The sequence below is a fragment of the Occallatibacter savannae genome, assembly GCF_003131205.1.
Taxonomy (GTDB): Bacteria; Acidobacteriota; Terriglobia; order Terriglobales; family Acidobacteriaceae; genus Telmatobacter; species Telmatobacter savannae.
Genome location: NZ_QFFY01000002.1, coordinates 115,343 through 230,685, shown reverse-complemented (window position 1 = coordinate 230,685; position 115,343 = coordinate 115,343). Strand labels below are relative to the sequence as shown.

General features: G+C 59.9%; 91 protein-coding genes and 1 pseudogene (1 of these 92 cut by a window edge). 38 read left to right on the top strand and 54 right to left on the bottom strand.

The window, feature by feature from the left end; all coding sequences use genetic code 11:
- The first annotated feature begins 199 nt into the window (after positions 1-199).
- Positions 200-871 (top strand): PilZ domain-containing protein, encoded by a 672-nt coding sequence (locus tag DHV10_RS08420; RefSeq protein ID WP_109485916.1) that lies wholly within the window; start codon positions 200-202, stop codon positions 869-871.
- 623 nt (positions 872-1,494) lie between these two features.
- On the opposite strand, the gene DHV10_RS08415 is transcribed toward DHV10_RS08420, so the two are convergent.
- Together DHV10_RS08415 and DHV10_RS08410 are read right to left on the bottom strand one after the other, a co-directional pair.
- Positions 1,495-1,881 (bottom strand): response regulator, encoded by a 387-nt coding sequence (locus DHV10_RS08415; protein ID WP_162601332.1) that lies wholly within the window; start codon positions 1,879-1,881, stop codon positions 1,495-1,497.
- Positions 1,882-2,083: 202 nt separating this feature from the next.
- The gene (locus tag DHV10_RS08410) at positions 2,084-2,512 is read right to left on the bottom strand and encodes a hypothetical protein (protein WP_162601331.1); all 429 of its coding nucleotides are present in this window, start codon (positions 2,510-2,512) and stop codon (positions 2,084-2,086) included.
- A gap of 199 nt (positions 2,513-2,711) precedes the next feature.
- On the opposite strand from DHV10_RS08410, the gene DHV10_RS08405 reads away from it, so the two are divergent.
- Together DHV10_RS08405 and DHV10_RS08400 are read left to right on the top strand one after the other, a co-directional pair.
- Positions 2,712-2,948: a hypothetical protein gene (locus DHV10_RS08405; RefSeq protein ID WP_109485913.1), complete on the top strand. Its 237-nt coding sequence runs from the start codon at positions 2,712-2,714 to the stop codon at positions 2,946-2,948.
- 364 nt (positions 2,949-3,312) lie between these two features.
- On the top strand, positions 3,313-3,564 hold the full coding sequence (locus DHV10_RS08400) for a hypothetical protein (RefSeq protein ID WP_162601330.1): 252 nt from the start codon (positions 3,313-3,315) through the stop codon (positions 3,562-3,564).
- A 360-nt stretch (positions 3,565-3,924) separates the two neighbouring features.
- Here the strand turns inward: DHV10_RS08400 and DHV10_RS08390 are convergent, their stop codons facing one another.
- The 3 genes from DHV10_RS08390 to DHV10_RS27000 all read right to left on the bottom strand — a co-directional run bounded on the left by DHV10_RS08390 (position 3,925) and on the right by DHV10_RS27000 (position 5,147).
- Positions 3,925-4,098, bottom strand: a complete 174-nt coding sequence (locus DHV10_RS08390) for a hypothetical protein (protein WP_162601329.1) — start codon at positions 4,096-4,098, stop codon at positions 3,925-3,927.
- 306 nt (positions 4,099-4,404) lie between these two features.
- Positions 4,405-4,653: a hypothetical protein gene (locus DHV10_RS08385; protein WP_162601328.1), complete on the bottom strand. Its 249-nt coding sequence runs from the start codon at positions 4,651-4,653 to the stop codon at positions 4,405-4,407.
- A gap of 242 nt (positions 4,654-4,895) precedes the next feature.
- On the bottom strand, positions 4,896-5,147 hold the full coding sequence (locus DHV10_RS27000; RefSeq protein WP_162601327.1) for a hypothetical protein: 252 nt from the start codon (positions 5,145-5,147) through the stop codon (positions 4,896-4,898).
- 600 nt (positions 5,148-5,747) lie between these two features.
- Here DHV10_RS27000 and DHV10_RS08370 point away from each other — a divergent pair.
- The 3 genes from DHV10_RS08370 (at position 5,748) to sucB (ending at position 8,723) form a co-directional block, all read left to right on the top strand.
- Positions 5,748-6,134 carry a hypothetical protein gene (locus DHV10_RS08370; RefSeq protein ID WP_109485906.1) on the top strand — a complete coding sequence of 129 codons (387 nt, stop codon included), beginning with the start codon at positions 5,748-5,750 and terminating at the stop codon, positions 6,132-6,134.
- Positions 6,135-6,164: 30 nt separating this feature from the next.
- Entirely contained in the window at positions 6,165-6,992 is an 828-nt protein-coding gene (gene lipB / locus DHV10_RS08365) for a lipoyl(octanoyl) transferase LipB (RefSeq protein WP_109485905.1), read from the top strand.
- Positions 6,993-7,094: 102 nt separating this feature from the next.
- Positions 7,095-8,723 (top strand): 2-oxoglutarate dehydrogenase, E2 component, dihydrolipoamide succinyltransferase, encoded by a 1,629-nt coding sequence (gene sucB, locus DHV10_RS08360; RefSeq protein ID WP_109485904.1) that lies wholly within the window; start codon positions 7,095-7,097, stop codon positions 8,721-8,723.
- 75 nt (positions 8,724-8,798) lie between these two features.
- Here the strand turns inward: sucB and DHV10_RS08355 are convergent, their stop codons facing one another.
- The 3 genes from DHV10_RS08355 to DHV10_RS08345 form a co-directional block, all read right to left on the bottom strand.
- Positions 8,799-9,782, bottom strand: coding sequence for a YVTN family beta-propeller repeat protein (locus tag DHV10_RS08355; RefSeq protein WP_239461399.1), 984 nt, complete (start codon positions 9,780-9,782; stop codon positions 8,799-8,801).
- 55 nt (positions 9,783-9,837) lie between these two features.
- A complete protein-coding gene (locus tag DHV10_RS08350; RefSeq protein ID WP_109485903.1) occupies positions 9,838-10,269 on the bottom strand; it encodes a VOC family protein in 432 nt (143 codons plus the stop codon).
- Between the two features lie 107 nt (positions 10,270-10,376).
- Positions 10,377-11,198: a helix-turn-helix domain-containing protein gene (locus tag DHV10_RS08345; protein WP_109485902.1), complete on the bottom strand. Its 822-nt coding sequence runs from the start codon at positions 11,196-11,198 to the stop codon at positions 10,377-10,379.
- Between the two features lie 85 nt (positions 11,199-11,283).
- On the opposite strand from DHV10_RS08345, the gene DHV10_RS08340 reads away from it, so the two are divergent.
- Both DHV10_RS08340 and DHV10_RS08335 read left to right on the top strand, forming a co-directional pair.
- Positions 11,284-11,877, top strand: a complete 594-nt coding sequence (locus DHV10_RS08340) for a YkgJ family cysteine cluster protein (protein WP_109485901.1) — start codon at positions 11,284-11,286, stop codon at positions 11,875-11,877.
- Positions 11,878-11,958: 81 nt separating this feature from the next.
- Positions 11,959-12,306, top strand: a complete 348-nt coding sequence (locus DHV10_RS08335; RefSeq protein ID WP_338042587.1) for a DUF503 domain-containing protein — start codon at positions 11,959-11,961, stop codon at positions 12,304-12,306.
- 108 nt (positions 12,307-12,414) lie between these two features.
- Here DHV10_RS08335 and DHV10_RS08330 read toward each other — a convergent pair whose 3' ends face one another.
- From DHV10_RS08330 to DHV10_RS08305, 6 genes are read right to left on the bottom strand one after another with little or no spacing between them, the layout of a single operon-like run.
- Positions 12,415-15,084, bottom strand: a complete 2,670-nt coding sequence (locus tag DHV10_RS08330; RefSeq protein ID WP_109485900.1) for an ABC transporter permease — start codon at positions 15,082-15,084, stop codon at positions 12,415-12,417.
- Positions 15,085-15,121: 37 nt separating this feature from the next.
- Entirely contained in the window at positions 15,122-17,782 is a 2,661-nt protein-coding gene (locus DHV10_RS08325) for an ABC transporter permease (RefSeq protein ID WP_239461397.1), read from the bottom strand.
- 8 nt (positions 17,783-17,790) lie between these two features.
- Positions 17,791-20,424, bottom strand: coding sequence for an ABC transporter permease (locus DHV10_RS08320; protein ID WP_162601326.1), 2,634 nt, complete (start codon positions 20,422-20,424; stop codon positions 17,791-17,793).
- A 34-nt stretch (positions 20,425-20,458) separates the two neighbouring features.
- Entirely contained in the window at positions 20,459-23,146 is a 2,688-nt protein-coding gene (locus DHV10_RS08315; RefSeq protein WP_109485898.1) for an ABC transporter permease, read from the bottom strand.
- 8 nt (positions 23,147-23,154) lie between these two features.
- Positions 23,155-25,863 (bottom strand): ABC transporter permease, encoded by a 2,709-nt coding sequence (locus DHV10_RS08310; RefSeq protein ID WP_109485897.1) that lies wholly within the window; start codon positions 25,861-25,863, stop codon positions 23,155-23,157.
- Entirely contained in the window at positions 25,863-26,204 is a 342-nt protein-coding gene (locus DHV10_RS08305) for a PadR family transcriptional regulator (protein ID WP_109485896.1), read from the bottom strand. The genes DHV10_RS08310 and DHV10_RS08305 overlap by 1 nt, the downstream gene beginning before the upstream one ends.
- 164 nt (positions 26,205-26,368) lie before the next feature.
- Between DHV10_RS08305 and DHV10_RS08300 the strand changes: the two genes are divergently transcribed.
- Positions 26,369-27,706: an amidohydrolase gene (locus DHV10_RS08300; protein WP_109485895.1), complete on the top strand. Its 1,338-nt coding sequence runs from the start codon at positions 26,369-26,371 to the stop codon at positions 27,704-27,706.
- Between the two features lie 539 nt (positions 27,707-28,245).
- Positions 28,246-28,533, top strand: coding sequence for a hypothetical protein (locus DHV10_RS08295; protein WP_109485894.1), 288 nt, complete (start codon positions 28,246-28,248; stop codon positions 28,531-28,533).
- A 13-nt stretch (positions 28,534-28,546) separates the two neighbouring features.
- On the opposite strand, the gene DHV10_RS08290 is transcribed toward DHV10_RS08295, so the two are convergent.
- From DHV10_RS08290 to DHV10_RS08275, 3 genes are all read right to left on the bottom strand, one after another.
- Positions 28,547-29,917: a serine hydrolase domain-containing protein gene (locus tag DHV10_RS08290; protein WP_162601325.1), complete on the bottom strand. Its 1,371-nt coding sequence runs from the start codon at positions 29,915-29,917 to the stop codon at positions 28,547-28,549.
- Positions 29,918-30,054: 137 nt separating this feature from the next.
- Complete coding sequence (locus tag DHV10_RS08280) at positions 30,055-33,435, bottom strand: TonB-dependent receptor (RefSeq protein WP_109485891.1); 3,381 nt, start codon at positions 33,433-33,435, stop codon at positions 30,055-30,057.
- Positions 33,436-33,955: 520 nt separating this feature from the next.
- Positions 33,956-34,312 carry a hypothetical protein gene (locus tag DHV10_RS08275; protein ID WP_109485890.1) on the bottom strand — a complete coding sequence of 119 codons (357 nt, stop codon included), beginning with the start codon at positions 34,310-34,312 and terminating at the stop codon, positions 33,956-33,958.
- Positions 34,313-34,566: 254 nt separating this feature from the next.
- Between DHV10_RS08275 and DHV10_RS08270 the strand changes: the two genes are divergently transcribed.
- Positions 34,567-35,451, top strand: coding sequence for a hypothetical protein (locus tag DHV10_RS08270; RefSeq protein WP_109485889.1), 885 nt, complete (start codon positions 34,567-34,569; stop codon positions 35,449-35,451).
- Positions 35,452-35,463: 12 nt separating this feature from the next.
- Here DHV10_RS08270 and DHV10_RS08265 read toward each other — a convergent pair whose 3' ends face one another.
- The gene (locus DHV10_RS08265; protein ID WP_109485888.1) at positions 35,464-35,667 is read right to left on the bottom strand and encodes a hypothetical protein; all 204 of its coding nucleotides are present in this window, start codon (positions 35,665-35,667) and stop codon (positions 35,464-35,466) included.
- 193 nt (positions 35,668-35,860) lie between these two features.
- On the opposite strand from DHV10_RS08265, the gene DHV10_RS08260 reads away from it, so the two are divergent.
- The 5 genes from DHV10_RS08260 (at position 35,861) to DHV10_RS08240 (ending at position 39,865) form a co-directional block, all read left to right on the top strand.
- On the top strand, positions 35,861-36,049 hold the full coding sequence (locus tag DHV10_RS08260) for a hypothetical protein (RefSeq protein WP_109485887.1): 189 nt from the start codon (positions 35,861-35,863) through the stop codon (positions 36,047-36,049).
- Between the two features lie 82 nt (positions 36,050-36,131).
- Positions 36,132-36,308, top strand: coding sequence for a hypothetical protein (locus DHV10_RS08255; RefSeq protein WP_239461395.1), 177 nt, complete (start codon positions 36,132-36,134; stop codon positions 36,306-36,308).
- 68 nt (positions 36,309-36,376) lie between these two features.
- Positions 36,377-38,077 (top strand): tRNA uridine-5-carboxymethylaminomethyl(34) synthesis GTPase MnmE, encoded by a 1,701-nt coding sequence (gene mnmE / locus DHV10_RS08250; protein WP_239461393.1) that lies wholly within the window; start codon positions 36,377-36,379, stop codon positions 38,075-38,077.
- Positions 38,078-38,143: 66 nt separating this feature from the next.
- Complete coding sequence (locus DHV10_RS08245) at positions 38,144-39,298, top strand: cellulase family glycosylhydrolase (RefSeq protein ID WP_109485886.1); 1,155 nt, start codon at positions 38,144-38,146, stop codon at positions 39,296-39,298.
- Positions 39,299-39,337: 39 nt separating this feature from the next.
- The gene (locus DHV10_RS08240; RefSeq protein ID WP_109485885.1) at positions 39,338-39,865 is read left to right on the top strand and encodes a nucleoside deaminase; all 528 of its coding nucleotides are present in this window, start codon (positions 39,338-39,340) and stop codon (positions 39,863-39,865) included.
- Between the two features lie 44 nt (positions 39,866-39,909).
- On the opposite strand, the gene DHV10_RS08235 is transcribed toward DHV10_RS08240, so the two are convergent.
- The 3 genes from DHV10_RS08235 to DHV10_RS26995 all read right to left on the bottom strand — a co-directional run bounded on the left by DHV10_RS08235 (position 39,910) and on the right by DHV10_RS26995 (position 43,880).
- Entirely contained in the window at positions 39,910-41,166 is a 1,257-nt protein-coding gene (locus DHV10_RS08235) for a TIGR03790 family protein (RefSeq protein ID WP_109485884.1), read from the bottom strand.
- 16 nt (positions 41,167-41,182) lie between these two features.
- A complete protein-coding gene (locus tag DHV10_RS08230) occupies positions 41,183-42,388 on the bottom strand; it encodes a glycoside hydrolase 5 family protein (protein WP_162601324.1) in 1,206 nt (401 codons plus the stop codon).
- A 73-nt stretch (positions 42,389-42,461) separates the two neighbouring features.
- Positions 42,462-43,880, bottom strand: a complete 1,419-nt coding sequence (locus DHV10_RS26995) for an NAD(P)/FAD-dependent oxidoreductase (RefSeq protein WP_162601323.1) — start codon at positions 43,878-43,880, stop codon at positions 42,462-42,464.
- A gap of 152 nt (positions 43,881-44,032) precedes the next feature.
- On the opposite strand from DHV10_RS26995, the gene DHV10_RS08220 reads away from it, so the two are divergent.
- The 3 genes from DHV10_RS08220 (at position 44,033) to DHV10_RS08210 (ending at position 48,415) form a co-directional block, all read left to right on the top strand.
- Positions 44,033-45,340, top strand: coding sequence for a M23 family metallopeptidase (locus tag DHV10_RS08220; protein WP_109485881.1), 1,308 nt, complete (start codon positions 44,033-44,035; stop codon positions 45,338-45,340).
- A 471-nt stretch (positions 45,341-45,811) separates the two neighbouring features.
- Positions 45,812-47,035 (top strand): alpha-amylase family glycosyl hydrolase, encoded by a 1,224-nt coding sequence (locus DHV10_RS08215; RefSeq protein ID WP_239461391.1) that lies wholly within the window; start codon positions 45,812-45,814, stop codon positions 47,033-47,035.
- Positions 47,036-47,044: 9 nt separating this feature from the next.
- The gene (locus DHV10_RS08210; protein WP_109485879.1) at positions 47,045-48,415 is read left to right on the top strand and encodes an MFS transporter; all 1,371 of its coding nucleotides are present in this window, start codon (positions 47,045-47,047) and stop codon (positions 48,413-48,415) included.
- A 12-nt stretch (positions 48,416-48,427) separates the two neighbouring features.
- Here DHV10_RS08210 and DHV10_RS08205 read toward each other — a convergent pair whose 3' ends face one another.
- The 11 genes from DHV10_RS08205 to glyA all read right to left on the bottom strand — a co-directional run bounded on the left by DHV10_RS08205 (position 48,428) and on the right by glyA (position 59,989).
- Entirely contained in the window at positions 48,428-49,249 is an 822-nt protein-coding gene (locus DHV10_RS08205; RefSeq protein ID WP_204101368.1) for a cobalamin-binding protein, read from the bottom strand.
- 15 nt (positions 49,250-49,264) lie between these two features.
- On the bottom strand, positions 49,265-50,770 hold the full coding sequence (locus DHV10_RS08200) for a Gfo/Idh/MocA family protein (RefSeq protein WP_109485877.1): 1,506 nt from the start codon (positions 50,768-50,770) through the stop codon (positions 49,265-49,267).
- 87 nt (positions 50,771-50,857) lie between these two features.
- The gene (locus DHV10_RS08195; RefSeq protein WP_239461389.1) at positions 50,858-51,721 is read right to left on the bottom strand and encodes a sugar phosphate isomerase/epimerase family protein; all 864 of its coding nucleotides are present in this window, start codon (positions 51,719-51,721) and stop codon (positions 50,858-50,860) included.
- Between the two features lie 132 nt (positions 51,722-51,853).
- Entirely contained in the window at positions 51,854-52,153 is a 300-nt protein-coding gene (locus DHV10_RS08190) for an AtuA-related protein (RefSeq protein WP_109485876.1), read from the bottom strand.
- 2 nt (positions 52,154-52,155) lie between these two features.
- Positions 52,156-53,487: an acyclic terpene utilization AtuA family protein gene (locus DHV10_RS08185; RefSeq protein WP_109485875.1), complete on the bottom strand. Its 1,332-nt coding sequence runs from the start codon at positions 53,485-53,487 to the stop codon at positions 52,156-52,158.
- A 14-nt stretch (positions 53,488-53,501) separates the two neighbouring features.
- A complete protein-coding gene (locus DHV10_RS08180) occupies positions 53,502-54,794 on the bottom strand; it encodes a CitMHS family transporter (protein WP_109485874.1) in 1,293 nt (430 codons plus the stop codon).
- A 158-nt stretch (positions 54,795-54,952) separates the two neighbouring features.
- Positions 54,953-55,177, bottom strand: a complete 225-nt coding sequence (locus DHV10_RS08175) for a hypothetical protein (RefSeq protein WP_239461387.1) — start codon at positions 55,175-55,177, stop codon at positions 54,953-54,955.
- A gap of 82 nt (positions 55,178-55,259) precedes the next feature.
- Positions 55,260-57,107: a glycoside hydrolase family 2 protein gene (locus DHV10_RS08170; RefSeq protein WP_109485872.1), complete on the bottom strand. Its 1,848-nt coding sequence runs from the start codon at positions 57,105-57,107 to the stop codon at positions 55,260-55,262.
- 217 nt (positions 57,108-57,324) lie between these two features.
- On the bottom strand, positions 57,325-57,870 hold the full coding sequence (locus DHV10_RS08165; RefSeq protein WP_162601322.1) for a hypothetical protein: 546 nt from the start codon (positions 57,868-57,870) through the stop codon (positions 57,325-57,327).
- A gap of 112 nt (positions 57,871-57,982) precedes the next feature.
- Positions 57,983-58,246: a hypothetical protein gene (locus DHV10_RS08160; protein WP_162601321.1), complete on the bottom strand. Its 264-nt coding sequence runs from the start codon at positions 58,244-58,246 to the stop codon at positions 57,983-57,985.
- A 432-nt stretch (positions 58,247-58,678) separates the two neighbouring features.
- Complete coding sequence (gene glyA, locus DHV10_RS08155) at positions 58,679-59,989, bottom strand: serine hydroxymethyltransferase (protein ID WP_109485869.1); 1,311 nt, start codon at positions 59,987-59,989, stop codon at positions 58,679-58,681.
- A 121-nt stretch (positions 59,990-60,110) separates the two neighbouring features.
- Between glyA and DHV10_RS08150 the strand changes: the two genes are divergently transcribed.
- Positions 60,111-60,449, top strand: coding sequence for a PadR family transcriptional regulator (locus tag DHV10_RS08150; RefSeq protein WP_109485868.1), 339 nt, complete (start codon positions 60,111-60,113; stop codon positions 60,447-60,449).
- A gap of 39 nt (positions 60,450-60,488) precedes the next feature.
- Positions 60,489-63,188: an ABC transporter permease gene (locus DHV10_RS08145; protein WP_109485867.1), complete on the top strand. Its 2,700-nt coding sequence runs from the start codon at positions 60,489-60,491 to the stop codon at positions 63,186-63,188.
- A 106-nt stretch (positions 63,189-63,294) separates the two neighbouring features.
- On the opposite strand, the gene DHV10_RS08140 is transcribed toward DHV10_RS08145, so the two are convergent.
- Positions 63,295-64,068, bottom strand: a complete 774-nt coding sequence (locus DHV10_RS08140; protein WP_109485866.1) for a DUF1223 domain-containing protein — start codon at positions 64,066-64,068, stop codon at positions 63,295-63,297.
- A 219-nt stretch (positions 64,069-64,287) separates the two neighbouring features.
- Here DHV10_RS08140 and DHV10_RS27525 point away from each other — a divergent pair, with 219 nt between their 5' ends.
- Positions 64,288-64,896 (top strand): hypothetical protein, encoded by a 609-nt coding sequence (locus DHV10_RS27525; RefSeq protein WP_204101367.1) that lies wholly within the window; start codon positions 64,288-64,290, stop codon positions 64,894-64,896.
- Positions 64,897-64,941: 45 nt separating this feature from the next.
- A complete protein-coding gene (locus tag DHV10_RS08130) occupies positions 64,942-65,823 on the top strand; it encodes a M23 family metallopeptidase (RefSeq protein WP_109485865.1) in 882 nt (293 codons plus the stop codon).
- 7 nt (positions 65,824-65,830) lie between these two features.
- Here DHV10_RS08130 and DHV10_RS08125 read toward each other — a convergent pair whose 3' ends face one another.
- Together DHV10_RS08125 and DHV10_RS08120 are read right to left on the bottom strand one after the other, a co-directional pair.
- Entirely contained in the window at positions 65,831-67,156 is a 1,326-nt protein-coding gene (locus DHV10_RS08125; protein ID WP_109485864.1) for an alpha/beta hydrolase family protein, read from the bottom strand.
- A 15-nt stretch (positions 67,157-67,171) separates the two neighbouring features.
- Positions 67,172-67,591 carry a vitamin K epoxide reductase family protein gene (locus tag DHV10_RS08120; RefSeq protein WP_109485863.1) on the bottom strand — a complete coding sequence of 140 codons (420 nt, stop codon included), beginning with the start codon at positions 67,589-67,591 and terminating at the stop codon, positions 67,172-67,174.
- Between the two features lie 94 nt (positions 67,592-67,685).
- Here DHV10_RS08120 and nadD point away from each other — a divergent pair, with 94 nt between their 5' ends.
- Positions 67,686-68,405, top strand: a complete 720-nt coding sequence (nadD, locus tag DHV10_RS08115) for a nicotinate (nicotinamide) nucleotide adenylyltransferase (protein WP_109485862.1) — start codon at positions 67,686-67,688, stop codon at positions 68,403-68,405.
- A gap of 126 nt (positions 68,406-68,531) precedes the next feature.
- Positions 68,532-69,086: a ribosome silencing factor gene (rsfS, locus tag DHV10_RS08110; protein ID WP_109485861.1), complete on the top strand. Its 555-nt coding sequence runs from the start codon at positions 68,532-68,534 to the stop codon at positions 69,084-69,086.
- Between the two features lie 335 nt (positions 69,087-69,421).
- Here rsfS and DHV10_RS08105 read toward each other — a convergent pair whose 3' ends face one another.
- From DHV10_RS08105 to DHV10_RS08090, 4 genes are all read right to left on the bottom strand, one after another.
- Positions 69,422-72,781, bottom strand: a complete 3,360-nt coding sequence (locus DHV10_RS08105; RefSeq protein WP_162601320.1) for a carboxypeptidase-like regulatory domain-containing protein — start codon at positions 72,779-72,781, stop codon at positions 69,422-69,424.
- Positions 72,782-73,326: 545 nt separating this feature from the next.
- Positions 73,327-76,830 (bottom strand): carboxypeptidase-like regulatory domain-containing protein, encoded by a 3,504-nt coding sequence (locus DHV10_RS08100; RefSeq protein ID WP_162601319.1) that lies wholly within the window; start codon positions 76,828-76,830, stop codon positions 73,327-73,329.
- A gap of 245 nt (positions 76,831-77,075) precedes the next feature.
- On the bottom strand, positions 77,076-77,255 hold the full coding sequence (locus DHV10_RS08095) for a hypothetical protein (protein ID WP_109485858.1): 180 nt from the start codon (positions 77,253-77,255) through the stop codon (positions 77,076-77,078).
- A 10-nt stretch (positions 77,256-77,265) separates the two neighbouring features.
- The gene (locus tag DHV10_RS08090; RefSeq protein ID WP_239461385.1) at positions 77,266-80,523 is read right to left on the bottom strand and encodes a TonB-dependent receptor; all 3,258 of its coding nucleotides are present in this window, start codon (positions 80,521-80,523) and stop codon (positions 77,266-77,268) included.
- Between the two features lie 359 nt (positions 80,524-80,882).
- On the opposite strand from DHV10_RS08090, the gene DHV10_RS08085 reads away from it, so the two are divergent.
- The 3 genes from DHV10_RS08085 (at position 80,883) to accD (ending at position 83,234) form a co-directional block, all read left to right on the top strand.
- The gene (locus DHV10_RS08085) at positions 80,883-81,356 is read left to right on the top strand and encodes a 23S rRNA (pseudouridine(1915)-N(3))-methyltransferase RlmH (RefSeq protein WP_239461383.1); all 474 of its coding nucleotides are present in this window, start codon (positions 80,883-80,885) and stop codon (positions 81,354-81,356) included.
- 341 nt (positions 81,357-81,697) lie between these two features.
- Positions 81,698-82,258, top strand: a complete 561-nt coding sequence (gene cobO / locus DHV10_RS08080; protein ID WP_275425911.1) for a cob(I)yrinic acid a,c-diamide adenosyltransferase — start codon at positions 81,698-81,700, stop codon at positions 82,256-82,258.
- Between the two features lie 109 nt (positions 82,259-82,367).
- The gene (gene accD / locus DHV10_RS08075) at positions 82,368-83,234 is read left to right on the top strand and encodes an acetyl-CoA carboxylase, carboxyltransferase subunit beta (RefSeq protein WP_109485855.1); all 867 of its coding nucleotides are present in this window, start codon (positions 82,368-82,370) and stop codon (positions 83,232-83,234) included.
- A gap of 441 nt (positions 83,235-83,675) precedes the next feature.
- On the opposite strand, the gene DHV10_RS08070 is transcribed toward accD, so the two are convergent.
- A complete protein-coding gene (locus DHV10_RS08070; RefSeq protein WP_109485854.1) occupies positions 83,676-87,242 on the bottom strand; it encodes a TonB-dependent receptor in 3,567 nt (1,188 codons plus the stop codon).
- Between the two features lie 565 nt (positions 87,243-87,807).
- Between DHV10_RS08070 and DHV10_RS08065 the strand changes: the two genes are divergently transcribed.
- Positions 87,808-90,693, top strand: coding sequence for an amylo-alpha-1,6-glucosidase (locus tag DHV10_RS08065; protein ID WP_109485853.1), 2,886 nt, complete (start codon positions 87,808-87,810; stop codon positions 90,691-90,693).
- Between the two features lie 117 nt (positions 90,694-90,810).
- Here the strand turns inward: DHV10_RS08065 and DHV10_RS08060 are convergent, their stop codons facing one another.
- Complete coding sequence (locus DHV10_RS08060) at positions 90,811-91,059, bottom strand: hypothetical protein (protein WP_109485852.1); 249 nt, start codon at positions 91,057-91,059, stop codon at positions 90,811-90,813.
- A 296-nt stretch (positions 91,060-91,355) separates the two neighbouring features.
- On the opposite strand from DHV10_RS08060, the gene DHV10_RS08055 reads away from it, so the two are divergent.
- Positions 91,356-91,649, top strand: a complete 294-nt coding sequence (locus DHV10_RS08055) for a hypothetical protein (RefSeq protein WP_109486498.1) — start codon at positions 91,356-91,358, stop codon at positions 91,647-91,649.
- On the top strand, positions 91,649-92,335 hold the full coding sequence (locus DHV10_RS08050) for a nucleotidyl transferase AbiEii/AbiGii toxin family protein (protein ID WP_109485851.1): 687 nt from the start codon (positions 91,649-91,651) through the stop codon (positions 92,333-92,335). The genes DHV10_RS08055 and DHV10_RS08050 overlap by 1 nt, the downstream gene beginning before the upstream one ends.
- Positions 92,336-92,399: 64 nt before the next feature.
- Here DHV10_RS08050 and DHV10_RS08045 read toward each other — a convergent pair whose 3' ends face one another.
- From DHV10_RS08045 to pgi, 9 genes and pseudogenes are all read right to left on the bottom strand, one after another.
- Positions 92,400-92,999, bottom strand: coding sequence for a class I SAM-dependent methyltransferase (locus tag DHV10_RS08045; protein WP_109485850.1), 600 nt, complete (start codon positions 92,997-92,999; stop codon positions 92,400-92,402).
- 332 nt (positions 93,000-93,331) lie between these two features.
- Positions 93,332-93,712, bottom strand: a pseudogene (locus DHV10_RS08040) (deiodinase-like protein); the annotation flags it as partial.
- Positions 93,713-93,724: 12 nt separating this feature from the next.
- Positions 93,725-94,057, bottom strand: a complete 333-nt coding sequence (locus tag DHV10_RS08035) for a thioredoxin domain-containing protein (protein WP_239461381.1) — start codon at positions 94,055-94,057, stop codon at positions 93,725-93,727.
- An 8-nt stretch (positions 94,058-94,065) separates the two neighbouring features.
- Entirely contained in the window at positions 94,066-94,332 is a 267-nt protein-coding gene (locus tag DHV10_RS08030; protein ID WP_109485848.1) for a carboxymuconolactone decarboxylase family protein, read from the bottom strand.
- A gap of 51 nt (positions 94,333-94,383) precedes the next feature.
- A complete protein-coding gene (locus tag DHV10_RS08025; RefSeq protein WP_162601318.1) occupies positions 94,384-94,656 on the bottom strand; it encodes a carboxymuconolactone decarboxylase family protein in 273 nt (90 codons plus the stop codon).
- A gap of 60 nt (positions 94,657-94,716) precedes the next feature.
- On the bottom strand, positions 94,717-96,609 hold the full coding sequence (selB, locus tag DHV10_RS08020; protein ID WP_109485846.1) for a selenocysteine-specific translation elongation factor: 1,893 nt from the start codon (positions 96,607-96,609) through the stop codon (positions 94,717-94,719).
- Between the two features lie 10 nt (positions 96,610-96,619).
- Positions 96,620-98,053 carry an L-seryl-tRNA(Sec) selenium transferase gene (gene selA / locus DHV10_RS08015; protein WP_162601317.1) on the bottom strand — a complete coding sequence of 478 codons (1,434 nt, stop codon included), beginning with the start codon at positions 98,051-98,053 and terminating at the stop codon, positions 96,620-96,622.
- Positions 98,054-98,076: 23 nt separating this feature from the next.
- Positions 98,077-99,138, bottom strand: coding sequence for a selenide, water dikinase SelD (gene selD / locus DHV10_RS08010; protein WP_109485844.1), 1,062 nt, complete (start codon positions 99,136-99,138; stop codon positions 98,077-98,079).
- 66 nt (positions 99,139-99,204) lie between these two features.
- A complete protein-coding gene (gene pgi, locus DHV10_RS08005) occupies positions 99,205-100,866 on the bottom strand; it encodes a glucose-6-phosphate isomerase (protein ID WP_109485843.1) in 1,662 nt (553 codons plus the stop codon).
- A 287-nt stretch (positions 100,867-101,153) separates the two neighbouring features.
- Here pgi and DHV10_RS08000 point away from each other — a divergent pair, with 287 nt between their 5' ends.
- The gene (locus tag DHV10_RS08000) at positions 101,154-102,884 is read left to right on the top strand and encodes an ABC transporter ATP-binding protein (protein ID WP_109485842.1); all 1,731 of its coding nucleotides are present in this window, start codon (positions 101,154-101,156) and stop codon (positions 102,882-102,884) included.
- A 24-nt stretch (positions 102,885-102,908) separates the two neighbouring features.
- Here the strand turns inward: DHV10_RS08000 and DHV10_RS07995 are convergent, their stop codons facing one another.
- Entirely contained in the window at positions 102,909-104,078 is a 1,170-nt protein-coding gene (locus tag DHV10_RS07995) for a baeRF10 domain-containing protein (protein ID WP_109485841.1), read from the bottom strand.
- 440 nt (positions 104,079-104,518) lie between these two features.
- On the opposite strand from DHV10_RS07995, the gene DHV10_RS07985 reads away from it, so the two are divergent.
- Complete coding sequence (locus DHV10_RS07985) at positions 104,519-104,869, top strand: helix-hairpin-helix domain-containing protein (protein WP_109485839.1); 351 nt, start codon at positions 104,519-104,521, stop codon at positions 104,867-104,869.
- Between the two features lie 38 nt (positions 104,870-104,907).
- Here the strand turns inward: DHV10_RS07985 and DHV10_RS07980 are convergent, their stop codons facing one another.
- Together DHV10_RS07980 and DHV10_RS07975 are read right to left on the bottom strand one after the other, a co-directional pair.
- On the bottom strand, positions 104,908-105,672 hold the full coding sequence (locus DHV10_RS07980) for a lysophospholipid acyltransferase family protein (RefSeq protein WP_239461379.1): 765 nt from the start codon (positions 105,670-105,672) through the stop codon (positions 104,908-104,910).
- Between the two features lie 10 nt (positions 105,673-105,682).
- Entirely contained in the window at positions 105,683-107,068 is a 1,386-nt protein-coding gene (locus tag DHV10_RS07975; protein WP_109485838.1) for a bifunctional folylpolyglutamate synthase/dihydrofolate synthase, read from the bottom strand.
- Between the two features lie 798 nt (positions 107,069-107,866).
- On the opposite strand from DHV10_RS07975, the gene dnaN reads away from it, so the two are divergent.
- The 3 genes from dnaN (at position 107,867) to DHV10_RS07960 (ending at position 111,174) form a co-directional block, all read left to right on the top strand.
- Positions 107,867-109,039: a DNA polymerase III subunit beta gene (dnaN, locus tag DHV10_RS07970; protein ID WP_239461377.1), complete on the top strand. Its 1,173-nt coding sequence runs from the start codon at positions 107,867-107,869 to the stop codon at positions 109,037-109,039.
- 1,342 nt (positions 109,040-110,381) lie between these two features.
- On the top strand, positions 110,382-110,609 hold the full coding sequence (locus DHV10_RS07965; RefSeq protein WP_109485837.1) for a hypothetical protein: 228 nt from the start codon (positions 110,382-110,384) through the stop codon (positions 110,607-110,609).
- A 352-nt stretch (positions 110,610-110,961) separates the two neighbouring features.
- Entirely contained in the window at positions 110,962-111,174 is a 213-nt protein-coding gene (locus DHV10_RS07960; RefSeq protein ID WP_162601316.1) for a hypothetical protein, read from the top strand.
- Between the two features lie 647 nt (positions 111,175-111,821).
- Here DHV10_RS07960 and DHV10_RS07955 read toward each other — a convergent pair.
- Complete coding sequence (locus DHV10_RS07955; protein ID WP_109485835.1) at positions 111,822-112,214, bottom strand: ester cyclase; 393 nt, start codon at positions 112,212-112,214, stop codon at positions 111,822-111,824.
- Between the two features lie 345 nt (positions 112,215-112,559).
- Here DHV10_RS07955 and DHV10_RS07950 point away from each other — a divergent pair, with 345 nt between their 5' ends.
- Both DHV10_RS07950 and DHV10_RS07945 read left to right on the top strand, forming a co-directional pair.
- Positions 112,560-113,591, top strand: coding sequence for a methyltransferase (locus DHV10_RS07950; protein WP_109485834.1), 1,032 nt, complete (start codon positions 112,560-112,562; stop codon positions 113,589-113,591).
- Between the two features lie 373 nt (positions 113,592-113,964).
- Positions 113,965-115,343 carry the 5' portion of a serine/threonine-protein kinase gene (locus tag DHV10_RS07945; RefSeq protein ID WP_109485833.1) on the top strand. 1,159 nt of this gene lie beyond the right edge of the window, so only the first 1,379 of its 2,538 coding nucleotides appear in the window; the start codon lies at positions 113,965-113,967; the stop codon falls past the right edge of the window.

Here is a 115,343-nt window from a genome sequence, read left to right as displayed (position 1 = left end):
TTGATCATTTCACTCCGCAGCGGTGCTCATGTAAGGAATTCGTAAGGATCACCAGCACGGACTCGACGACGACAACGGTGCGCGCCCCGGCGAGCTGCGGCCTGCATATGCCTACAAAGCCGCATCCTCCTGCACGTTGGTGGAATAGCTGCCGCATGCACCCCGGCGCTACCCTTTGTTGAACTCCTGACGAACGATCATGTTGAAATCTGATCCCTGTGAAAGTGCGGACAGAGCACAGCAGTTCACCGCCGAGCCGGCTGCGGAAACTCGCCCATCGCCAGAGCTCTCTGACCTCGTCGATTGGGATCGCCTTGCGCGACACCCGCGCCTTGAGCCCATCGTCCGCCGCTTCTTCTCCGATCAGCGCAAGTTCAGCCGTCTCGTTCTTCCCAATGTCGTCGGGTACATTGGCACGGCTCATTCTTCCAGACCGCATCGCATCGCCGACATCAGTGTCGGCGGCTTCTGCATGATCATCGACGACTCCTGGACGCCCGGCACCGAATTGCCCATCACCTTGAAACGCGAAGACTGGGACGGCGAAGAATCGCCTCAGCGTGTTACCGTGCAGGCCCGCGTCGTCCGCTCCGGCCAGAACGGAACAGGCTTCTCCATCGCCCTGGGCTCATCCACGGCGACCGACATCTACGATGACGCGCACCGCATCGAGCGCAAGCAAATGGAGGAGTTCCTTCAGGAACTGCAGAAACCGAAAGCTCCGCGCTCACTCCTGATCCCCCTATCTTCCGAAAGACCGCTGCTCCTCAGCGAACGCACCAGGCTGCTGCTCGAAATCGCAAGCTCCTACCGCCTCTCCGCTGCCTCGGAGCTTTGGTACCCCGAACAGGACAACCTCAACATCGGCTGAGCCGTGCTGGCGTCCGTGCATCGCAGCTTTTCGAGATAAGCGGGCGTAAGTCCTCCTCTACACTTCGGGTGATGAAGTCTCCCGCCTCTTGAGACCCGGGGACTCACATTGAACCGAGCATTGAACCTCGGGCAAGTTTTGCCCTGTCAAGCTCGCCCTCGGTCCGAAATTCCGCTAAGTAACTCATTCCATGGCGCAAATGGTTCCGCAGCCACGTTGCAGTCTATTTCATCGTTCCTGTCACAATGGAATTAGCTCAGGATAACCAGGATGCGATTCCGTCAGGTCCAGCGGTCCATTTGTGCAAAGGGACTGGTGACCCCGCTCAATCGCTCCTAAGTCAAGCAGGGAGAAGCACTTACAGCTAAGTCCATTCGTAAGATACACTTGGCGCTCGCGCTCTACCGTAACTGATTGAAAATAGGATTCTTGTTCACAAGGTATAGGGAGGGGGAGGCGGTAGGTGTGCGGTTCGTACCGGCGCATCGCTGACGTCTCGGACCGGGAGCTGTGCCCCGTTCATCCTGCTTCTTCGCGAGGAGCGGGCGTCAATCAGATCAGGTGTGGATCACGTCGCACCCAGTGCATTCGGGCGCAGGCGGATCCGCCGCAGCCTTTAACTTCTAGACGGACCGGGCTTCAGAGCACTGCTCACGAAGCTCCTCAAGGATCGTTCCGGGATGGATCGGCTTCCGCAGAATCTTGAAGTCGTGCCCGGCATTTGCCGCAGCCAACATCAACTGCGCAGCGTCCTCGGTCCCGGTAAACAGCACGATCTTCGCAACTGGATTGAGGTTTCGGAAGATCACTGCAAGGCGGACTCCGTTGAGCGGCTCCATCACCACGTCCGACAAAAGCACATCGAAGTGCGACTTATAGGCGTGCTGCAGAGCTTCAGGGCCGCTGAAAGCAGCTACTGCTTCAAATCCGTTCCTGCTGAGAATGAGGGCGAGCGTGGTGGCAATAACGTGGTCGTCGTCCACGACGAGGACGCGCGGCGTGCGAGGCATGTTGTGCTCCGATCCTGTAGATGCGGCTGCGCAGATGAGCGGGAGAAACGGACGCAGCATGGCCCGTATTCCGGAAGGATCGGACCCTAGAATGCACAGAGAAAGGGAGCGCGCCTCGTGAACGAGAGGCTTCAACCATAGGCTCTGACATCCACTTAAGTACAGTTCATTTTGATAATGTCGTAAGAATAGCTGGCAGACTTCAGTGCTGATTGCCAGTCTTGGAGGCGATTCTCAGGTTCTCCTCGCCCGGTGCGGCTCCCTGCGGAGGCTTCGCCCGTTCCGGATCGCGATGTTCGGCAATCACGGTTGCGATCTTCAACAGCCACTCGCGCGGCTCGCACAAGTTCGGCACCACGGCATCGAAATCACCGCCGCGGAATGGCGACTCGCGATCTGCAAACAGCACAATCGGCGCACTCGTCAGCGCGCGGCACGTGCCAAGAAGCATGCGCGACGGCGGCTCCGGCGTGCACTGAAACAGAACCGCGTCCACAGCTCCGGCAGCCAGGGCCTGCCGCAGCGCATCCGCCTCGCACACACAGGCTTCAACGCCGTAACCCATGTGCTTCAGGACGCTCACTCGAGCGCATACATCTCGCCCAACAAACAGAATCTGCCCGGAAGTCATATCGACCTCGATGTCGGAATAGAGGCCCGGATACAACTGAAAGCAACGCGATTCTCGCGCAATTCGATTCGGAAGTAAAGAGGCTGGATGCATGCGCAATTCGATAAGGCCAAAGCGGAAAAAATAGCCCGGAAACGAGGGATTTCACTAGTTTTTGCGGCGCAACTTCGATGCTAGAATCTGCAGCCGGAGGGAGAAAATGCGTTCACTTCGGCCGCTGGAATTCAATCACCGGATGAATGCGAACGGATCGATGGACTCGATCTGCTCGCGATGCTATGAGACGATCGCAACCTCGATGTGGGAAGCGGAATTGGAACTGGCCGAGTCCGCGCACACATGCGAGCGGCAGGGCCTGCGCATCTTCGAAATGACCCACAAGCCGCCGTTCCGCGAAACATGGTCGCCGCGAAAATCGCTGGATAAAACCGCCTGATCCCTGCACGCTCCGTCAGATCGGATCCGCGTCCCGGAGTTCCATCCAACACCTTCCCGAGTTCCTGTCTGATGCGGTGCCCGAGAAGGTGCCTCAGCTCGATTACAGAGTGGTCGTCCTGAATCCATTCGTTGCTGGATTCCTTCCTGGATTTCGACATGACGCAGCGTCGATCTAAGGGGCTCCAGAGAATGTTTACAGGTACGGTTACTCATAAAACTGCCGTCCCTTTAGACATTGCGTTGCGGGGATGGAATCTCATGGACGGAATTCCAGATGACGCCAGTCACATGAATTCGTTACTCCTAAGTCGTTGACAAGCCTTCTTCACGCATGATTCCTTTAGGGGCAACAGAGTGCATCCTTGCCGATCCTCTTACATCGAGTTTTGACCTTTGCCGCTGTCCCGTTCCTGGCGCTGTTCGGGTTCGCGTTTCTGTGCGTCCGCGCGATTCTTGCCGCAGGCATGCGGCTCGCAGGATTGGAACTGGCTTGGCCGCCCGTCATGGTGAATGAAGAGGATCAGCCGCCGGTGCTGCCCTCCCTGAATTCCGGCGCTTCGCGACCATCGCTGCCGCAGAACGCGATGACCAGGGTAGACGCTCCCCGGTTCTAACGCGCGCTCTACTCCCTGCGCGCGACACTCCGCGAACTCGCTGCTGCCTCGAGCTCCTTGATACGCGCGCGCAGAATTCGCCTCAGATCCGCAACGCTGTCGCTGTCGTAGCCCGTCTCACCTTCAAAGCGCCGCAATACCGCCCTGAGTGCATCGAGCAAACTCTCGTCGTGAAGAATCTTCAACCTCTACCTGCCTGCGATCTCTTGCGTTCGAGTTCCATCACTTCCATCTGGTGGATCCGCCTTCGCAAAAGCCGCTTCAGTTCCGACTGCTCCGATGCGTCGGGCCTATTCAGGCAGTCCAGTTTTCTCAGGGTGTCGCGGAGCGCATCCAGCATCGGCCGTCCTGGCTGAATGCTCATGCGTTCCGGTCCATGCGGCCGCGAATCGCCGTCACCTCAACCTGCAGCTCGACTGTCTGCCGCCGGTCCGCTTCAGACTCCAGCGAGTGCTTCGGCAGCGCCTCTTTCATCGCGTCGAGTGCGACTGCCGTGTCTTCAAGAATGAATACGCTTGTAAATACCTTGATCACTGCAACCTCCATGGGTGAGCGCCGAGCGATCCCGTACAGACGCGTCCTGTTCGCGCAGCAATAGCCACACGGCAGGTCAAGCCTGATGAAGTTTCTGCTCTGGTTCCCTATTCAGGTCGTGCGGGGAAAACGGGAGGCAGAGGTTCGGCGGGAAACGGGATCAACCCGGGCCCTGCATCGCTACTTTTGCAATGCTCCCACGGAAACAACACCGAGGATGTGAGATAAATCACATTACTCGGGGCTTTCCCGCAAAACCGCGCTGTACTTAGAAGGACGCCCAGTGTTGGTCCGGTATGTCTGGTCCTAGTCCAGCCTGATCCCCATTCGTCTGGCAAGCAGACGATCCCAATCGGTCAGGCGGTTCTCGAAGGTGTTCTCGCCATCGTGCTTCACGATCGCAGCCCGCACCGCATAGGCCCACATGTCGAAGTCGCGCATCTTTTCGCTGTTATCGGGATCGGCCAGCGACTTCTCTCCCAGGTTGTACACCGCCGCCACCAGCTCGTCGATCACTGAGTAGTAGCCCCGCTTCGCGATCAGTCCACCGACCATTGCACTGATCGCCTCCTGATGCTCGGCGTCCCGTGACGCCCCCCGATGTTCTGCTTGTTCCATCCCGAGTGTCCTCTTGGCAGCGTTGTTTCTGCGTCACTCTACACGGCATCATCAAATCCCCGGGCAAGGCTGTCAACTGATTCAACAGTAATGCGTAGCCGTAACTGCATGGGCGTAACGCTTTTAACCGAAAAATAGAGGAAGCAGACATTGCGTAACGGATTTATCGGTCGTTATACTCAAGTCCTCTCAGCATGAAGGTGAACCGGATCATCGTCAGGGCTCTGCTCCTGATTTCGCTGCTTTGTCCACTGGCCCTGCAGGCCTTTGGCAGCCGCGTCAGTTCGCCTTCTTGCCGTGTGCCCAAACACGCGAGCTCGCCACACCGGCAAAGCCATGCAGGCAAACCGCTGCTCAATGCCGTTCTTTGCGCGTCGGCTGATCGCTCGCCCGCTCAAAGGCTCCACCGGCACCGCGGCAAGAGAGTCCATCTCGATTCGCTCCTCGTTCTCGCCTCCGATTCCGGGACGATGACGGCGCAGATCGCATCGCCAATCACTCTGCACTCGCAGAACCCGAACGGACCCAATCCGTCTCGCGGACCTCCCACCTCTTCTCTCTAACTACTCGCCTCGCGTTTCCTGATCACCGTTTCGCTCCCGGCACGTGTTTGCCCAGTCAACGTGTCCTGATCGGCTCCGGAGATCGCTCCACCCTCGTTCAGCACCAGGCTCTACCGCGACTTTCACTTCAGGTTTCAGTTTGGATTCCTTTCGCATTCTTGCCAGGAGGGAATCCAACGGACGAGCGTCCACCCTCCAAGGGCGCTGGTCCGAACAGGGTTGGAACGCCCGGGGAAGGCGGGTCCAACCCACTTGTGCCGGCAGATCGCGTCCTTGAACCGATCTCCGGCGCCGCAGGCAGTGCCGCCCGCCCCGGTCGACACTGCCTGCTTTTCCAATCCTGTACGTTCTCTCTGAATCAGGAAGGCAAAGAGGCGCATCCATTTTGAAGACTCGCCTTCCCCGAATTTCGTTCTGCGGTTCCATTCGCACAAACCGGTTTCGCATCTGCCGTTTGAAGGAGGCCTCTTGAAAATCGCTGCCACCATTGCCCGCTACCTGATGGGCATCATCTTTCTCGTCTTCGGGTCAAACATGTTCCTGCATTTCATCCCCACGCCTCCCATGCCTCCCGGCCCCATGGCAGACTTCACCCGGGCTTTCGCCGTCTCCCACTACGACATCGCCATTGGCTTCTTCCAGGTCGCTCCGGCAATTCTGCTTCTGATCAATCGCTACATCCCGCTTGCACTCACCGTTCTGGCGGGGATGATCATCAACATCGACCTCACCCACATCACGATGGCTCCCTCGGGACTTCCCATGGCTGCCATTATCAGCCTCCTGTGGCTGCTCGTTTTCCTGCGTGTCCGCTCGAACTTCGCGCCCATCTTTGAGCCTGCCCCGCAGCGCTGACACCGCCCGCCTCCATACAATGAAGTCGTGATGATCGAGTACCTCTACCTCGGCCGCGTTGCCTACGACGATGCCCTTCGCATTCAGGCTGAAGTCGCGGCGCTGCGCCTCGCCGGGGTCATCGAGAACACTCTTCTTCTCCTCGAGCATCCGCCGGTCCTCACCCTGGGACGCAACGCCAGCCGAGCCAACGTTCTCGCGTCGGATGAACTGCTCTCCCAGCGTGGGGTCACCCTCCACGAGATCAACCGCGGCGGCGACGTCACGTACCACGGTCCCGGCCAGCTCGTGGGGTACCCCATCTTTGACCTTCGCAGCCTGCAGAACTCCAGAGGTGGCCGCCTCGGCCCGGTCGACTTCGTCCGCTTGATGGAGGAAGCCCTCATTCGTCTCTGCGGTGTGTACGGCGTCCGCGCCGGCCGCATCGCAGGACTCACCGGCGTGTGGTGTGGTCTTCATGATTCACAGCCGGGGCCTGCGCGCGAACGCAAGATCGCAGCCATCGGCATCCACGTCTCCCGCGGAATTACCTCGCACGGTTTTGCCTTCAACGTTTCAACGGATCTGCGCGACTTCCAGCTGATCAACCCTTGCGGGATCACCGATAAGCCCGTCACCAGCCTCAACCTCGAAGTGCCCCCGGACGTGACGATTCCGTCTCTCGAGAACGTCGCCCATCAGGCCGCCAGCCAGTTCGGCCACGTGTTCGCGCAACAGGTCCTCGCCATCGACTCCTTGGACACTCTCCGGGCCCACGCCGAAGCGAGGGAGAATTTCCCCGCCAACGACACTCCGCTCCAGACCCCCACCGAAGTCCACCGCCTCCACGGCGAGCCCGATCGCCCGATCGATGCCTGACGTATAGCTTTGCCCCGTCCGTGGCGAGTTTCCCGTGATGAGCGGGAGTAGCGACGCAGCGTGCGCCCCGCAATTTATAATCCGGCAGGAGCCGAACGATTCATGCCAACCCCCGTCATCATGCCCCAGATGGGCGAGTCAATCGTTGAAGGCACCATTACCAAGTGGCTCAAGAAAATCGGAGACTCCGTCGAAAAAGACGAGCCGCTCTTTGAAATCTCCACCGATAAAGTCGACGCCGAAATCCCCGCACCCAGCTCAGGCGTCCTGACGGAAATCAAATTCCCCGAAGGCGCAACCGTCGGCATCAACACCGTTGTCGCCATGCTTGACGGCGCTGCCGCAAACGCCGGATCGGCTCCGGCAACCGCGGCGAAGCCGCAATCAAACGCGCCGCAGGTGCCGGCGAAGCCGCAGTCAGCAGCACCGCAGATGCCGCAAGCGATCACACCGCAGGTGACGGGCAAAGGCGGGATCGAAATAGTGATGCCGCAGATGGGTGAATCCATCTTCGAAGGCACCATCACCAAGTGGCTCAAGCAAGTCGGAGATTCTGTCAAGAAAGACGAGCCGCTGTTCGAAATCTCCACCGACAAGGTCGACGCCGAGATTCCCTCGACCGTAGACGGCATCCTCACCGAAATTCGGGCGCACGAAGGCGAAACGGTCCAGATCAACGCGGTCGTCGCTATCATCGGCGGCAGCGCTCCTCTAGAAACTACCGCACTGCCGCAATCTGCTCCGACGCCGCAACCAACAAAACCAGCCGCACCGCAATCCAGCGCAGCTCCCGTACACCAACCAGCCCCGATCCACACCGGGGACAAGATCAAGTCATCGCCGCTGGTCCGCCGCATTGCGAAAGAGCACAACATCGACCTGCGCTACGTTCCCGGCTCCGGCTCGAACGGACGCATCAACAAGCAGGACATTCTCGCTTACCTCGAAAAAGGGTCGGCCGCACAGCAGGTGCAGCTCCCGCAAACAGCTATACCAAGGCCTGAGGCGAGCCAGCCCAAAGATCTCACCGCCGAAGTGGTCCCTCTCACCAAGATGCGCGCCATCATCGCGCAGCGCATGGTCGAGAGCAAGCGCATCGCCCCGCACGTCCACTCCATCTACAAGGTCGACATGACGCGCATCGCGCGCCTCCGCGATCGCGAACGCGCTGCCTTCGAGCAGCGCCACGGCGTCAAGCTCACCTACATGCCGTTTATTGCCGTCGCGGCAGTCGAAGCCTTGCGTCGTCATCCCATCGTCAACGCATCGCTTGTCGACAACGCCATCCACTATCACGCCAACATCAATCTCGGCATTGCCGTGGCCCTTGAGTGGGGACTCATCGTGCCCACGGTCCGGGAATCCGAAAAGCGCAGCTTCGCAGACCTCGCCCGCAGCATCGCCGACCTTGCCGGTCGTGCCCGCGCAAAGAAGCTCTCGCCCAACGAAGTGGGCGGCTCCACCTTCACCCTCACCAATCCCGGTATCTTCGGCGACGAGTTCGGCCTGCCCATCATCAATCAGCCTGAATCCGCCATCCTCGCCATCGGCGCGCTCAAGAAAGAGCCCGTCGTCCTGAGCGACGCAGAAGGCAACGACACCATCGCAATTCGCTCCATGCAGTACTACTGCCTCGGCTTCGACCACCGATTGATCGACGGCGCCGACGCCGGCAAATTCATGAGCGAATTCAAACACCAGCTCGAAACCTGGGACCGCCCCCTCAGTTAGGAACGGGTGCCCCTGGTCTCCTGCCACCGGAGACCAGGGATACGAAGTCGAGCGTCCCCTAATGCCTGTTCCCTGCTACTTCGCCCAAGCCAGGCCATCCGAATTGTTCCCGCTGTTGATCGTCCGTGTCGTCTTCCAACTACCCAGATCGATCTCCGACACCGTCCCGGCCTTCGAACACGATACGTACGCCGTCTTCCCATCCGGCTGCACCAGCACCTCTTGCGGGTAATCTCCAACAGCAACCGTCCGAGCCACCTGCATCGTCTTCACATCGATAACGGCAACCTTGTTCTGATCCGCCAGTGCCACCAGCAGCCACTTTCCATCCGGCGTCACCGCAGATCCGTACCCAACGCCCTCCATCGGGATCCACTTCGCCACTTCATTCTTGGCCGTATCGATCGCCGCCATCTGCGCCTTCGTCTGGTCCGCTGTGAACACCCACTTGTCGTCCGGCGTAATCGAGATCCGCTGCGTGGTGTCCGAAATCTTGATGACCTTCAGCACCTTCCGCCCCGGCACATCGATCACCGACACCGTCCCCGGCCCCACGTTCGCCGTGTACGCGCGCTTCCCGTCGTGCGACAGCACCGCCATGTGGCTCTGCTCCTGCCCCGTCGGGAGCGCTCCCAGAACCTTCAGCGTCTTCGGATCGATGATCGTGATTGTCTTATCCAGTTCCGTCGTCACGTAGAGCAGGCCGTCCTTCGGCCCAATCAGAGGGCAGTGCGGCCGCACGCCATGATTGAAGCGCACGTCGCCAGTCACCTTGCGCGAAGCAATGTCGATCGCAACAATCGTGTCGCCGTCGGTGCCCGGCTTGCCCACACCCGAGTTGCCATAGATCGGCACAAACGCAGTCTTCCCGTCCCCCGACGCAATCAACTCGTGCCCCGTCGTACCGCCCTCAGGAACCGTGCCCACCACCGACCCGCTCGTCGGATCGACGATCGCCATGCTCTGCGTTCCCTTCACCGCCACCAGCAGCCGCGACTGCGCGCTCGCCGCACCCGCACACACCACCATACCCGCAATCACAAAACCAGAAATCTTCAATCGGTGACCTCCACCAGTCAAAGCGACTATATCGCACGGAGGCTCGCTCTACGGACTACGAATGTGCGGCCCACGGATTGTACGTGCCCGCGCTCCACGAGTGCCCCTCGGGATCCTTCACCGTGAACTCGCGGCTGCCGTAATCTGTGTTCTGCAACTCCCGCACGATCCTCCCGCCCGCTGCCTTCGCGCGCTGATAGGCAGCATCCGCATCGGCTACCACGATGTACACACTCCGCGTCTCCGCATCGCCGACATCAGCGGGCGACCTGAACCGGCCGCTCTGCTCGTCATCCCTCTCCGACCCCAGCATAATCATGCCTCCGCCGAGCGTCAGCTCCGCATGACCCACCGTTCCGTTCGGCCCCGGATACACCGCATGCTTTTCAAACCCAAACACGTTGCACAACCACTCGATGGCCGCATGCGCATCGCGATAGCGCATCGCGGGCATTACAGACGAGCCAGAACTGGATTCATTCGCCATATCAACCTCCTCGGGATTCACCGCGGCAAGAATGCCAGACCGCGCTCCTAGGCTTCTTGGAAAAATCGGAACTGAATGCAACACCTCGGATGAGCTGCGAACTGTCGTCAATCGGTTCGAATGTGATTCGCCCAAATCGTTCGCCGTGCCGTGTAAGTGCTCACGTCGACGCCCGAAAATGCCCTGAACTCATTCGCAAAGTGCGACTGGTCGTAATATCCGCAATCCAGAACCAGCTCCGCCCATCGCATCTCCACGCCCGCATGAAGCTGCCGCACCGCTTGCTGAAACCGTTGCAGCCGGCACCAAACCTTCGGCGTAAGCCCAACCTCCTCGCGAAACACCTGCGAAAATCGCCGCTCGCTCCACCCGATATGTCGCGATGCTCCTCGCACGCTCGCCGCGCTCGGAAGCTCCGCAAAATACCGCAGCGCAAAGTTCACCTGTGGAGCCCGGCTATGCGCTGCAAGCTTCTCCTCGAATCTCCCCAGTAGGAACCGCTCGAGGCATGCCAGTCGATCGCGTGGATTTTCAATGTCGCGCAACCGACCTCGAAGACTCTCCGCGTTCCGTCCCCATACGTGCTCTAGCGCAACGCTTCGGTTGCTGAACTTGTCCGCCGCATCCAATGCAAATGCCGGAAACCCGGCAGGCGCGAAGACAATCCCGATCAAATCGGACATATCCGAGGTGTCCACAATCTCGTAGACCGAACGCGCACCGACCACGAGAGCAGGCGACACCCGTCGATCAGGACCGACTTCCGCGCAATCCAGAATGAAGTCTCGCGACAGGTTCAAAATGATCTGAGTACAGCCGCTCGGCAAAATCCGTTCGCGATGGCGTACGGCATCGCCTACCCGTGCGTACCACAGCACGCGAATGAAACTTGCAAGCGGCGCAACGGGAATGCGCTCCAGGTAGAGCAAGGCGACCTCATCGCCGTTATAGCACGATGCCCGGCTTGAAACTGTCCCGGTACCGAAGAGGATTGATCTTCGATAGGCTATTCACATGCTCCTTCCCGCCCGCGACACCGAGCTCGTTCAGATCGTCGACGCCGCTCTCGCCGACGCTGCCCTTCGCGCCGGCCCGATGCTCGCCTGCCGCCCCGGCTGTACCCAGTGCTGCCACGGAGCCTTCTCGATCAACGCCCTCGACGCAGCCCGACTGCAGTCCGGCATGCACGATCTCGACTTATCCGATCCCCTCCTTGCCGAGTCAGTCCGCGACCGTGCCCGCACCTGGCTTGCCCAGCACGCCTCCGACTTCCCGGGCGATGTCACCACCGGAATCCTCGGCACATCGGAAGAAGATCAGTCCCGCTTTGAAGATTTCGCCAACGACGCCCCTTGCCCAGCGCTCAATCCCGACACAGGACTCTGCGACATCTATGCCTTCCGCCCCTTGACTTGCCGCGTCTTCGGGCCGCCCGTCCGAGTCGAAGCCGGCGATACCCTCGCCTGCTGCGAGCTCTGCTTCATCGGAGCCACACCCGATGAGATCGCCGACTGCGAAATGCCGCTCCCGCATGAACTCGAAGAACAGCTCATCCGCGAAACCGGCGGCTCCGGCGAAACCATCATCCCCTTCGCGCTCCTGCGCTGAAAGCGCTCGGTCGCGCCTGCAACCGCTCACTCCTGCCAACATATTTCGCAGACGCGCTACAATGAAGCACCCCGGAGAGTCATGCCCAGGGAATCTCTTCTTTCCTGGCCACCGCACGAGGCCGCGCACGTCATGCCCGTAGCCAATCTCACCCTCGAGCTCCGCATCGAGCACGCCAACTCCCTCAAAGACCGGCGCCATGTCGTCCGCTCCATGAAGGACCAGCTCCGCCAGAGCTTCAACATCTCCGTTGCCGAGATGGACGAAGCCGTCACCTGGCGCTCTGCCACTCTCGGCATCGTCGCCATCTCCAGTTCGCGCAGCTACCTCCACCAGCTCATCGAGGAAGTGGAGCGCGCCGCCCGCCGCATGACCAACGAACTGGGCGCCGACCTCGCCGACTCGTTCTGGGAATACCTCGAAAGCTGACTCTCTCGACAGCAAACGAAGTCGGTGCTTTGTTCTGCCTGAAATCGCACCGGCACTTAAGGCCCAAACTGAAGACTGAAAGCTGAGAGCTGAAGACTTGCCTCCACCCTACTCCCACCGCAGCGCCTTCACCGGATCCGTCTTCATCGCCGACCTCGCTGGAATCAGCACAGCCCCCAGCGCCACAATGCCCAGCATCACTGGCACAAGCACAAACGTCGCTGGATCCCGCGGCCCCACATGGAACAGCACGCTCTCCAGCACCCTCGTCAGCGCAAGCGATCCGCACATTCCTATGGCTCCCCCAATCACGATAAGCCGCACGCCCTCGCTCAGAATCAGCCGCAGCACATCTCCGCGATTCGCTCCCACGGCAATCCTGATCCCGATCTCCCGCGTCCTCTGTTGCGCCATAAACGCCACCACCCCGTACAGTCCGATCAGCGCCATCACGAGCCCCGTGCACGCAAAGAAACTCAACAGTGCCGTCTCGAACCGTGGCCGATCCGCCAGCTTGTTCACCATCGTCGAAACCCTCTCGATCTGCACCGGAGCATTCGCATCGATCTGCGCGATGCGCCCTCGAACCATCTGCTCCACGGTCACCGTCGGCAACGACGTTTCTATAAGCACCACCGTATGCCTGTTCCAGCTCTCCGGCCGATTTAGGCGCACTTCGTAATATTCGGGATCATCCTGCCCGATCAGGCCGGCATTTTTCACGTTTCCAGCCACGCCAACAACCGTGAACACCTGCTTGCCTAGCGAGAAATAAGGCTGAAACGTGGCATATTGCAGATGCTTGCCGATCGCATTCTCCTTTGGGAACAATCGTGCGGCCAGGAGTTGGCTCAGAATAATCGACTCACTGCCAGTGTTTCGATCGTCATCGGTGAACGCGCGGCCGGCAACGATCGGAATGCGCAAAACTTTGAAGTAGTCCGGCGTAACCTTACGAACCACAACCGTCCCGCCCGTGCCGTTTGGAGCGGCAGCTTTGCCATCGGCAAAGATTTCAGAGTAGCGGCTCTCATTGCGCCATCTGTCCAAATCAAGCGGCATAGATTCACTTATCCCAACAGCCGCAACGCCCGGCGTACTACGCAAAGTGGCTTCGATGCGGAGAAAGAAGTCCATGTAGGCCTGCATGGTCGGATATTGCTTAGCAGTGAGCGGAACTCGCACCGCCAGCACGCCACGCGTCTCCATCCCGAGATCCTCCAACTGGATGTTCCGGAAACTTCGAACCAGCAATAGAGCCCCTGCCAACAAAACAACGCTGACAGCAATCTGTAACACAACGGTGATGTTCCTCAAACGCGCATGCTGGCCCGAACTGCCGGCGCGCACCATCAACGCACCAACACCGGTTCGCTCCATTGCCGGAATCACACCCGTCACGCATGCGCTGATAAACGCTACAAAGATGGTGAAGCCAATCACGCGATTATCAATTCGCGCCTCCCCCATGAAGGGAATACCTGCGGGAGCGATCGCGATAAATGCACAAAGCAATCCTGCTGCAAGCCCGCATCCAAGCACAGTCCCAAAGGCTCCCAGGACTAGAGACTCGGTGAGCTCCTGAACGAGAAGTTGGACCCGGGTCGCGCCTAGAGCAGACCGTACTGCAAGCTCGCGTGCCCGAGCTGCCCGTCGTGCTGACAGAAGGCCGGTCATGTTGGCGCACGCAATCAGCAGCACCGCGAACACCGCTCCCAGTAGCACCTTGGCCGCAAGATATGCGTTCTGCATCTGCCGGTCGCGCAACGACCGAACCTCAAGACGGAAGTCTTTCCGGATCTCCGCAGGAATCCACTGCTGCGTGTGCAGAAAGAGTGGCGTCATCTCCGCCTTAGCCTCCGCAACCGTGATGCCAGGCTTCAAACGTGCGAAAGCCCACATCGGGTATCCGATTCCTGCATTCACGGTGTGCTGTGCGGCAATATCGGTCTGCGCTGGCATCAGCAGGTCAGCTGCCTGCAATCGGGGCATCTCGAACCCGCGAGGCAGCACACCAACGATTCTGTACAGTTCGTCATCGATTTCGATCGACCTAGTAACAACATCCGGCGACCGGTTGAACCTGCTCAGCCAGAGCGCATCCGAAATGATCACAGAGCGCGGTCCGTGCGGTACGTCCTCTTCCGGCACAAAATTGCGGCCTGCCTCCACCGACACGCCCAGGGTTGAGAGGAAATTCTGCGCTACGATCGCACATTCAAGGTGAAGAGGATTGTTCTCTGTTAGATTGCACTCCTGCGCGCCTCGTTCAAACGTCATCGACTCAAACGGTCTCTGGTTATCGCGCCACTCGTAAAAAAATCCGCCTAGAGTAAACTCCTGCCGTTCCAGTGACTGCGCGAGCCCAATCGAGACAAGCCGGTCGTCATGCGCGTACGGCAAGCTCCGGAACAGAATCCGGTCCACCACGCTGAACACCGCCGTGGTCGCCCCAATTCCCAACGCCAGCGTCACCACCGCCGCAAGTGCGAACACCGGGCTGCGCCGGAACCCGCGTAGTGCATACCGCACATCGCGCACCACGCTCTCAATCGCAGGCAGCGTCGCCCGGTCTCGATAGGCCTGCCTTGCCTGCTCTGCTCCACCCAGCCGCAGCAACGCATCACGACGGGCCTCCGTCTCGCTCAGCCCTGCAGCCACGCCATCGCGTGCGTGTTCGGCGATGTGGCTTTCCAGCTCCGCGTCGAAATCACTCTGTGCCCGCACACTTCCGAGCAGCGCACCAAGCCGCATCCAGAACGCACGCAACCTCCGCATTCCGACCTCCCACGAAACCAGCCCGCCTCTCGTAGCCCTAGTCCGCCCGCAACGCCTCCATGGGATCCACTCCAGCCGCGCGTTTTGCCGGAATCCAGGCCGCCACTACCGCGACCATCGCCATCAACACCGGCACCAGCCCAAACGTAAGCGGATCGACCGCGCTCACATCGAACAGGAAGCTATGCAGCGCCCGGCTCAGCGCGATGGCTCCGGCTAGTCCCGCCACGCATCCCGCCAGCGCCAGAAAAAGGCTCTCCCTCACCACGCCGATTACGATCTGCCAGCGCTGCGCGCCCAGTGCCAGCCGCAGCCCGATCTCCCTCGTCCTCCAACTCACGATGTACGCAATCAGGCTGTAGACACCCACGGCGCCAATCACGATCGCCAGCGCACCAAACCCCAGCAGCAATACTGCCAATGCCCGCGGCGCTGCCACCGAGTTCGATACCAGATCGTCCATCGCTCTCACACGCGTCACCGGCGCTTGCGCATTCACACTCGCCACCGCACTGCGCAAACCCGCGGCCGCCTCGCTCGCGCTCGTATGCGAACGCAGCATCGCAAACATCACCGGCTGCTCGCGGTCCCGCGTCAACGGCAGAAAGACCTCATCCTTGAACCCCTCCTGCAACCCTCCCTCCAGCGCATTCCGCACAACCCCCACAACAACGGACGCTTTCTCTGCATTCCACATCGCCGGCGATTTCTCATCCGCCACGTCCAGCAGATGCTTTCCAATCGCGCTCTGACCCGGCCAAAGCCGCTGCGCCATGTGCTCGTTCACCACCACCGCGTGGGTCGACCCCGAAGCATCCTGCTCTTCCAGCAATCTTCCCTGCACCAGCTTGAGACTCAGCACATCGAAGTACCTCGCCGACACCACCCTGCTCGTCGCCAGCAGCGCACCCTGGCGCGCATCACGCGGATGATCTTGCGCGTCGAAGACATAGTTATCCGCCCTCCCGCTCAGCGGCAGCGAATCCGTCAGCGCCGCTGTCTCCACGCCCGCAATTCCTCGCGACCGATCCAGCACCGCATCGAAGAACGACTGGCATCTCCCCTTCTCCTTGCAAGCCGATGCATCCAGCGCAACCTCCGCCGTCACCACATGATTGGTTTGAAATCCTGGATCCACCTTGGTGAGGCGGTACAGGCTGTGCAACACCAGCCCCGCCGTAGTAATCACCACCACCGTCAGCCCGATCTGCGCCATCACCAGGATCTTCGAAATTCCGAATCGCGATCCCTGCCCTGCCAGTCCGCGCCCGCCCATGCGTAGGGTGCTCAGCAGGTTCATTCCCGCCATTTTCATCGAAGGAATCAACCCGAACACCAGTCCCGCAAACACCGACGCGCAAATCGTAAATACAACGTCACCCCAGTGCAGTCCCACATCCTCGATTCGGGGCGTGTCCGCCGGCAGCAGCCCCACAAAGATCCGAAGGCTCGCCGCAGCCGCCCCCAGCCCCACCGCGCCCGCGGTCAGCCCAACCACCACACTTTCTGACAACAGTTGCTGCACGAGCCTCTTCCCTGAAGCTCCCAGCGCGCTCCGCACCGCAATCTCCCGCTCCCGCGCACTTGCCCGCGCCAGCATCAGGTTTGCGACATTGGCGCACGCAATCAGCAGAATCAATCCGACCGCGCCAAACAGCAGCAGAAGCCGCGGCCGCATTGCACCCGTCTGCGACTCAAGCAGCGGCACGACGCTCATGTCTGAAGCCCAGATATCCGGCATCCGGAACGGAAACACAGGCAACAGCACCGAGTGCAGTCGTCTCAATTCAGCCTGCGCCTGCGCCGGCGTGGCCCCATCTGCCAGCCGGCCAAATCCGCGCAGGTTGAAGTCGTTCCACGGATCAAAAGCATCTCCGCCCTTGAACGAAACCGGCGTCAGGAACTGCGTATCCGCATACGGAAAATGCACTCCCGCCGGCATCACTCCAATCACACGCCGCGAAACTCCATCAATCCGAATCTGCCTCCCCACCGCTCCCGCATCTCCGCCGAAGTGCTGCCGCCAGTATCCATAGCTCAGCACCACGTCGTGATCCTCTCCCGCAACCGCATCCTGCGCAGAGAAGAACCGCCCCGCCGCCGGCCTCACTCCCAGCACATCCAGGGCGTTCACTGTCACCGCCGCACCAAACACCCGCTCCGGCACATCTCCGTCCGAAATGTTCGACTCCGCATCCGCCCCATACCCTGCCACCGCCTTCAGCGCCGTTGCATGGCTTCCAAGCTCCCGTATCCATCCCTTTGGAAAGAGCGGCGAGTTCGTCCCCGCAATTCGCACCAGCCTGTCCTGTTGCGCATAGGGCAGCGGGCGCAGAAGAATCGAATCCACCAGCGTATAGATCACCGCGTTCGCGCCGATCCCCAGCGCCAGCGTCAACACCGCCGTAACTGTGAACCCCGGCGCCCTTCGCATCTGCCGCAGTGCAAACCGCACATCCTGCAAAAGGCTCTCCAGTGGCGGCAGCGTCGCCCTCTCCCGGTATGCCTGCTTCGCCTGCTCCGCTCCGCCCAGCCGCATCAATGCCTCCCTCCTCGCCTCGTCTTTGCTCGCCCCGGCGCGCATCCGCGCCTCCACATCCATCGCGATGTGGCTCTCGAGTTCCGCGTCAAACTCCACGGCCTTCCGCCGCACAAATACGCCGCGCGCTCGCAACCAGAAAGCTCTCTGCTGTCCCATCGCCGCTCCTACTCCGTCCGCAACGCTTTCACCGGATCCACCAGCGTCGCTCGCCGCGCCGGCAGCCAGCACGCAATCAGCGCAATCACTCCCAGAAACACGGGCGCCGCCGCAAACGTCACCACATCGTGCGGCTTGATCCCGTACAGAAAACTCGAAGCAAACCGCGACAGCATCCACGCTACCGGCCAGCCCAGCGCCATCGCAATCAGCGCCAGCGCCATTCCCTGGCGAACCACAAGCCCTGCAACATTGCCGGCGCGCGCACCCAGCGCCATCCGTATCCCGATCTCCCGCGTTCGCCTGCTCACCGCATAGCTCATCACGCCATACAGACCCACAGCCGCCAGCAGCAGCCCGATCCCGCCGAACACGCCGAAGAGCGTCGCCGCCAGCCGAGGCAGGAAGTACGCCGATTTCACGTGCTCCTCCATCGTCTCCTCGTTGTAGATCGCGATGTTCGGATTGAGACCATAGATCTGCCGCCGCACAGCCTCCGAAAGCGCCGCAGGATTACCCGGCGTGTGCACCACCAGCGTGTATCCCATGCCAGATGGATCTTCCGCAATGCTCTGATCGAGCGAGCGATACAGCACAGGCCGCGTATCTTCGCCCAGCGTGCGCGATTTCGTATTCCCGACCACGCCGATAATCTCGTACGTCCAGCTGCCACCGTGCACGTGCTGCCCGATCGGATTGCCGCCCGGAAACAGCTTGTCGACAAAAGCCCTATTCACCAGTGCCACCCTCGGACCGTTCGCCGCCTCATTTGCGACATCATGCCCGGCAAGTATCGGAATCCCCATCGCGCTGAAATACCCCGGCGTGATCATGTACAGCTCCGTCATTGCGTTCACCGCGTCCTTCTCTTCGCGTCCCGCCACTGTGAACCCGTCGCTCCGATGACCACCCGAGAGCATCGCCACATCCGTCGGGACTGCGGCATCGACCCCCGGCAGCGCTGCAACTCTCTGCCGCAACTCCCGCATGAACCTGCTGATCTGTTCCGGCGTGTATCCATTCAGCCTCGGATCCATCGACATCAGCAGCAATCCCTGCGAACGAAATCCAAGATCGATGCGCGCGGCGCTCTCCAGGCTCCGCAGAAACAATCCCGTCACGCACAGCAGCACCACCGACATCGCAATCTGCGCCACCACTAGAACGTTGCGCAGAGTCACGCGCCGTCCCGGCCGCACCAGCGCATCCTCCCCCTTGAGTGCATTCGCCAGCATCGGTCGCGACGCCGCCCACGACGGGGCCATTCCCAGCAGCACGCCGCACCCAATGCTCACCGAGAACGTGTAGAGGAGCGTGCGCCAGTCCAGAGCCACAAACAAATTCAGGGGAATCGGCGCTGGAACATGAAATGCCGACAGCGCCTGCGTAGCCCATAGGGACAACAACACGCCCAGCGCTCCGCCCGTCACGCCCAGCAGCGTACTCTCCATCAGCATCTGTCGCCGCAGTCTCGCTCGCGTTGCGCCCAAAGCCAGCCGCACTGCCATCTCTCTCTGTCGTCCCGCCGCTTTTGCAAACAGCAGGTTCGCAACATTCGCACCCGCAATCGCCAGCAGCAGCAGCACAATCACGCTCAGCACCGAAAAAAACGTCAGCACCGCGCCTCTCTCGCGCGGCGGCAGCGAGCCCGCCTGTTCGAACCGGAACGCCATGTTCTTGTCCGTTTTGGGATACTCTGCCTCGAAGCGATGCCCCATTGTGTCCAGCTCGCTTGCTGCCTGGCTCCGCGTCACCCCGTCGCGCAGCCGCGCCACAACCGCAAGCCAGTGATACTCGCGCGAGTTCTGCGGAGGCAGGTCGGCCGCCAGGTCCTTCGCCAATTCCAGCGGTACCCAGTACTGAATGTCCAATATCTGATCGACGCTGCGGAACGACGCCGGCGCCACCCCGATCACAGTGAACGCCTTCCCCGACAGCTTGACGCTCTTGCCCACAATCTGCGGATCGCTCGCAAACCGCCTCTGCCACAGCCTTGCGCTGAGGACCACGTCCGGCGACCGGCTCTCCTGCTGTGCAAACCCACGCCCCGCCACCATAGGCAGTCGCAGCACATCAAAGTAGTTCGTCGTCACCGCCTGGCCCCACACTCTCTCCGGGTCACCATCGCCGCTGATCGATGCGGGAAGTAGCTCGTAGAAGGCAGCCACACCCGAAAATGACTTCGCTTGATTCCGTATGTCCTCATATACAGGCAGAGGAAACTCGTTGCAGCATGGATCGCCTTTCGGCGCAATATGCAGCGACAGAAGGGTCGCAGGATCCCCGACCGGTGCGGGTCGCAGCACAAACCGGCTCACCATCGCAAAAATCGTCGCATTCGCGCCAATCCCCAGACCGATCGAAATCACCGCCACCAGCGTGATCGCCGACTGCTTCGCAAGCGTACGCACCGCATACTTGGCATCGCGCCCGAGATTCTCGATCCAGGGCAGCGTCCGTCCTTCGCGCCGCGCCTGCTTCGCCTGCTCCACTCCGCCTAGCTGCATCAACGCACGCCTCCGCGCCTCGTCTTCACTCAAACCCATGCGCACCCCGTCTTCCACCTGCATCGCGATGTGCGCATCAAGCTCCGCCGAGAACTCCTCATCCGCGCGATCCCGCACCATCCCTAGCAACCGCATCCAAACTCCGCGCAGCTTTCGCACTCAACCCTCCCTATTCGGTCCGCAACGCCTGCATCGGCTCGATCGAAGCCGCGCGCTTGGCAGGGACCACCGCCGCCACCAATCCACAAACCACCATCAGCGCGGAAACTGCAACCACCGTCATCGGATCGTGCTCGCTCACGCCAAACAAAAACGACCGCATCACGCGCGTCATCATCCACACGCACGCCAGTCCAGCGACAAGCCCCGCACCAACCAGCGCGCCCGCATTCCTCATCACGAGCAGCAGCACATCCCGCCGCTCCGCACCCAGCGCCATGCGGATTCCCACCTCGCGCGTCCGCCGATTCACGGAGAATGCCATCAGCCCATACAGCCCCACCAGCGCAAGCACCAATGCGATTCCGGCAAACGCCGTCAGCAGCGAAGTCTGAAACCGCCTCCGCGCACTCGCCAGCGAAACCCACTCCCCCATCGTCCGTATATCCGTCATCGCCAACTGCGGATCGATTTGCTTCAACAACAACCGAATCTCATTCGTTAATGTCGCCACCGGCAATGCCGAACGGACTGCTACACCTGCCCCGCTCATCTGATAATTGGCGTAGTACATCTGCGGCTCTGCTTCCTCTTCGAGACCCACATGCCGCACGTCCCCGACCACGCCCACCACGGTGTTGAAGTCTTTCCAGCCGTCCGCTTCCCGGTTAGTACTGATGCGCGCCCCGATTGGATTTCGATTCGGGAAGTAAACATCTGCAAGTCGCTTGTTGATGACCGTCACGCCAGCCTTCCGGGTGATGTCGTCCTCCGTCAGATAGCGACCTGCAATTAGCGAAATGCCCATCGCCGTGAAGTACTGTGGAGTAACATATCGAGCTTCGGCCTCCTGAAACTCTTTGTTGCTCTGCGACCCATCTATCCACATCAACGTGATACTTTCCGAGTTCGTGAGCGGCAGATAGTTCACCGCTCCGGCCGCAACAACTCCCGGCAGATGATTTAGCTTGGCAGTGAGCTGCCGAAAGAAATCAACCTGCTGCTCTGGCGTTTTGTATCGATCATCAAGGCTCACATGAAACGTCACCGTCGCCTGAGAAAAACCCGTGTCGACGTTCACAACTTTCACGTAGCTGCGGATCAGCAACCCCGCCGCAGCCAGCAGCACAACCACCATCGCTGTCTGCGAAACAATCAGGCCGCTCTGCACCCGGCTATGCCCTCGTGAGCTTGCACGCGCGCCATGCGCCTTCAGAAACTCAGTCAGCTCTACCCGCGATGCCCGCCACGCTGGCAGCAATCCTGCAAACAAGCTTGTAAACAGCGCCGCTCCCAAAGCAACCGCCAGCACTCGCCAATCCAGCGATGCCTCGTTCAATCGCGGAATGTTGCCCGGATCGAGCTTCGGCAGCAGCCGCAGGAACAGAAACGCAAGGGCAACTCCCACCGCGCATCCAGCAGCCCCAATCAACAGCGACTCCGTCAGCAGTTGCCGCACCATCCGCCCGCGTCCCGCACCGAGCGCAGTCCTTACTCCCAGCTCACGCGCCCTCTCAGCCGCTCGAGCCAGCAGCAGGTTTGCTGCATTGCCGCACGCTATCAGTAACACCAGCCCAACCGCCGCCAGCAGCAACCGCATCAGCGGCCGCACCGGGCCGATCGACACATCGGTGAGCCGCTCAATCAGCGCGCCCCACTGGCGCAGCGGCCCCAACTCATCGTTCGGGTTGCCCGGATATTCCTTATCCAGCCGCGCCATGATGCCGGCCATCTCCGCCTGCGCCGCGCGCACCGAAACCCCAGACCGCAGCCGCGCGATCGTGGTGTTGTCGTCCGGCTCCCGCGCAACTCGCTGCTTCGCACTCAATACCAGCGGCATCCAGACCTGCGTGGACTTGATATGCGAATTCCCGTAGGGCAGATCCGACCCAAACGGATACTCAAACTCCGGCGGCATCACGCCGATAACCCGGTAGGTCGCCTTGTCCAAAACAATTGATTGCTGCAACACATCCGAGCGCCCACCAAATCGCGACATCCACATCGAGTGGCTGATCACGATTACCTTGTCACGGCCGCTCTGCACATCCTCGCTGGTGATTGCCCGCCCGATCTCTGGGTTAGCCTCGAGCGTCCGGAAGAAATCTTCGTCCACGCGCGCCGATCCAACCTGCTGAACCGTTCCGCCCTCGTTCAGGTTCGACATCACCTGTACGAAGTTGCTCATCGACTCGAATGACCGGCTCTCCCGCTTCAGATCGTAGAAGTCCCCATACGCCGGGCAAATCACCTCGGCAGGAATCTTCAAATTCGGATTCGGCGAGAACAGATACACCAGCCTCTCCGGATCCCCGTACGGCAGAGACCGGATCAGCACAGCATTCACCAGGCTGAAGATCGCTGTGCACGCGCCAATCCCCAGACCAACTGTTGCAATGGCCGTCAGCGCAAATCCCGGTGCCCGCCGCAACGTCCGCGCTCCATACCGCACGTCCTGCACCAGGTTCTCCATCCACACCAGCCGCGCCCGCTCACGCTGCGCTTGCAGCACCTGCTCCGCGCCGCCCAGCTTTACCAGCGCGATCCTTCGCGCCTCCGCCTCGCTCATCCCCGCCGCAACCCCGGCCTCCGTATGCAGCGCCACATGGGCTTCTAGTTCAGCGGACAACTCACCTTCCGAGCGTCCGCGGTCGAGCATGTTTCCAAACCGTATCCACAGCGCGCGCAGTCTTCGCATAGGCACTGCTACTCCATCCGCAACGCGTCTGTAGGATTGATGTGCGCTGCTCGCCGCGCCGGCAGCCAGCACGCGACCAACGCAATGGAACACAAGAAGATTGCTGCCGCTGCATAGATCAGCGGATCCATGCTGGTCCGTGCCAGCAGCATCGGATGCTGTCCTCCGCCGAAGTTCGCAAATGAGAAAGCAGCAATACTTCTCGTGAGCAGTAGCGCCAGCGCAATGCCTCCCGCAACCCCTGCTGCCGTGACCGCCAGTCCCCTCCCGATCACCAGTCCCAGCACGTGCCGTGGCCGCGCCCCCAGCGCCATGCGCACGCCGATTTCCTTGGTCCGCTGCGCCACCCAGTACGCCATCACGCTGTAGAGACCCACTCCCGCAAGAAGAATCGCAATCGATCCCATCACCGTCATCAGACTCGCAGCAAGCTTCTGCGGATAGAGCGAAGCGCCAATCGCCTCCGTCATTGGCTGCGCGTCGTAGACCGTCACATTCGGATCGACCGAGCGCGCCTGCCTGCGCAGCGTCGACAGAATGCCGTTCGGATCCCCATGCGTCCGCACATAGATCGAGAGACTCATGTCTTCGCGATAAAGCTGGCGAAAATTCACATAGAAGTATGGCGTCGGCTTTTCATTGAGGTAGTGGTATTTCGAATCCTTCGCCACTCCGACAATGCGGAACCATGTCCCCCAGCCATGCACCTTGTGGCCGAGCGCTTTTCCATCGGCGAAGTAGCGCTTCGCAAACGTCTCGTTCACAATCATCACCGCCGGCGCTTTTTCATTGTCCTGTTCGGTGAAGTTGCGCCCATCGACGATCGGAATCTTCAGCAGCGGCAGATAGCCCGGCGAGATCACGTTGCGGAAGACATTCATGTTTTCATCGGGCTGCGGAGCATACCCTTCGATCTTCAACTCTTCCCACCAGCTGGGCTCGTAGCCAAGCGGCACGCCATCTGCATAGGCCAGGCCCTCCACGCCGGGCGCACTCTGCATCTGCTGTTCGAGCCTGCGGCAAAATTCTTTTCGCTGCGCGAGGTTGTAGCCGTTTGTGGAGAGATACAGCTGGCTGACCAGCACGTGATTGGGGTCGAAGCCCGAATCCACGTGCAGGGTCTGCGCAAAGCTGCGCGCAAACAGTCCGGCTCCTACCAGCGTTACCAGCGCTAGTGCCACTTCGCTGGCCACCAGCACTGAGCGCGTTCGGTTGTGTCTGCGGCCGGCAGAGCCGCTTCGGCCGCCATCGTTGAGGCGCGAGCTTAGATTCAGTCTTGTCACATGCAGCACAGGCAGCACGCCGGCCAGCGCCGCAACCAGCACGCACAATCCAGCCGTAAACACCATCACCGGCAGGTCCGGTCGAATATTTAGCGACGTTACTGTCTTCCACGCCCCCGGAGGCATCAGCAGCGTCAGTGCTCGACTCGAGAGCGGCAGCACCGCCAACCCCAGCCCCGTGCCGAGAAGCGTGAGCGTCATGCACTCTGTCAGAACCTGCCGCGCCACACGCCCGCGCCGCGCGCCCAACGCCATCCGCGCAGTGAATTCCTTTTCCCGCGCCGTAGCACGCGCCATCAGCAGGTTGGCCACATTCGCGCAAACAATCAGCAGAACAAGCACCGATACGCCCATCAGGATCCGCAGCGGCCCCGCCAGCAATGCCTGAGGTCCGAACGGCGACTGTGAAAGCGGAAGCAGTGTCGCACTCATACCCTCGCTCACGTCTGCATTCGCCACGGCCATGCGATCCGCGAGCGTCTTCAACTCCTGCGCCGCCTGCGCAAACGTCGCTTCCTTCTTCACCCGCGCGATGGCCAGCATGTTTCGGGTGTGGCGATCGCGCAGCATCCAGTCCTGCACTCCGTTCAACATGGGCTGCTGCATGTACGGAACCCACAGGTCAAACGCAGTCGCCGGAATCGATCCGTGAAAAGCCGGATCGGCAACACCCACCACCGTAAGCGGTCGCTGGTTGATGCGAATCGTCGAGCCGATCACATGCGGATCGGCGCCGAAGTGCGTTCGCCAGTACTGATCGCTGATCACCGCAACCGGGTATTGCCCCACCGCGTCGCCGTACTCCGCCGGGAGAAAAAGACGTCCAGCCTCAGGCTTCACTTCCAGAACCGAAAAGAAGTTGCCGCTGACCAGTTCTCCCCATACCCGATCGCTATGCTCTTCGCTGCCTACACTAAACGCCGCCGGCCGCGTCACGGCGATCCCATCCAGCAGCTTAAGGTGATCGCGAAAGTCCTTGTAGTCCGGATAGGACGAAGTGATCCACGTTCCGTCAGCCGCCACGCTCACTACGCTCGCAAGCTGCGATGGGTTCGCAACCCCGCTTAAAAGCTGCAGCGAGACCGCATCAATCCACGTGAACACCGTCGTCGTCGAAGCGATGCCCACCGCAAGCGTCAGTACCGCCAGCACAGTCACTCCCGGATTCCGCATCATGCTGCGGCCCGCAAAGCGAAGATCGCGCACAAAGTCCTGCATCCACCAGATGCCGGCGCGCTCGCGATAAGCCTGCCTCACCTGCTCTGTTCCGCCCAGCTGAACAAGTGCACGGCGTCGCGCCTCCTGCTCATCCAGGCCCTGCCGCTTCCCGTTCTCAACCGCCATCGCCACATGGCTCTGCAGTTCCGCATCAAACTCGTCGTCGTGGCGGCCGCCGCGGCGAAGTCTCATCCACATTGCTCGAAGCGCTTTCATTACGCCTCCTCGGCCGGCGTGAGAAACCGCGACAGAATCTCCGTCGTCTGCTCCCAGTCCGCCGTCGCCCTGCGCACCTGCTTCTGCCCGGACTTCGTCAGCTCGTAAAATTTTGCCTTCCGGTTGTTATCGGAGAAGCCCCACTCCGACCGCACGTATCCCTCTTGCTCCAGCTTCAGCAGCGCCGGATACAGCGTTCCGTAATTCAGTTGCAGCAAATCGCCACTCGTCTGCTCGATGCGCCGCGCAAGCCCGTACCCGTGCTGCGGCCCCATCGTCTCCAGCGTCTTCAAAATCATCAGCGCCAGCGTTCCCTGCCAAACATCCGTCTTGTCGCCCATTCTCTTCTCCTATGGGTCTGCAATAGGAGCACTCTACGCCCGCCTCTATGGGAACGCAATAGGAACGGCACGCGTCCGCCAAATACTTGTGACGAACAGCGCAGCTCATGCATGTTAGCCTTGCCTCAACGTTCGCCTGAACACAAACACGGAGCCTGACACCCATGAAGACGCGTCGCTTCGCGCTCGCCGCCCTCGCAGCACTCTCTGCCCCCGGGCTGATACTTGCCCAGTCGGCCTCCGACCTCCCCGCGTCTGTCGACAAGCAACTCCCCGCGCTCACCGAGACGTACAAGCACCTGCACCGTGCACCCGAACTCTCCCACCACGAAGAGAAGACCTCCGCCTTCCTAGCGGCTGAACTCCGCAAGCTCGGCTACACCGTCACCGAGCGCATCGGCAGATACGAAGACGGCTCCCAGGCGTATGGCATCGTCGCCATCCTCCAGAACGGCTCCGGCCCGCGCCTCCTCATCCGCAGCGACATGGACGCGCTCCCCGTCGAAGAAAAGACCGGAGTCGATTACGCCTCCACCGTGCGCTCCAGCAACGCTCAAGGCCAGGACGTCGGCGTCATGCACGCCTGCGGTCACGACATCCATATGACCGTCTTGCTCGGCACCGCCCGGGAACTCGCCGAACGCAAGTCGCAGTGGCACGGCACCGTCATGCTCATTGGCCAGCCCTCGGAGGAAATGATCGACGGCGCAAAAGCCATGCTCGCCGACAACCTCTACCAGCGCTTCGGCCGTCCCGACTTCGTGCTCTCAGAGCACGACTCCAACGACGTCGCCGCCGGATCAGTCTCTCTGAAAGGTGGTCCGCTCCTCGCCAGTTCCACCGGGATCAACGTCACCATCCGCGGGATCGGCGGCCACGGCTCGCGCCCGGAAGTCGGCAAGGACCCCATCGTTCTCGCTGCCGAATTCATCCTCGTTGCCCAAACCATCGTCAGCCGGCAGATCGATCCCCAGCAGCCCGCAGTCCTCACCGTGGGATTCATCCACGGAGGCACGAAGAACAACATCATCCCTGATCAAGTCGAGCTCGGTATGACACTCCGCACCTATTCGCAGGCCCTCCGCGATACGATCCTCGCCGACATCCGCCGCACCGCCAACGGCCTGGCCGAGAGCTATGGAATCCCCGCCGACCGCATGCCCGTCGTCAAGGTCCTGGAAAGCACTACCGCAACCCTCAACGACGCGCCGCTCACCGAGCGCCTGCGCAAATCCGCAACCGCCGCGCTCGGCCCCGACCACGTCGAAGAAGCCAAAGCCGTGATGGGCAGCGAAGACGTGGGTCTATTCACGCTCGACGGCACGATTCCCGGCGTCATGTTCTGGCTGGGCGCCGCCGACCCCATCAAACTCGCAGAGTGCCGCAAGACCGGTGTTGCCTTGCCCAGCCCCCACTCCGCCCTCTTCGCCCCCGTCTACGCCCCAACCATCAAAACCGGCGTCACCGCCATGACCGCCATGGCCCTCGACCTCCTGAAATAGCTTCTCTCTCGTGGATCAAGCGCGCCTTCAACCCGCCTTGAAAGAAGGCACCAGTCCGTTCTCGCTGAAGGACATTCATCGCAAGAAGGTCTGTATCAGGGCACGACTTCAGTCGTGCCGAAAAGGCAGTTTAAGAGTCGAAGTGGGCTTCAGCCCCTGCCCCATCCGTCTGCCTCAGTACCCATCATGTCTCCGCGAAGCAACACTGCCTGTCATCCCGACCTGCAGTTAGCTTAAGCGATCGCAAGGCTCGGCTCTGCGGTCGTTTCCGCATCTCCTGCATTTCAGATGGTTGATTAGGGATTTTTCCTTCAGGCTATGATTGCCTAATGCTTCGCGTTTTAGCGGTACTTCTAATCAGTTTTTCACTGATGTCCGCGCAACACGTCTCAACTCGCCCATCCTTTAATCAATATCCAGCAAAGGAGATTTATAAGGGAACTCCCGCGATACCCAAGCTAAATCACAATCAGCGGTCTTTTCGCACCATCATCCTGAGAGGAGCAAAATCGTCCGTCCAATTCGCAGGCCATTATACGGTGCCACAATTCGGCTGCGGTGCGGAGTGCAGCGGGTTCTACATCGTCGACTCCATCAGTGGAAGGGTGTATGACGGATTCGGAATCATTGATCTACCTCGCAATTGGCTGGAGAAGCAATCTGGCGAGGAGCCGCCTCGAATCCAATTCATGCCTGACAGCCGTCTGATCAAAATAAACGGTTGTCCTGACGAACGAGACTGTGGCTACTACGACTACGTAATCGATGACGGCAAAGGTTTGAGACTCATCGGAAAATGGCTTCTGCCCGAAGAGTTTCAGGACTAGGCTTGAAGCCCATTCACTTCCCCGGCCCCACCAGCGCCCCATACACCACGCCCCGGCTCAGATACTGCAGATTCTCCGTATTCGGCCCGCCGCCCATCCGCTGAATCATCCCTACAAACACCACATCGTTCGTCGGATCGATCCAGAACCACGTCCCCGCCGCGCCATCCCAGAAAAAAGTTCCCTTCCCCTCCGGCAGATTGGCAGTCGGCGGATCGAACACCACCGCGCAGTTATAGCCATACCCAAACCCCGGGCGCATCCTCTGCGAACCGATGCTGAACTCGCCCGTCAGCAAATTCGACGCCAGATGGTTCGCGCTCATCAGCTGCACGCTGGCCGGGGACAGCAGCCGCGTCCCGTTAAGCTCGCCACTGTGCGCCAGCATCTCCGCAAACCGGAAATAATCCTCAGCCGTCGACACCATGCCGCCGCCGCCCGAAGCCATCGTCGGCTCATGCGCGAAATCACGTTTGTTCACTGTCTGCGGCCCGTGATCCGACAACCCGCCGTTCGGCTCCACGTAGTACACCGTCGCAAACCGCGGCCACTTATCCTCCGGTACATAGAATCCCGCGTCCTTCATGCCCAGGGGCTTGAATATCTCGTCGCGATAAAACTCCGGCAGCGTCTTGCCGGAAAGCTTCTCCACGATGTAGCCCTGAATATCCATCGAGACCGAGTACACCCACTTCGTCCCCGGCTGATACAAGAGCGGCACTCCCGCCAGCTTGGTCACAAACTCATGCAGATCCTTCGTCGCGAACAGGTCCGCATCGCGCACCATCTTGTCCACCGGCGTATTCCCGAAGATCCCGTACGTGAACCCCGCCGTATGCGTCATCAGCTCCGCCATCGTCGGCGGATGCACCGGATCTTCGAGGATCATCTTGCCGCTCGCATCCTCGCCCGCGTAGACCTTCAGGTGCGCAAACTCCGGCACGTACTTCGCGATCGGATCCGACGGCATCCACTTGCCCTGTTCGTAGAGCTTCATCATCGCAACCGCGGTGACGACCTTCGTCATCGAGTAGTCGCGGAAGATCGTATCTTTCGTCATTGGCTCGTGCTTCTCGATGTTGCGCATTCCGTAGGTCAGGTAGTCCACCACCTTCCCGTGCCGCGCCAGGATCGTCACGACGCCCGCCACCTGCTGGTTCTTCACCGCATCTTCCATCAGCGTGTGCAGCCGCTCCAGTCGCTCCGTCGAGAACCCGACCGACTCCGGCTTCACCGGCGTCATATCCAAGCGGCTGCTGGCCGGAGTCGCACTGTTCAAACTGGAAGTCGATGTCTTGGCCGCATTCTGCGCAGTCCCGCAAAACGAACTCGCCGACAACCCAACGCCCACCACCGCCGCACACAACACGCGTTCAATCCGCACCAATTTCACCCTCACTCTCACGACGCACCTTTATACCAAAACAAAGACCAGAACCCCGCAGCCGAATCAATCGACTCCAAAGCCCTGGTCCAATCTCAATCTCTGCGTCTTTAGTCCCTAGTCCCTAGTCCCTGCTTTTAGTAAATCAGCTTCAGCGAAAACTGAATCTGCCGCGACGTTCCCGCCGTCCTGCTGATGAATCCAAACCCGTTCGTCGTGCTGATTTGCGCCGAAGGCACGCCGTTCGCCGTGGTCGTCGTCACTCCCAGCACATTCGCCGGCGTACTCATATTCACAATGTTGAACAGGTTGAACAACTCCGTCCTGAACTGCAGATCCATTCGCTCCGCGCCGCTCGCCCTGCGGCCAAACGGAGTGTCCTTGATGAACGCGAAATCGAAGTTGTAGAACGCCGGCCCGCGAAACGTATTCCGACCCAGCGTTCCAAACCGACCCTGGTTCGGTCCCGTCCCGCCTGCAACAAACACCGGAATACTGAAGTATGCCGGCCCGTTGTTCGGTCCCGCGCCGAAATAATCCTTCCGATCTTTCCGCGCAGTCGAGAGATGCGGCTTTGCAATCTGGTCGGGCCGATCCACACCCAGCGATCCCGCGCCCGTCTGCTGAATTCCCGAGTACACCGTAAACGGCGCTCCCGAGCTGATGCTCGAGATGCTCAGCATCTCCCACCCGTCCGTGATCTTTCTCGGAATCGCCTTCAGAAAACTCGCGTCCTGCAGATGCAGATCCTGCGCCAGGCTCAGTCCGAATCCATGCGTGATATCGAAGTTGGATGGCCCTTTCTCCGGATGCATATCGAACGGGTTCTGCGACAGGCCGGATGCCACGGCGCCCGTCGCTCCAACCCCGCCCAGCACGATGCTTGTGTTATCGATCGATTTCCCCCACGTATAGCTCGCCTGAATTCCGGGGCCTCCGTGTGGAACCGTTCCCGACAGCGAAGTCTGCAGCGCGTGGTAGGTCGAGTGCGAGTCGCCGGTGACCGTCGTTTCCGTCCCGAAGCCCCCAATCACATTGCCGGCCGCGTCGAACTTCGTGTGCGGCGCAAACTCCTCCGTCGCGCCCGGGTATCCATTCGGATACGCAAACCTCGGCAGACGCACTCCCGCCGTTCCCACATACGCTGCATCTGCGGTCAAATTGCCGAACTTGCGTTCCAGCCCTGCCGTCCATGTATACAGCCACGCGTTTCCGAAATTTGGATCAATTCCCTGCAGCTGTAGCGGAATGATATTTGGCGAATCAGTCAGAGCCGCCATGTCCCGCTCGTAGCGGTCCACATCCATCACCGTATTCGCCGGCACATCCTTCGTCTTTCCCGATGCGAAGACATCCTTCCCGTCCGGCGTGTACGTCGTCGGAACCTGTGACGGCGAAATCGTGAAGCCGTACGCCAGCGGATGCGCGCCTGAGGAAACCTGCCGCGGATACACCGCAAACGGAGTTCCGCCGGTCAGCGCGTTGTCCTGCCAGATGTTCGGCGGGATCACCATGGAACTGGCCCCCGCGTGCACCGTCAGATTGTTTGTCGCCTGCCAGCTTGCCTGAACGCGCGGCTGCCATCCGTCGTACTGTTTGCGATACCCCGGCTGAGGATTGATCAGGTATACCTGGTCGCGGCCCCACTCCGAACTGATGCGCGACGTCCGGTGCGCCCGCTCCGAGATCGGCGTATACACATCCCACCGCACCCCGAAATCCAGCGTCAGCTTCGGCGTCACCTTCCACGTGTCCTGCACCCACCACGCGTAGTTCTCGCGGTTGATCGCCGCCGGTCCCATGTGCTCGCCCGACGAAATAAAACTCGGCGCCACCGCCACCGTATACGTAAATGGGCTCCCCGATAAGAATCCGGACAACGAATCCGGCAGCGGGTCGCCAACGTTGATGTTGTGCTTCCCGCTCGCCGACGTAATCGCCTCCGTCGCATATGCGGTGCCGCCGCCAAAACCGTACTCACCGTTGGGGCTCGTTCCAAAGTACGTTGTATCGCGATTGATCCGCGCCTCCACGCCGGCACGAATCGAATGTTTCCCCGTCGTGTACGCAAACGTCTCGCGCCCATGGAACAGGTTCCCGTACGCCTGCATCACAGAACCGGCGGAGTTATCGAACGCCTCAAACAATCCATCGGCGAACTTCACCGCGGGGTCCGTATGGTTCGGCGTCGGAAATCCCGGCGTCGTCCGCGTAATGCTCAGCAGCGACTCCAGCGTCATCCGCGGCGACACCGTGTGCGTCCATGTTCCCATCACGTTCCGCTGCCGGTCCCGGTACTCCACCGCAAACGATGGGTCGATCGCCGTCTGATCCGGATTCGTCGTCGGCCCGGTCAGATTATCCAGGTTGAACCGCGCCAGGAATTGGTCCTTGTCTGTGAACTTGTGGTCGATGCGCACCGAGAACTGGTTCGCATCCGTCACCACCTTCGACGCCGTCGCATAGGTGTTCGCGCCAAACGATCCTGTCGGCAAATTCGGCAACGGATACCGCGCCAGAATCCCGGCAATCTCTGGCCTCACCGGAACAGCAAGCGTATCCGTCGTTCCATCGCTGAAGCCAATCGTGTCGTAAACAACATTGCTTCCTGCCGCCGGCCTTTGGTTCGCAGAAGGCACCGGCATCACCTGCGTCGTTCCCAGCACCTGCCGGAAGCCCTGGTATTGCGTAAAGTAGAACGTTTTCTTTCTGCCGTCATAGATATGCGGCAGAAATACCGGCCCGCCATTCGTGAATCCGAACTCGTTCCTGCGGAAGGGCGGAATTCTTCCCGGATACGCCGGCGTCGGATGATCGAAATAGTTCCGCGCATCGAACGCCGAGTTCCGAACGAATTCAAAAAACGATCCGTGGAATCCACTCGCACCACTCCGCGTATGAATGTTCGTGAACCCTGCCGCCCCGCGTCCAACCTCAGCCGGCATCCACCCCGAGCTCGAGTCAATCCCCTCCACCGCATCCACATTGAAGTTCGAGAACGTCGCGCCGCCCATCTCCGGATCGCTGATATCCGCGCCGTCCATCGCAAACGTCGCTTCCACGCCGCGCTGCCCGTTGATGGCAAACTGCGCGGTGAAGTTCGTCGCGCCGTTCGAGTCCGTCATTGTCCCAGCCGCAAGCAACAACAGGGAGCTGAAGTCGCGCTTGTTCAGCGGAAGTTCGCTTACGGCTTCGCTCGACAGCTCCTCGCCGCCGGTCCCCGTCTTCTCTTTGCGCTCCACGAGCGTACTCACCGTCAGCTCGCCGCGCCCAGCCAGCGTCAACAGCGCCTCCGGCCCATTCACCTTCACATCCACTTGCTGCGCGCTGCTCACCTTGGCGCCCTTCGCCGCCACCGTCAGCCGGTAGCTTCCTTCAGGCACCTGCATCGTAAACCGCCCCTTCGTGTCGGTTCGAGCTTCGCCCTTGCCGTGATCGGAGGTGAGGGTGACCTTCGCTTCGGCAATCGGCGCGCCCGCCGCGTTGCGCAGCAATCCGCTCCATGGCACCTGCGCCATCGATTGCGCAGAGCTGCACAAAAGAAGACCGAAGACGAAAATAGGGAGAGAGAAGAAAAACGCGGACACCGATCGGCGTCCCCACGCGAGGGAGGGCAACTTCTTTGTTGTCACTGGACTACCTTAAAAAAGCAAATGCATCCCGGACGTCCGCTGCATTCCCGTCTCTGCGCCCGGAACTTCCCAGCATTATAGCCCCATCAGCTCTACTAAAACCTTTTTGCGGGGTGCCTGCGCCTTGGCGAAGGCGACCCCGTCACGCCGGAGCCGTAGGAGCAGGCAGACCATGCCGCGCCGGAGCACTCGACGCAGCACCTGGCCCTCGACCTGCGCGAATTGGTGGCAAGTTCGCTCTCCCACCAGCAGCGCTCGTCTCATCGGAAGGAAAGTAGTAGTCGCGGAATAGGTTGGGAATCAGGAACAAACAGATGCCCACCCTCGCCGAGCCTTTGTCGGCTGCGGAAGGGTGGGCCCTGCGTTCAACTGAAAACTGAAACTAGCAACTGATGACTATCTGTTGTTACCACCGGCGGTCGTCGTCGTCATCGTGCCTCCATCCGTAGCCGCCGTTATAGATCTGGCGAACCCGCTCGTAGTACCCGCGCCGGAATCCCTCGCGATACTCATGCGCCTCGAAGCGCGGCAAATCGGTATCGCGATACTCATCGCGATTGTTCACATTCGGCCGGCGATGGTTCTCAAAGTCGCGATCGGCCCCTCTTACTCCGTCATAATATCCACGCCGCTCCCAGGCCTCTTCGCGCTCGTGCCGCTCGTAGCCCCACTGCGGCTGTCCATACCATTGAGCTTTGGCTGTCTTCGCGCTTCCCAGCAGAGTGATCGCAAGTGCAGGTACCAGTAAAAGTGTCCGCCTCATATATATGGTCCTTCCTATTCCGCCGCGCCCTGCGGCTCACCAGTTCTGAGGACTCGCGTCCAACTCCGCCCTCAAACCCTGTGCACCATAAGGACACAATCCCGCCCCGCAGGTTGCGCTCCTGCTCTCGATTTCTTTTGGAAGTTCCGGGTAAACGTAATCCGCCCGCAGTTCAACTCGGTGCCAGGCCCCCTCGAATCCAATTTTTGCCGCTTGTCTATCCTGCACCTTTTGCGCAGAATTGACTGCAACCCATGAAAGTTCCGCCGATGCTGTTTGTGCTCTTCGTCTGCCAGGCTTTGGCAGCCGCGCAACAGCCATCCGTCGCCCAACACCCGCTCCGCCGCCAGTACAGCGAAGGCCAGAAACTCGCGTACCACATGAAAGGCGTAAACGAATCCTGGCACTACGAAATCGATGCGGAAGGCATCGTGAAGAAAGACTCCTCTGGCCGGTTCTTCGAGGAGTTCCGCTGGACAAACATGATCAGCGACGGCCATCCCGTCTCGCTCGCTCCCTCCGCGATCGCCTACCGCCAGAAGCTCACCCTTGATCCCGCGCAGAATCCCTCCGCACCCGATCTCAAAGACGCTGACCCGAAGATGATCGGTCCCATTACCGACCTCATGACCTTCTACGCGGACCTGTGGCTCCCATCAAAGCTCGGCGTGCTCCGCAAGGCAGGAGATCACTTCTACTTCCACAACTTCATGCCGCCCTCGTCCTGGGCCGACGGAAAACGCGTGCTCGTCGGCGAAGACGCCATCGACTTCGACATGACTTTCAAGTCGCTCGATCCCGCCTCCTCGACCGCTCAGATCGAGATAAAGCACGTTCCGCCTCAGAAGCAGGCACTGCCCCTCAAAGCAGACTGGATGAAAGAGCCAGTTGCATCGGCCCAGAACAATTGGATCGAGATCACCAGGAACTCAGATGGAAAATACGAGGCCGGAGTCGGCCTCGAGACCTTCGCCGTGGAACTCAACGTCAGCACTACCGACGGTCACATCGTCAGCGCAACCATGGACAACCCCGTCAACACCGTCGAGCGTATCTGCGAAGACGAATCGCTAGCGAAGTGCTCCGAACCCAAACGCCACGAGATCCTCCGCAGAATCGAAATCACGCAGAAGCCCTGATCGAGAACCGCCTTACGCCGCCCGCGTCTCAAACCGCCCAAAATACGTCAGGCACTGCTGCACAATCTTCTCGCTTGGTTCTCCCGTCTCAACCTGGTTCTGCAGCCACAGCAGCATCGTGCTGTACTCTTCCTGCTCATCCCCATCCAGGTTCAGCTTCGACAGGTTCGCGGCAAGCCTCTCAACCAGCGCGCTCAACTCCACATTGTTCGGCATAATCCATCAATACCCGAACTCGATGTGAATTAGTCGGTACCGAATTCCTGAGCCTCTCTCCGCAACGCCGCCTGCTGAAACGCCATGCACCGGAAGATCACTATCTCTCTGATCTCTGTTCTTCTCCCACTTTGGTGTTAACCACCGCAACTCGACGCTTCAAACTTCGTTCTCATTGACAGGACCAACGACCATGAAAGCCCAGATCAAACACGCAACCATCCCCATGAGCCTTGCCGTACTTTGCCTCGACTGCAACAGCATCAGCGACGCCAACCGCGAGTGCCCAGCCTGCTCCTCGCGTGCCCTGATGAATCTCAGCGCCGTTCTCGATCGCCCCGCCGAACATGCACAGCCTCGCAGGCTCGCCGTCGCCGCGTAGCTATTGGCTACAAGCTACGAGCTACTGGCTTCACCTTCCGGCACTACACTGATTTCGTGCCCACCCCATCCGGAACAAATGGGTGCTTCAGTTCGGCATCATCGCCTGCGCCGGAGTCATCCCGCTCGCCCTCATCGCCGGCCCCATCCGCGGCATCCCTCCCTACTGGCGTCTCATCGACTGCAGCTTCGGCATCATCGGCGTAATCCCGCTCCTCATCTGCCTCCACCACGTCCGCCATCTCGAACGCGCCGCGTAGCTCCTGAAAACTGGAAGCTGGAGACAGGCAACTGGGAACTTGCTATCCCTCCTTACAATGAATCCAGCGTGAGCGAAGATCAGCCCACTCCCGAAGCGGCCATCGTCGACACCATCGCCGCGATCTCCACCCCTCCCGGCCGCGGCGGCATCGGCATCGTTCGCCTCAGCGGCCCTGACTCTGCCTCCATCGCCGTCCAGCTCATGCAGCTTCGCCAGCCACTCGAACACGGCCGAGCGCGCCTCGCCTCCGTGCTCGACGAAGCCGGCCCGGAAGCCTCTACCCAGCCCATCGACCAGGCCGTCGTCACTCTCTTCGCCGCCCCCAACTCCTATACCGGCGACGACCTTGTCGAAATCGCCGCTCACGGCTCTCCGGTCGTCCTCGATCTGCTCCTTCGCAGGGCTCTCACCCTCGGCGCTCGCCTCGCCAACCCCGGCGAATTTACCGAGCGCGCCTTCCTCTCCGGCAAGCTCGACCTCACGCAGGCCGAAGCCGTCCGCGACCTCATCGAAGCCCAGACCCTCACTCAGGCCCGTCAGGCCGCCAGCCAGATGGGTGGCGCGCTCAGCCGCCGCGTCGCTCCCACGAAGCGGTCCCTCGTCGAGCTCATCGCGCTTCTCGAAGCCGGCATCGACTTCGGAGAAGACGACGTCGACGTCACGCCTCAATCCGAAATCGCCCGCCGCATCGACGAGCTCATCCCGCCACTCTCCGCTCTCGAAGCCTCTTTCGCCCGCGGCCGCATCGTTCACGACGGACTCACCCTCGCCATCGTCGGCCGCCCCAACGCCGGCAAAAGCTCCCTATTCAATCGCCTCGTCGAGCGCGACCGCGCCATCGTCACCGCCACCCCCGGCACCACGCGCGACCTCGTCACCGAGCGCATCTCACTCGACGGCATCCCCCTCGAACTCGTCGACACCGCCGGCCTTCGCGACACCCTCGAAGAAATAGAGCAGCTCGGCATCGAGCGCAGTCGCCAGGCCCTCGCTGATGCCGCCATCGTCCTCATCGTCCTCGACGCCACCCAGCCCCTCAACGACGAAGAGCGCACGCTCGTCTCCGGCGTCCAGAACCGCAGCGCCCTCATCGCCATCAATAAAAGTGACCTCAACAAAGCCACGATCTTCTCCTTTGATCCCACCGCATCGCACCATCTGAAGGAGCACAACCTCAGTCTTGCGGAAACCGCCGAACAACCCAATCGCGAACCGTCACTGCATCCATCGCAAGCCTCGAAAGGGCACGACTTCAGTCCTTCCGATGACGCTGAAATCATCAATCGAGTCCGTTCATCGCAGGATTTGAAAGGTCACGTATTTAGCGGCGCGGAAACCGGCGAAGAAATCGATCACGTTGTTTCATCGGAGGGTTTGAAAGGGCACGACTTCAGTCGTGCCGAAAACGCCGAAGAGAATAGTGGGGCTTTAGCCCCTGAGGGCGTACCCCCTTCGCTCACATTCATCCCCACCTCCGCCCTCACCGGCGAAGGCATCAACGCGCTCCGCGAAAAGATCCTCCAACTCGCAACCGGCGGTGCCGCCTCCGAACCCGGCCTCCTCACCAACCTCCGCCAGCAGCAGACCATCGTCACCGCCCGCGCCGCCCTCGAAGACGCCCGCCGCGCCAACAGCTCCGGCATCCCCCACGAGATGATCCTGCTCGACCTCTACCGCGCCCTCTGGGCCCTCGACTCCCTCACCGGCCAAACCACCCCCGACGACATCCTCAATCTCATCTTCTCCACTTTCTGCATCGGCAAGTAGCAACGCCCGCCGCGCGACACAGTAGAATTCTCCTTCATCATTTCGGACACTTCGGATGGGGGCTCTATGACGGACAGGCTGTTGTCGCGACAGTTGGTCGTGCGAACAAATGCATACCGCTTGCTGGTGCTGATGTTGATGCTCATTGCGTGCGCCGCAATGCAGGCGCAGGATCGGTGGACCGAAGCGCAGGCCAACGACTGGTACGCAAAGCAGCCCTGGCCCGTGGGTGCGGATTTTCTGCCCTCCACCGCCATCAACGAATTGGAGATGTGGCAAGCCGATACCTTCGACGAACCGACAATCGACCGCGAACTGGGCTGGGCCGAAGCCGCGGGAATGAACACCATGCGCGTCTTCCTGCACAACCTGCTATGGCAGCAGGACCCTCGCGGATTCCAGCAGAGGATCGACCGCTTCCTTTCCATCTCGGCCAGGCATCACATCAAGCCGATGTTTGTGCTCTTTGACTCGTGCTGGGATCCTAGCCCGAAGCTCGGGCCGCAGCATCCGCCCATTCCGGGGGTGCACAACTCGGGTTGGGTGCAGGCCCCCGGTGCTGCGATCCTCAACGATCCGGCACAATTTCCCAAGCTCGAAAGATATGTCGAAGGCGTGGTAGGCGCCTTCGCCAAGGACGATCGCATCCTGGCGTGGGACCTGTGGAATGAGCCCGATAACGGGAACGATTCGTCGTATCTGAAAGGCGAACCGAAGAACAAAAACGAGATCATCGCAGGATTGTTGCCGCAGGTGTTTGCGTGGGCGCGGTCCGCGCATCCCGCGCAGCCGCTCACCAGCGGCGTCTGGCACGGCGACTGGACGTCAGAGGCGACAATGACGCCCGTCGGCAGAATCCAGGTCGAGCAGTCCGATGTGATCAGCTTTCACAACTACGGATGGCCGGAGGAGTTCGAGGCACACGTCAAGATGCTGCTGCCCTATCACCGCCCAGTCATCTGCACGGAGTACATGGCGCGCAACATCGGAAGCACATTCGACACGATTCTGCCCATTGCGAAGAAATACCGTGTGGGCGCAATCAACTGGGGCCTGGTCGCCGGCAAGAGCCAGACCTGGATTCCATGGGACTCCTGGCAGCGGCCCTATGTCTCGGACCAGCCGGCAATTTGGCAGCACGACGTATTTCGTGTGGACGGCACGCCCTATCGCACGCGCGAAATCCAAGTGCTGCAGGACATGACGAAGGGGAACTTGTAGTCGACAAGGGCCGTTTCAGGCGCCGCTATAATCCGGATCATGCCTCTGATAAATCGCAGGGAATGGATCGCGTTAGCCGGAAGTTTCGCAGCACTCCGAGCGGTGGGCCAGAGTGACCAGCAAACCCACCAACGCTACATGCGCCGGGCGATCGCGCTTGCGGCAAACAACCCCAAGGCTCCCTTTGGCGCCGTTTTGGTGAACGTACCAAAAGGGGCGGTAATGGGCGAGGGCTGGAACCGTTCGTCCGAAAATCCAACGTGGCATGGCGAGATCGATGCGATCAATCGTTGTGCCGCCGCTCACCCGGGCATCGACTGGACCAGGCTCACTCTCTACACCACCGCCGAGCCATGTCCCATGTGCCAGAGCGCCGCGGAGTGGGCGGGAATCGCCACGATCGTCTATGGTTCATCGATCCCCTTTCTCAAAAGCCTCCATTGGTCGCAGATCGACATTCGTGCGGAGGAAGTGGCGAAGAGAAGTCCCTTCCGCAAATGCGCAGTCGTCGGCGGAGTTCTTGAAGCCGAATGCAACGAGCTGTTTCGACGAGCTGCAAAGCGCTGACGGGTCTCGGCTAGATAGAACAGCCGCCAGGCCCGCGAGACGATCTAATGATGCTTCGCGTGGCTCCGGCTATTCGCATCTTTGCGCATCCACGCGGGCGCTCGGCAGAGCGGGTCGCCGATAACGACATCCTCCCAGCCGACAAATCGCGAGGCCGCATACATGCTCTCAGCGAGCGTGAAACCGGAAGTGTACCTCTCCATGGCAATCGAAGGCGATGCGATTGCCTGTAGAAGCGGTTCATCGGTGTAGCCCTTCACGCCGGTAATCCCATGTGCAACCAGATCCGCGATCAGCGATTGTCCGCCCGTGGTGGGCAGAAACGTTCGCCCGCTGGTCGACACCGCGGTGTCTCCGATGGATCCCGGCGCGAACCGCAGCGACTCATATGCCTTCCCGTTGTAGCGCGCGTCGTTGCTGCCCCAGGAAAAGTAGCCAATCAGATTCGAACGATTGCCGATGAAGGCCTCGCTCCGATCGAGCTCCGTGGGGATTCCCCGGCTCACGAGCAGGTTCCCGGCCTTCACCATATCGGCATTCCAGGAGCCGTAGTCGGATTCGTCCAGAATGGGCCCTGCCACCGGCAGGGGTTGGCGATTCACATCCGTGCTGTTGAATTTGAAAACAGGCTGCACATCGAGCAGCACTTTGGCCTCCGGAAGCTGTTTGCTCGGTGCGTCGTCCGCAGCTAGCGAGCGCGTAACAAGCGCTTCCGCGTCGGCTTCCGTGTAGCCGTCGAGGCGAGTAACCAGGTATCCGCCAAACGCCGCGTGGCTGAACGGCACGTTCTGATTCCAGTAAAGATTCAACCAGCCGAATCCATCCGCGCCCGAGCCATGGATGCTGATCCTGACAGCGCGCTTGATCGATCCATATCCCGTTGCCGCCAGGTAGCTATCGACCGAGGGATGAAGAGTTCCCGTAGTGTGCTCGTCGCGCGAACCGGTCGCGCCCCCGTCGATGCGAATCGGCACACCCTTCGTCAGCACGATGAAGTTGATCTCCCGGTGCCGGGCAAGATAGGCGTGCACCGGACCGTCGATCTCGCGTTCGTAGTCCGCGAGAAGAATGGTCTCGTTGGCGGTACTGATGGCAGAGTCGGCGCAATGAACCGCAACAGACTTGGATACTCCGCGCTTCCGGGCATAAAACTTCGCAACCGCCGTGGAGACCGGGCTGTCGGCGTTGTAAACAACCAGCACTTCATCAGCAGTGTGCCGGGGAGCTGCAGCCGGCAAGGGCGCCGCGTCAACAAAGGCGGCGAGGGTCAGGATGAGGAGGGTCGGCCATTGTTTGCGCATGAAATCCAGCCCGGCATCAATTGCGTTCTGGCTTCGGATTCCAGCCGAGCCAATCGAGAACCCATTGCCAAGTTGCGTCCTGCGTATGAGGTGCTGCGGGCGGTGGCGGAAGCGCCGCCGTCGGAAAGGCCACGGGCGTGCCCCGGTACGTGTCTGCGAGTTGCTTGAAAACCCGGCCCGCGGGCTTGACCTTCCCGTCGTTGGTCAGCAAGCCAAGCGTGTACTCAAGCGGATTGAAGTCGTACTTGCGATCAACATCGTGGCTGTCCCAATAGGTAAACCAGCTCACTCCTTGCTCAATGGCGACGTGGACTGCTTTGTCGAGCCACTCGGCTTGTTCGGCGTCTGAGAGCTTCTGGATGCACGTGTTGAATTCGCCGGCGAAGACCGGCTTCTGCTGCGTTCCGGCGTAAGCGCGGATGAGCGCGGCCATCGCGGCGAGCAGCTTCACGCTTGGCGGGTCCATGGGTCCGCCGTACTTGAGCGCCCCGGTCCACCACGGATAGCAGTGCATGACGGGGAACTTCTGCGCGGCAAGTGCGCGCGGCGAGAAGGTGGTGTCGCGGAACCACGGGTTGTGGTCGACGCCGTTGACATGGAGGCGTTCGGGCAGCGCGGAATTCATGAGGCCAAATGTGCGCTCCATCCATGCGTCGCCCGTGGGCGGGTCGGTGTCCCAGCAGGTGTTGATCTCGTTGCCCATGTCATAGCCGATGACGTTCTGGTGCGGTGCCAGCGTGCGGCTGAGCTCCCGGATGAACAGCTCCTGCGCGTCCAGCATAATGCGATCGGTGAAGAAGCCGTCCGAGAGGCGGTTGAAGGGCGGGAGGAAGTACCATCCGCTGAGCTGTCCGGTGAAGACGGTGACGAGGGCGTCGAGATGGCGCTCGGCCATGAGGGTGATGAGCTGATTGAGACGCTCGAGGTGCGCGGGGCTGACCCACTTGGGGTTTGGCTGGAAAAAAGGCCAGATGAGCAGAATGCGCAGATGATCTGCGCCGAGGCCCGCGATGGCGTCCAGATCGCGGCGGATGGGGTCGGGATTCCAATCGTTCCAGCAGAACCACCAGTTGTGCGATGGCGTGTAGTTGACGCCAAACCGATGGCGCGTGAGGTCGAGGCTATGCGCGTCAGGTGAAGCTTCCGGTGTGATGGCTTTTGCGAAGGAGTTGGATGCAGCGAGGGTTGCGGCTGCGGAGGAGAGGAAATGGCGTCGGTTCATGATTGGTTGGTCCCCGGGGTGAACAGGAAAGGGTAATTGAGGGGAGAGTCGCGGTCCAGTGATGAAGAGGTGTTCAGACTGCGAGAGCAGCGGCGAGCTGTTCGCGCGAGGGCTGGGGAAAGGGCGAAGGGGGTTCTTGTTCGGCAAGCACGCTGCGGGTGCGCTCGGTGATGGCGGGGTCTGAGTAGATGTCGTCCGGCTTGGCGAGCATGCCGAAGACACGCCAAAAGGCGCGGAAGAGGATGGGGTCGAAGGCGGAGGCGGAGCGCAGTTCGGCAAAGGAGACGCGGTCATGCCGAGGCGCAGGGGGACTCGGAGCGGGCTCGTCGAAGATCTTGCTGCGAAGCGCGGCGAGGCGTGCGGCATCGATGGCGGCCTGGTCCTCGAAGAACGGCTGTATGCCGGTGCTGACAAAGTTATCGAAGTGGAAAGCTTGCCGTGCGAGGTCCGGTTCGTGCTGCAAGATGCTGTCGATCTCGAGCGCAGAAGAAAGTGCCATGCCCAGGCCGCGACCGAGAGTCGGATTGGTGGTGCAAATGGCATCGCCGATTGCATGCAGACCGAGAACGACGGGCCTTTCGTTCACGACGAGACGGCGGAGCGAGTTCTGCACAGCGCCCATGGCATAGACGTCGGAGATGGGCTCCAGGACATCGAGCCAGTTTTTGAAGTATGGAACTGAAGTGAGGACAGCCGAGAAAACGCGCGAATCGCGGACGGGAAGAAAGCGACGATCCGAAGCCAGGGGCGCGATGGCGATTTGCACGGTGTCGTTGTCCGCAGCCCAGATACCGACAGTAAATTCATCGAGGCCGACGACGAGGCGTGTTGTGCGAGGGCCGGGCGGTGTGGCTCCGCGACGAATACGGTGATAACGGCTGAAGTAAGCGACTCCGCATTCTGCCTGGATGCGCTGGGTGGGCTGAGCGCCGACGTCGCGAAGCCACTGGTCGATGGGGGAGCGGTAGCCGGAGGCGTCGATCACGAGGTCACAGGTAAGATCTCCGGTGGTGGTGCGGAGGCCAATGACTTGAGGTGGATTTCCTTTGTCCACCAGGATGCCTGTGCTGCGCGTGGCGAAGCGGGGCTCGATGTTGTGTTGAGCGGCGACCGACTGCAGGAGCACCCAGTCGAATGTAGAGCGGCGGGTCATGAGCAGAGTGAGGCGTTCGTCGCCGGGGTGAGGAGATTTATCGGCAAGAGTGGACGGCATCTGGGTGGAGATGGGAGCCTCCTGCACGCCGGCGGCAATGAGCGCGTGATAGAGGTGCGGAAGGTGTTGGATGAGCAGTTCGCGAACGCGGGGAAGAAGGACGTGCGGCTGAACGAGCTGGGGCGCTCCGGCACGGAAGGCTGCTGCTGCTGCGGATTCAACGTCGGGAGCAATGGCCAGAGGATCGCGATCGAGCAGGACGATTTTGTGTCCTGCCCGGCTGAGGATGAGGGAAGTGAAGATTCCTGCTGCGCTGGCGCCGACAACTACGATTCGCAAGGGGCCCGGCCTCGAAGGAGATGATAGCAATCCCGGATTGTCCTTGGGCATGCTATTTCGATGGGTTGACAGGCAATGGCCGATAGCGAATGTCACTCTTTCGGAAACAGTACTCGCCCCAAATTCACACTGCGCGCGACCTAGAATGAGGTGTGCGCAAAGTATTGTTAGCAGTTGTTCTGCTTGTCGTTGTAGTGCCGGTCGTGGTCCTGTTGGCGCGTTCGGCGAGGCCTGTACTCGAACTGACCACAGACGTAAAGACCATCGGCCAGGCTACGCCGGTGTCCGTACACGCGACCGATCCGCGCGGCATCAAGAGCGCTTCGGCCGCGATCGTGCAGAACGGCCAGACCTTCATGGTGTGGCAGCTACCGCAGCCGCTGATGACGAAGGAAGCGACGTGGGATTTCGTCGCAGGTGTGCGGACGACGGCGCTTCTGAAGGATGGGCCGGCGAAGCTGCTGGTGGAAGCGAAATCCGCTGACCTCCTTGGAAAGACGGCCAAGCTTGAGCGCGACGTGACCGTAGTGACCCGCCCGCCCTCGGTGAGCGTCGACTCCGAACAGCACTACATCTATATCGGCATGGCTGACCTCGCAACGTTTGACGTCTCCGGCGCCTATACGGCGGCTGGCGTGCGGGTTGGCGATCAATCCTTCCGAGCGTGGCCCATGCCCGGCGGCAAGCCCGGCATGTTCGCTCTCTATGCGTTTGCCTGGAACATGCCGCAGACAACGGTTCCCGTGGTCTTTGCCGCCAACGGCGCGGGCAACGATGTAACCAGCCCGCTCACCGTCATCTTCCCGAAAAAAGAGCAGCCGCACTACACCGTCCATCAGCTGCCCATCAGCGATCAGTTCATGCAGAAGGTCGTTGGCGAACTCGATCCCAACGGGACGGGCGACCTGGTCTCGCGCTTCGTGAAGATCAACAACGAGATGCGAAAGTCGAACAACAAGACGCTCTCTGATCTTCGTTTCAAGACCGCCGATCACTTCCTTTTCTCGCAGCCATTCCAGCGCCAGTCGCACTCCGCGGCTGAGGCCACCTTTGCCGATCTGCGCCACTACATCTATCAGGGCAAAGAGATCGATCAGCAGGTCCACCTCGGATACGACCTGGCCGTCACGCAGCATGTGGGCGTAGAGGCATCCAACGACGGGCGCGTGGTTTGGGCGGCTCCGCTTGGAATCTACGGCAACTGCATCGTCGTCGACCACGGTTACGGTTTGCAGACCATCTACGGCCACCTCAGCCACATCGATGTCCACGAGGGCGACACCGTAAAACGCGGGCAAGTCATGGGGCAGAGCGGCATGACCGGCATGGCCGGAGGCGACCACATCCACTTCGCGATGCAGCTGGACGGCGTGCAGATTGATCCCAAGGAGTGGTGGGATCCGCACTGGATTCAGGACCATGTCGCGCGCCGGGTGGAGCTGCCGGGATTCAAGCCGTAGGGCAGTTGTCAGTTTCATGTCAGTCTTCAGTTCCTGGTTCAGCGTCCTGAAGAGGCACGACTTCGCAGTTTGCTGAAGAGGGCTCGATTCAGCACGGACTTGACAGGGCGCGACTTCAGTCGTGCCGAAAGGGGCTCACCATAGCGCGGCTTTAGCCGCTGAGGGACGGTTTCGACAGCTTTTGCATGACTGTCAGCAGTCTCAAGCAAGCTTTGGAGTCGTGCCCTGGCGCTTTTTGTAAAGCGCACAGCCTGACAATCGGCATGGCCTTTTGTCATGGCGGGTTGAGCATTTGGGATGCTATGCTTTCCCGCTATGAAGTCGAGGCTGTTCGTTGCACTCGCTTGTTGCATTTTTGCCGCTTCACCTGGGACCGGAAATCAAAGTCACGCACAGACAGCTGATCCAAACATCGCCTCGCTCGACGCCAGGCACTCTCCGGATTGGCTGAAATCGGGAACGGTATACCAGGTGTTCGTGCGCTCGTTCTCGCCTGCGGGCGATTTGAACGGCGTGACCGCGCGTCTGGACGATCTGAAGAAGCTAGGCGTCAACATCGTCTGGCTCATGCCGATCCACCCTGACGGACAGCTGAAGAAAAAAGGATCGCTGGGAAGCCCCTACGCGGTCCGCGACTACTACGCCATCGATCCCGCGCTCGGCACCAAAGACGACATGCATCGCCTCGTGCAGGAGACGCACAAGCGGCAGATGAAGATCATCATCGATATCGTCGCTAACCATACCGCGTGGGACAGCGTGATGATGGCGCATCCCGACTTTTACCGCAAAGGCAAAGACGGCCAGATTACCTCGCCCTACGACTGGACAGACGTCGCAGCGCTCGACTACACCAATCCGAAGCTGCGTCGCTACATGACCGACATGCTGCTCCACTGGATTAAAGAATTCGATCTGGATGGATTCCGCTGCGACGCGGCAGGCGAAGTTCCCACCGACTTCTGGGAGCAGGCGCGCAGGGAACTGGAACAGGCCAAGCCCGACCTCATGATGCTGGCCGAAGCGAGCAAGCCCGAACTGCTGCGCAGTGCGTTCGACATGGATTATGCATGGCCCATGATGCACGCAGTCGACGATGTGGTCATGAATGGAAACCCGGCCACCGAGATTCGCGAAACCTTCGAGCAGCAGCAGAAGCTGTTCCCCAAAGGCGCACTTCACCTGCGCATGAGCGACGACCACGACGAGTTCCGGGCGGTAACGCGCTACGGCTTTCCCGGCGCAATTGCGGCCTCCGTCCTGATGTTCACTCTCGATGGAGCCCCTTTGATCTACAACGGGATGGAGGTCGGGGATTCGACACAGTCGCGGGCGCCGGCTCTGTTCGAGCCGCAGAAGATCTTCTGGCAGGCAGGAGAGTGGCACCCCGAATACTCGAAGTTCTACTCCGAGATGGATACGTTGCATCACGAGCATACGGCGCTTCAGCAGGGCGCAACCATCTGGTTGCATAACAGCGACGAGCAGCATATCGTAACTTACCTGCGTAGGTCCGGCGCTGAGGAATTCCTCGTTGCGGTGAATCTCTCGAGCACTCCGTTCCGCGGGAGCGTGGAGGCAAGCGGGAACTGGAAAGAGATCGAACTTCCAGTCTCGAAACCGGAATCTGTCGCCGTTCCGTTTATATCGCTGAATGCCTTCGAGGCCCGCATCTTTCAGAGGCAGGTCCAATAGGAAGAAACGATGAGCACACCGCAAACAGCCGCCTCCGCAACAAAGACCGTGACGTACATCCGCAAGCCGGAGCGCAGCTTCTGGCAGATCTGGAACATGAGTTTCGGCTTCCTCGGCATCCAGTTCGGCTGGGGACTGCAGATGGCCAACATGAGCGCCATCTACGAGTATCTCGGCGCGCGCGCCAGTCAGATTCCGATCTTCTGGCTCGCAGCTCCATTGACCGGAATGATTGTGCAGCCTCTGATTGGGCATGCGAGCGATCACACGTGGGGACGGCTGGGGAGAAGGCGGCCGTACTTTCTGACGGGCGCGATTCTGAGTTCGCTGATGCTGATCCTGATGCCGAACGCTTCGGCGCTTTGGATGGCTGCGGGAATGCTCTGGATTCTGGACGCGTCGATCAACGTGAGCATGGAGCCCTTTCGCGCGTTTGTCGCCGACCTTCTCCCTGAGGGGCAACGCACATCGGGGTTCGCGATGCAGAGTCTTTTCATTGGGCTGGGAGCATCTTTTTCGTCGGCGCTGCCGTACATTCTTTCCACCTTTTTTCATGTGCATCAAAAGCTGGGCGACACCCGCGCGGTACCGACCGTGGTGCGGATCTCCTTTTACCTTGGCGCCGTGGCGTTCATGGGCGCGGTTTTATGGACGGTGTTGACCACGAAAGAATACCCGCCGCCGGACATGGAGGCGTTTCGCAGCGCAAAAGCGCAAAAGACAGGCCTCTCCGCGAACGTGCGCGAAATCCTCGCCGCGATTCGCGAGATGCCACCAACAATGCGGCGCCTCGGTCCCGTCCAGTTCTGCACCTGGCTCGGCCTCTTCTGCATGTGGCTCTACTTTCCCGTTGCCGTGGCGCACAACGTCTTCGGCGCAAACGACACGAAATCGCCCCTGTATCAGGCGGGCGTCGAGTGGGGCGGGAACTGCTTCGCCGTGTACTCTGCCGTATGTTTCCTCTTTTCGTTCGCTCTGCCGGGCCTCGCGCGCAAGCTGGGGCGCAAGCATACCCACTCTCTATGCCTGCTCACAGGAGCGCTGGGCCTCATGTCCGTTGTCGTGATCCACGACAAGTGGCTCCTGCTTCTGACGATGGTGGGCGTCGGCATCGCATGGGCGAGCACGCTGTCCATGCCCTATGCCGTGCTGGCGGCCTCCATCCCGCCCGAGCGCACCGGCGTCTACATGGGCATCTTCAACTTCTTCATCGTGACGCCGGAAATTCTGGCCTCGCTCTTCTTCGGGTGGATCATGATCCATCTGCTCGGCAACAACCGCATCTACGCCATCATCGCCGGCGGCGTGTTCCTCATGATTGCGGCGCTTCTCATGCAGCGCGTCCGCGATCCGCAGACCCTAAGCATCCAGGATGCATAGTCAGCGCTGCTCTTATCTCCGATCCGGGCTGACAGTTTCCGAGAGGATCCGATGAATCAGGCGCACGCCTTCCGTCAGCGCCGCGGGTCCGGGCTGAAGAATAATCGATGAGGGAATCTCATGGATCTGTCCGCTACGGACGGCGCTGACCTTGTCGGCCCCGGGCCGCGCCCTGATCTCGTCGTGATTCACCTTCATCCCACACCATGATGCAAGGATGATGTCCGGGTTCCGTTCGACAACCTGCTCCCACGACACCACCCGGTCCTCCGCTTTGCGCCGCGTTCGAAGCTCAGGGAAAATCGGCTCGCCGCCGGCAATCTCCACAAGCTCCTCTACCCACTGGATGCCGCTGATCAGCGGCTCGTTCCATTCTTCGAAATAGACACGGAGACGCCGCGTGAACCGCGCCGCCTTCGATGCAATCTCCTCCAAGCCCAATCGCCACTCTGCAATAAACCGGCCTCCGTCGTCCGCTTTTCCTAAAATGCGGGCGAGCATCGCAACCGTGTCGAAGATCTCGGCAAGGCTCCGCTGATTGCAGTTGAGCACCGCGAGGCCTCTGAGGGAGGCTTCGCGGGAAATCTCGGCCTGCACGTCGGAGTAGGTGATCAGAAGGTCGGGCTCGAGTTGGGCGATCGCGTCGAAGTTTGCATCCTTGAAAGTAGAGACGCGCGGCTTGCTGCGCACCTCGGGCGGTCGCGTTGAGAACCCTGAAACTCCTACAATTCGATCCTCTTCGCCAAGAAGGTAAATAAGCTCGGCAGCCTCATCGGAGAGACAGACGATGCGGCGGGGGAAAGACCCATGATCTGCCGACATACCGAAGGCCATGAGAGCAGAGTATCGCTAGAGTGCTTGCGGATCCCAGCCCTTCCGGTACTCCCGCGCCAGATACTTGTTCGCCTCCGGCACATTGGTGATCTTCTGAGACTGGGCGTCATACAGCAGCTTCTTGCCCGTCCGCAGCGACACAGCATACAGGTTCACTGCCTCTGAGATGGGCCACGCGTTCAGAAAGCTCGAAGCAGGCTGCTCCGCTCCACCGCGCACCGCCGCAATCCACTGTCGCATGCTCGGCGCTACCTGCTGCCCGCGCCCATGAGCTGGCCCAGCCGCATCTTTGGGCATCTCTCCCTGGCCGATCAGATGCGGATCCTCCAGCTGAAACCCTGAGAGGATCTTCCCCTTGCTGCCGACGAACATCATGCCCTCGACCGGAAGCTCCTCATTCGTCTTCTCAAGCTCTTCCGGCGTCGGAGGCCGCATCCCGCCGTCGTACCACACAAGATCCACGGCCGGCCGCCCCCCGCACGCCGGGTACTTGAAGCGAACGGCTGAAGCCGTCGGAAAAGAGTAGTCGTTCTGTACCTGGTAGGCGATCCCGTCTTTGAATCCGCATACATGAGTAAACGCAGGTTCGATGCTCGTCGGCGATTTCAGATCGAGGGCGTTGAACACAGTCCACAGGCTGTAATGACCCATATCCGCCATCGAGCCGCCGCCGAAGTCATACCACCCGCGGAAGACCATGTGCGTGTAGTCGGGCGAGTAGGGGCGCTCAGCCTCGGGACCAAGCCACAAATCCCAGTCGAAGCCATCCGGAACTGGCGCCGCGCTGGGCACCGTCGTGTACTGCGGCCAGACGGGGCGATTCGACCAGTTATGAATTTCGCGGAGAGTGCCGATCGCGCCGCCGTTGATCCACGCCATCACCTGATCCATCGATCCATTGGACTCCCACGGCATGAAGTGCGTCGCGACCTTCTTCTGACGCGCGGTATCGATCACCATTTTTGCCTCGTGCAATCGATTGGCGATGGGCTTGTGCATAATGACGTGTTTGCCCCTCTTCATGCACGCAATGCTGATCACACCGTGAAGATGATCCGGAGTCATTATCTTGACGGCATCTACATCCTTTTCTTTCTCCAGAAGCTCACGGAAATCGGCATACGACGAGCAGCCATTCCTCCCGCCGGCAGCTTTCTCGTTCGCATAGTAGGTATCCACAAAATCTTTCGCGGCGTCGCGGCCTCCCGGCACGGTGCCTTCAGTCCCGGACCTCCACTCGGGCTTATCGAGAACCGTCCGCAGCTGATTCAGAAGGTCGTCCTTCCCCCAGTCCCGATACCCGATCGCGTTTTTCGAAGGGTCGCAGACGGCAACAACCTGGATCTCCGGGTTCCCCATCAGCCTTGGCATCTCCCGAAGTCCCTGCGTGCCCGTGCCGATATGCGCAAGCGTGATCTTGTCGCTCGGAGCGATCGCTCCGCTTCCGGCCACTACGTGCCTTGGAAGAATGGTGAAACAAGCGGATGCGGAAGCGGTCTCAAGAAACTCGCGGCGATTCATGCTATTCGTAACCCTTTCTCATGGGAACCACATTCAAGGCACTTGCCGTTGCTGCGTGCGGCAACGGCCGAGCTCATGCCTCTTCACTCACACCTGAAGCTGGTGCAGATACGGCACGCTTGCTTTCATCAAGGGCAGTTCCATCTCAACGAAGTAGTTCTTGATACCTCCGGTCTTCGCCGCGGCAAAGATCTTTTTCCAGTCGAGCGTGCCCTGGCCCACCGGCACAATCGAGCGCGACTTCGCTGACCATCCCTGCACGTGCATGGAGATGAATCGGCCGGGATACTTCGTGAAATACTCCGCCGCGTCAAAACCCTCCGCGATGGTCGATACCTGAAACTGGAACTTCACAGCCTTCGGATCGAGAAGCTTGAACAAGAGGTCGTACGTCCGCTGTCCATCCACCGTTGTGCACTCGAAATCCTCATTGTGAAGCCCCTGCACAATTCCTGCGGCCGCGGCGCGCTCACCAATCTTCTCGTACTCCGCCGCGGCGCGCTTCACATCATCCGTCGTGGGACTCTTCGGACCGCCCAGGCTGGCAACGAGCATCTGCGTCATACCCACATCTTTCGCCCACGCAATGCGCCCGTCCTGATCCTTGCGCAATTCATCGAGCGAGAAATGACTGCTCACGCACGTCAGCCCCGCATCCTGAATGATCGATCGCAGCTCTTTTCCGCTGTACTTCTTCAGCCCCCCGAAACCTGAGTCCGCGTACCCTACGGGCGAGCACATCTCGATGCTCTTGAACCCCGCAGCAGCCAGTTGCTTCAGCGTACCCGGAAAGTCCTTCTCGATCATGCTCCGCACCGGCCACGTTTGGCACCCAATGGGAAGCCCGAGTGGATCCGCAAAGGCCGACTTCTCTCCCGACAGCAGAAGTTCCCCCAGCGCTACACACATGCCCGCCTGTTTCACAAATGATCTTCTCGAAAGTTTCCGCACCTTTTTCTCCTTGTGCTACGACGCGAAGACATTGTAAGCGCGGCGGCGCAATCGCGGTAAACCAAGCTCGCGAAACTCTCGGTCCGCGTGCTTTTCATAGGCGGCGATTGCCTGAGCAGATCAGAACCCGAACTAGATCTCCATCGCCAGCAGTGCTGATCCGAGGCACTTGCCGTGCGCATCGAGAGCAAGGGAGCGGGTAACGCTGTTCGAAACCGGCCGTCGCAGGACGAAGTTCAGCGCACCCAGTTGTGGCAGGCTGTAGCGCTGGACGGGACCTTCGATGAGCTCCGAAAAATGCCCAGCCACGCGCTCCACCGTGACCTTCTCCTCAATCAGCGCGAAATCCTCTTTGCGATAAGCGATCAGCGAGATGGTAACGAGGTTTCCTTTGTCGCCCGTGCGGGAGTGCGCAAGCTGGTGGAGAAGCATGGTCAGGACTCCAGAATCTGGACGCGGTGTGAAACGGCGTCGCGCGGGATGAGAGCCGAAGCGATCGCGATCACTTCCCGAGCCGATCCCGATGCGCCGCCGCCGCCGGCAGGGCCGTTTGTGTAGAGGGCCTCGACCTCGCGTGTTATCCACGCGGCGGCTGCAAGCGAGCTTGCACGGCCTGCCGCGCGCAGCCGCACCTCATGCGGAACCGCCGCGTTGCGGGAGAGTTGCGTTCCATGAATCGAATTCAGGCCGATAAAGTCAAACCGAAGTTCAGAGATCTCAAGTCCCGCCAGGCGCTTCGCCAGAATGTCGCGTGCCAGTTCGGCGCGGGCAAGGGCGTTCGGCCCGGCGTACGAGATCTGGCCCTCGCCAATGTAGCCGTCGCGGTAGCCGATCGAGACTTTCAGCGTCGATGGCCGCATGCGCCCCGCCGCCCCCGAGACGCTCACGCGATCGCGGCCTAGTTCACTAAAAGCAACCCCGGAGAAATCAGCCACCACGTCAGGCGTGTAGTACGCGGCCGGATCCTGAATCTCGTAAAGCAGTTGTTCGGTACAGGTGGCAGCGTTGATCACACCACCCGAGCCGTCGATTTTCGTGAGCACTGCCGACCCATCCTCGCTGACTTCGGCGATGGGGAACCCAAGGCGATCAAGGTCGGGCACGTCCTTCACGCCCGGGTCGCCGAAGTAGCCTCCCGTGAGCTGCCCGGCACACTCGAGAAGATGTCCGACAGCCGTGCCCTTACCCAGAAGTTCCCAGTCCTCGAGGCTCCATCGGAACTCGTGCACCAGTGGAGCGAGAAAGAGCGCGGGATCGGCAACGCGGCCCGTCAGAATGATATCGGCGTCGCTCCGCAGCGCCTCGATGATAGGAGCAACGCCGAGATAGGCGTTCGCGGAGAGCCATGTTTCAGCCGGCGGTAGCGGGCCCTCGAGGCTGTCCACCTCATCGATACCGGCTCGAAGAGTCTCCAGCACGTCGTCGCCGGTGACTGCGGCGATCCGCAGACCACGATGCCCGAGCTGTTGCGCGATGTCGCGCGTCTTTTCCGCCGCTGCCGGCGGATTCGCCGCACCCATATTGCTGATGATGCGGATATGCTTCTGAGCACAAATCGGTAGGACGGCGCGCATCCGCTCTTCGAGCAACGGATCGTAACCGGCCACGGGATCTGTGAGCCGGGCTTTCTGCGCGATCGCAATCGTGCGCTCGGCGAGGCACTCAAACACGAGATAGGCGATATCTCCCTTTTCGGCCAGCTCGACTGCTGGATCGATTCGGTCGCCCGAGTACCCGGCTCCGCATCCGATTCGAAGAGTGTTCATCGCTGCTGAGTAGATTACAGCGGAAGGATGCGCAGGAGAACAGCTGTGATGGTCATCAACAGTGATGCAGCGAAGAGGAAGGGAATCGTGAAGCGCTGGTGCTGCGCCAGGGTGACGTCCGAAAGCCCGACGACGAGGTACGTGGCAGGGGTGAGCGGGCTGACAGGGAATCCGGTGGTGTGCAGTCCGAGCAGTGCCGCGTGCGCGACCGTGACGGTGGGCAGCCCCGCCGATGCGGCCGCGTTCGCGAGCACAGGCAGGACCCCGAAATAGAACGAGTCGGGATCGAAGAAAAGGCTCAGCGGCATTGAGGTGCAGGCGAGCGCGAGAGGAATCAGACGCAGCCCGTGCTGCGGGATGTGATTGACCACTACGGATGCCATCGCTGTGACCATCCCGGTGCCTTTCATGATCCCGGTAAACGAGCCTGCGGCGAACAAAATGCTCGCCATCAGGATGGCCGCCGGCGCATGTGCCGCAATGCGCTCCTGCTGCGCCTTCAGGCTTGGAAAGTTTACCGTGAGAGCGATAACGGTGCCGAGCATGAAAGCAATCGCCGGATCGATCTTGCCGCTGATCATCGTCCCGAGCACAACAAGCGTAATCAGCACGTTCAGCAGAAAGAAGGGCGGGCGCTCAACCTCCCGCGTCAATCTCGATTCAGCCGAAACGATATTAGGTATCATCGCCCGAGCTTCCAACCGCCGTTCTTCACGTCGGCCAAGCAACCATGATGTTGCAAATACAAAAATCAGGCCCACGATCTGCACGGCAATCAGCGGTGTGAAGAGCGCTGACGGAGAGAGATGCAGCGCCGCGGAGGCGCGCAGCGTTGGCCCTGTCCAGGGAAGAAAGTTCACCCCGGCTGCCATCGAAGCCACGCAAGCAAGGATGCGGCGATCGATGCCAAGCTCGTCATACAGGGGAAGAACCGCTGGAATCGTGACCAGGAAAGTAACTGCGCCCGATCCGTCCAGGTGAACAAGCAGGGCGAGCAGCGCGGTCCCCGGAACGATGCGCGATGGCTTTCGCCCGATAACGCGAAGCAGCCACGCGATGAACGGCTTCAGCATCCCCGCGTCTGTCATCGTGCCAAAGAACAGAATCGCAAAGACGAACATCCCAATTACGCCGGAGATGCTCTCGATGCCCGCGATCATGAACTTCCCGGTGCGCAACCCGAAGCCGCCAATCAAAGCGGCGACAACCGGAATGACAACGAGCGCGACGATCGGCGAGATCCTCTTGCTGAGGATCGCGGACATCAGTGCGAGAATGGTGAGCACGCCGAGCGTGGCGAGGAGCATGCGCGAAGCTTTCGGACAAACGTCTCAAGCGTGTTTCAAGAACAGTCTGTCTCAGCGGCACTACTTCACCCGTGCCGCATGAGATCAACAAAAGCTCGGAGCCTTTACAGCTGATGAGGGGGAGATGATTTTAAGTTCGATCGGCCGTAGGTATTCTCTTACTTCGACTTCGCTTTCTGCGCAGCCCAGCGCTTCCGCTGTGCCTCGGCGATCCGCTTGCGTGCCTCCGGGCTCAGTATGCGCTTCTTTCTTCTCTTGATTGGCCCCTTGGTTGATTTGTTGGCGGCACTCGACGAACTAATCGATCGTGAACCTGCAAGCAAAGAACGCACCTGAGTGAGTCTTGCGATCTCCGCGTCAATTTCGGCAAGGATGGATTCCATCGACATACTCAAAGCATAAATGAATCGTGCTGTCGAACATACAAGAAACTCGGTACTTACATACACGCAAGTGTGAGGTTACTTACTTGGGGTTACCGACTGTCCTCTCCTTGTATGCCTTCTGCAACACATAGAATGCCTGCTTCTTCTTGCCTTGTTCCGAAATAAGTCCCTTGCGATTGAACTCGTCCTGAATACCCGCAAGCGGCCTGTTCGGCGAGCGAAAATCCATAAGTATCCACGGGCTCATCCCGCGCAGTTGCGCAATCCTGTTCAGCATTGGCAGCTGATGACGATAGATATCTGCCTGGTATTCCTCTGTCCATCGTTCCTTGTCGCTGCCGTGCAAACCCGCCTTCGCCTCACCGCCAAACTCGCTCATGATCAGCGGCTTCTCATAGGCGATCTGCCATTGCGTCGTGTCCGCCTTATCAGGGCGCCCCTCATACCAACCGATATACTCATTCGTGCCGATAACATCGAGCACGTTCCCCAGCGGATCATCCACAATCTTGGTGTTCCCCTGTCCGCGCACCAGCAGAGCAGCCGTAATCAAACGCGTCGAATCCAGGCTGCGCGCCCGCGATGCCAGGGTCGAGATAAACTGCGTACGCGCCGGCGTATTCGGCGTTTCATTCGCCATTGACCACAGAATGATGGCCGCGTGATTGCGCGAAGTATTGATCTCCTCATCCAGTTGCTGCTCTGCCTTCGCAAGCACTTTCGGATTATCGAACTGCACTGCCCAGTACACCGGATTTTCTGACCACAACATCACGCCCATGCGATCCGCAGCCCGCAGCATCGTCTCGGCGTGTGGGTAGTGCGCGAGCCGCGCAAAATTCCCGCCAAGCTCCTTCACCCAGCCAAGCAGCGTCTCCGCGTCCTTGTTGGAGTAAGCCCGGCCCGTGCGATAAGGCGCCTCCGCGTGTATGCAGACTCCCCGCAGAAACACCGGCTTCGCATTCAGCAGAATGTCAGTGCCGTGAACTTCGATCGTACGAAACCCGATCAGCTCGTCAACAGAGTCCTCCCCCGCGCGAAGCACAATCTTGTAGAGCTTCGGCGTCTCAGGCGACCAGCGCTCAAGCCCCTTCACACTGAAATGCAAAGCCGTGCGCCCTTCAGCGCCAATCTCAGCCGAAGCACGTGCATGCAGCTCAGGAATCTGAACCTCAACGCTCGTTCCCTGTGCAGCGCCAACTACATGCACCCAACCCTCAATCACGCCGTCCTCATCCCGGCTGAGGTGCAGATCATATTGATCGATAAATCTCTCCGGAACCTCGATCAGCGAAACATCCCGCGTGAGTCCCCCGTAATTCCACCAGTCCGTCTCCAGCGTCGGCACATTGTCTTCATGCCGCGTGTTGTCCGCCGCAGCCACAACGAAGTTGCCCCCCGCGTGCAGTGCCTGCGTAACTTCGCAATTAAACGAAGTAAAACCGCCCTCGTGCTCGCAGACCTTCTCTCCGTTCACCCAGAACCACGACTTGTAATTCGCCGCACCCACGTGCAGAAAGATGTGCGTCTTTGGCTTCGGGTCATAAGAGAAGTCCTTCTCGTACCAGACCGGCCCCTCGTAGTACATCAGCGATTCACGCTGCGTATTCCAGTCTCCCGGAACCGTCAACTTCGCAGCCTTCCCAAAGTCGTACTCCGTCGGGAAAGGATCATCCGGCTTGGCCTTATAGTTCCTGAACCAGCCGTTCTTCTTCTCCTCATGATGAAAGCTGAACAACCCCGAGAAGTAAGGATCAACAATCGTTGCCCAGTCACCATCCAGCGACATCGCCGGCCTTCTATCCGCACCCGTCAGCACAATCGGCGCAGCAGTGGCCGTTCCTGACGCCCCACGAGCAAATGAGCCAGTCAGCAGTGTCGCGACAAAACTCGCAGTCGCACAAAACTTCAAAAAGCGCCAAGCCATGAATACATCCTTTATCGAGATACTGGAGAGCCACAGCCGCCACTAAGGCAGAGGCGCTCTCTGCAAACGGCCCATCTTATCGCTACACGCCACAACATGTACATGCGATCTACGCACAACTCTGCAGCGATCTGATGACGACACAACAACGCCCGCTGAACCTGCACACCCTCACAATTCACTCCAGTGGCTGAAGCTTCCGTGCGCACGGCAACCCCTACAGCGGCCCCATGAACATCACATGCACATACGTCCCAAGTCGGACGTTGTAAGCCAAATACCAGCCGTCATGATCCGGATCCGGATAAATGACAACTTCATCCGCATCCCAGTCCCAGTCGCTGCAGAACGCGAAGTCCGCCGGCGCGACGCTCCAGTACCAGTTGTTGAATCGAAACCGCGTCGGCCCTCCGCCCGTCAGCTCCCATCGGTGCGCGGGCCCAAATCCGCCGCTGAAACGGCCGTGCTCCCACGGATGCTGCACGCGATACCGGTCGTCATCGCGCCCCGTGTCGTGTCCCACCCACTTATTTCCACGATCCACATGCGGCGCATTGGGATGCCCCTTCTGGTCCGCATAAGTGCGCTCCTGCACCTTCTGCTGTCGCATACTGCCCGTCTTGTGAGCGGGAGTAGTCCTGGGTGCTCGGTAAGGCGCCGGTCCGCGCGCCGGCGGCGGCAAAACCGAACCGCCATGCTCCTGCGCTACCACGATCCCGCCTGCAGACAAGATAACCGCCACAAACATTTTCAAGCAGCGCATCACTCCCCCTACTCACTACTCCCTGAACCATCTAACCAGCTCTCGCTCGCCTGCAACAAAAAGAAAAGGCGGCCCACACGGCCGCCCGTTCCTCATTCTTAACTACGCCGATCTATCTCCCCAGATACATCACATGCACATAAGTCCCGAGGCGCAGGTTATACGCCAGATACCAGCCCTCGTGGTCCGGGTCCGCATAGACCGAAACACTATCCGCGTTCCAGTCCCAGTCGCCGCAGTAACCCGCATCATATGGCGCTACGTTCCAGTTCCACCCGCTGAAGGTGAACCGCACAGCCGACCCGCCATCCAGCCGCCAGACATGCTCGCGTCCGTATCCGCCCTCCCAGCGCCCGTGCTCCCACGCGTTCTCCATCCGATAGTGCTCGTCGTTGCGCCCCGTGTCGTGCCCGACCCAGTGCCCTCCGTCCACATGCGGATAGTAAGGATGCCCGTGATGATCCTGAAAATCCCAGCCCTCATAGTACTGATGCGGATGGCCGTGATACTCCCGCGGCCCCTGACCGGAGCCGTGCGCGAATACTCGCGATCCACGCGATCCGTATGATCATCGTGTTCCGCGAAAGCTGGAAGACTGAAAGCGAGGATGCCCGCAACTGCAAGGGGTGCGATGCGCATGGTTCCTCCTGAATGCCCTCAGGAGAAACCCGCAGACACAGAGAACCTGAAGGCGGCGAGCCGAAGTGCACCCACTCTAGCCCACCTTCAGAAATCCCGATGCATTACTTAAGGCCTGTCGGCCATTGTCACGAAGTCACGAACTCCAGCAAGCATCTCTAAGTTGAACTTAGGCAACGACCGCGGCTGCAGCTCGCCGCCACGCATACAGCGGGAACCGGGTCGCCATCTCCGCAACCTCGCCGCGAATCCGGTCCAGGGCCGCATCGTCGTTGCGCTTCTCCAGCGCCTCGGCAATCCACTGCCCGATCACCCGCATCTCCGCTTCCCTCATGCCGCGCGTCGTCAACGCCGGCGTGCCGATTCGAATTCCCGACGGCTTCAGCGGCGGATTCGTATCGTACGGAATTGCGTTCTTATTCACCGTGATCCCAGCCTTGCCCAGCGCCGCCTCGGCTTCCGACCCCAAGATGCCCTTCTGGAAAACGTCCACCAGCATCAGGTGATTGTCCGTCCCGCCCGACACCAGCCGATAACCCGCCTCCTGCAGCGACTCCGCCAGAGCCTTCGCATTCGACACAATCTGCGCCGCATAGCTCTTGAACTCCGGCCGCAGCACCTCGCCAAACGCCACCGCCTTCGCCGCAATCACATGCACCAGCGGACCGCCCTGCTGCCCAGGGAACACCGCCATGTCGATCGCCTTGCCGATCGTCTGCTCCGCCTTCTCGCCCACCTGGTAGTTCTTCCCGGCGAGAATCATGCCCGCGCGCGGCCCGCGCAGCGTCTTGTGCGTCGTAGTCGTCGTAATGTGCGCGTGCGGAATCGGTGAGGGATGCGAACCGCCCGCCACCAGCCCCGCGATGTGCGCCATATCGAAGATGTAAACCGCCCCAACCTTGTCCGCGATCTGCCGCATCCTTGCAAAATCCCACAGCCGCGGATACGCGCTCGCCCCGCCGATAATCGCCTTCGGCTTCTCCCGCGCCGCAATCGCCTCGAGCTCATCGTGATCAATCACTTCCGTATCGCGCCGAACCGTGTAGAACGTCGTCCGGTACAGCTTCCCGCTGAAGCTCAGCTTGTGCCCGTGCGTCAGGTGACCGCCATGCGCCAGGTCCAGGCCCAGAATCGTATCCCCCGGCTGCAGCACCGCCATGTACGCGCCCGCATTGGCTTGCGATCCCGAGTGCGGCTGCACATTTGCAAACTCCGCTCCGAAAATCTGCTTCGCCCGGTCCCGCGCCAGGTTCTCCACCACGTCGGTGTACTCGCAACCGCCGTAGTACCGCCGCCCCGGATACCCCTCGGCGTACTTGTTCGTAAACACCGAACCGGCCGCCTCCAGCACCGCTTCGGACACAAAGTTCTCGCTGGCAATCATCTCCAGCCCTTCGTGCTGGCGAAGTGCTTCGTGGTCAACAGCGGCTGCTACTTCAGGATCGGCTTGGGCTAGGGAAAGGGCCATGCGGTCGGTCATACGAGGATTCTACGGCATTCCGCGCCCCGCAATCAGCATGCATTTGTGACGAAATCACAACCGTTCCTGTTGACATTCAGCCTATGACACGCCTATATGTTGAATCTCAACAGGAGCAGAAATGGGCGACAACAAATCTGAAGTTCTGCAGGGCACACTCGACCTGATGGTGCTCAAGACCCTTGAAACCATGAGCCCCCTCCACGGCTACGGCATCGCCCGGCGCATCGAGCAGGTCAGCGGAGACTCTCTCGTACTCAACCAGGGCACCATCTATCCCGCCCTACTGCGCCTCGAACAGCGCGGCTGGATTAAGTCCGAGTGGGGCACGTCCGAAACCAACCGCCGCGCCCGCTTCTACTCGCTCAGCCGCATCGGTCGCAAGAAGATCGCCGAAGAAACCGAGAACTGGGAACGCGTTGCCGCCACAATGGCCCGCTTCCTGTCCTCCTCCAACTGAACGCGCCGCATCCCCGCATCCCGTATAAAGGAGCCGCTCATGGACTTCCTCCGGACCCTGCTCAGCCGCATAGCCGCACTCCTCGGCTGCCGTCATCGCGACATCGACCTGGACGACGACATCGCCGCCCATCTCGATCTGCTGATTCAGGAGCACATCGCCAACGGAATGTCCGCAGCCGATGCCCGCACAGCCGCCCTCCGCAGCTTCGGCGGCGTCACCCAGACAAGAGAAACCTACCGCATCGAGCGCGGCTTCCCCCGCCTCGAACAATTCGGCCGCGACCTCCGCTACGCCTCGCGCCAGCTGCGCCGTTCTCCCGGATTTACGCTCACCGCAGTCCTCACCCTGGCTCTCGGCCTCGGCGCCAACATCGCCGTCTTCTCCCTGCTCAATTGCCTCCTGCTCCGCCCCCTACCCGTCCCGCACGCCGACGAACTCGCAGTAATCAGCATCGTGCAGAACAATGACGAACACGGCCCCAACTACTCCTTCAGCTCGCCTTTTCTGCGAAGCCTTGAGAAGCATCACGACGGCTTCGACTCCATTGCCGGATTCTCCACCCGCCCGTTCCAGGTTCGCGACCAGGGCTCGAACGTGCGCGTACCCGGAGCGATGGTCAGTGGCCAATTCTTCTCGATGCTCGAGACTCCCCCCTCGCTTGGCCGGTTGCTCACTCCCCAGGACGATCGCGAGGGGCAGGCAAACGTAGCCGTCATCAGCGACAGCTACTGGAAAACCAGATTTCATCGCGATCCCGCAGTGATTCGCCAGACACTCACCATTGCCAACCAGCCCTTCACCATCGTCGGAGTCTTGCCCTCTAGCTTCACGGGTGCAGACCCAACCTATCGCCCGGAAATCTATGTCCCCGCCTGGGCCGAACCCATCATTGATGCGCCCTACAACGCCATGGCCGACGGATATCACTCCTGGTGGATGCGCATGCTCGGGCGTCGCGCTCCGAGCATCTCCCTCGAAAAAGCGAATGCTGCACTTGCATCGGTCTCCAACCCCGTCCTCGATGAGTCCATTCCCGATGCGAAGTGGATCAAGGACGCTCGCTCGCACCACTTTCGCTTTGCCGCAGAACCCGGCTCTCGCGGCTGGTCCTTCATGCGCGACACCTTCCGCAAACCGCTGGTCGTCGTCTTCGTTCTCTGCAGTGCCATGCTGCTGCTCGCATGCATCAACCTCGCCAGCCTTCTCATGGCCCGTGCCGCCGCCCGCGAGCGAGAGCTCGCCACGCGCCTCGCCATGGGCGCGTCGCGCATGCGCCTCATCCAGCAGCTTCTTGTCGAGAGCCTGCTCATCTCCGTGCTCGGCACCGCAACCGGACTCATCGCTGCTCCAGCCGTCAGCCGCTCCCTCGCCACCGTCCTCATCGGCAACGCGGGCGACTTCATCATGCTCGACACTTCGCTCGACATGCGCGTGCTTGCATTCGTCGCCCTCATCGCAATCCTCTCCACACTGCTCGTAGGCCTCGTTCCCGCACTGCGGGCAACCTCAAAGGGCCTCAACGAGCAGATCAAGTCCGGAACTCAATCGGTTCACGCCCGCCAGCATCGTCTCCTTCCACGCCTGCTCATGAGCACGCAGGTTGCCCTCGCTCTCATCCTCGTCACTGGCGCGGGGCTGCTCGCCACCAGCCTGCAACGCTTGCACGGAATCGACATTGGCTTTCAACCTGAAGGGCTCGTCAATGTCAGTCTGCAAGTAGATAAACAAAGCCGAGACGGGGACGCCCTTGTCGCCTGGTATCGCCAATACCTGGATGGACTCGCTCGCCTCCCCGGAGTCAAAGCCCTGGCCTACGTCAGCTTCCCACCCATGAGCGGTGCAGTCTGGACCGAAGATATGCGCTCCAGCATCAGCAACGGCGATCAAAACGTCTACATGAACTGCATCTCGAGCGGCTATTTCACCACGCTCAAGATCCCGATCCTTGCCGGCCGCGATTTCCGGTGGAGCGACACCTCGCCCTCGGGGCTCAAAATCATCCTCAGCGAAGCCGCCGCGCAGAAGCTCTTCCCCGGCCAGAACGCCATAGGGCAATCCGTTACGCAGACCGATAGTAAGGAAACGAAGAAGGTCTTTCAGGTCATTGGTGTAGTTGGAGGCATTCACTACGTAGACCTCCGCGAGAAAATGCTCCTCGAGGCCTATGTTCCTTTAACCCAGAATACGGATCACAAGCCAAGCTATGTCGCAGTCGCCCGCGTCGACGGTTCAGCTGTACCATTGGCGACCGCCGCCCGCCAGCTTGCCGCGAACATGGCTCCCGAAATCCCCGCTCCCGTTCTCACGCCGATGATGATGAATATCGATGGCTCCATTGCCTCCGAACGCATGATGGCCATGCTCGCCGTCTTCTTCGCCATCTGCGCACTGCTCGTCACCGCTATCGGCCTCTACGGAACGCTCGCGTACTCCACCGCGCGCCGCACCAGCGAGATCGGCGTCCGCATGGCCCTCGGCGCACAACCCGCGCAAGTGGTCAGTCTCGTCTTCCGGGAAAATGCCTGGATCGCCGTCTATGGTTCGCTCGCCGGGCTCATCGTTGCCTGGTTCGCCGCCCGCGCCCTCACCACGCTCCTTTACAACACTTCGGCGCGCGATCCCTGGGTGCTCATTGCTTCCGTTGCTCTGCTCATTGCGATTGCCAGCGCCGCATCCCTCGTCCCAGCCATCCGCGCCGCACGCGTCGACCCTAGCACTGCTCTCCGCGCAGAGTGACAGTCAGAGTTGTTTTGAAAGGGCACGGCTTCAGCCGTGCCGAAAAGCCGCGCAGAAGACGTGGGCTTTAGCCCCTGAGGGATCCTTTTCAATCGCATTCCGGCGTCTAACGCAACGCCTGCTCCGCCGCTGCAATCACGCGCCCCGTCTTGACGTCGGTCGCAAACACCACCAATCGCATCTGCCCTTCGATGCTACCCGTCTGCGCCTCCATGCTCAGCGCTCGCCCATCCGCAACTACCCCGTCCATCTCCTTCATCGCGCGCACCACCGCGGTGTGATGCAACACTCTCCCCGCGTTCTCTCCCCGCGCCACTTCGGAGTGCGTTGCATTCGCCGCCAGCACAACCACTAGCTTCAAGCCCTTCGACGCTTCTCCGCGAACCGCAAACCGCACCACGCAGTGATCCCACCTCGCATTCTCGATTTCCAGGTTCATCTTCGGCATCATCGCGGCCTTGCTTACCGCAGCCACCATCGCATGCTCATCGCTGCCCACAAACTGGCTTGCACCGTCCACTACGGCCTGCGGCGTGTACGCAGAATTGAGCCCGAACCGCCGCACATACTCCTCCTGCCGCTGTGTGGCAATATCCAGCGAAAATGGATCGCGCCAGCCAAGATGATCCCAATACGTCACGTGTTCGCTCAGCACAATCGCCTCGACGCCAGCAATTGGCTGCTTCGCATCCAGCCTCGCCAGCAGCGCATCCGCCGGCGGACAGTCCGAACAACCCTCCGACGTAAACAACTCCACCAACACCGGCACCCGCGCCTTATCGCTCGACTGCGCTACTCCCAACAGCGCGTGCAGACTCCAGATCCAAACAGCCGCAACCAGCGCAATTTTCCGAACTCGTATCCACGCGGAGAAAGCCATACAAACCTATGACTCCGAAATCTCCTCGCGGGTTACAGCGCTCCGCACACTACCGGTACTTCCGTCATGCAACGCCCGAACTCAATGACCGTCGTGCCACGTTCAACGAAATTTGCTTGGACTCTCCGAAACTTCCGATGTGAGCATGGGTCAGGTACAAACACCGGGCCTCACAATTAGCAACAGATCATTCAGCCGAGGCCCGCTGGAGAGAAAGACATGCGACGCACACTTCCCGTGATTGCCCTGGCTACCTTGTTCGCCACGGCCCCACTGTTTGCCCAGCAAACGCAGCCCACCGAGAAACCGAAGGAAGGCTCCGTCAACGACCGGCGCGAAGATCAGCAGCAGCGCATCGCCAACGGCGTGCAATCCGGCCAGCTTACCGCCGGCGAGACCAAGCGCCTCGAAACCCGCGAAGCTGGACTGAATCGCGAGATCAAGAATGACCGCGCCGCCAACGGTGGCCACCTCACCGCGCAGGAGCGCCGCCAGGTCAACCGCCAGCAGAACAACCTGAGCCGCTCCATCTACGCTGATAAACACAATGCCGCACAGGCGCACTATGGCAACAACGAAGTCGGCCAGCGCCGCGAAAACCAGCAGGACCGCATCGCGCAAGGCATCCGCAGCGGCCAGATGACTGCCGGCGAAGCTGCCCGCACCGAGAATCGCGAGCAGAACATCAATCGCAGCATCGCTGCCGATCGCGCAGCCAATGGCGGCCACCTCACCGCGCAGGAACGTCACAGCATCAACCAGCGCCAGAACAGCGTCAGCCGCCAGATCTATCGCCAGAAGCACAACAATAGAGTTGCACCTAAATAGCTACGATCCCTCCCCCTCAATCGCAGAGCCGGTTATGCTGAACCCATGACCGGCTCTCGCACTTTCCGGCTGCTTCCATCGCTTCTCCTTCTCGTAGCCATCGCATCCGCGCAGTCTCCTCGCAAATCCACACCCGACTTCACCATCACGCCCGCAATCGTCGAAGCTGGTTCTCCGGAGCTGATCACCCTCTCCGCGCGCGATATCACCAGCATCGAAGGCGACTGGTTCGGACACAAGCTCGAGTTCTTTCACCGCGACGGCAAATGGATCGCCTTGGCCGGCGTTGACGTCGAAGCAAAGCCCGAAGCAACATCGCTGCACATCACCGCGCAAACGCCAACCGGACCGCGCGACTTCACCCGCACCGTCGAAATTCATCCCGCCCACTACCGCACCGGCAAGCTCACCGTCGCTCCCAAATTCGTAGAACCAGATCCCGAACAACAAAAAGAAATCACCGCCGATTCCGAAATCAAAACAAAAATCTTCGCCGCCAGCGCGCCTCAACCGCTCTGGCAGGGCAGCTTCCACGCACCCGTCAAGCTCCCACCGACTGACAGCTTCGGCACCCGCCGCATGTTCAACGGCAAGCTCGCCAGCATTCACAAAGGCATGGACTTCCGCGCCCCATCAGGCACCGTCGTTCGCGCCTCGAACAGCGGCGTCGTCGTCCTCGCGCGTCCGCTCTACTTCGAAGGCAACTGCGTCGTCATCGACCACGGCCTCGGTCTCTACACGCTCTTCATGCACTTCAGCCGCATCGATGTCCACGAAGGCCAGCACGTTGACGCCGGCGATAAGCTAGGCCTCAGCGGTGCAACGGGCCGCGTCACCGGCCCACACCTGCACTGGGCCGTGCGCTGGCAGAACGCCTACCTCGACCCCGCCAAGCTCCTGCACCTGAATTTGAATACGATCCGCTGAGAAGCGATCAGCGCGAGACCAGGTCTTCCTCCGCTTCAACCGGCTGCTCGATCCGCGACGCCTGCGCGCCCGCCTTTTCCTTCCGCAGCGCCTTGAATGCACGGTACACGAACGATCCCATGTACCAACCATCCATGTACTGAAATGGAGTCTCTCCCGTCGTGTAGTGTCCGCAGGGCAATACGCGCTTCTCGAAGTTGAGCCCCACGCGCGTAAACGCATCCACAACCTGCAGCGAGTACTCCTTCGGAAACGTCAGGTCGTAGTCCGCATAAACCAGAAGAATCTTCTTGCGGAGCCCATCCACTTCCTCACTCGCCATCCGCTCGTAGTAACTCACAGGACTGATCGCCGACCACAGCGCGCGCAGCCGATCCTGCGTCAACCCCGCCTCTTCCAGCGCCTTGCGGATATGCCGCGTGCTCTGTCCCGCCCACACCACATCTCCAAACGCCGTCGAAGCATGATTGAACGCATTCACGCGAATCCGCTTGTCGTGTGCGCTCGCCAGGAACGCATAGCACGATCCAAGACTCGTTCCCAGCACGCCAAACTGCTCGTACCCCTGCGTCTCCAGCCAGTCGATGCAGCAGCGAATATCCACCACCGCCTGCCTGCACGCGGAAATCGTCCGCCCAACATTCGCGCTCACCGCGTAGTCCGACCGCTCCAGCTCCGCCGGCCGCCGGATATCGTGATACGGCTTTGACAGCCGCAGCGCCGAAATCCCCATGCGATTGAAAATCGCGCACAGCGCGTTATGGCTGAACGCATCCGCATTCCATTGCGGCATCACCACAATCGCCTGCTTCGGCCTGCCCGGATCCTTGTGTTCTGGTTTCGGGGTCCCCGGCGACGGGTCTTTGTCGCTGGGGTGATGAGCGGGGTACCAGCGCGCATTCACCATGTCATTTTCCGAATACGGTGTCCGCTCCGGCGACGTGAACCGCAAAAACTGCGCCTTCCCGGTCTTTCCTTCCGCCGCCAGCCGCTTGATCTCCGCGTCCTTCGCCAGCGTCTCCGGCCTCACGTTGGTCGGAAACAACTCAGGATGCCGCTCTTCCAGCCTGAAATCCGTCGGCCTCTCATACCCAAAGAAAACATCGCTATGCCGAATGAGCAACTGATTGATGCGCACCATCGCATCTTCTGCAGCCGCATCATCGCGCATTGCTTCGGGACCGGGCAGTGCAGCAGCAAACCCATGGGTCTCAAGGAACGGCTCAAGCCATTCGAATCCCCACTCCAGTGGCCGCACTATCCGATTTTCATCGCGCGTCGTGAGCCGCGTCTCCCACTCATACATCCAGCGCGCGTACTGTTTCCTGAACATGTCCTGTGTTCAAGTTTACCAGTGCCAGCGATTCCGCCTCCGCTTGCTCGCCTCTACAAACATCCAGAAGATGTCCAGCACCGGAATCGCAGCGATGATCCCCAGCGAGATCACGCAATACAAGCACCACACGCCCAGCACGTCGCGTTCGATGTGCGTCAGATAGAGCGAGAATCCCAGCCCCGCCAGCGACGCAATCAGCACTGCAGCCCTCTGCTTCGCCAGCCCAAGCCACAGAATAATTAGATAGCCCAGTATGCCGATCAGCGCCACCGGAATCCCTTCAATCACCGCATACGAACTGTGGTTCACAATCCCGCAGTCCCATTTCTCGTTGATCGAGCATGGGCTGGTCGTCGTGGAGTAGTGCACCTGCAGCGCCAGTCCAGACACAATTGCACCAGCCAGCGCAAAGATCGCAAGGATGTATCGCATCGTGCATCTGATGCTACCGCATCCGTCGCCTCCCTAGGAATCTGCCGCGCCGATCCTACGCTCGCGCCCCCTGCCCATCCGCTACCATGAACCCATGCATCCCCCTGCCTCCGAACCTCGTCGCATCGCGTTCTTTGGCGGCAGCTTCGACCCTCCCCACATGGGGCACCTGGGCATCGCCCGTGCCGCTCAGGCTCTTCTCCAACTCGACACAGTCCTCTTCACGCCCGTCGGATCGCAGCCGCTCAAGCCGCTCGGCTCAACTGCCAGCTTCGAAGATCGCGTCGCGATGACGGAGCTCGCCATCAGCAGTCTGCCCAACTTTGCCGTCTCCTTCGCCGACGCCCCTGACCCCTCCGGCGAACCAAACTACTCCATCGACACTCTGCACCGTCTTCAGGCGCAGTTCCCATCCGCCCAGCTCTTCACCCTCATGGGTGCGGACTCCTTCCTCAGCCTTCGCCGCTGGTATCGCGGAGCGGACATCCCCTTCCTCGCCCCGCTCATCGTCGCCTCCCGGCCCGGCCAGGAGCTGCACCATCTGTCTTCCGAACTCCCCGATGGCCTCTCCATCGCCGCAGACCCGCAAGCCGCCGCCAACCGGCCCGGAACTCTCGAGGTCTACCTCATCCGCAACACCTCCGGCGCCGAAGCCCCCCTCTACCTGCTGCCGGGACTCGAAATCGAGATCAGCGCCTCCGAAATCCGGCAGAACGTCAGCGCGGCCCTCGATCGACTCTGCGCCGAGCACAGCATCCTTCCTGCCGCAGTCTGCGACTACATCTCTACCCACCACCTCTACCAGCTCGCGTAACCATCCGGCCGACAAACTCCACCCCGAAGACCCGCCCCCCTTCAGCCCCGTCGCTCCCTGCCGACACCACGCATACAAAGCCCATTCCTTTGCTATACGATGACCGTTGGAGATATTTTCCGCTGCATGAGCACAACCCCCGCGCACGATCAAACCCGCATCCTCGTCCAGGCCGCAGCCGCTGCCTGCGAAAGCAAAAAAGGCGAAGACACCCGCATCCTCGAGCTCGATCCCGTCGACTCCGGTCTCGCCGACTTCTTTCTCATTACCTCCGCCACCAACGACCGCCAGGCCGTCGCCATCGCCGACGAGATTGAAGGCCGCCTCAAGCGCGAGTTCGGCGTCATGCCTCACTCCGTCGAGGGTCGCCGCCGCGGCGATTGGATTCTTCTCGACTACGTCGACTTCGTAGCCCACATCTTCCTCACCGAGCGCCGCGCCTTCTACGACATCGAGCGCCTTCGCAAGTCCGCCCGCCCGCTCACGCCCGCTGAATTCGACGCAGAACTCAAGCAGGCCCTCGCCGCCAAAACCCGCACTGCCCGCGCCAAATCCGCAGACTCCGCCGCCCCCAAAAAGACCGCAAAGAAACCCGGCGCCTCCAAGGCAAGCACCTCAAAGCCAAAAGCAGAACAGCCCGCAAAGAAGAAGTCCCCCGCAAAGAAAACCACAAAGAAATAATCGATCTCTCCTGGATCATCCCAAAAACGAGCGGGCGCCCAGGCCTCGATCCTCAGGCCTGAGTTCCTGCATTGGCTCCTCCACTAAAACAATGAGCGGGTGCTCCATGTCTACCGGTTTTGGAGACATGGGATTCATCCCTGCTCTGTATCAGGGCACGACTTCAGTCGTGCCACAAAGCTCCCGTAAATCGAAACCGGCTTCAGCCGCTGCAGGAAGACTCTCTCAACCATCACCGCGGGTGCCCCATGTCTCGCTTCTGAGACCTGGGTTCCCCCGAAAAAACAATGGGCAGCCGTTTCCGGCTGCCCATCTCCATTGTTGCAAGTTCTAACTTAGAAGCTGAACGTCCCCTTGAACTGGATCAACCGAGGCGAAGCATCGCCGCCGAGGAATGCGCCCAGAATCGAAGTGGGTGTATTCGCCGTCGTGAAGATCGTTCCCGTAATTCCAGACGTCAGTTCCGCGTCAGGAATCTGGAAGTTCGCGTGGTTGAACAGATTGAAGAACTGTGCACCGATCTTCAGCCTGCCCGACTCGCGAATCTTGAAGCCCTTCGCCACGTCCAGATCGAAATCCGTGTAGTTCGGACCGTAGAGCTGGTTCCTGCGCTGCTGGCCCCAGTCCGTTGCCGGGCCGAAGTGCGAAGCAAAGTCGCACGGGTTGATCGTGTGGCTCGCGCCGCCGCAGTGATGGTGGAAGTTGTTGTCCAGCTGCGCTGCCAGCGGCACTGCACCGTAGATCACGTCGCCCGTGTTGTAGGTGACGGAGAACGGATAGCCGCTGTTGTGGAAGAACGTGCCCGCGAAGTCCCAGTCCCCGCCCACGGTCTTGAAGCCGTGATAGTGCGGAGTGGTGATCGCGTAGTTGGCGCTCACGTAGTGACGCGTATCGTAGTCCGCGTTGCCATAGTTCTGCGCCAGGTTGTTGGGATTGATCTGCCCCACCGGATTCACGCCGAAGGCATCGAAGCCGCCGTTCGAAGTGGTGTCCAGCGCGTGGCTGTAGGCGTAGTTGAACTGCATCCGCAGCCACGCAATCCGGCTCGTCAGCGTTCCAATCACGCCGTTGTAGTTCGACCACGAACCGCTGTAGTACTCCGTCACAGACCCGAGCGCTGCATTCGGCCGGCTCGCAGGCAGACTTGCAATCGTGCCTCCCGGATCGTACGCGTTCGGCGTGTTCGCCACCGGCTGGTGATAGCTGCGGTTTCCGATGTAGTTCACGGAGAACACAGTGTTCCGCGCCAGCGCACGCTCAACCGACAGGCTCCACTCTTCGTAGATCGGAAGCTTGATCGTGTGCGCCACGGTCGTGATCGTCGGCCGCGAGAATATGCCGCCAGTCACAGTCCGCAAGCTGAGATCCGGCCCGCAACCGTTGTAGCAGGCGCCCTGCGAAAACAGCGACTGCAGAGCGTTATTCGACGTAACCGCCTGCGCATGTCCGCTGGCTGGATCGGCCGGATCGAGCGTGATCGGATTACCGGATAGAGCGTAGCCCAGCACCGTGAAACGATCGACGTTCGGCAGGTTCGCCATCAGATCGCCCATGATCTGCGCCGGGAAGTAGTCCGCGAACATGCCGAACCCGCCCCGAATCGTCGTCTTTCCATCCGCGCCGCCAGGCAGGAACGAGAATCCGATACGCGGCTCATACGCAACGTTCCGCTCATCGAAGAACGCCTGTCTGCGTCCGGAAGCAATCAGCTGATTGTAAGGCGTAGCCGCCGTTGCCGGAGCGCTGGCAAAATCCGATGACAGGCTGGAGACGCAATTTGTCAGGCAGATCGGGTTCGAGTTGTGCTCCATGCGAAGTCCGATCGTAAGCGTGAATCCGGGTACCGGCTTCCACTGGTCTTCAGCGTAGCCGCCCATCGTGTACAGAGCCACTGGCTCCGACAGACGGCGTGGGAAACGCTCCACCCACTCATCCGACAATCCGGCGGCAAAGCTGCCTTCGTCGAAGATGAAGTTCTCGCCGCCGCCGAACGCGATATTGTGCTCGCTCGGTGTGTAGTCCGTGATGTCATCGCGACGGAATGTATAGCCGAACTTGATCGTGTGCTTGCCCGTCGTGAACGTCGCATCGTCATTGGCCTGATAGCCGGTGACGTTGCGCCCCTGCGGAAACGCGTAGTTCGCGCCGCCGACCCATGAACTTGAGTTGACGTTGTTATCCCAGGACCCGCCGGACGCGAAGCCCTCAGGAATCAGCGTAAACGGAATGTTGCTCGCTCCGAGCGCCTTGCCGTTCGTATTCGTGAAGATCGCCCGATAGTAGCTTCCATCAATCAGCAGCTGGTTCGTGAACCGCGGAGTAAACGTGTGCGTCCAGTTGATCTGGCCTTCATACGAAGGCTGCGGGCTTTCTGCATTGAAGATCGGATTCAGGAAGCTCGTCTGCGTCGGCTGAACACCCTTGTCCACCTTGGAGTGGATGAACAGGTGATCGTTCTGCCCAAGGTTGAAATCCACGCGGTCGTTGATAAGCCACTCACGACCGAAGTTGGTCGTCTGACCCTGCCAGACCCAGGTACGGGGATCATTTGAATCCACGCTGCCCGATGCCCAGTTCTTTGCGCCGTTGTAGTAGTTGAAGATCGACTGATAGACCGGAGCCTCAGCTGCGTTGCCGTTGTCAGCAAGGTTGCCGTAAGGAGCCAGAGTCGGATCTGCGGTTCCCGGTGCGCCCAGCACTGCAGCCTGGAACGCGGGGCTCGGACCGTACGACTTCTGGTTCACCGGGATAATGACGCGTACACCCTCGGTGTCGATGAATCCGAAGATCTTGTCCTTCTTGATCGGACCGCCGATAGCTGCCGCGTACTGATTGGCATTGTCGAAGCTGCGCGGAACGCCTGCCTGCTTGTTGAAGAAGTTGTTCGCATTCATGATGCGGCCGTTCCACCAGTAGTGGAGGTCGCCATGCCACCGGTTGCCGCCTGCGCGCGAAATCTCATTCACCTGCGCGCCGCCCAGACCGCCGAATGCAGCGTCGTAGCTGTTCGTGATCACCGTGACGTTGTCCACGTCGTTGTTGCCCAGCAGCAGGTTCGTCGCGCCCGAATTGTTCAGGTTCAGGTACGGATCGCCCTCGTATCCGCCGTTGATCGTGTACGTGTTCGCGGTGCCCGGCAGACCGTTCACTGAGAAGTTGCCGTAGCCGCCCTGCGTGTTCATCACAGCGCCCGGCGTGGTCTGCGCCACAAACGTCAGGTCGTTGCCGGGATTCGGCAGCGTCTGGATCTGCTCGAGATTGAAGTTCGTCGAGATCTGCGCGTCATCCGTGTGCAGCACCTCGCCCGATCCCGCAGTCACTTCCACCGTCGTCGCGGCTTGTCCCACCGCCAGCTTGATCTGCACCGGCGTCACTTCACCCGCTGCTACGCCGATGTTCGTCGTTGCCGTGCTGAATCCGGAAGACACTGCCGTGATCTTGTACCTTCCTGGAGGGAGCAGCGGAACGCGGAAGTTGCCCGACGGATCGGTCGTAGCCGCCTTCTGCGCATTGTTGTCCAGGTTCGTCACGGTGACCTGCGCGTTCGGCACAGCCGCCCCGGATGCGTCCACAACGCTGCCGGAAATGTCGCCTGAGATGTTCGATTGTGCATAGCCGGTTCTGGCTACGCAGTTGGTCATAAAGCCGGCAGCAGTGAACAAACCAAGCGCCAGGACCAACTCTCTAGACCGCATAAACCGCATACAACTCCTCCAATTTCGATTGCAAGCCAAAAAGCCCCTGCTTTGCAGGAGGGCTCTGAGGCGATTCGCACAATGTCTCGCTTGCGTCCCGTACGCATAAGTGCGCACAAGGGCTCTCAGTCGCGGGGTTGATCTAACTTAAACCACGCTTAAACTCTTCAATTTAGGTCTTGCTTTGTCCCAAAGGCTTGCGGGGGAAGTGCAGGGACACTTGCACGAGCACTCATGCACGGCGCTTGCCAATCTTCAGCCAAATGTAAATACGTTGAGGGTAAAGGGATTACCTCGGTACTAGAAAGTAAACAGACGGCCGCACCCTACATATTTCTGGATAACAACGCTCCGAAATTCAGAAAACAGGATCAAAGAAGCCCGGTCGGATAGCTGTCTGTACGGAGCTGTCCCCCATAGGAGACCGGAGCTGTCCCCATTCATCGCGCGCCTTTTGCGCGATGAGCGGGAGTCCAACAAGCCCAGAAAAAGAAGGGCGCTCCTCACGGAGCACCCTTCGAGTTCAATCAAACACTAGTATTCAGCTAAAACACAATGCTCGCCTTCAACTGGATCAGCCTTGGCGATGCATCTCCACCTAGGAATGCCCCTAGTACTGACGTCGGTGTGCTCGCCGCCGCGCTGATGATTCCGTTGTTCGACGAGTTCACATCCGCGGTCGGGATCTGGAAGTTCGGATGGTTGAACGCGTTGAAGAACTGCGCCGCCAGCTTCAGCTTCGCGCTCTCCCACTTCGGCGAGATCCGGAAGCTTTTCGCAAGGTCCATGTCGAAATCGGTATAGTTCGGCCCGTAGAGCTGGTTGCGCCGCTGCTGACCGAAATCCGTGGAGTTGGTGAAGTGCGACGCAAAGTCGCACGGTGTGCTCGCGTGGCTTCCGCCGCCGCAGTGGTGCTTGAAGTTGTTATCGATCTGTTTTGCCAGCGGCGCGCTGCCCAGTGCTACCTGCCCCGTGTTATCCGTGACGGAGAACGGATACCCCGAGTTGTGGAAGATCGTTCCTGCAATCACCCACCCCTCTGTCAGCACTCTCGGCCCGCGAAAACGCGGAACGTTGATCGAGTAGTTCGCGCTGATGTAGTGGCGCACATCGTAATCGGCATTTCCGTAGTTCTGCTTCAGATCGTACGGATTGATCTGGCTGATCGAATTCCCTCCGAAGGCGTTGAATCCGCCGTTGGACGAAGTATCCAGCGCGTGACCGTACGTGTAGTTGAACTGCAGGGTCAGCCAGTTCAAGCGGCTCGTGGCAGTCGTCTCCAGTCCGTTGAAGTTCGACCACGATCCGCTGTAGTACTCCTGCACCTGCCCGAGTGCTGCATTCGGACGCGCCGCCGGCAGTGAAGCATTCGATCCCGGGCTGCCGTTCGGCGACCAGTACGCGTTCGGGTAACGCGACACCGGCTGGTGATAGCTGCGATTGCCCACATACGACACCGATACCGCCGTGTTCTTCACAACCTGGCGCTCGATGGCAAGGCTCCACTCATCGTAGGTAGGCAGCTTGACCGAGTGCGCCACCGAAATGATCGACGGTCGGCTGAACACCGTATTCGTCGCGCAGTAGAGACTCAACGGATCAGGACATGCGGTGGTGCCGCGGTAGTAGCCGCCCTTCGGATACAGCGCAACCAGCGCATCGTTCGATGCCGAGGCCTGCGCATGACCGCTGTCCGGAAGCTTGCTGTCTACCGTGATCGGGTTGCCGAATGCCGTGCCCAGAACCGTGAACCGCCCCACCGTCGGCAGGTTGGTCATCATGTCGCCCATGATTTGCGCCGGGAAGTAGTCGTTGAAAATCCCTACTCCACCGCGGATCGTCGTCTTGGAACCTGGTCCGCCCGGAAGATACGAGAAGCCAAACCGGGGCTCAAACGCAAGCTCCTGCTGCTGGAAGAACGCCTGGCTCCGGCCCGATGCCATCAGCACGTTATACGGTGTGTTTCTGGCCGTCGGTAGCTTGTTGAAGTCCTGCGAGAAATTCGAAATGCAGTTGGTGCGGCACAGCGGATTCGAGTTGTGCTCCATGCGCAGCCCGAGCGTCAGCGTTAGATTCGGCAGCGGCTTGTACTGATCCTGTCCGTACCAGCCCGACACGTACATCGCTACCGGCTGCGTCAGCCTCTGCGGAAAGCGCTCTACCCACTCGTCCGCATATCCTGCCGCAAAGTTCCCTTGATCCAGAATCAGCGCCTCGCCTCCGCCGGTCGCCATGTTGCGGATGCTGCCCGTGTAATCAGTGATGTCATTGCGGCGGAACGTGTACCCGAACTTCCAGGTGTGCTTGCCCTTGATCCACGTCACGTCATCGCTGAATTGATAGCCAGTCACATTGCGTCCCTGCGGAAACGCGTAGTCAGCGCCACCCACCCAGTTCTGCGAACTGCCCGCATTGTCCCAGTCGTAGTAGCGCAGGCAATTGTCCCCGCTCGCATCGGTAACTGCGCATCCCCACTGCCAACCCTCCGGCGCCAGCACAAACGGAATCGCTGAACTCGCCAGCTTCGTTCCGTTGGTATTCGTAAACACCGCGCGATAGTAGTTCGCCGCGAACAGGAATTGATTTGTCATGGTCGGCGAGAACGTGTGCGACTCGCTCAGCTGTCCTTCATACGACGGCTGCGGGCTCTGCGCATCGAAGATCGGATCAAGAAAACTCGTCTGCGTCGGCTGCACACCCTTGTCTACCTTCGAGTGAATGTAAAGGTGATCGCTGTCCTTCAAATTGAAATCAACACGATCATTGATCAGCCACTCGCGTGCGAAGTTCGTCGTCTGCCCTTCAAAGATCCACGTATCCGGATCCAGCGGATCGACGGAACCTGTCTTGAAATTCCGCGCGTTGTTGTAATAGTTGAAGACCGCCTTGTACAGCGGAGCCTGGCTCGACTGACCGTTGTACGCCAGATTTCCATACGGGATCATCCCGTTCGGGTGATCCGTATCGAGCAGATCGATAGCCGCCGGTCCCAGAATCGCAGCCTGATAGTTCGGGCTCGGTGCATACACCGGTCCGATCAGCGGAATGATCACGCGGATCCCTTCCGTATCGAAGAACCCGAAGATCTTGTTCTTCTTCAGCGGTCCGCCGATCGCCCCGGCCCACTGGTTCACATTGTCGAAGTTGCGCTTGTTCCCATAGAACTTGTTGAACCAGCTGTTCGCATTCAACGCGCGCCCATTCCACAGATAGTCCAGATTCCCGTGCCACTGATTGCCGCCCGAGCGGGATATCTGATTTACCTGCGCGCCGCCCAGTCCACCAAACGCAGCGTCGTAGCTGTTGGTGGTCACGGTCACGCTCTCCACATCGTTCTGCCCCAGCATCAGGTTCGACGCGCCCGAGTTGTTCAGGTTCAAATACGGATCACCCTGATACCCGCCGTTCATCGTGAACGTGTTCGACGTACCCGGCAGTCCATCCGTCGCGAAGTTGCCGTATCCGCCCTGCGTATTCATCACCGCGCCAGGCGTAGTCTGCGCCACAAACGTCAGATCGCCGCCCGGATTCGGCAGGTTCTGCAACTGCGCCAGATCGAAACTCGTCGAAAGCTGCGCGTCATCCACGTGCAGCACCGCGATCTCGCCGCTGTTCACCTCGATCGTTGTCGAAGTCTGGCTCACCGCCAGCGCCACATTCACCGGCGTGATCGTGCCCGCCGCTACCCGCACCTCTACCTTCGCTGCCTGAAACCCGCTCGCCACTACCTTGATCTCGTACCGCCCCGGCGCGAGCAAAGGTACCCGGAAATCTCCGACCTTATCCGTCGTCACGGCCTTCGACTGCCCCTTCTCCAGGCTCGTCACCGTAATCTGCGCATTGGGCAGTGAAGCGCCGGATGCGTCAGTCACGCTCCCGGTAATGTCTCCCGAGATGTTCGATTGGGCATAGACCAAAGGAGCTGAGATAGTCGCCACAAATCCGGCAAACACCAGAAGGCTCAGCACCAAAGCAGCGTTCAGCAACCGCAGGTATCGCATCATTTCTCCAATCAACGTCGGATCGGAGATGGTCATGAGATCTGACAAACCGATCCGCGTCGTGCTTGGCGTCTCGGTCTAGCTGGGGAGGGTTAGGTCCGTTCCGCGGTGATCAACAAGGACCGAAATAGGAATCGCTCTCGATCACTCCGACCAGAGTGACCAAAACCGCTCCTGAATATTCGGATTCTTGCCCTTCAAGAAATGCACTCACCATGCCAAAAGCTGCGGCCGTCCCAATTTCCCATCCAAAGAGCTTATTCGAACAAGTGAGTGACCCAAATCACGCGGCCTTATGGATTGTTGTATGTGACTGTTCCGAACATCTGAATTTCTGTTTTGCCCAGCCCACTCACCCATCCAGCGTTGACTACAACGACGGCCTGCATGCCCCGCTCCAGCACGCGATCACCGCTCGCCCTCTCCCCAAAAAACAATGGCCGCGGCGAGTTGCCGCGGCCATCGATCTTCATCCTCGACGTGCTAGAAGATGAACTTCACTGCAAGCTGCATGTTGCGAGCGTTGTTCGAGAACACAGCCTTCGGATTGTTGAAGGTCGGCGAGCCGGGAATCAGGAAGTTGTGCGTTCCGCCATCCGTATAGCCCAGCGAGTTGATGTTGTTCACCGAACCGGGCAGATACTGCGAGTGGTTCAGCACGTTCCACGCCTGAGCCTGGAATTCGAACTTGTAGCGCTCTGTGAAGCTGATGCGCTTCACAGCCGTCGCATCCAGGTTGTTGATCGGGTTGATCGGCAGCGTGTTGCGGCTCGCTGTCGGCAGCGTTCCGGAACCTCCCTGGACGTAATACGCGTTCGGATCCTTCGCGTAGTACCCAACCACCGCATTGCCTTCGCCTGCGTCCTTGATTGCGACGCTCGTCGTGCCCGTTCCCTTTTTACCTGCCGGGTTGATGAACACGCGGTCGCCAGCCGAATCGCCATTCAGGTTGGCATCCAGGTTCGACTGCACAGTGCCGTACTCAGGCGATTGGTAGGTGTATGCAGGTGCAACCTCCCAGTTGCCCAATACGTTCCGCTCGATCCAGTTCGAGTGCTGGAAGAAGGGCAGATCGTACACGATTGCCATCGTCACACGGTGCGTGTGATCCAGAGCCGAACGAGAGTAGTCACCCGACACGTTCCGGAAGTCCTGGGGCCGGCGCGGCGTCAGATACGTCGAGAAAACGTCCGCCGTCGCATCGTCCATCGTCTTGCTCCAGGTCCAAGCTGCATTGAACAGCAGACCGTGGCTGAAGCGCCGCGTCAGCTGCGTCGCCAGGCCGTTGTACGCAGACTGCGACCACGGCATGAAGGCAACGATGTTGCCCGTGTTGAATCCAGCAGCCGCATACGCTGGCACAAAGCTCGAACGGTTCGCCTTCACCTGCGTCAGTGTCAGCGCATTCGGGTCGTTGATCGCCGTGGGAGCGAAGAACATCGGCAGCGAATTACCCGGTGCCGCCACGCTCTGCCTGTTCAGCCGGTTCTGGGTGGAAAGGTGAATTCCGCGCGTACCCACATACCGAACCTCGGCCGTGTAGTCCTTCGCGAACGTGCGCTCCACGCCGAGAGTCCAGTTCTCCGCGTAGGGCAGCTTCTGATCGGGAACCCATGCCGAGGTCAGCGCCTTCTGCGTCTTCAGATCCGGAATCGTTTTGGTCGCTGGGAGGCCGCCGCTTGCAAGGAAGTTCGGCGTCGGCTCGACGGACGTGTTCACATCCTCCGTCACCTGGTACTGCGGAGCCGACGAGAGAATGCCCAGGTTGTCGTACAGCACGTCGTATCCCATGCCGAAGCCGCCGCGCACAACCGTGTTGTTGTCGACCGAGTACGCGAAGCCAAAACGAGGAACGAAATTGAGCTTCTGCGACTTCGGCACGCCGAATACGATCAGCCCCGGCACGCTTGCCGCAGCGTTGGCCTTCTGCTGTTGCTCGCCCAGCGGTACACCCGTGAACTCGTAGCGAACACCGAGATTCAACGTCAGCTTCTGCGACACGCGGAAGTCGTCCTGCACGTAGCTATAGAACACCTTCTGGTTGCCGTAGAAAGTGGGAGCCACACCCGGCGCAGTGGCGTTGCGTTCGCCAAACACATCGGGAGACAGATCCTTCAGGTAGCCCTCAAGGGTCGACCACTCATAGTCGCCGCGAAGCCGCTGAACGAAGACCTGCGGGGAAATCACATCCCGGAACTCCGCGCCCACCTTCCACGAATGCTTGTTGTGGTTCCAGATGATCCCCTCAGATCCCTGGTAGGTGTTCTGAATCGTTCCCTGCGGAGCGTTCGGATCCGGTCCGATGTTGACGCCATTCAGGTCGTCCAGGGTGATGTTCGGGAACACCGTCATGCCCGGAAACGCACCCGATGCGGTCAGCACGCTGTAGTAGCGGTTGAATCCGAGCCGGAATTCGCTCGTCATATTCGGATTGAAAATGTGGAACTCGGAGAGCGTCGCAAGGTGATAACGGTTGGGAGCAGGCGTCCAGAAGCTTGGAAACGTCGCTGAAGTGTCGTTGCCGTCCGAGCGGTTGTAGATGTACCGCGCGCGAAGGCTGTCCTTCTGGCTGATGGTCCAGTCAACGGAGTTGATGGAGCGGGTATTGTTCGTGTAGGTGCCCGCAACGAATCCCACGTCGCCGACCGGAATCTCCTGTCCCCCCACCGAGACCGTCGACGGGCAGAGCGCATCCGTCGCGCTCGCCTGCGACGAAGCCACAGGGCTGTACTTCTTATAGATCGACAGGTTATTCGCAGCGAGTCCGGAGATATTGCCGAGAGCAGTAAAGCCTGCAGAGGTCGGAGCGCAGAAGCTTACCGTCGCGCCCGGCTGTCCCACCGGCTCCTTTTCGTAGTTCGCGAAGAAGAACAGTTTGTTCCTCTTGATAGGTCCGCCGATCTGGCCGCCGAAGCGGTTGTCGTCGTACCGGGGATTCTTCACATCCTGATAGCCGGCAGAGCGTGCCGTCGAAGCATCAATCGCGTTCAGGTTGCGGTTCTGGAAATACTCGTACGCCAACCCGTGGAAGCTGTTCGTACCCGACTTCACCACCTGGTTGAACTGGCCGCCGTTTGAGTGCCCGTACTCGGCCGAAAACTGGTTCTGCAGAACCGTGAACTCCGCAACCGCGTCGCTCGGAATTCCGATCAGTGGTCCCGTCACCGATTTGCTGTTGTTGTCGATACCTTCCACCGTGTAGTTGTTGTTGCGGGGCCGCTGTCCGCCTACCGCCGGTCCCGATCCCGCGCCGATACCACCCGAGGACGTCACGCCCGCGGTCATCAGCGACAGGTTCAGTACATTGTTGGTCGCCGCCGGCAGCTCTGTCAGCTGCACGTTCTCAAAGGCCGTCCCGACCTGCGCCGTCGTCGTATCCAGCGCAACCGCAGCCTCCGATGAAACCTCCACCGTCTCGCTCGCCGCCTTCACCTGCAACACGAAATTCGAAGTCGCCGTCTTGTTCAGGGTGACTTCAAATCCGTGAACCGTGCTCTTGCTGAAGCCGGTTGAGGTCACGGAAATCGTGTACTTGCCCGGAAGCAGGTTGGTCAGCTGGTACTCGCCAATGCTGTTGGTCGTCGCCTGGTAGGCCACCCCGGTGGCTTCGTTCGTCGCCACCACTTCGGCCCTGACTACCACCGCTTTGTTGTTGTCCGTCACCAGTCCGACGATGTTGCCGCTCACCGCCTGTGCGTGGACACCGGGGCCCGCGAACATGATGAACACGAAAACTGCCATAAGAGCCATCAATGCTGCGCGCCCAAAATGAGCTCGAGAGGTCATGAGTTTTCCTTCCTTTTTGCAACGTCTTCCGGAGAGCTGGTCCGTGCACTCCACTTGCGGAAGCTGAGCAATTTGCGCCTGCGGCCCATAGCGAAATGCAATGAGCTGGCTGAACCCTGGGGGGAGAATCGAAACTACTTCTGCAAGCCGATTGCCAAAACCGGCATGTCACTAGATTCGATAAAACTAAAGACTTAACCCCACAATTTCAGTGATATGGGTCACAATCATATATGACTTTTCATAGGCACACCCCCGAATCTCTCACAAATCATCGATAAGCCTCCCCACTGCACCAGATCCCGTGCACGCCGTTGTATCGTCACTCCATGCAGATCGTCCTCGCGCACATCGGACCCAAACCGGCTTCGCGCGATTCCCGGGATCCCCACGCCCAGCTCGTCGCCATGTACCTCGAGCGCTGTTCCCCCTTCGCCCGCTGCGACGAGCAGTCCTTCCGTACCGAGGACGCCCTCTTTGACTGGATCGACCGCCATCAGCGCCGCACACCCGCCGTGACCGTCCTCCTCGACAGCCGCGGACGACCGCTGACCTCCGAAGCATTCGCGGAGTGGCTCGGCCGCCAGCGCGATACCTCGATCCAGCAGCTCGTCTTTGCCATCGGTCCCGCAGACGGCTGGTCCGACTCCTCTCGCAAACGCGCAACCCTGCTCCTCTCGCTCGGGCCCATGACCCTCGCCCACGCGCTCGCCCGCGTCGTCCTCGCCGAGCAAATCTATCGCGCCTTCGCCATCCTCACCGGCCACCCCTACCACTCCGGCCACTGATGACTGTCGCTGCGCTAGCTCTGGCGCAATGCGGTCGCAAGCATTGCGATAGAAGCACTGCTGTTATTGCTCCATTTCTATAAATGTTGCTGTCATTCTGAGCGCACGGGGCCCCAAGCGTTTTTTCCGGCTTGGGGGTGGTAAGCGAAGAATCTGCTTTTGCTCTTTCCTTTGCGTGAGAGAAGGTTCGCAGACACAACCCTGATCTCGATCACACATTCCAACCACAAATTTTCATCGGGTCAACTCATACCTCACATTCCCACCGAGACTCCATATGCACGCCGCCAGCGATGAGATCATGAACTACGAACTGACAACCGAAATCTGATAACTGGCAACTGGCAACTGATCCCATGAACTCTGAAGACTCCTCCCGACGCGGCCTCATCCTCATCAACACCGGCCCCGGCAAAGGCAAAACCACTGCCGCCATGGGCACCGCACTGCGCGCCGTCGGCAACGGCATGCGCGTCCTCATGCTCCAGTTCCTCAAGGGCTCCTGGCACTACGGCGAACTCGACTCGACCAAAGCCTTCGGCGAAGACTTCGTCCTCAAGCAGATGGGCCGCGGCTTCGTGAAGGTCGGCGGAGCCGAAACCGATCCCGAAGACATCCGCCTCGTCGAAAGCGGCTGGTCCGAAGCGCACGAAGCCATCATGTCCGGCGAGTGGGACATGGTCGTGCTCGATGAAATCAACTACGCCATCTCCTACGGCATGCTCGACCCCGAACTCGTCGCCGAAACACTCCTCAACCGCCCCGAGATGGTCCACGTCATCCTCACCGGACGTAACGCCCACCCCATCCTCGTCGACATCGCCGACACCGTCACCGAAATGCGCGAAGTCAAACACGCCTACCAGAAAGGCATCCTCGCCCAACGCGGCATCGAGTATTGACGAGCAGTAGCTTGTGAGCAGAGCGTTTCCGAGAACTGATAGCTGAAAGCTGAGAGCTGTAAATGAGGAGCGCGCCCGCGCTCCTCATTTACAATGTCCTCTGGCATCTATGTCCTGGTTTAAGCGCGAAAACGGCGAGTCAGAGTCCCCTGTCTCCAGCAACGACGAAGAGAAAATCGTTCGCACCGAAGGACTCTGGATCAAGTGCAACGGCTGTCGCCAGACCATCTGGAAAGCCGACCTTGAGGTCAACCAGAACGTCTGCCCCAAGTGCCAGTACCACTTCAAGCTCAACGCCCGCCAGCGCCTTGACCTCCTTCTCGACCCCGGCTACCAGCTTGTCGACGCTGGCCTCCGCTCCACTGACCCGCTCAACTTCTCCGACGTCAAGCCCTACAAGCAGCGCCTCAAAAAAGCGCAGCAGGAAACCGGCCTCAACGACGCCATCATCAACGCCGTCGGCCAGATGGGTCCGCACGCCGTCGTCGTCAGCGCCATGGAGTATGGCTTCATCGGTGGCTCCATGGGAGCCGTCGTCGGCGAAACCATCGCTCGCGCCGTCGACCGCGCCCGTTTGGAGAAGAAGCCCCTCATCGTGGTCGCCGCATCCGGCGGAGCCCGCATGATGGAGGGTGTCGTCAGCCTCATGCAGATGGCGAAGATCTCCACCGCGCTCGCTCAACTCGACGACGCCCGCATCCCTTACATCTGCGTCCTCACTGATCCCACCACCGGCGGCGTCACCGCCAGCTTCGCCATGCTCGGCGACCTTAACATCGCCGAACCCGGCGCCCTCATCGGCTTTGCCGGCCCGCGCGTCATCGAGCAGACCATCCGCCAGAAACTCCCCGAAGGCTTCCAGCGCTCCGAGTTCCTCCTCGAAAAAGGCTTCCTCGACGCCGTCGTCCACCGCCGCGACATGAAGAACTACCTCATCCGCGCCCTTGACTTCATGCGCCTCCCCGCCTCCGCCTGAAGCTGCAGCAAGAAGCGTCAGGGCACGACTTTCAAAGCTTGCTGCAAAAGTCCGAAACGGCTGGGTTTTGAAACGGCACAGATTTATCTGTGCCGATAAGAGGCGCATATAGAGCGCGGCTTTAGCCGCTGCGGGACGGTTTCGATGAGTCCAGGCAAGACCGGCGCATCTTCCAGCAACCTGTTTCAGCCGAAGTTGTTGGGCTTCAGCCCCTGAGGGAAAGCGGCCTGGGGCAATAGAACCCTTGCGCCACTGTTCTGTCGTGCCGCATGAAGCCAGAATAGACGTCGGTCTCCAGCCGCGGATTCATCCTGAAACCATTTGGATCCTCCGCCGAATTTTCGACCAACCGCGGGACGTCGCCGCACCAAAAAGTTCGGGGGCTCCTCTGCGGGAGCCCCCTTTGTTTGCGTCACCGATGATCTGTAGAATCCACCAACCTCAGAAGTAAACCTTCGCCGCGAGCTGCGTCTGCCGTGCCGAAGCCGCCCCGGTGATCACGCCGAAGTTGCCGCTCGTTACCGTTGAAGTTGGGTTGTTGAACTGCGTGTGGTTGAACACGTTGTCGCTCTCCATGCGGATCTGAATGCTCACATTGCGCTCAGGAACCAGCATGAAGTTCTTGGCGACGATCATGTTCGTGTTGTTGATTCCGGGACCATGGTACGGGTTGCGGTGCACGTTGCCGAACTGCCCGATCGGTTCCGCCTGGAACGCAGCTGGCCCGGTCGTGAAGCCCGCCTTGCCCGATTGCGCGTTCGTGATGTACACGCTGTTGCCGCTGGCCTGGCGAACACGAGGATCGCCGAAGCTGGCTTTCGCAGTCTGCACCGGTACGTCAGGGCAGGCATAGAAGTACCAGTTCGCCGAGCACCACAGGGACCGCGACGTCGTGCCCGCGTACGAAATGTCGTACGGGAAGCCCGTCGCCAGACTCGTGATACCCGAGATCTCCCATCCGGCCAGCGCCAGATTTCTGAAGGACACTGAGCTGCCCGAGAATTGCGGCACCCGGTATACCGGCGAGAAGACCAGACGATGACGCGCGTCGTACAGCGAGTCGCCATAGTTCAGCGAATCCACCCACTGGTTCCAGCCACGCTGCCCGCTGCTGCCGAATCCGGAGTTCTCAAAGCTCGAACCCGTATCCATCGCGTGCGAGTAGGTATAGCTCAGCTGGAACAGCAGACCGTGCGTCGGAGCTTTCTCCAGCGAAGCCTGCAGCGAGTGATAGTTCGACGAGGCATACGATCCCACCGTTCCAGCGCTGGCCAGACCCGTCACGCCGGTGTTCGGATCGATTCCCTGGTTGGCTTTGTCGATGGTTCCAAGAATCTGGTTCTGCGGGAAGAGCAGAGACTGGTTGTTGCGGTTTGAAATACAGTTGAGCTTTCCACCAACGAAGGGCGAGTACTCCAACCCAGCAAGGCAGGCCGCATGCCCCGCCGGAGTCTCCGCATTTCCTTCGTACGTTACCTGGTTGTGCTTGCCGAGGGAGCCAACGTAGCTGACGCGCGCGACAGTGCGCGACGGAAGTTCGCGCTCTATGCTGAGCTGGAAGTTCTCCGCATACGGCGCGCGGAAGCTGCTGTCATACGTGCTGATGTCGAGCGGCTCGAGCGCTGCCCACGTATCAGCCGAGATGGTGTCCCCCTTCTTTGGGAAGGCGTACGGGAACTTGTTGGGAATCGAACCACCGCCATTAATGTCCGCGTACGGATTGATGAACTGCGGAGATCCGCCGAAGTCAGCCGCTCCGCCCGTACCGATGCCGAAGGGAGGCGTCTGCAGCGTCTGCAGCGAAGACTCTTCTTCAGTCCGGTTGTAGTAGATACCGAAGCCGCCGCGGATCGAGAACTTCCCAGGCGCACCCGAGATGGCGCCCAGATCCGGAGCCCACGCGAACCCGAGCCGCGGTCCGAACTCGCTGTACCGGGTGGTCGCCAGGCCGGCGTTGTTGCACTTCGCATCTCCCGGATAAGCGATACCCAGCGGAGCAGTGGTGAACACCTTCGATTGCACGCCGGGGTTGAGGCAAGCAATGCCCTCGCCGCCGTACTGGTTGTTGTGCATCGGCGTGTCGATCGAGTACGACAGGCCATAGCTCAGTGTGAACGAGTTGCTGACCTTCCATGCATCCTGACCATACACATAGTTCAGGAATGCGGATGCCTGAATCTCGGCGCCGCTTCCCTGGCCGTAGCTGGCCGGGATTCCCAGTAGGAAGTCCAGCGCTCCGTCACCCGTCGAATATGTTCCCGTCGAAGGATCGAAGCTGTAGCTGCCGTTGTTGCGTGCGCTGAACGGATTCGAAACATTGAAGCGCCGTCCGTCATAGCCGAACTTCAGGCTGTGATGGCCGAAGATCTTCGAGAAGCTGTCATCCAGCTGAATAACCTGGTCGATACGGGGCTGAGGACCGTTCGTGCTGAAGCCCAGTGCGAAGTTCACGCCATTCAGACCGTTCACGCTCATGTACGGCAGTCCGGCGCCCTTCGTGTTCTCCGGAGCGATCGCGAACCCCGCGCTGGCCGGAGACATCGGCGTCTGCGGCTCGACCGCGTCGAAATTGAAGCGCGTATAGTGCGCCGCAAAATCGTTCACCGAGGTCGAGTTGAACTGATGCACGTAATCGAAAGTGATCTGATTCGTGGACTGCTTGCTGACGTCGCCGAATCCCGGAACGTTCGCGCCCGTGAACGGAAGCGTTTCCGGAGACTGCTGCTTGAAGATGATGAACAGCCCATAGAACTGGTTCGACGGATTCAGCGCGTAGTCAACGCGCCCGATGTACTGATTGTTCTTGGTCGTCACCACCGGCTTGAACAGGAAGCTGGTGCCGCTGTTCGGCGCCGGAACATACTTCTTGGCCAGTGCTACAGCCACAGGATTGAACGCAGACGCCGGGAACACGCCGCCGTTTGCTGCCGCGCAGTCCGCCCATGTCTCTCCGGCCGTTGAGCAACCCGGAATGCTGATGCTCGATGGAATCGGGTTTGTCGAGAACTGACCGGCATCCGCGGAGAAGTCGCCGTTCAACATATTCCCAAAGAAGACCCCTACGTTTCCGCCGCCCTGCGGCACAACCTGCCGGGTTCCCTGATACGCGCCGAAGAAGAACAGCTTGTCGTGAATCACCGGTCCGCCCGCCGTTCCGCCAAAGATGTTCTGGTGAAACGTAGCGACAACCGGCTTGCCGGTCGTGATGCTGTGCTGGAAGAAGTTCGCCGTATTCAGGAACGTGTCGCGATAAAACTCGAATGCATCTCCGTGGAACTGGTTCGAGCCCGCCTTGATCGTCGCGCTGACGATGCCGCCGGAGTTACGGTCATATTCCGCATTGAGAGGACCATCAATCAGATTGAACTGATCGAGTGCATCGAGGTTCGGTCCTGAACCGCCAAACACCGGAGTGTTGAGCGCGATGTCATTCGAATCGGCGCCATTAATCAGGTAGCTCGACTGCTGCGCCTGAGAACCGCTCACTGAGTACGTGCCGAAGCGATCGCTGGATGCCTGAACGCCGGGAAGCGTAAGTTCCAAAGCGGTGAAATTACGCCCGATCAGCGGAAGCTCGACCAGCTGGGCTCCTGTCACAACGTTGCTGAGCTGCATGTCGGTCGTGTCCACCTGGACCGCGGCCGCAGTCACCTCAACGACCTCCGCCGTTGATCCGACCTCGAGCTTGACCGGCTCAACGTACTCTTGGTCGATGTTGAGCACGATGCCCTTGGCCGAGAATGCCTTGAAGCCGCTCGTCGTGACGCTCACGGTGTATTTGCCGATCGGCAGCTGGGGGAAGAGGTACTCGCCCGTCGCGCCTGTCGTCGCTTCGAACTTCACTCCAGTGGCTTCATTGGTCGCCGATACCTTCACGCCGCTGAGCACGGCGCCGTTCGGATCCACAACCGTGCCTTTGATTCGGCCATTGGTGTCCGCGGCAAAAGCAGAGCCCGCCGCGGTCGTCAGAACCGCTGCCAAGGCTAGAACTTTCAGCAGATTTCGCATACCTGTTCGTTCCTCGAAGTTTTGAAATTTGTGGTTCGCCGGGCTAGGGAATTCGTTCACTTCCGACTTGCACGTTCCGCCTCGGGTCGTCCTTGCTGCCGTAGCGGCTCATCGCCAAGCTATTCAACTGTGTGATCTGAGGTGCGCTGCTAAACAGAAAACCGGGCGGATTGGCCAAAACGCCATCCACTCGGAAACGGCCCGAAACTCGTGCTAACCGGCCTTGAAACCTAAAACAGTAAGAAAGAGGGAAGAAATGGTGTGACTGACCACTCAGAATGCAATTTTCCTGCCAAATGTGAATAGCTGTTTATCCCATAACAACTCACGCAAGATCAGACGGTTAAGTCCCCTAAGGAGCCTCGAAATCATCCCACATCCTCCGTATTTCAGCATTACCATACCGAAAACGGTATAACCGCATAGTTTTCTTCAATATCCCGAATAGTCCCCAGATTCCTTTCCGTTTCCCTCCCCAGCCAAACCTGTATATTCTGTTGAGCTTGGATCAACCGGGGCCCCGACAATCCACTACAAGCCCTGCCGACCCAAAGAGGACGCGCCCATGAAGCTCCTTGCCTTCGCTCTTTCCCTTGCCATCCCCGCCATCGCGCAATCCCCGGGAGCCCCCGTCTTCACCCCCCTCCCCCCCATCCCCTTCGACACGTCCCTCCCCGTCCTCCGCGCCCACGCCGAAACCGAAAAGCCCTTCACCGTCGCTGGCGAACGTGCCGTCGTCCTGGGTCAGCAGAACGGCGTCTTCGAAGCCTGGCCGCTCCCCGTCAAGCTCCTCTCCCACATGACCATCGAAGCCGAAATCGAGGGCTACACCGTCCCCATCGACGTCAACCAGCAGGCCGCCGAAATCGAAGTCCGGCCCGACCGCACCATCATCACCTACAGCCACATCGGCTTCACCGTCCGCCAGATCATGTTCTCGCCAGCATCGGGTGCCTCATCCACTCCGGGTGCCCCATCCTTCTCGTCGGCGGCAGCCGGCGAAAGGGTGGGAAGCAAGGCAGCCTCCATCGCCGACCAACCCGGCGTCGGCCCCATCGTCCTCTACGAATTCGACTGCGTCCATCCCACCGACTTCACCTTCCGCTTCACCCCCGAACTCCGCTGGATGTGGCCCGAACGCAACGAAGGCGTCCCCGGCATGGAATGGATCGCCGGCCCCGCCGCCGCGCCCAACGCCAAAGAACCCGGCCCTTCCGGCGCCATCTCCGGCGTACCCCTTCCCAATCACGGCTACTACATCCTCCACGCCGACTACCCCGACCTCGCCGGAGCCGTCACCATCCCCGGCGCGCAGCCCGGCATCCTCGCTCCCTACCAGGAACGCCCGCAGGTCCACCCCGTCGAGCTCCGCCTTCACATCGATCCCGCTCGCGACCGCGGCCGTCTCTTCCCGCTCCTCATGGCCGTCGGCATGAACAAGGAGTCCGCCACCAACGCCGCCCTCGGCGCAACACTCCAGCGCCTCAACGAAAGCATTCCCGATCTCTACAAACAGCAGTTCGAAAGCTATAAGAAACTCCTCGCCAACTCCGTCTCCATCGAAACCCCCGACAAGACCCTCAACGAAGCCTTCCAGTGGGCCGTCATCTCCATCGAACAACTCAAAACCAAATCCCTCTCCAAACAAGCTCTGGGTGGAGGAGACAACAAAACTATGGGTGCACCCGAGCCTGCCCTGAGCTCGCCGAAGGGTCCCTCGCACTTGGCGACCGGGGATGATGAGTCGAAAAGCTCGATGATCGGGGACGAAACCGCCCTCGTCGCCGGCTACTACGCCTCCGCCGACTCCGCCCGTCCCGGCTTCGGCTGGTTCTTCGGCCGCGACGCCCTCTACACCCTCTTCGCCGTCAACGGCTACGGCAACTTCGCCCTCTCCCGCTCCGAGCTCGAGTTCCTCATCCACCGTCAACGCGACGACGGCAAAATCATGCACGAGTGGTCACAGACCGCGGCCTTCATCGACTGGCGTCAGTTCCCCTACATGTACGCGGCCGCCGATGCCACGCCGCTCTTCATCCTCGCCATGGCCGACTACGTCCGCTCCAGCGGCGACGTGGGCTTCCTCACCTCCCACCGCGACTCCCTCGAGAAAGCCTGGGCCTTCGAAACCGATCCCGCCCACGACACAGATCACGATCGCATCTATGACAATTCCCAGGGCACTGGCTGGGTTGAAAGCTGGCCCGGCGGCATGCCGCATCAGGAGATTTACCTCGCATTGCTCGACCAGCAGGCATCTTCAGCCATGGGCTACCTGGAGACTCTGCTTCCCGGAACAGGTCCGAAGGAAGCAGTGAAAGCACGACGTCGAGCTGAGGACCTCGCCAATATCATCAATAGCGAATACTACGACCCGCAAAAACACTGCTACGCCTTCAGCCGCAACCCCGACGGCTCCCTCGATCGAACCACTACCGTCTACCCCGCTCTCGCCTGGTGGTCAAACTCATGGGTCAACGACCGCGGTCAGATCTTCAACGAGCAGGGAAGTCAATCAAGCGCCCCCTCGCAGACATCGAGAACAACGATCCTCGAGCACCCCGACGGATGCCTCCAGCAGCTCGCCGCCCACACCCTCAACACCGACTGGGGCCTCCGCGACGTCTCCAACGACGAAAAGATCTACGACGGCATGAGCTACCATCAGGGGTCCGTCTGGCCGCTCTTCACCGGCTGGGCCGCCCTCGCCGAATACCGTGGCAACCAGCCCCTCGCCGGATATCAACTACTGATGGAGAACGCGAACCTCACCAAGACTCAAGACCTCGGCGCCGTCACCGAACTCCTCTCCGGCGACTACTTCGTCCCCTTCGGCCGCAGCACCAGCCACCAGCTCTGGTCCTCTGCCATGGTCATCACCCCAACGTTGCGCGGCCTCTTCGGCCTCGACATCGACGCCCAAACCAAAACCATCACCGTCAACCCGCATCTCCCCGCGAATTGGGAGAAGGCCGCCTTACGAAATCTCCCCATCGGATCCGATCGCGTTGACCTGTTCTTCGCTCACGGTGCAAACGGGACGCAAACCGTCCAGCTCGAGTCGAGCAATCCGCAAATCAAATTAGCCGCCTCTACTCCCGATGTAGGACAGACACGGGACGGACTTGAAATTCAGCGAGCTCCAATTCAGATCGTCCCGATCAACAACCCTCCGCTTCCTGGCAGCCGAACCGAATCAGCGCGGATCCTAAACGAAACATACGGCACTCACAAGCTCGCGCTCACAATCGAAGGCCCCGCCAAATCTGATCTCGTGCTCGGATACTTCCTCGTAAACCCAAATCTGAAGCTGAACGTGACGGGTGCCGAACTGAATCCAGACCGACGTTACGCCTCATATCCGGGAGCACCCGCTCTACTTCCGTCAATGACCGTCCACTTCCCCCCCGGCGAAGGCTGGAAGGGCATCACCGTCATTCTCGCCTGGTGAACACACCCGCTAACTTGCTAACTCGCTAACTCCGCTTCGCTCGCGAAGCGGAGCTAACTTGCTGCTTCTGTTCCAAAAACGCCTCTTCGAATTCCGAAGATCCCCCTCTGGGGAAATTCAATGCGGAACCCACGAGACGCTTCCTCGCAGGACGCAGCTCGCGTAACCGACAAAACTGGTCGCAACCCACCCGCACGTGCCGTAGGCGCGAAGTTCGTTAGCCCCACGCTTCAGCGTGGGGTGCGCAGCGCAGAGAAAGCAGAGTCCCGTAGGGACGATGTCCGGCACCGACCACGCCTTCACGCATGGCCAACCCACGACACCGTCGTCCGCATCTCCCCCCGGCGAATGCTGGAAGACCATCATCGTCACCCTCACCTGGTGAAGGCAATCCGCGAATAACAACGAAGTGGGTGCCCCGTCCTAGCTCTGCTAGGGCGGGAACTGAATAGACCTGTACCACATCCAGCCATTCCAGTCCCGGAGGGAGCAGCGGCCTTCAGGCCACTGAGCCAACCTCCTCAGAGACAATCCGGGCTTCAGCCCCGGTCTCCCCGCCGGTAAGACTGTGAGACCCTCACAGGAACAACTGCGCCAACACAGCGCTAAACCGAATAAGATCGTCAGGTGAGTGCATGACGGTTGCCAAAGAGGTTCCACCAATGCCCCTGGACGCTGAACTGCTCCAAAGGTTCGCAAGCAAGTACGTCTGGTGGAAGAAGCCGGAAGAAGCCGCCGCACATCCCGAGCGCGTTGTCGCCCAGGTCATGAACATCGGCGATTACGACGATGTGCAATCTCTCGTCCACCATGCCGGCTTGCCTTATTTGCGCGAGATCCTGGTGCACGCCGAGGCAGGCCAGTTCGATGCGCGTTCATGGACCTACTGGCATTACCGTCTCGACCTCAGTAACCCAGGTCAGGTGCCGCCAATGCCTGAGCGGAGATTGGCCTGATGCCCGAACTCTCGCCTAGACTCGACATTCTGCCATCAGCACAACGGCTCCTCTGGTCTGATCTCAGGCCAGTCTCAAGTCTCGGTTTCGCCCTGTACGGAGGAACCGCCGTCGCCCTCCGATTCGGTCATCGCTCCTCAGTCGATTTTGACTTTTTTTCTGAAGCTTCTCTCGACCGAACACGTTTGCTTGAATCGCTTCCGTTCCTCAGCAGGGCCCGAGTGCTTCAAGACCGCTCAGACACCCTCACCTTTCTCGTTGCACCGAATCTAGAGTCGAGTGAAACAGTAAAATTGTCGTTCTTCGGTTCGATAACATTTGGTCGCCTGGGGACGCCTCAGTGGACCACGGATGGCATCGTTCAAATCGCCTCCCCCGAGGATCTGCTCAGCACAAAACTCAAGGTCGTTCTGCAACGAATCGAGGCCAAAGACTATCTGGATATCGCTGCAATCCTCGACAGCGGCATATCTCTTGAGATTGGCCTTGGAGGCGCGTCTTCCCTGTTCGGACCGGCGTTTCAGCCAAGCGAATGTCTGAAGGCTCTTGTCTATTTCGAGGGCGGCGACCTCGAAACGCTCCCGGTGCACGTGAGACATCAGCTAATCGCTTCCGTGAAGAGCGTTGACGACATTCCCCAAATCCCCGTGATCGACCGCCGCCTGACTTCGACACCAGGTTCCTGATCGATACCCTCAATTTCGGCGACTCGAATCCCACGGGCCAGGAACCGTTCCGTTCCCAGGTTTTTCATTTCACCGCTCTTCGACGCGCCTCGAAATAATGATTCTCCCCCGCATCCTCGTACTCATCCAAAACCACCACGCCCGCATCCCCAAGCAATTCCCGATACCGCTCCCCGCCCAGAGAAACCGACTCGAGCCCCGTCATCGCGTCGCGCCACACGCACGCCCTCGCCGGAGCTGTAAACAGAACCGAACCCCCCGGCTCCAGAATCTCCGCAAACCTGCCAATCAGCCGCTCCTGCTCCTCCACCGTGAGCAGAAACATCAGCCCGATCGACAACACCCCATCGAACTTCCGCCCGAACAGCGCCGACTCCAGCACCGGCGCACACAGCACCGGCGTTTCCGGCAGGTTCTCTCGAAACGCCGCAACCATCGATGGCGCCGCATCCACACCAAACGCCTCCAACCCCTCCTCCACCAGCACCACCGTCAATGGAAAGCCAGACCCGCACCCAACATCGATCACACTTCCGCCGCGACGCAGCTTCCGCGCCCACCGCCTCACCTCTTCCACGCCGATCCCGTCAGCCCGCTTGGCCCCATCCCCGCGGTACCTCAGAAACTCTCGCGCGATCCCCTCATAGCCATTCGATTGGTCCATCCGTTGATCCTAGGCGATCCCCAGAGCCAGTTGCGCCCGCGTCCCAATTCGGGAACCGAACAGCAATTCCCCTCTCCGGCTTTGCAGGGAATTAATGCCAAAAGGAGCACAATCAAGCTGTGAGTGGAAATCTGCACCCGCGAACGAACTACACAGAGCAAAACCAGCCAAATGGAGGCGAGCTAACCCGAGTACCGAGATACACTTACGGCTAAGTCTATTCATGAGATACACTTGGCGGCGCCCACTCTCCGCAACCCGAATAAAACAAGGAACTTGTTCGCGGGGTGTATGGGAGGGGGAGAGGGTATCCTTCAGCCCCTGCCGAGCGCTTAGCTCGTCGGCAGCTTCTTCATCGCCGCTGCCAGATCGTCCGGATGGAACCCGAACGGTCCCGGCGTGCTCTTATACAGAACTCGCCCGCCCTGCCCGATCAGGTACAGCCGATCCGGCCAGCCCGTATACGCAAGCTCCACCTGGTTGTTGATTCCATCCACCAGCGCCGGAAAGTGAATGCCCAGCTTGCGCACGCACGCGTTCGCCACGCCGAACCGCTCCGCCTCGTTCGTCGGACTTCGGAAGAGCACGTTGTCCTTCACGTTCGACTGCATCTGCCACACATCCGTCGGGTGCGCCTCGAGGATGTACACGGCATAGAAATCAACCTTGCCCTTGTACTGCTCGGCCAGTTTGTTCAAGGCGGGAACCTCCCGCCGAAATGGCGGTCAGGTATAGCTCCCGAACACCAGCACTACCGGCCGCTCCGCCCACAGCGAACCGAGATTCACCGGCGTCGTCTCGTTCAGCCGCTTTACCTCGAGACCCGGGGCCGTATCCCCAACCTGCAGGTTGCCCTTCCGCGCCCGGTTCCACAGCGTCTCGAAAGGAATGACGAAATACGCCGGCATCGGCATCCGCGCCATTACACGCCCGAACACCTCCGGCGGCTGCCGCATCGCCCACGCGACATAACTGATGAAGCAGACCCACAACACAAAGCACACGCCCGCGACCGGAGCCACCCAACGCTTCCATCTGCCCTTCGCCTGAGTAGCCAAGTCCGCTCTCACTTCGTCATCTGGTTCATCGCCAGATAGTTCTGAGGCTCAATGCCAAATGCATCCGCAACACGATTGAAAAACGCAAACATCGCCGTAATGTACACGGCCTCCGCAATCTGCGGCTCCTTCCAGCCCAGATCCCGCAGCTTTTGCACATCCTCGTGGGTCGTGCGATACGCCGCTTCCGTCACCTTGCCCACGTACTCGAGCAACGCACGCTCCGCCACGCTCAATCCCGCGCCCGCCAGATCTCCCTGCGCCAGCGCCTGCACCGTCTGTTCTTCTGCTCCCTGAACACGCAGGAAGTAAGCATGTGAGTCCAGTCAATATGGACAGCGATTCAGATACGAAACCCAGCTCGCGATCGCTTCCTTCGTCCGCCGCGTCAGATGCCCCTCGGAGAAATGAACCGTGTTGCCGAACTGCATCACATCACGCAAAAAATCCGGCCGGTGGCTGAAGCACTTCAGAATGCCCGGCATCTCCTGGCGTCCCGAATTCGCGCGCCACTCGTCGTAGACCTTCGCGACATCGCCCGTCGCGTCCACGTCTTCAATCAGTTTTATCTTCGAGTTGTCCTGTCGCATGGTAGGCAAACGATTTCGGATGAATATATCACGCACGAATTCACGCCCGGAATCAACCGAAAGATTGACTCACAGTACCACGCGCACATCGCCCTGCTTCCGCGTAATCCGCTCCCGATCCAGCAGCTCCAGCAGCGGAATCGCATGCTTCCGCGTCAGCCCCGTCATCGTCTTGAACGCTGCCACATCCATCGTCTTCCCGCGCATCGCGCCCAGCTTCGTCGTCAGTTCCCGCAGCGCCTCTGCATGAACAAACACATCATCGCTCCCCATCCGCACCAGGGTCTTCTCGCGGATCAGCAGCGTAATCAGCCGCCGCAACTCCGCCTCGCCAATCCGCAACTGATCGCCAATTTCCTTCACACTCGGTGCAGCAATCCCAGCCTTCCGGTAAGCCGCAGCCACCGCATGCAGCTTCTGCGCCTCCTTCGCGGAGACTGCCGGAGCCGCACCAGCAATCGTCACAACCTCGCCGTTCGACTGGGCCTTGCCTTGATCGAGGACGCGTGCCAACACAGCATCGAAAACCTCAACGCTCAGCCCCGACTGGTTCTGCAATACCGACCGCTTCAACCCGGATCCCGCACTCTTCAGCCGGCTCATCACAGCATCGCTCGCGATGGAGAACGCAGCCGCAGAGATCATCGACCCGTTCACCAAGATCACCAACTCGCCCGCGGCCACCAGAGCTTCAGCCATCTCGCGAACAGCGTCGGATCTAAGGCCTATCTCGCGCGCGAGCTCTTCGATCCCAATCGCCTCGGCTCCTCGTCTCTGCAACCGCAGCGTGAGTTGTCGCGCCGTCGCTGCTTGCGCAACCTGTTCAAGCCACTTCTGCGTCTCCGCCCTCTTCGCGCTCCGCAGCGGCCGCGCATCCAGCACGCGCCCGCCGCCCACAGTTCCTGCAGGCAAAGGCTGCCGAAGAACGAATCGATCGCCGGGTACAAGCACAACCGGCTCCGACAGCTTCAGCCGCGCCAGCCGTTTCGTACCCGGTTTCACCGGCTCGGCGCTGTACAAGGAAACACTCGCCATCACTTCAGAGGTAAACGCATGCAGGTGAACCCGCGCACGATTGCGCAGAGCCGGCGCATCCTCGAGCAGCGTGATCTCCGCATCGATAACTTCCGTAGCCGCCAGCTCTCCAGCAGCAACAAGCACCTGCCCGCGCGAAACATCCGCGACATCTACGCCCGACAGGTTCACTGCCGTACGCGAGCCCGCCTCCGCAACATCCTCGGCAGCACCATGTGTCTGCAGCCCGCGCACACGAACAGCGCGAGCACCAGGCTCAAGCACCAGACTCTGCCCGACACGAATTTCACCGCTCAGCAGCGTTCCCGTCACCACCGTTCCGAAACCCTTCTTCACAAACACGCGATCAATCGGCAACCGCATCGGCCTCGAACTCTCTGCCGCCTTCGCCCGCGCCGCCACCCTGGCCAGCTCAGCCCGGACCTCCGCAATGCCCAATCCGCTCTTCGCACTGGCCGCGACAATCGGCTTTTCCGCTCCACTCAGAAAGGTGCCTTTCAGAAACTCAGCAACCTCGCTTCGCACCTGCAGCAGCCGGTCTTCGCTCACCAGATCAGCCTTGCTGATCACGGTGAAACCGTCCGTCATCCCCAGCAATTCGCAGATCGCCAGATGCTCGCGCGTCTGCGGCATCACTCCCTCATCCGCTGCAATCACCAGCATCACGGCCGGCACGCACCCCGCCCCCGCGAGCATGTTCCGGATAAACAGTGCATGTCCCGGAACATCGACAAAGCTGATCCGCGGCGACGATCCATCCTGCCCCATCGCATCCAGCGACGCAAACCCAAGATCGATCGTGATCCCGCGCCGCTTCTCCTCCGGCAATCGGTCCGTATCGACACCCGTCAGCGCGCGCACCAGCGCCGTCTTGCCGTGATCGATATGCCCGGCAGTTCCAATCACAATGGATTTCAAGCTTTTCATCGCAGACGAACTACAGCCGCTCCAGCACGCGTGCGACCGCCTCGTCCATCTCCACAGGAACAGTGCGCAGATCAACCAGCACCGCTTCTTCTGCAATGCGCGCAATCACCGGCGGATCAGAACAGCGCAGCTTCTTCTGCAGATCACCGGCCCCCAACTCTGCATGCCGCACAGACACTGCGTAGCTCTTCAGCCGCGCGCTGGGCGCCGTGCCTCCGCCAATCATGCTCTCTACCGGAACAACAACCGCAATCAGATTCGCCGAATGAATTGACTCCACAATCGCGCAGCATCGCTTCTCAATCTCGTCCGCCGGCGCACTCAGAATCTTCATCAACGGAAGCGATTCGCCTCCGCCCACGACGTACTCGAACAGCGTCGCTTCCAGTGCCGCATACGTCAGCTTGTCCACCCGGAACGCGCGTAGCAATGGATTCTTCCTGATCCGTGCAATTAGGTCCGCTCTCCCAACCAGCAGCCCGCATTGCGGACCGCCCAGCAGCTTGTCTCCACTGGCCGCAACCAGATCCACTCCCGCCGCGATCGACTCCGGCAACGTCGGCTCCCCTGCAACTCCAAGCTCATCGAGCCGCTCAATCAGCCCCGTACCCTGATCTTCGAACAACGGCACGCCCATTGTCTTCGCAAGCTCAACCAGCTCCGCCAGTGATGGCCGCTCCGCGAATCCCTCAATACTGAAGTTCGACTGATGCACCCGCAGCAACAGCGCAGTCTGCTCCGTCACAGCCAACTCATAGTCAGCCGCGCGCGTCCGATTCGTCGTCCCCACCTCCCGAAGAATGGCCCCTGACTTCTCCAGAATCTCCGGAATCCGAAACCCGCCGCCGATCTCCACCAGCTCTCCGCGCGAAACCACCACCTCGCGCCTCTCCGCCAGTGTGTTCAGCGCGAGAAATGTCGCCGCTGCGCAATTGTTGACGACCGTAACGCTCCACCGCCCAATTTCTTCCTCGGCTATGCCAAGCACCCGCAGCACCAGCCGTTCCGCATGAACATCTCGCTTGCTGCGCTCACCCGACTCGAGATCCAACTCCAGGTTGCAATAATCCCGCGCAACCTCCACCACGTGCGCCAGTGCTGCTTCGCTCAGCGGCGCGCGACCCAGATTCGTATGCAACACCACACCCGTCGCGTTGATCACCGGCTTGAGCGAATACTCCGGCCCGCGCCGAATCAGCTCACGCACATGCTGTGCAATTGATCCGATCGCAGGCTGCAGGCCCTCGCTCGCAATCTCGCCGGACGCAATTTGCCGGCGAACGCCCTGCAGCTGTTCTCGAATCGCCACGACCACGCGGTCGTGCCCGTACGCATCGACATCCCCGCGCAGCTCTGGCGCGCGCAGCAGCTCGTTTACTGAGGGAAGCCTGCTGTACATCAGCTCCCGCGCCTGCTCCGTCCGCTCCATCGGGTCTACTGCCATCTTTCCCTCGTGCTTTGAAGCAGTCACTTCAGAACAATGGCCGCGTTTCCGCCTTCGCTCGTCGACACCACTCGTCCAATGCGAACCGCTCCTACTCCCGCCGCTCTCATCGACTCCACCAGCTCATCCGCCTGCTCCGCTGCCACCGAAATCAACAGACCACCTGACGTCTGCGGATCGTACATCAACATCCGCACCTCGTCAGAAAAAGCAGCGCCCTCCACATCCGACACCATGCACTCGGCAAACTCGCGATTTGAAAGCAGTCCACCCGGCACCGCCCCCGCTCTCACGGCATCCAGCGCGCCTTCAATGAGCGGCACACTTGCGGTCTCGATCTCCAGCGTCACGCCGCTCCCCACCGCCATCTCGCGTCCATGCCCCATTAATCCGAATCCTGTGATATCCGTCATCGCGTGCACGCCGCCAAATCTTCCAGCAACCTCAGCAGCCGCCCGATTTAGCGTGGTCATCGACTTCACCGCCGCATCCACCCACGCCTGCTCCGCCTTGCCCTGCTTCAGCGCCGTCGTAATCACGCCCGTCCCGATCGCCTTCGTCAGAATCAGCTCATCCCCAGGCACCGCGCGCGCATTCGTCTTCACCTGCGCCGGATCGATAGTGCCCGTCACCGCATAGCCGAACTTCATCTCGTCATCGCGAACCGAATGCCCGCCCACCACCGTGCATCCAGCCTCGGTCATCTGCGCCAATCCGCCGCGCATGATCTCCTCAAGAGTCCCAAGATCGCCGCTCTGCGGAAAGCACACCAGAGCCAGCGCGCTCACCGGCCGCCCGCCCATCGCATACACATCGCTCAACGCGTTGGTCGCTGCAATCTGCCCAAACGTGAACGGATCATCGACAAGCGGCGTGAAAAAATCTACCGTCTGCACCAGCGCAAGATTCGGTGCGATCTGATAAATCCCCGCATCGTCCGACGTCTCAAACCCCACCAGCAGATTCTTGTCATCTTGTACGGGAAGGTTCGACAGCACCGCCCTCAGTGATCCTGGCGGAAGTTTGCTCGCGCACCCCCCCGCCTTCACCTGTTGTGTCAGCCGAACCACCTGCTCAGTCGCCAAAATTCCCCTTCGCTGCGTCGAGCTAACACCGCAGACTAGCTAAGATCTTGTTCGAGCAGCGCAATTCTACTTCTTCTGCCGATACAGCCGGATCAGATGATTGGTTGAGCTGTCATGGTGCAGTTCCGGCTCGGCCGCGTTCTCCAGCTCCGGAATGATCTTCTGCGCCAGCGCCTTGCCCAGTTCCACACCCCACTGGTCGAATGAGTTGATCTGCCAGATCACTCCCTGCGTGAACACGCAGTGCTCATACAGCGCCACCAGCTTGCCCAGCACCACCGGCGTCAGCTTCTCCGCCAGAATCACATTTGATGGCCGATTACCTTCAAACACACGGTGCGGCACTAGCCAGTCCGCCGTCCCTTCAGCCTTCACCTGCTCCGCCGTCTTGCCAAACGCCAGCGCCTCCGCCTGCGCAAACACATTAGCGATCAGCATGTCGTGATGCCGTCCCAGCGGATTCAGCGACTTATCAAACGCAATGAAGTCGCACGGGATCAGCCGCGTCCCTTGGTGAATGAGCTGATAAAACGAGTGCTGCCCATTGGTACCCGGCTCGCCCCAGTAAATCGGGCTCGTGTTGTATCGAACCTCCGCGCCCTTCAGCGTCACGTGCTTGCCATTGCTCTCCATCGTGAGCTGCTGCAGATACGCCGGAAACCGCTTCAGGTATTGCTCGTACGGCAAAATCGCAATCGTTTGCGCATCGAAGAAATCCGTATACCAGATAGACAGCAAAGCCAGCAGCACCGGCAGGTTCTTCTCGTAGGGCGCTGTGCGGAAGTGCTCGTCCATCTCATGGAATCCGCCCAGCATCGCCCGGTAGTTCTCCGGCCCGATCGCCAGCATTGTCGACAGTCCGATCGCCGAATCCATCGAGTAGCGCCCGCCAACCCAGTCCCAGAAGCCAAACATATTCGCCGTGTCGATCCCGAACTTCGTAACTTCCGCTGCGTTCGTCGAAACCGCCACAAAGTGCTTCGCGATTGCCGACTCGTGTCCGCCCAGCTTCTCCAGCAGCCACGTCCTCGCCGTATGCGCATTTGTCATCGTCTCCAGCGTCGTAAACGTCTTCGACGAAACGATGAACAGCGTCTCCTCGGCGTCCAGGTCCTGCACCGCCTCCGCGAAGTCCGTACTGTCCACATTCGAAACGAACCGGAACGTCAAATCGCGCTTGCTGTAGTGCTTCAGCGCCTCGTATGCCATCACTGGTCCCAGGTCCGATCCGCCGATCCCGATGTTCACCACGTTTTTGATCGGCTTGTCCGTGAAGCCCTTCCACTCTCCGCTGCGCACCCGATCGCAAAACGCCGCCATCCGATCGAGCACCTCATGCACCTTCGGCACCACGTCTTCGCCATCAACGACGATCGACTGGCCCTTCGGCGCACGAAGCGCTACATGCAGCACCGCCCGCTTCTCCGTAATGTTGATCTTCTCGCCGCTGAACATCGCTTCGGTATGCTCGCGCAGCTTCGACTCCTCCGCCAGCGCCAGCAGAATCCGCAGCGTCTCGTCCTTGACGCGGTTCTTCGAGTAATCCAGAAACAGCCCGGCGCCCTCGGCCGTCAGGCGCTCGCCCCTTTGCGGATCGTCCGCAAACAGGTCTCGCAGGTGCACGCCGGCCATCTCCTTAGCGTGTGACTTCAGCTGCTTCCACGCCGCAAGGCTGGCGAGCGGCTTCACTTTAATTTGCTTCGGACGACTCTTAGCGACGGATGCCATGGATGATTCTCCTCTTGGAAGGGGTTCTGATGGCTTGCCCTGATCTGATTCGCAAGATTGCAAATGGGATGCGAAAACCTGGAATGGCCCAAGTCCCATTATCCTCGTCGCCCCGCACACCTGTTCCACAGCCGTTCACGCTGCTGAAACACACCCATCCTTTTCCTTTCCCCGTACGTTCGTAACGACCTCCGTGACGAACGACCTACCTTTCCCGCCCGACTCCCCGTAATGTGGAGTTAACTTTCCAAAACTTCCCTTCACGTACTGAGATCAAGGGCGGAGCTATGCTTAAAGAACTCCAGAGGCTGTTGTCTCCCTTTCGCCGCGGATTCGCGGGTTACATCCTACTTACATTAGTTAGACAGGCCCTGGTCGTCGGTGGCGGCTACGGTCTCGTCCTCCTCATCCGCAACTTCCAGCAAAACCCCGCGCGCTCCGTCCTCATCGCCTTCGCCGTCCTCGTCTCTTACAAGCTTCTCATCGCCGCGCTCGACCAGGGCATGGGTTGGGGATTCGCACGTCACGTCAGCTATCCCATGTTCCGCAAGCTCAGCGTCGACGTCTTCTCCAAGCTCCTCAGTCTCGACCAGGGCTGGCATCAGTCCGGCAGCAGCGGAGCCCGCCGCGGCGAAATCACCAATGGCCTCAGCAAATTCGCGCAAACCAGCGAAAGCCTCGCCCGCGAAGTCTGCCCTCTTCTCGCCACCGCATTCCTCAGCCTCTTCCTGCTGCGTTCCTACGTCGGCGCCACATTCTGGCTCGCCGTTCTGCCCGCCGCCTGCGCGATCTTCTTCTGGCTCTCCTATGAAGAGAACCGCCGCTGCACGGAACACCGCGAAGCCCGCTACTCCCGTTACGCTTCTGACTACTCGCTGAGCATCGAATGCATGGAGATGCACGCCGACGTGGTCCGCTACAACCAACAGGACCGCATGGAGCAGGACTACCGCCTCATCCACCAGGACATCGAAAGCAAGGGCCTCGCCGAAGCCAGAATCCAAAGCTGGTTCGGATTCGGCAAAAGCTCAGTCGTCCTCGGCCTCCAGGCTTACCTGCTCTGCACCTGGGTGGGAATGCTCGGCACGCACCGGCTCGACGGTGCCATGCTCGTCTACCTCTACATGCTTTCCGAACAGCTATGCGGATCGCTCTGGGGCTACGCCAGCATCTGGGGCCGCATCAGCGAAGCCTGGGAACCCATCAAGCAATTCCTTCGCATCAGCTCAGCCAGCTCATCTCTCACTGAACACCAGACACACCTCGCCGTTCCCATTCCAGCCCAGGTCGCCTTGGAATTCCGCGACGTCGAATTCGGCTACCGGCAAGGTGAGCCGGTACTCAACCGCCTCAACCTGCGAATCGAAGCGGGCCAGAAGGTCGGTTTCATCGGCCGCACCGGCTGTGGCAAATCCACGCTCCTCAAGCTCGTTGATCGTCTCTACGACGCGCAAAAGGGCTCTGTATTCGTCGGCGGACACGACGTGCGCAACTGGCCCCTGCGCCAGCTCCAGCGCGTCTGCACCTGTATGTCGCAGAACGGTGGCGTCTTCTTCTCGCAAGCCACCCTGCTCGACACCATCCGCTTCGCTCGCCCTTCCGCATCGTTCTCCGAAGTCATTCGTGCCGCTAAACTCGCCTGTATCCACGACGAGATCATGAGCCTGCAGGACGGCTACCAAACCCGCGCCGGCGAGCACGGAAAAAATCTCTCCGGCGGCCAGCGCCAGCGTGTCGCCATCGCCCAAGCTCTCCTCAGCCTGGACGACCCCGAAAAGAAAATCGTCCTCCTCGACGAGTGCACCAGCAACCTCGACGAAGAGACAGAAGCCGCCATCTACGCCAACATCTGGCCACTTCTCCAAGGCAAAACCGTCGTGGCCGTCACCCACCGCCTGTCTGCCATCGAACACCTCGTCGACGAAGTTGTTGCCATGAGCGAAGGCTCTGTCGCGTTCCGCCTCAACAGCGCAGAGATCAAAGCTACTTCGGTCGACAGCTACGCCATCGCAATCTAGCCATCCGAGGCCAACGTCCCACGCTTAGCTCGCCAGCGCCTGCGCCGTGTTGTGTTCCGCCTTGAACCGGAGCCATGCCCCGATCTCATCCGGAGGCGGCAGCTTTGCATGGCGCAGCATCCGCACCTCGATATTGTTCCCAAGCGCGTGCCTTACCAGTGCTTCTTCGGGCCGCGCGAACCATCGCATCTCAGACGCGCATAGTTCGCATCTCTCCAGCTTCCCGCGCTCCAGATGCCCGCAATTCGCGCAGCTCGATACTCCTTCGTTCTCGGGCATCTTTGCGCTCCAGGCCAGCGTTCTCACCTCGCCTTTCTCGATCGCATCGAGCACTCCCTCAACTCCACTCACCCCAAGCCGCTCTGAAAGAGCGCCTCCCACGATCCTTTGAACCAGTTCCTGCTCCTCACGCCTGTCTGACTCGTCCACAATGGGCTGTGCTCGCTCAACGATCTCTTCATGCGTTGCCAATCCTGGATCGATGTGAAATCGGCCGGCCAGCACCCGCTGCAACTCCGGATGGAGTTCCGCCTCAATCTCAGGCCACATCTCGTCTCGGCAGCCCACAATCAGCCTGTCAAAATCCCCATGCTCGCGAAAATGCAACAAGCGATTCGCAACGATCGTAAAGTGCTCGCGCGCCTGCTCCTCCTTCTTCCTTTCCAGATGTACTGATTTGCGCGCCCCTGTCGTCCTGATCTTCTCCCGATCTTCCTCCTCCAGAGCCTCGCTCTGTTCGGTGAGCTGGCGCGCTTCTAGAAGCAGCAGTCTGGCAGTGTTTCGGTCTGCTAACACGATGCTGTACCGCTTCCTGCTCTCCTCTTGCGCAATCAACGGCGCAATCGCGAAGCTTTGCGCGCAATCCAGCCTCGAGCCAAAGTCGCCAGCCAGGTCGTACTCACGCCAGACACCCAGCCGTCTGCAGGCAAGGATCACCTTCGCAAAATTGTGATTTCCTTGCATCCCCGCCACGGTCGCTTCAATCCGCGAGACATCCTCGTCATCTGCCTGCCCGCTGCGCAACGTTCTGAGCTGCGCCTGGATCATCTCCTTCACGCGGACCGGCTCCTCTCGATGCGCCAACTCACTCGCCTTGGCCGGCCCGAAATACAGCGACAGAGCGTCGTTCTCCGGTGACCAGAAAGTCGCCAGCTCCCTCAACTCCTCATTTTCGAAATGATGAATGCCCGCCAAAATGTCTCCTGTGTTTGACTAGGTTGATCTTTGTTCTGGACGCGGAAACAGAAGGAGCTACGGCTGCTTCCGCTTGCCGGGAAGCTTGCTCTCCCGCATATCAATGACCGGTTTTGTATGAGGCTGCGTCTGATCATCATGCAGGTGAGCAGCATGCGAGCGCTCGTGCGTCCGCCTCGGCTTCTCCTCCGGCATCATCGCGGGCGGTACTGAATCCGAGGGCGCCTCCTCGGCTCCGCCTTCATTTTTAAGATCTTCACTCGCTTGGTTCGAATCGCTACTCACATCTCACCCCGTTCTCATTTGACATAAATGCTCTGGTGCCGAATTTCATCCACGCTCGGATGCATCGACCCGCACCTGGGTTATTTCTTGCTTGTGCCTAGACTGATGTCCAACACCTCAGGGCCCTCTCCGCCCCGCCTCGCATCAAATTACAGATGAAGAATTTCGCGCTCATTGCCCTGGCTGCTTTCTCGCTTGCAGGATGTAACGCTCACGACCGCAGCCCCGACGCAATCCGGGAACAGACGGCTCACGCCACGTCAACCGCCGTCCGCGATGCCAAGGCCGTCACTCAGGGAGTAGTGCAGGGAATCCGCCAGCAACGCACCGTAAACATCAACAAGGCTTCCATCAAGGACCTGAGTGCGCTCGATGGCATCGACGACGAGACCGCCGGCCGCATCATCGATAACCGTCCCTATGGCGACTCCTACGAGCTCGTCAAGAAGCACATCATTTCAAAGACTGAGTACAACCGGATCGCAGGCAAGATCGAAGCACGCTAGAATATGAACTGCAACCTTATCGTTGCGCGAAGGTGTTGTCAGCGTACCGCGAGCGATGCCTCTTCGCGCAGCTGCTCGATCGCGTGCCGAAGCCGCGCATTGAGCTCGCCTGTTTGGCGGATCGTGAGGCCCACCGTCGAAATCGGCTCTCCCACGCTCATCTTAATCTCTCCCGGATAGAAGTGCCGCGTGTGGATCGGAAGCAGATCGTACACGCCGCTCAGCGCGATCGGAACCAGAGGCACCTGGGCGCGGATGGCCAAAAACGCCGCACCCGCAAGGAACGGCTGCATGGTGCCGTCGGGCGTACGTGATCCCTCCGGAAAAACAAAGAGCGGCATCCCCGAACGGAGCGCCCTCACGCCTGCTCCTAGACTGGAAACCGTCGCGTTCGGGCTGACAGTGTCTACCGGAATCTGGCCCGAGCGATTTAGGTGCCAGCCGATAAAGGGCATCGTCCACAATTCCTTCTTCGCCAGAATGCGGAACTGAAACGGCAGAGTCGAAAAGATCACTGGCGTATCCATATACGACGTGTGGTTCGCCGCGTACACGGCAACGCTCTGCTTCAGCAGGTTCTCGGCGCCGCGGACCGTCAGACGCGCACCCGAGATCCTGACGCAACCGCGCGCCCACGTCTGCGCGATCCTGTGTTGAAGACTCCCGCTCTTATCCCACATAGAAGCGAACAGAGAGCAGCTGCCGCATAAGCCTGTGTACAGAAAAAACAGCGGAGCCTGCAGCACGTTCGTGCGCCAGCGGTGCAATCGGGGTAGCGGATCGGGAGGTCGTCGTCGAGTCACGGAGTCTGGCCTATGCGCTTACCGACTGTGCCTGGCGGGCGAGCAGCCTGGTCCGCACATCCCCAACCAGATACACAGACCCGGAGACCACGATCGGCGTGCCCGGCCGCTCTCTTGTCTGTTCAATCGCCAAGTCGATTGCCTGGCCCACGGATGCCGCGGCTGAAGCATTTGTGCCGGTGGAGGCTGCAGCCGCCATCAGATCGCGCATCGGAGTCGCACGCGAACTGTAGATCGGCGCAAAGATCACGCGTTCAAAGATCGGAAAGAGAATCTGCGCCATCTCCGCCACCGGCTTGTCCCGCAGACAGCTGAAGACCAGCGTTCCCAGCTGCTGGTTGGGTAACATCTTCCGAAGGCCTGCCCGCAACGCCCAGGCACCCGCTGGATTGTGGGCGACGTCTAGGATCCACTCCAGCGTTGCAGCACCTTCCGCAGCCGGCGTGGTCACCCGCTCCAGACGCCCCGGCCATCGGGTATTCCGGATCCCATCCGCAATGGATTTCGCCGTGATCGGAAACCCGTGGCTGATAGCCAGCTCGACCGCGGCTGCAATGGCCAAGGCAACATTCCGGTGCTGATGCGAGCCGCGCAAAGGGGAATCCACTTCGATCTGCTTACCCAGAACCTCCAGGTTGTAAGCGCTCTGGACTGGCTCAAGCTCTGCACGCCCCGGCGCCTCACCTGCCGGCAGGAACGGAACCGCGCTGACCCCGAGCACCGAAAGCGACGTCGCCACCTCGCCGATCACCTGGTTCGCCTCGGGGTGCTGCGGCAGCGTCACCAGCGTTCCGCCGTGGCGCATGATCCCGGCCTTTTCGCGCGCAATGTCGCTGATCGTGGGTCCCAGCCACTCCATATGATCCAGCGATATATCGGTGATGATCGAAATCAGCGGATCCACGATGTTCGTTGCATCCAGGCGGCCGCCCATCCCCACCTCGAGAACCGCGATCTCAATTGCCGGTTCCGCAAAGTGCAGAAAAGCCATCGCAGTCAGCACCTCAAAGAAGCTGGGAGCTTGCGCAAGCTTGCCTTCATCCACCAGCCGCTGGGCGGTAGACCGAACCCGAAAGAACGTGCTTGCGAAATCCTCGTCTGCAATCTCAACTCCGTCGATCCGGATCCGCTCATTGGGCCGGCTGAGATGTGGCGACGTGTAGAGCCCGGTGCGTAGACCCGAGGACGTTAGTATCGACCACAGCGTCGACGCCGTCGATCCCTTACCGTTCGTTCCGGCAATCAGCACTGACGGGAAAGTCCGATGCGGATTGCCCAGTGCCGCCAGCAGCGTACCGATCTCATCCAGCGAGAACTTACGGCGCGGCTGGCCCGTTTGCGTGGCCAGTTCCGGCGCCATGGCGGCAAGATGATCGATAGCGGACTGGTAAGACATACCAGCCTTCAGTATAGAAGCCGCACGAAAACTCTATCTTCCAGATGAACTTGCTAGGCACCACGGGTGATACGGACAACATGCCGGGCTTCGCAACGATCTTCTCCAGTGCCACACGTGCCCGATTTGGGCCCAGCTTTCCGCAACGGAACTCGTGCTTGTGGAGGTTGTGGAAGAGGCGTCAACTGTGGATGACAAGACGCGGAGAACAGCAGTATTGATGCGGTCCAGGACGTATCTTGCACAGAACGCATGCCGTATCCACAGCGTCTTCGATCCCGCTTGTGAAAGCGGTGGGAAAACCGGTCCGCAGAACTCGTCTGCCGGGCCCTTTTTCCATTTGCCCTGAATCCCACAGGCGCGTTTTAGAAATCAGAGCCCTCGCGAATACCCTGACAGCCAAAGACATAATCTATGTTTCCACTTTTCCGCAGAGAACTACGGGGACTACTGGTTTTGTTATTTATTGAATCTCTAAAAACCCCACCTAACCGTATCGCCGATAGGGGAATCGGGTGAGTGAAATTTCTTGCCTCGCTGGCACCCGCGGTGAGCACTCACCAGGTTCGATCTCTAGAGCGAATGGTTGGGACCTGCGATCCAGAGAAGATACCCGGTTTTCCACGCGCCAACAGTTCCTGAAGATGCATAAAATCGAATGCAAGAAACAGCAGCCGTTTCGCGGGGATGAGTGCGTGGTGTAGCCTTGGGCCAAGCGGCGCTGCAGCTTGGACGTCAATTGGGGGGCCAGGTCAGCCGATCCGCGGGGGCGACGGCGGGCTGGAGTGGAGCGGAACTATGCCGATCGTGGAAACGGAAGTTGAGAAGCCGGCAGCACAGGGGGCAGCGATGGAGATTACCGTAAGCCGCCAGGAACTGGTGAAGGAACTGACCGCGACCCAGAGCGTCGTGGAACGCAAGACCACGATCCCCATCCTGTCGAACTTCCTCATCGAGGCTGACGGCGATCGCTTGAATATCACCGCGACCGACCTCGACCAGGCCATCCGTACCAGTGCCGCCGTCAAGGTTAAGAAGCCCGGCTCCTGCACAATCCCTGCCCGCAAACTCTACGACTACATCAAGCTGCTCCCCGATGGCGATATCTCGATCAAGCTGCTCGAGAATCACTGGGTGCAGATCCGCAGCGGACGCTCCAACACCAAGATGGTCGGCATGGCGCGCGCGAACTACCCCCAGGTCCCTGAGTTCCCATCCGTAGCATCAACGAGCATCTCGGTTGCTGCGCTGCGCACCCTCATCGCTCGTACCATCTTCGCAATCTCTAACGAAGAGTCTCGCTACACCCTCAACGGCGCATTGCTTGTCTTGAAGGCTGAGTCCATTGCCATGGTCGCAACAGACGGGCACCGGCTTTCGTTCGTCGAGAAACCCGGCGAGACCATGGAAGGCATCAGCGGCGAGAAGCGCGTACTCATTCCGCGCAAGGCGCTCCAGGAACTCCAGGGCCTGCTCGCCAATACGGACGCGGAGAAGGTGGAGTTCGCCGACGACGAGCACACCTTGTTCTTCAAGGTCGGCCATCGCACCCTGAGCACCCGCAGGCTTTCCGGACAATTCCCGAACTACGAGGCAGTCATGCCCCGCGACAACACCAAGTTTGCCGTGGTGCGGTCCAGCGAACTATCCAGCGCCATCCAGCGCGTGGCCCAGTTCGCCGACGAGCGGTCGGGAGCCATCCGCCTGCGCCTCGAATCGAACGAGCTGAAGATCAGTTCGCAGTCGACCGAAAGCGGCGAGTCTGAGGACACCATCGATACGCCATACTCCGGCGACCCGATTATGGTCGGCTTCAACTCGACCTACATCATCGATTTCCTGAAGGCACTCGGGAACGAAGGTGAGGTGCGGCTCGAGTTCAAGGATTCCCAGTCAGCCGGCCAGATCCGCCCCGAGGACCCCGACGCAGAATACCGCTCCCGCTACGTCCTGATGCCCATGCGCATCTGACCCAGCCAGAGCAGCCGCCGCTCGTCGCTGCAAGAACAAGCTTGGTATCGAAAACGCCAAGAAGAATCGGCGTCCACACCAGCCGGTGCCCACAAAAAACGAAGCCGCTGGCTCTCCAGCGGCTCTGTCTAACCTAAGATCTCTCTATTGCTCAAAATCGGGACACGATTGGATTCGAACCAACGACCTCTTCCGTGTCAAGGCTTCAATGAAATGTACTTTCAACAACTTACAAGGCGCCGGAGACTGCCAAACTACGCCGATACACGAGGAAGTTGGAGAAATCGCGGACGGTTCCACAGGTGAGAAAGACAGGGGGGCAGAAGCGATGATCGTGCGGCGACGCCTTGAGCCGGCACTGGCGAACAAACGTCAAACTACTGATCTTGGGTAGACGGTCTTTCATCTGATCGGTCTTAACCCGCGCGGCGAAGAAGCGGTGCTCAAGAAGTGCTCGCGGAATCAGATTAGGGCCGGATGAGTTCTACAATTCTGTTCGCCAATGGAGACCCGAATACTGAAGAATCCTCGCTACTTCACTATCTCGTTTCACTCAGACTTTTCGGCCCAACCCAGGTTTGTCGGAATGGAGCTTTGTGGAATGTTCCGAATTCCAATAACCGCGTGGCCTCGCACCTGTGAGCTTCCTCAGCACGCTCCAAATCTGCTTCCCACGTAGACGTCGCCACTGTTACGTAGCAGTATGGGCAAATCGAATCGGTAGTTCCATCGCGATTCATGCGGTGCGAAAATTTGATACTCCGCCATAGCGAACACCCAGCTTACGCGCGAGTTTACGCCGTGGAAATGGTGTTGTGTGAAGAACTTTTTGTGGCTGTTGCGAGGAGATAAACAGCTAGAAATCAATATTCCGTTGAAAGTTCAGCCCACTGGTATTCAAAGGATCGATGGCCGATACGAACGCGGCAGGCGTTCAGGAAGCTTGCGCATATTGCCGCCTCCGAGCTCAGAGGTCATTTTCCAGCCACCCAGGACCAGCGAAACACGATGGCCACGCGTTGGGAATCTCCAATCACTTCGCGTTTGCGACTTGCAGCAGGAGCCAGCTTCGGCTCGGGTTTGCCATTTGAGCACGGCGACACTCGCGATGAAGCACTGGCATCGCACCCCAACGATCGTTTCGGGTCCGCTGGGCTAGTCGCTTTTAGAGATTGCTGGGGTATTGTCGGCGATTCTTAACCCTAAAGACGACGGATCGAGCTGACGGTGATACTCCCGGTATATGAGGCGTATGGCATGCCTCCTTTTGGCTGGTCATCCGGCAAGGACCTAGGAAAACTCCTAGGTCCACGCCGCATCTCACCGAAGAACTGGAGGTGTTATGCCGGATTTTACAGAAAAGGAAGTGATGTTTATATATAACGGCGATCCAGAATCAGCAGAAATTGATCAGGATCCCAAGGGCGAAGTCCCCATCCCTGAAGATGGGAGCACCGTCCTACGGAAAGGTAAGCAGTGGACAGTCACCCATTCGCAAATGGAAGCAACGGCAATTCCCTCCGCTGTTGTACCGGTACTCAGAATTGATCTATCGGACCGAGAACGGTGAATGGCGGGACTGCTACAACAACCCTGGAATTGGCGCTGACAAGACTATGTAGGTATATGAGGGAATAACGAACTTTGATAGGGTATACAACGACACGGCAGACATTCCCGAGGTAGAAGTGCGTCACAAGTTGTGCTGATCGTTCTCTAAGCTTACGTTTGATCTCGTGTATCACGCAGGGTGCCTTTCAGCAATGAAGCACTTCGCGGTTGCCCCATGCACGTGCCAGACGGGATGCTCCGTTCATTAATCATGTTTTGAAAGTAACTACCTGCTTTACCTGTCGCATCTCACCGTGCGGGCTGAGGTTGTTGAGCTGATGCTGTACATCAACAGAGATGAGATTCTCCAGATGCTGAAATATGTGATCACCGGCGAGGACATCAGCCAAGAAGATGAGAAAAGGCAGTCAGAGCATATGCTTAATTGCGACAGAGTGATGGATGATGACGAGTTCGGCCCGGCGCTCGGCTTCATGCTGAAGTCCAGGGACGGCGCGCCGACCGATGAACACCCTGACCAGGACGATGAGGACGAAGACGAGGATGAGGACGACATGATCTAACCAGTACCTGCTGGGACGTCTTGCCCGGTACAGGCCCGTCGGCCTAGCTCGGCCCGCAGCGTGGTAGAGCCAGCCTCGACTCAGTTTCGAATACGTCGAGGCGATTGCTTGGTCTCGGCGGGTCCAAATGGAACATGTACGGTCGAGCCGACCCATACGGGTCGCCTTGGTGCTTCTTTTCCTGTGATCGATGAACTGGCCCGCAAACCAGAGGATCAGGTGGGAGCTACCAGTGAATTCAGAGTCGGCTTGGGCATCTGTGGCCACCCGAGGAGCACTCTGCAGACTGTGGCCGCAGATCGTCGGCCATAGCGAATCGTGAGTTCGGGAATCATTGCGGCAGGCTCCCACTGCTTGACTGATCAGCGCCAAAGCAGCAAACAGACAAACGTCAGGGCTGCGACAAGAAAGATTGAAAGAGCAAGGACATCGAGAGTTGCTCCTTTTGATTTGAAATCCATGATCTTGATCACTGGTCGCCACTCCTCTCCGGCTCGCGCAGCCGCCTTACTTTCAGCCGGCCAACTCTACTCAGGAGTCATCTACCGAACAACTAGGAAAAACCCTTGGCCGGTTTTAGTGTCGGGCGTGCTCCCGCTCATAGGCGTCGAGCATGAAAGGACTCGCTCTCCCGTCAGTTCGGCCTGCTATTCACTGAAGCCGAGCTGTCGGCTCTGGGTGGCCGAATCCCGTGCGCCCCACCGCCGCCGAATCATCCCATCCTCCACCTCAAACCATTCCATCGCCGTCATCTCGTAGGTTTTTCCAGTCGGCCCCAGTCCCCGGAAATTCTTTACAGATCGGCCCCGCTCGGTGTAGCGCACTGCCACTGTACCTCCCTCCTGAATCATCTGTTCGACCTTCAGGTTTATCTCAAGACACTCAATCAAATCCTTCCAAATGGGTTTTACCTGCTCCGGAGTTCCCCAGCCCAGCACGCCCCATATCTCGGCGTCCTGCGCGAACATGCCACACAGCTTATCTACATCGCCCTCATTGAATGCGTCGACATAACGCTGCACGATTTCCTTTGCCTGCATTGCAAGGATCCTCCTCATCAAAACCCTATATCACTTACTCACCCTTCTTTCTCGTGGACAAGTACGCTGATGGGCTGCCAGTCTACAACCATGACAGTGATGACCAGAAGGAGTGAAGCACGATGCTTTGGCTGCCGAGACAGGTCGAAGGGGGACCGCCGATCCGATGTTTTGGAGTGCTGAAAAGTGTGGGATTGCAAACATGAATACGGCTCGCAGAAGTGCGGGGCAGCCTGCGCCGTAAGGTTCTGCCCAACTTCTGCTTGCTGTGAAAAAAGGATTGAGGCTGATCGGAGACCGGAGATATGCTCGCATTGACAAACTCTCTACCCGGGAGGTCCATCCATGCAGTTCACAGCCGCGAAGACTCTCGAATCTTCGATCAATGCACCGGCCAAAACTCCTGCACCGGCAATAATGTTTGAACTGGCGATGGGGTACTGGCTCTCCCGGTGCCTGTACGCTGTGGCTGAGATCGGCGTGGCCGATCATATCGCGGACGCACCCGTCAGCGCGGCAGACCTCACGAGAAGCTGCGGAGTGGACGAGAATGCGTTGCGACGAGTAATGAAGGCGCTCTCCTCGCGTGGGATCTTCGAAGCAACAGAAGCGGGCTTTGCCCACAGCTCGTTATCTCTGCTGCTGCGAAGTGACCATCCTCAGTCAATTCGCGCATTCGCTCGCATGATCGGAATGCCAGCCATGTGGAACTCGTTTGGACACATCGAGCACGTAGTTCGAACTGGAGAGAGGGGGTCCCTGAAGATCGATCCGGAAGGTATCTTCCACTTCTTTCAGCACAATCCAGCGCAAGGAGCGCTATTCAATGACGCGATGGAGGCAAAGTCCCGCGCAGCCATTCACGCTGTACTTGGCGCTTACGACTTCTCCTACAGTAGTTCGGTCGCTGACGTTGGAGGCGGAAAAGGCCACCTAGTAAAGGCCATCTTGGAGGTCACTCCCGATGTGCGCGGGTTCCTCTTCGATCAAGCGCATGTCGTTTCATCCGTTCCGGCGTCCGACCGGCTTCAGGTAGTCGGCGGCGATTTCTTCACCGGAGGTATTCCGCACAGCGATCTGTACCTTCTTATGGAGGTGATCCATGATTGGGACGACGAACAGGCCCGAACGATTCTAAAAAATATCCGCGCGGCGGCTCGTCCTGGCGCACGATTATTGATTATCGAGACACTGATGCCTGAATCGAGCGAGGCTCACGTTGCAAATGCCCTGGACATCGTGATGCTGGTGATCACCGGTGGTCGGGAGCGAACCCGGAACGAACACGCTGCGCTCGTTGAGAGCGCCGGGTTTCCATTCAAGAATGTCTTGCCGACCCAGAGCAGCTATTCGATTCTCGAAGCTGTCGCCGTTTAGATTTGCCCGAAAACTGCACTTGTGCCCGGACATAAAAGCAAGGCCCCTTTCGGCGCGAAAGTGGTATAGCCGAAGACGTCGGGGCCGCTGCAGGCGAGCGGGGCCACTCTGGTCAATCGGGGTACAAATAAACTTGCCGTGCAGTTCGTTACGTTTGGCTTTAGCCTGCCGGAGCACCGCAACCCGTTTTTCAGCAGGATGAATCCGACGCTTCCATCATCCTGGGGAGAAGTGGAGCGCGTCTACCTGCTGAATTAGCTATTCCTGTTGTCTCGCGGAAGGACAATAGGGATCGCTGATATCGGGGCCGCAGGGTTCAAGATGGTTGTCTGGTCGCGGTATACTTCTGCGACCTTATTATTGAGGCACAAGGATGTCCGACGACCCCACTACAGAGTGCGATCCCGCAGGTTCGTTCAATAATGCGCCTACCATCGGGACCAATCCCGTAAATTACGGTTTAAATCGCTCGTTACCTGCGACAATTGGCCGCTATCGGATCGTTCGCCTTTTGGGTGAGGGAGGGATGGGGGCAGTCTATGAAGCTGAGCAGGATCAGCCAAGACGCAGTGTTGCGCTAAAGGTGATCCGAGCTGCGTGGGCGAGTCCTGAACTGCTGCGGAGGTTTGACCAAGAGTCGCAGGCACTGGGCCGACTTCATCATTCAGGAATCGCGCAAATTTACGAAGCAGGAAGTGCCGAAGGCAGCTTTGGGATTCAGCCGTTCTTCGCCATGGAGCTTATCAACGGGAAGCCACTTATCGAGTATGCAGAAGAGCACAGGCTCGATACAAGTCGACGGCTGGCGTTGATGATCCAAGTATGCAATGCGGTACAACACGCGCACCAGCGAGGCATCATTCACCGTGACCTTAAGCCGGGCAATATCCTTGTGGACGAGAGTGGTCAGCCTAAGATTCTCGATTTTGGACTTGCGCATGCGACCGACTCCGACGCTGAGGTGACCCGGCAGACTGATATGGGTCAGCTCTTGGGAACGCTGGCCTATATGAGTCCTGAGCAGGTGCTGGCTGATCCGGCGGCGGTCGATACGCGCACCGACGTTTACGCCCTCGGTGTAATCCTGTACGAGCTGCTTGCAAGAAGGATGCCCTACACACTATCGAGGCACTTGCACGAGGCAGTGCACACGATCCAGAGGGTGGATCCGGCGCCGCTTAGCAGTGTGGACCCCCTGTATAGGGGCGACATCGAAACGATCGTTGCGAAGGCCCTCGAAAAAGACAAAAACCGACGCTACGCTTCTGCAGCCGATCTCGCAGCAGATATTAAGCGCTACTTGCAGGATGAGCCGATCACAGCAAAGCCGGCGAGCGCGGGTTATCAGCTCAAGAAGTTTGCTAGAAGACACAAGGCACTGGTGACTGGAGCGACGGCGGTATTTGTTGTGCTTGTGCTCGGTCTCGTGGTGAGCACCTGGGAAGCTATCCGAGCTCGACAGGCAGAAAAGAGGGCGGAGCAGCAGTCGCAGATCGCGCAGGCAGTCAACGACTTCCTGCGCAAGGATCTGCTGGCTCAGGCGAGTACTTATAACCAGAGCAAGACTGACCCTGATCTTAAGGTGCGCACTGCACTAGACCGCGCTGCCGCCCGGGTCGAGGGAAGGTTTGCAAATCAACCTCTGGTCGAAGCTTCGATCCGGTACACGATCGGTTCAACATACATTGATCTTGGTGTTTATCCCGAAGCAGAGCGCCAGATGGAGCGCGCATTGGCTCTACGTCGCCGGCA

Bases quoted from the DNA above. Each gene is read 5' to 3' on its own strand.
- DHV10_RS08055 (WP_109486498.1), top strand. From the start codon at position 91,356: ATGCCCCTGGACGCTGAACTGCTCCAAAGGTTCGCAAGCAAGTACGTC.
- DHV10_RS08170 (WP_109485872.1), bottom strand. From the start codon at position 57,107: ATGGCTTGGCGCTTTTTGAAGTTTTGTGCGACTGCGAGTTTTGTCGCG.
- DHV10_RS27000 (WP_162601327.1), bottom strand. From the start codon at position 5,147: ATGGACTCTCTTGCCGCGGTGCCGGTGGAGCCTTTGAGCGGGCGAGCG.
- DHV10_RS08185 (WP_109485875.1), bottom strand. From the start codon at position 53,487: ATGAACACTCTTCGAATCGGATGCGGAGCCGGGTACTCGGGCGACCGA.
- DHV10_RS08190 (WP_109485876.1), bottom strand. From the start codon at position 52,153: ATGCTTCTCCACCAGCTTGCGCACTCCCGCACGGGCGACAAAGGAAAC.
- DHV10_RS08050 (WP_109485851.1), top strand. From the start codon at position 91,649: ATGCCCGAACTCTCGCCTAGACTCGACATTCTGCCATCAGCACAACGG.
- DHV10_RS27525 (WP_204101367.1), top strand. From the start codon at position 64,288: ATGCGACGCACACTTCCCGTGATTGCCCTGGCTACCTTGTTCGCCACG.
- DHV10_RS08325 (WP_239461397.1), bottom strand. From the start codon at position 17,782: ATGGGACAGCAGAGAGCTTTCTGGTTGCGAGCGCGCGGCGTATTTGTG.
- nadD (WP_109485862.1), top strand. From the start codon at position 67,686: ATGCATCCCCCTGCCTCCGAACCTCGTCGCATCGCGTTCTTTGGCGGC.
- DHV10_RS07955 (WP_109485835.1), bottom strand. From the start codon at position 112,214: ATGCAGGCAAAGGAAATCGTGCAGCGTTATGTCGACGCATTCAATGAG.
- DHV10_RS08145 (WP_109485867.1), top strand. From the start codon at position 60,489: ATGGACTTCCTCCGGACCCTGCTCAGCCGCATAGCCGCACTCCTCGGC.
- DHV10_RS08065 (WP_109485853.1), top strand. From the start codon at position 87,808: ATGAAGCTCCTTGCCTTCGCTCTTTCCCTTGCCATCCCCGCCATCGCG.
- DHV10_RS08150 (WP_109485868.1), top strand. From the start codon at position 60,111: ATGGGCGACAACAAATCTGAAGTTCTGCAGGGCACACTCGACCTGATG.
- lipB (WP_109485905.1), top strand. From the start codon at position 6,165: ATGATCGAGTACCTCTACCTCGGCCGCGTTGCCTACGACGATGCCCTT.
- DHV10_RS08260 (WP_109485887.1), top strand. From the start codon at position 35,861: ATGAAAGCCCAGATCAAACACGCAACCATCCCCATGAGCCTTGCCGTA.
- DHV10_RS08245 (WP_109485886.1), top strand. From the start codon at position 38,144: ATGACGGACAGGCTGTTGTCGCGACAGTTGGTCGTGCGAACAAATGCA.
- DHV10_RS07975 (WP_109485838.1), bottom strand. From the start codon at position 107,068: ATGTCTTACCAGTCCGCTATCGATCATCTTGCCGCCATGGCGCCGGAA.
- DHV10_RS08000 (WP_109485842.1), top strand. From the start codon at position 101,154: ATGCTTAAAGAACTCCAGAGGCTGTTGTCTCCCTTTCGCCGCGGATTC.
- DHV10_RS08205 (WP_204101368.1), bottom strand. From the start codon at position 49,249: ATGGCCTTCGGTATGTCGGCAGATCATGGGTCTTTCCCCCGCCGCATC.
- DHV10_RS08335 (WP_338042587.1), top strand. From the start codon at position 11,959: ATGCCCAGGGAATCTCTTCTTTCCTGGCCACCGCACGAGGCCGCGCAC.
- DHV10_RS08340 (WP_109485901.1), top strand. From the start codon at position 11,284: ATGCTCCTTCCCGCCCGCGACACCGAGCTCGTTCAGATCGTCGACGCC.
- DHV10_RS07960 (WP_162601316.1), top strand. From the start codon at position 110,962: ATGCTGAAATATGTGATCACCGGCGAGGACATCAGCCAAGAAGATGAG.
- DHV10_RS08280 (WP_109485891.1), bottom strand. From the start codon at position 33,435: ATGGCGCAGGTGCCATGGAGCGGATTGCTGCGCAACGCGGCGGGCGCG.
- DHV10_RS07965 (WP_109485837.1), top strand. From the start codon at position 110,382: ATGCCGGATTTTACAGAAAAGGAAGTGATGTTTATATATAACGGCGAT.
- selA (WP_162601317.1), bottom strand. From the start codon at position 98,053: ATGGCAGTAGACCCGATGGAGCGGACGGAGCAGGCGCGGGAGCTGATG.
- DHV10_RS08125 (WP_109485864.1), bottom strand. From the start codon at position 67,156: ATGTTCAGGAAACAGTACGCGCGCTGGATGTATGAGTGGGAGACGCGG.
- DHV10_RS08210 (WP_109485879.1), top strand. From the start codon at position 47,045: ATGAGCACACCGCAAACAGCCGCCTCCGCAACAAAGACCGTGACGTAC.
- DHV10_RS08060 (WP_109485852.1), bottom strand. From the start codon at position 91,059: ATGATGGTCTTCCAGCATTCGCCGGGGGGAGATGCGGACGACGGTGTC.
- DHV10_RS08180 (WP_109485874.1), bottom strand. From the start codon at position 54,794: ATGCTCCTCGCCACGCTCGGCGTGCTCACCATTCTCGCACTGATGTCC.
- DHV10_RS08230 (WP_162601324.1), bottom strand. From the start codon at position 42,388: ATGAACCGACGCCATTTCCTCTCCTCCGCAGCCGCAACCCTCGCTGCA.
- DHV10_RS08410 (WP_162601331.1), bottom strand. From the start codon at position 2,512: ATGACTTCCGGGCAGATTCTGTTTGTTGGGCGAGATGTATGCGCTCGA.
- accD (WP_109485855.1), top strand. From the start codon at position 82,368: ATGTCCTGGTTTAAGCGCGAAAACGGCGAGTCAGAGTCCCCTGTCTCC.
- DHV10_RS08165 (WP_162601322.1), bottom strand. From the start codon at position 57,870: ATGCGCTGCTTGAAAATGTTTGTGGCGGTTATCTTGTCTGCAGGCGGG.
- pgi (WP_109485843.1), bottom strand. From the start codon at position 100,866: ATGGCATCCGTCGCTAAGAGTCGTCCGAAGCAAATTAAAGTGAAGCCG.
- DHV10_RS08305 (WP_109485896.1), bottom strand. From the start codon at position 26,204: ATGGGCGACAAGACGGATGTTTGGCAGGGAACGCTGGCGCTGATGATT.
- DHV10_RS08095 (WP_109485858.1), bottom strand. From the start codon at position 77,255: ATGAAGATCGATGGCCGCGGCAACTCGCCGCGGCCATTGTTTTTTGGG.
- DHV10_RS07985 (WP_109485839.1), top strand. From the start codon at position 104,519: ATGAAGAATTTCGCGCTCATTGCCCTGGCTGCTTTCTCGCTTGCAGGA.
- DHV10_RS08200 (WP_109485877.1), bottom strand. From the start codon at position 50,770: ATGAATCGCCGCGAGTTTCTTGAGACCGCTTCCGCATCCGCTTGTTTC.
- DHV10_RS08300 (WP_109485895.1), top strand. From the start codon at position 26,369: ATGAAGACGCGTCGCTTCGCGCTCGCCGCCCTCGCAGCACTCTCTGCC.
- DHV10_RS08385 (WP_162601328.1), bottom strand. From the start codon at position 4,653: ATGGTCGGTGGACTGATCGCGAAGCGGGGCTACTACTCAGTGATCGAC.
- DHV10_RS08415 (WP_162601332.1), bottom strand. From the start codon at position 1,881: ATGCCTCGCACGCCGCGCGTCCTCGTCGTGGACGACGACCACGTTATT.
- DHV10_RS08320 (WP_162601326.1), bottom strand. From the start codon at position 20,424: ATGCGGTTGCTAGGGATGGTGCGGGATCGCGCGGATGAGGAGTTCTCG.
- DHV10_RS08275 (WP_109485890.1), bottom strand. From the start codon at position 34,312: ATGAGGCGGACACTTTTACTGGTACCTGCACTTGCGATCACTCTGCTG.
- DHV10_RS08350 (WP_109485903.1), bottom strand. From the start codon at position 10,269: ATGGCGAATGAATCCAGTTCTGGCTCGTCTGTAATGCCCGCGATGCGC.
- DHV10_RS08310 (WP_109485897.1), bottom strand. From the start codon at position 25,863: ATGAAAGCGCTTCGAGCAATGTGGATGAGACTTCGCCGCGGCGGCCGC.
- DHV10_RS08070 (WP_109485854.1), bottom strand. From the start codon at position 87,242: ATGCGAAATCTGCTGAAAGTTCTAGCCTTGGCAGCGGTTCTGACGACC.
- DHV10_RS08405 (WP_109485913.1), top strand. From the start codon at position 2,712: ATGCGTTCACTTCGGCCGCTGGAATTCAATCACCGGATGAATGCGAAC.
- dnaN (WP_239461377.1), top strand. From the start codon at position 107,867: ATGCCGATCGTGGAAACGGAAGTTGAGAAGCCGGCAGCACAGGGGGCA.
- DHV10_RS07950 (WP_109485834.1), top strand. From the start codon at position 112,560: ATGCAGTTCACAGCCGCGAAGACTCTCGAATCTTCGATCAATGCACCG.
- selB (WP_109485846.1), bottom strand. From the start codon at position 96,609: ATGAAAAGCTTGAAATCCATTGTGATTGGAACTGCCGGGCATATCGAT.
- rsfS (WP_109485861.1), top strand. From the start codon at position 68,532: ATGAGCACAACCCCCGCGCACGATCAAACCCGCATCCTCGTCCAGGCC.
- DHV10_RS08105 (WP_162601320.1), bottom strand. From the start codon at position 72,781: ATGCGGTCTAGAGAGTTGGTCCTGGCGCTTGGTTTGTTCACTGCTGCC.
- DHV10_RS08160 (WP_162601321.1), bottom strand. From the start codon at position 58,246: ATGGAGAACGCGTGGGAGCACGGGCGCTGGGAGGGCGGATACGGACGC.
- DHV10_RS08045 (WP_109485850.1), bottom strand. From the start codon at position 92,999: ATGGACCAATCGAATGGCTATGAGGGGATCGCGCGAGAGTTTCTGAGG.
- DHV10_RS08330 (WP_109485900.1), bottom strand. From the start codon at position 15,084: ATGCGGAGGTTGCGTGCGTTCTGGATGCGGCTTGGTGCGCTGCTCGGA.
- sucB (WP_109485904.1), top strand. From the start codon at position 7,095: ATGCCAACCCCCGTCATCATGCCCCAGATGGGCGAGTCAATCGTTGAA.
- DHV10_RS08270 (WP_109485889.1), top strand. From the start codon at position 34,567: ATGAAAGTTCCGCCGATGCTGTTTGTGCTCTTCGTCTGCCAGGCTTTG.
- DHV10_RS08235 (WP_109485884.1), bottom strand. From the start codon at position 41,166: ATGCGCAAACAATGGCCGACCCTCCTCATCCTGACCCTCGCCGCCTTT.
- DHV10_RS08265 (WP_109485888.1), bottom strand. From the start codon at position 35,667: ATGCCGAACAATGTGGAGTTGAGCGCGCTGGTTGAGAGGCTTGCCGCG.
- DHV10_RS08315 (WP_109485898.1), bottom strand. From the start codon at position 23,146: ATGCGAAGACTGCGCGCGCTGTGGATACGGTTTGGAAACATGCTCGAC.
- DHV10_RS08130 (WP_109485865.1), top strand. From the start codon at position 64,942: ATGACCGGCTCTCGCACTTTCCGGCTGCTTCCATCGCTTCTCCTTCTC.
- DHV10_RS08120 (WP_109485863.1), bottom strand. From the start codon at position 67,591: ATGCGATACATCCTTGCGATCTTTGCGCTGGCTGGTGCAATTGTGTCT.
- DHV10_RS08420 (WP_109485916.1), top strand. From the start codon at position 200: ATGTTGAAATCTGATCCCTGTGAAAGTGCGGACAGAGCACAGCAGTTC.
- DHV10_RS08175 (WP_239461387.1), bottom strand. From the start codon at position 55,177: ATGGAATCCATCCTTGCCGAAATTGACGCGGAGATCGCAAGACTCACT.
- DHV10_RS08090 (WP_239461385.1), bottom strand. From the start codon at position 80,523: ATGGCAGTTTTCGTGTTCATCATGTTCGCGGGCCCCGGTGTCCACGCA.
- glyA (WP_109485869.1), bottom strand. From the start codon at position 59,989: ATGACCGACCGCATGGCCCTTTCCCTAGCCCAAGCCGATCCTGAAGTA.
- DHV10_RS08140 (WP_109485866.1), bottom strand. From the start codon at position 64,068: ATGGCTTTCTCCGCGTGGATACGAGTTCGGAAAATTGCGCTGGTTGCG.
- DHV10_RS08240 (WP_109485885.1), top strand. From the start codon at position 39,338: ATGCCTCTGATAAATCGCAGGGAATGGATCGCGTTAGCCGGAAGTTTC.